Below are 111,978 nucleotides of genomic sequence, written 5' to 3'. Positions count from 1 at the left end.
CCAGGTTGACCGGCGAGACCGCGCCCAGCGTGGCCGGATCACCCAGCCACTCGCGCAGGTAGCTCATTCCGGAATCGCGGTCCTGGATATCGCCGCCAGTAAACATCAGCGGCAGGTCGTAGACGCCCACATAGCCGGCCGCGCACTGGTACAGCCCCGGTTCGCGCGCGGCGCCCATCATCGCCGAGTAGGCACCGTAGCTGGCACCGTAGATGCAGATGCGCCGGGCATCGGCGATGCCTTCGCTGATCGCCCAGCGCGTGGCGTCGGTCACGTCGTCCTGCATCGCGCGCCCCCACTGTTCCAGTGCTGCCCGGCTGTGGGCACGGCCGTAGTTGCCCGAGCCGCGGAAATTGATCTGCAGCACGGCGTAGCCGGCAGCGGCCAGCAACTGGTTCTCGTGATCGAAACTGCCGTTGTCGAATATCCCGATCGGCCCACCATGCGGCACCACCACCATCGGCAGGTCACGGCCAGTGCTGCCATGCGGGACTGTCAGGAATCCATGGAGCTCCAGCCCGTCACGCGCCTTCAGCAGGACCGGCCGCACCGACGCAGTGCTCTCCGGGTCAATCCATTCGCTGCGCGCCATCAGGAAGCGTGCCTGGTTGCGGTCGCGGTCGTAGAGGTAGAACTCGCCCGGATTGGAACCGGACCCGGTTTCCACCAGCAGCCGGCGACCGTCGCGGGTACTGGAGGTGATGAATACTGCACGCCCGGGGAAGGCCGCCTCCAGGCTGCGGTACAACCGTGCCTCGTCCGAGCTTTCGTCGAAGAACCGGGTATGCGGCGTGTTTCCCAGGAACAGCGCACCGACCGGCACGGTGCTGCCCGGGCTGCGGATCAGTCGTGCCGGATCGACAACCTCATCGCGCAGCACGACCTTGCGCTCCTGCGTGGCCGGGTTCCAGCTGACGATGGCATCGGGGCCGCTGGGCTGCTCGCTGAGCAGGTAGGCCAGCTGGCCGTCGGCGGAAAAGCCCAGCGCCGCCTCGCTGCGACCACTCCGTTTCTCATCGTTGACCAGCGCCCAGTCGCCACCGTTGCGGTGGTAGAGCCGATGGACGTTGTCAGTACCGGCGCCCTGTACGAAACGTACGTCGCCGCGGGCATCCACCACATAGGAGGCACCCGGCATCGGCGCGCGGGCCAGCAGCCGCTGCTTGCCGCTTGCCAGTTCCAGCTGGGCCGCATAACCGTTGGCATCCAGCCGCGATCCGCCTACTGCGATGACCACGTGCGCATCGTCGCCAGGCAGGGCGTCACTGAGGAACGCCGCGGCCGACGTCCGGTACTTGGGCCGCACGCGCAGGCCAAGGTCGCGGTAGCCCACCAGTAGTTCCGGTCGTCCGGTGCGTGCATCCAGTGTCAGCAGCTCGCCGGTGGCCCACGGCGCATCGCGGGTACCGAACTTCTGCGCCAGACCGAACATCACCTGATCGTTGTTGACCCAGTGCAGGCCGAAGACATGCGAATTGAGTGGTGGGCGCAGGTTGCCCACCGGCGTGTTGTCGTCCGTACGAAGGATGATCACAGCGGTGAAGCCGTCCGCAGGCACGGTCGCGGCCAGATAATCGCCCCCGGGAGACAGGATGACATCGCCGAACTTGTCCGCTCGCACATAGGCGCCCAGATCGATCGCAGCAGCGGTTCCACACCACAATCCCGCCACGACGATGGCGGCCAGCCAGCGCTTGTGCATCCTTCTCTCCCCCTGCCTGGACCCCTTGTCCCGGCTGGCCGATTCTAGGCAGGCCAGTGCCCGGCCCGCCAGTGGCGTACAAAAAACGACGGCACCGTTGCCGGTGCCGTCGTTACCACTACCTTGGAGAGAGAGTCAGGACGTGGGTTCGGGGGGCGTGCGCCGGGTCAGTGGACCCCGCGCACCGCCAACGTGAGGGCCAGGATGCTGAGGATCACCGCGATGGTGCCGTCGAGCACGCGCCAGGTGCTGGGCTTGGTGAACAGCGGCGCCAGCAGGCGCGCGCCCAGGCCCTGCGCGGTCAGCCACAGGCAACTGGCGGTGACCACACCGGCAGCGAAGGCCATGCGGGCGTTGCCGAAGTTCTCGGCGATCGAACCGATCACCATCATGTCCAGCCAGAAGTGCGGGTTGATCAGCGAGAAACCGACCGCCGCCATCAGCACTGCGCGGCGGCTGCCGTCGTCGCTGTCAGCCTCGCCCATGCCGCCGCCACCGGCGATCGCGCGGCGCGCCGACTTCATCGCGTACCAGGCCAGGAACGCCACGCCCGTCCACAGCACGGCGGTGGTCAGCCACGGCAGCGCCGAAGTGAGCGTGCGCAGGCCGGCCACGCTGGCAAAGATGAAGATCGCATCGATGGCCGCACAGGTGGCGACCACCGGCACAATGTGCTTGCGCAGGATGCCCTGGCGCAGGATGAAGGCGCTCTGGGCGCCGACCACGGCGAACAGGCCGATGCCGGTAGCTGCACCAGAGAACCAGGCACCGAGGCCGGTGCTGGCGGAGATGACCGAGAACATGGGATTCACTGCCTTTACTTGCTTGGGGGGACGGTGCCTCGCGAAGGCGGACAGCACCGGAACGGGCGCCATTGTCGCGCCGCAACATGAAAAAGACGAGCTAAACTTCCTAAACCAACATTAGCGAAACTTAATTCGATGCGTATCGACCATGCCCAGCTGCGTGCCCTGGCCGCAGTGATCCGCGAAGGCAGCTTCGACCGCGCCGCGCAGTCGCTGAATGTCACCCCGTCCGCCATCTCGCAGCGGGTCAAGGCGCTGGAGGACCGGATCGGCCGGCTGCTGGTCAAGCGCGGCACCCCGGCCACCGCCACCGCCGAGGGGCAGTTGCTGGTGCAGCTGGCCGAGCAGACCGCCCTGCTCGAGCACGATGCGCTGCACCGGATGGGCCTGGCCGATGAGGACCTGCCGCAAGCCAGTATTCCGGTGGCGGTGAACCACGACAGCCTGGAAACCTGGTTCCCGCAGGCGGCCTACCAGTTCGCGCAGACCACCGGCACTACGCTGGACCTGCGCGTGGAGGACCAGGACCACACCGTGGAGCTGCTGCGCCAGGGCACGGTGCTGGGTGCGGTGACCACCCTGGACGAGCCGGTGCAGGGCTGCCAGATCCATGCGCTGGGCAGCATCCGCTACGCCGCCACCTGTACCCCCGAGTTCCGCGAGCGTCATTTCGCCAAGGGCGTGACCGCGCAGGCGCTGGCGCAGGCCCCGGTGCTGGTGTTCAACCGCAAGGACGACATGCAGTCGCGCTTCGCCCGGCGCATGGCCGGCGACGACCTGCCCAGCACCGCGCCGACCTGGTGGATTCCGTCCACGCGCGCCTTCGTGCAGGCCAACCTCGGCGGCATGGGCTGGACGATGAATCCGTTGCCGCTGGTCAAGCGGCACCTGGACGCGGGCCGCCTGGTCTACGTGCGCCAGCGCGCGTGGGAAGACGTGCCGCTGTACTGGCAGCATTGGAAGGGCGACGTGCAGACCATGGCCTTGCTGACCCGCGCGGTGCTGGATGCCTCCTCGGCACTGATCCGGCGCAAGCGCTGAAAAGGGGACGGAGGGGATTAAGTCGTATAAGGCCCAAGCGACACATCGGGCAAAGACGACTTAATCCCCTCCGTCCCCTTTTTGCTCCATCCAATCTCCATCAACCCTCCACACCGGGTCCATGCGTGATGCGGATACTGGCGGGCCAATCACTACAAGGGTGTCCGGTATGCCGATAGCCGTGCGCGATGCGCGCCCCGAAGATGCCGCCGCCTGCATCGACCTGCGCGGGCGCACCCGCGAAAACGCCTTCAGCGCCGCGCAGTTGGCAGAGCTGGGCATCACCGAGGACAGCTGGGCGGCCGGCATCGCCCAGGGCGATTCGATCGGCCGCGTCGCCTGGGAGGGCAAGCGCATGGCCGGCTACTGCTTCGCCGACCGCGACAGCGGCGAGGTGCTGGTGCTGGCCCTGCTGCCCGAGTATGAAGGCCGCGGCATCGGTCGCCAGCTGCTACAGGACGTGGTCAGCCTGACCCGCGATGCCGGCCACCAACGCCTGTTCCTGGCCTGTTCGGCCGACCCACGCTCGCGCTCGCATGGCTTCTACCGGCGCCTGGGCTGGCGCCCGACCGGCGAGATTGATGAGGCCGGCGACGAGATTCTTGAGCTGGTCTGAGTGAAGCTGTCGCCAGGGATGGCCTGACGCTGGCAAGGCTTCGTTCGCCGGGCATCACCCGGCGCTAGCGGGTGAGGACGGCGCGAAACGCCGGATGCTGCGTTGCATCAAAAACAGACCGGATCCGGTTAGAATCGCATATGGATGCTGCAAGGCGTTGTTTCTTCACGCCCTTTCCCTGTCCCACGCGCATCCTGACCCCTTCCCCTCCGCCAACGATCCCGCCCCCATGAAGAAATTTGGCAAGGCTCTTCTCGCCCTGCTCGTGCTGCTGTTGCTGGCCGCCGCGCTGTTCCTGTACTGGCCGCTGACCCAGCGCTCGGTGCCCGCCGCCAGCAACGACAAGCCCGTCGACGTTGTGCTGGTCGGCGCCGGCATCATGAGCATCACCCTGGCCACCTACCTGCAGGAACTGCAGCCGGACTGGAACATCCAGGTCTACGAACGCCTCGACGGCGTCGCCGGTGAAAGCTCCGACGGCTGGAACAACGCCGGCACCGGCCACTCGGCCTTCGCCGAACTGAACTACACCCCGGAACTGCCCGACGGCAGCATCGAGACCAAGCGCGCGGTCGGCATCGCCGAATCGTTCGAGGTCTCGCGCCAGTTCTGGTCGCACCAGGTGAAGGAAGGCCGGCTCAGCCAGCCCAGCGACTTCATCAACCCGACCCCGCACATGAGCTTCGTCTGGGGCGATGACAACATCGCCTACCTGCACAAGCGCCAGCAGGCCCTGGTGAAGAATCCGCTGTTCTACGGCATGCAGTACTCCGAGGATCCGGCCCAGATCAAGCAGTGGGCCCCGCTGCTGATGGAAGGCCGTGACCCGAAGCAGAAGGTTGCCGCAACCTGGATGCCGCTGGGCACCGACGTCAACTTCGGCGTGATCACCCGTCAGCTGACCGCCGGCCTGCAGCGCAGCCCGAACTTCAGCCTGCATCTCAACCACGAAGTCAGCGCGCTGCGGCAGAACGCCGACAAGAGCTGGAACGTGACGGTGAAGGACCTCAAGGCTGGCACCGAGACCACCACCCACGCCCGCTTCGTGTTCATCGGTGCCGGTGGCGCTGCACTGAAGCTGCTGCAGATGTCCGGCATTCCGGAATCGAAGGACTACGCCGGCTTCCCGGTCGGTGGCCAGTTCCTCGCCTTCCAGGGCCAGGACGTGACCTCGCGCCACGGCGTGAAGGCCTACGGCATGGCCGAGACCGGTTCGCCGCCGATGTCGGTGCCGCACCTGGATGCGCGCAAGCTGGACGGCAAGCCGGTGGTCCTGTTCGGGCCGTTCGCGCTGTACAGCACCAAGTTCCTCAAGCACGGCTCGTGGTGGGACCTGTACTCGTCGGTGAACCACAACAACGTCGGCCCGATGCTGGAAGTGGGCAAGGACAACCTGGACCTGGTGCAGTACCTGATGGGCCAGGCGCGCCTGAACGATGCCGACCGCCAGGCCGAGCTGGTCAAGTACTTCCCCACTGCCAAGCCGGGTGACTGGAAGCTGGTCACCGCCGGCCAGCGCGTGCAGATCATCAAGCGTGATCCGCTGAAGGGCCCGGTGCTGCAGTTCGGTACCGAGATCGTGACCGACAAGGACCACACCCTCGCCGCCCTGCTCGGCGCTTCGCCGGGTGCGTCGACCTCACCGCCGATCATGCTGGACCTGATGGCCAAGGCCTTCCCGGACCAGATGAAGGCCGGCTGGGAAACCCGCCTGCGCGAGATCGTCCCGTCGTACGGGCGCAAGCTCAACGACAGTGCAGCGCTGGTCAACGAGATCCGCTCGCTGACCAGCCAGACCCTGCGCCTGCCGTATCTGGAGGTGCCGGTGGATGCGAACGCGGCATCGCCCGCTGCGGCTGCAGTGCCGGCAGCGGCCAAGGAAAAGCGCAACGCCAACGAGGAACTGCAGGCGCTGTAAGCCCGCAGTTTGCTTTCGATGCAGACGGACGGCCACCTTCGGGTGGCCGTTTGTTTTTGTGCGAGGTGGGTCGGATCCCTCCCGCACGGGAGGGCTCTGACCTGCGCCTGGGCGCCGATGATGGGGTCAGAGCCCATTGCCTGCGGCGACGGGATCCGACCCAGCACGCCACTGCTCTGCGCCGGAAAGCCCCTGCGAATGACGCGAATTGTAATGTTGTTAAGAATTATTTACATTTGCGTCCTGTGCAGTGATCGCACCTCCCCAGATGGACCTGACCGTGCCCGAAGCCGCCGCCCCGGGTGCTGGACGACTGTTGCCGCCCTTCCCCGCTTCCGAGCCTCGAGCCCACCATGTCCCTGATCCTCCGTAACCGCCTGCCCCGCCGCGCGTTGCTGCCGGCTGCCCTGCTTTCGTCGCTGACCCTGCTGGCCGCGCCCAGCGCGTTCGCCGCCGCCGATGGCACTGCCGATGCCAAGACCCTGGACCGGGTCAGCGTCCGCGCCGAACAGTCCGCACCACCGTCGAGCACCACGCGCCTGCCGATCACCCTGCAGGAGACCCCGCAGTCCGCCACCGCCATCAGCCTGCAGCGCCTGCAGGACGAATCACTGTTCAGCATCAACGATGTGATGCGCAATGTAACCGGCGTGAGCGTGTCCTTCTATGACACGCAGCGCCCGCTGTACTACGCGCGCGGCTTCGCCATCACCGACTTCCAGGTCGATGGCATTCCCACCTACAGCGGCTCCACCAACCAGGAGTACGACACCGCCTTCTACGACCGTATCGAAGTGATCCGCGGCGCCAACGGCCTGCTCAGCGGCGCCGGCGTGCCGTCGGCCACGGTCAACCTGCTGCGCAAGCGCCCGGGCAAGGAATTCGATGCGTCGTTCGCGGTCAGCGCCGGCAGCTGGGACTACCGTCGCATGGAAGCCGACGTGACCGCGCCGCTGACCGCCGACGGCCGCTTCCGCAGCCGCGTGGTCGCCGCCTACACCGATCGTGGCCTGTATTACGACCGCTACGACGAGAACAAGATGGCCGGCATGGCGGTGCTGGAAGGCGACGTCACCGACAGCACCACGATCACTCTCGGTTACCAGAGCCAGGACAACAACCCCACCGGCTCGACCTGGGGCACCGTGCCGTTCTTCGACAACCAGGGCCATTTCGCGCACTTGCCGCGCTCGACCAACCTGTCGCCGAAATGGAGCTACTGGAAGCGCGAGAGCAACACCGCCTTCGCCAACCTGGAACAGCGTTTCGGCGACAACTGGCTGTTGAAGATCAATACCGCCTACACCCGCGGCAACGTGCAGAACGTGCGCCTGTACGGCACCGGGCAGCCGGACCCGGTGACCGGCTCGGGCATCTACCTGCGCGCGGCCGCCGGTGATTCGAAGGACACCCGCCGCAACGTCGATGCCTACCTGACCGGCAGTTTCGATCTGTTCGGCCGCGACCACGACGTGACCCTCGGCGCACAGTGGTCGGACCTGGAAGGCACGACGAATACCCTGGCACTGAACTTCCCGAACGACTGGGCGCGCTGCGGCAGCGAGCGCTGCTACTACATTCCCAATGTGTACAACTGGAACGGCGACATCTCCGAGGTGACCTACCGCCGCACCGGCGCGCGCCGCGTGGCCAAGACCACGCAGAGTGGCGTCTACCTGGCCACCCGCCTGCGCCTGGCCGATCCGCTGTCGCTGATTGCCGGCGCACGCTTGAGCCGCTGGGAAACCCTCACCCGCTCCTACAACGCCGCTGGCGCCTACACCGGCACCAGCGGCGCGTACAAGGTGAGCGATGAAGTCACTCCCTACGTGGGCCTGGTCTACGACATCACCCCGAACCTGTCGGCCTATGCCAGCTACACCGAGATCTTCAACCCGCAGAACTTCAAGGACCGCAACGAGAACCTGCTGGCACCGGTGCAGGGTTCGAACCTGGAAGCGGGCATCAAGACCCAGTGGCTGGACGGCCGCCTGACCGCCAACGCCGCCGTGTTCGAGGCCAAGCAGGACAACTACGCCGTGCGCGACATGGGCGTGCCGGAAGGTTCGCTGAGCGATGGCACCTCCGCCTACATCGGCGTCAACGGCACCAAGGCACGCGGCTGGGAAGTGGACGTCAACGGCGAGATCCTGCCGGGCTGGACGGTCAATGCCGGCTACACCCACGTCAAGGTCACCCGCGCGGCCACCGACCTGCTGTACGCCAACCCGCCGAAGGATCTGTTGCAGCTCAACACGCAGCTGCAGCTGCGCGGTGCGCTGGAACGCCTGAGCGTTGGCGGTGGCGTGCAGTGGCAGAGCAAGGTGCAGGGCTACAACATCGCCTATCCGCTGGGCGGCACGGTGACGGTGAACCAGCCGGCCTACATGCTGGTGCAGTTCAATGCCAACTACCGCATCAGCGACAGCTGGACCGCAACGCTGAGCGTGCGCAACGCACTGGACAAGACCTACTGGGCGAATCTGGACTACAACAACTACGGCGAACCGCGCTTCGTGTCGGCCAGCCTGCGCTGGAAGTTCTGAGCAAGCCGCGAACCGGTGGGTGCCTGCGGGGTGCCGACCGTTGGTCGGCACGCCCTCCGCTACGACCGACGGTCGTGGCCTACCTGAATGGGCCCGCCTCCGCGCGGGCCCTTCCTTTTGCTGCACTGCAGGTTGCGGCGCCCTTCGTAATTATGTCGTAATTACATCGACACCAATCGGAAGCCGGTCGATGAACCCGAGCTGGGATACGTTGGAACGCAGCCGCCAGGCCCGCCTGGAACGTGCCGCGCCGTGGGCCCGGGGACGCGAGGTCGCCGCCGGCGACGTAGGCGAGCTGCTGCATGCACTGCTGGAGCCAGGCGACAAGGTCTGCCTGGAGGGCAACAACCAGAAGCAGGCCGATTTCCTCGCCCAGGCCCTGGCCGATCTTGATCCGGCCCGCGTGCACGACCTGCACATGGTGCAGTCGGTGCTGTCGCTGCCGTCGCACCTGGATGTATTCGAGCGTGGCATCGCGTCGAAGCTGGACTTCTCGTTCTCCGGCCCGCAGTCAGTGCGGTTGGCCAACCTGGTGGCTGAAGGGCGCATCCAGATCGGTGCCATCCACACCTACCTGGAACTGTTCGGCCGCTACTTCATCGACCTGACCCCGCGCGTGGCCCTGGTCGCCGCGCAGGCCGCAGATCGGCACGGCAACCTGTACACCGGGCCGAACACCGAAGACACGCCGGTGATCGTCGAAGCCACCGCCTTCGGTGGCGGCATCGTCATCGCCCAGGTCAACGAGATCGTCGACACCCTCCCCCGCGTCGACATTCCCGCTGACTGGGTCAACTTCGTGGTGCAGGCGCCGAGGCCGAACCATATCGAACCGCTGTTCACCCGCGACCCGGCGCAGATCTCCGAGATCCAGGTGTTGATGGCGATGATGGCGATCAAGGGCATCTACGCCGAGTACGGCGTGAACCGCCTCAACCATGGCATCGGCTTCGACACGGCGGCCATCGAACTGCTGCTCCCCACCTACGCCGAATCGCTCGGCCTGAAGGGAAAGATCTGCCAGCACTGGGCGTTGAACCCCCACCCGGCACTGATTCCGGCAATCGAATCGGACTTCGTCAGATCGGTGCATTCGTTCGGTTCGGAACTGGGCATGGAGAAGTACATCGCCGCGCGGGGCGATGTGTTCTTCACCGGCGCCGATGGCTCGATGCGTTCCAACCGCGCCTTCTCGCAGACCGCCGGCCTGTATGCCTGCGACATGTTCATCGGTTCCACACTGCAGATCGACCTGCAGGGCAACAGCTCCACCGCCACCCGCGACCGCATCGCCGGCTTCGGTGGCGCACCGAACATGGGTTCCGATGCACGTGGCCGGCGCCATGCCAGCGAGGCCTGGATCAAGGCCGGCCAGCAGGCCGCACGCCCGGGTGAGATGCCGCGCGGGCGCAAGCTGGTGGTGCAGATGGTGGAAACCTTCCGCGAACACATGGCGCCGGCCTTCGTCGACCGCCTCGATGCCTGGGAACTGGCCGAGCGCGCACAGATGCCGCTGCCGCCGGTGATGATCTACGGCGACGACGTCAGCCATGTGCTGACCGAGGAAGGCATTGCCAACCTGCTGCTGTGCCGCACCCCTGAGGAGCGCGAACAGGCGATCCGTGGCGTGGCCGGCTATACCGCCGTGGGCATGGGGCGCGACCGCGCGATGGTGGAGAACCTGCGCGACCGCGGCGTGATCCGCCGTCCCGATGACCTCGGCATCTCCGTGCGCGATGCCAGCCGTGACCTGCTGGCGGCGCGTTCGGTGAAGGACCTGGTGCGCTGGTCCGGCGGTCTGTACGACCCGCCCAAGCGCTTCCGAAACTGGTAAGGGGCTGAGCATGGAAACCCTCGACTATCGATTCGAAGGGCACACTGCGGTGCAGTTTCCGCGCGGAGCGGTGCTGGTCGGCGTGCTGGCCTCGGGCAACCTGGAAATCCTGCTGGAGCCGGCCGCACTGGACGGCGCGATGACGGTGCGCATCATCACCGCCGCGAAGGGCTTCGGCAGCGTGTGGCAAGCGGTGATCAGCGACTTCGCACAGCGTCATCCGCTGCGCGATGTACGCATCTCGATCAACGATGCCGGTGCGACCCCGGCGGTAGTCAGCCTGCGCCTGGACCAGGCCGTGGAAACCCTGCTTGCTGGAGAACCACGATGAACCGGACGCAGCGCTACAGCTACTACGAAGCCGATGCGCGCGAGCGTATCGCCAGCCTGGTCGATGCCGGTTCCTTCAGGGAATTCCTCGGCCCGGCGCGGCGGATGATGAGCCCGCACCTGGCACAGCTCGACCAGCCCGCGGCGTTCGACGACGGCATCGTTGTCGGCGAAGCCACGCTGCGTGGCCGACGCGTGCTCCTGGCCGCGCAGCAGGGTGAATTCATGGGCGGCGGGGTGGGCGAAGTGCACGGTGCAAAACTGACCGGGCTGCTGCGCCGCGCAGCCGAAACACATCCCCAAGGCGTGCTTCTGCTGCTGGACACCGGTGGTGTGCGCCTGCACGAAGCCAATGCAGGGCTCATCGCCATTTCCGAGATCATGCGCGCCACCCTGGACGCGCGTGCAGCGGGTGTGCCGGTGATCGCGCTGATCGGCAGCGGCAACGGCGCCTTCGGCGGCATGGGCATCGTCGCCCGCTGCTGCACTACGGTCATCATGTCCGAAGAGGGTCGCCTGTCGCTGTCCGGCCCGGAAGTGATCGAGACCGTGCGCGGCGTAGAAGAGTTCGATTCCCGCGATCGCGCGCTGGTCTGGCGCGTAACGGGAGGCAAGCACCGCTACCTGATCGACCAGGCACAGGTGCTGGTGCCCGATGCCATCGAGGCCTTCGCGCAGGCGGCCAGCAACGCGCTGCAGCCTGATACCAGCAGCACCGATCCGGATACTGCACTGGCTGCGCTGCAGGAACGCCATGCGGTATTGAAGGCGCGCGTGCAGGCCTGGGGCGATTGCCGCGATGGCCTGGAGATCTGGGCCCGCCAGGGCATCGCAGCCCCCGAGCGACTACCGCTGCTCGACACCGATGAGTTCCTCATCGCCACCGCCGACCGGAGCCTGCCATGAGCATGCCGTTGCAGAACCTGCTCGATGCCCTGTTTCCGCATGGGCATGCCATTGCGGTGAACGATTCGGTGCTGACCGGCAGCGCCACCACCGAGGATGGCGAGGTGACCGTGATCGGTACCGCCGACAAGCTTGAAGTCGGCGTGGACCACGCACTGGCACTGGCCGAAACCGTGCTTGCCAGCACCGGCGCACATCCACAGCGACCGATCGTGATGCTGGTGGATACCGCCGGACAGCGCCTGGCGCGGCGCGACGAACTGTTGGGCATCAATGGTTACTTTGCGCATCTCGCGCAGACGCTCGATCTGGCACGCCGCCGTGGCGCGCGCCTGATCACCCTGGTCTACGGCGAATCCGTCAGTGGCGGCTTCCTCTCATTCGGCCTGATGGCCGACCAGATCCACGCCCTGCCCGATGCACAGGTGCGGGTGATGGACCTGCGCGCAATGGCGCGGGTGACCAAGCAACCGCTGGAGAAGCTGCAGGCGCTCAGCCAGAGCTCGCCGGTATTCGCGCCGGGCGTCGCCAACTACGTGGCGATGGGTGCGGTGGACTCGTTGTGGGAGGGCGATCTTTCCCAGCACCTGCTGCAGGCCCTGCGCACGCCCGCCGAAGGCGACCTGCGTGCCGTGCAGGGTGCCGAACGTGGCGGTCGCATGCTGGCCGCACGCGTGGCTGAAGCGGTGAGTCAGGGCGATGCCTGAGCGGCTGCCCCGCCATACGCTGGTCTGGCTGTCAGCGCACGCCGGCTGGCAGGCGGACATCGCCGCGCATGAGTCGCGCCTGGCCGACTGGTTTGCGCAGGGCCGGCCGGCCATCGTCGCGCGGCGTGCCGCCGACGATGCCGATCCACGCCTGCGTCTCGGCGTGCCGCTGCCACCCGCCGAGGGCAAACTGCGCTTGGCCCTGCGCATGCCGGCACACGATGTGCTGCGCACCGCAGCGCCACCGACACTTCAGGCGGTGCTGGAAGGCGACCTTGTGCAGGACTGGCAGCGCCCGCTGCAGGCATTGCAGGACATCGCCGCAGCGCGTGTATTCGGTGCCTTCGCATGGCAGCACCTCACGGGCCTGCACTATGTGCACGCGCGCTCGGACATCGATCTGCTGTGGCGGATCGACACCGCCGCACAGGCCGATGCCCTGGTCGCACGGCTGCAGGCATGGGAGACCGAACACGGCCGGCGGGTCGATGGCGAACTGTGCCTGGTGGATGGTGGCGCGGTGAACTGGCGCGAATACGCCGGGCGCAGCCGCGAGGTACTGGTCAAGCGCCTCGATGGTGCCGCACTGGAACTACGTGATGCGTTGTTCGCCTCCACCGGGGTGAGCGCGTGAATGCCCTCGTGCAACCGGCGGTCAGGCCAGCTGCCGTGGACAGCGCGCGTCTGGGGCGCCTCGCCATCGCCAGCCTGCACGCCGAACTGGCCCTTGCACCCAAGCCAGGGTTGGTCACGCCATTCGACAGCGGCAGCCACCACGACATGGACGCAGGCACGTTCCTGCGCAGCCTGTTTACGCTGCGCCACTACTTCATCGCCGTGGCCGACGCCGGTGCCAGCGCGGCACCGTTCCAGACGTTGCGCCGGCACGGCATCGCTGCGGAGATATCGATGCTGCACGCCACTGCGGGCATCAACACCCATCGCGGTGCGATCTTCAGCCTTGGCCTGCTGGTGGCGGCTTCCGCTGCCTGTCGGGGCCGCGCGGGCGGCGCCGTCGCAGCCGAGCAGGTCTGCCAGGAAGTGCGCCGCTGGGCTGCCGAGCTCGCCGGCGCACCACTTGATGCGAACAGCCCTGGCCAGCGCGCGCGCGCACGGCACGGCGTGCAGGGTGTGCGCGAACAAGCGGCCGCCGGCTACCCGCTGCTGCGCGAGGTGGCACTGCCTACCCTGCGCCACGCGCTGGCCAGCGACCTGCCACGCGAGGCCGCGATGTGCCAGACCCTGGTGCAGCTGATCGCGTGCGTGGATGACCTCAACCTGCTGCACCGTGGCGGCGCCAACGGCCTGCGCTGGGCCCAGCAACAGGCGCGAGGCTTCCTCGATGCCGGTGGCGCCTTCGTACCCGGCTGGCAGGCACGCCTGCACAGCATCGGTGATGGATTCGTCGCACGCCGGCTGAGCCCCGGCGGCAGTGCCGACCTGCTGGCCTGTGCCTGGTTCCTGCTGCAGCAGGAGGTCGCATGAGTCTTGCCCTGCTCTGCCCCGGCCAAGGTGCGCAGCATGCCGCGATGTTCGACCGCGTGCGCGATCTGCCTGCCGTGCGCGACGTACTGGAGACCGCCAGCGCAGTGCTTGGACGCGACGTATTTGCGGCAGCTGCTGACGAATCGCGCTTCGACAATGTTCTGGCGCAGCCCTTGCTGTGTGCAGCCAGCCTTGCGCACTGGCAGGGACTTCGCGAAGCGGTGCCTGCACCGGTGCTGGTGGCCGGCTACAGCATCGGCGAGCTCGCCGCGCATGCCATCGCCGGCAGCTTTGATGCGGCCACCTGCCTGGCGCTGGCTGCGCAACGTGCGCAGTTGATGGACAGCGCCAGCCCCGCCGATGCAGGCCTGCAGGCGGTGCTCGGGCTGGAACGCCATGTACTGCAGCCGCTGTGCGATCTGCACGGCGCGCACGTGGCCATCGCCAACGGGCAGGACCATTTCATCGTGGGCGGCACGCACGCCTCGTTGCAGCGGCTGGACGATGCAGCGCGGGCGCAGGGCGCGGACATCCGTCTGCTGCCGGTGCGCGTGCCCGCACACACACCATTGCTGGCGACGGCGGTCGCACCGTTCGCTGCCGCACTCGATGCATCGCCACTGCAGGCCCCACGCCTGCCGCTGCTGGCCGGCATCGATGCGCGACCGGTGCGGGACCGCGCAACGGCAGTCCACACGCTGTCGTTGCAACTGGCGCAGACCATCGAATGGGCGCAGGTGATGCGCCAGGCCTTCGAGCGCGGCGCGCGCGTGTTCCTGCAGCTGGGCCCGGGCAACGCGCTGGCGCGCATGGTCGCGCCGGCCTATCCGTGCTGCGAGGTGCGCGCGGTGGAAGAGTTCCAGAGCCTTGAAGGCGCGGCGGCCTGGGTCCGCAGCGCGCTGGAGCGGCTGCAGTAACGGGTTCGAGCAGTACGTATCACGCAACACGCCGTACGTCGCCTTACCCCGGGATGGCGGGTCTCCATCCGTGCTGTACGTGAGTCACGTGTCTGGGAGGGCGCATGAGTCCACAAATCGCAACGATCATCGGTCTGGTGATCATGTTCATTGTTGCCACGGCGATGCCGATCAACATGGGCGCCGTCGCCTTCGCGCTGGCCTTCATCATCGGCGGGCTGTGGGTCGACATGGGCGGCAAGGAGGTCCTGGCCGGCTTTCCCGGCGATCTGTTCCTGACCCTGGTCGGCATCACCTACCTGTTCGCCATCGCGCAGAAGAACGGCACCATCGACCTGCTGGTGCACTGGGCAGTAAAAGCCGTGCGCGGCCATATCGTGGCCATTCCGTGGGTGATGTTCGTGATCACCGCGGTCCTCACCGCGTTCGGTGCGCTGGGCCCGGCGGCGGTCGCGATCATCGGTCCGGTCGCGCTGCGCTTTGCCAAGCAGTACAACATCAATCCACTGATGATGGGCCTGCTGGTCATCCATGGCGCGCAGGCCGGTGGCTTCTCGCCGATCAGCGTGTACGGCAGCATCACCAACGGCGTGGTGCAGAAAGCCGGGCTGGAAGTGACCGAGATGGCGGTATTCCTGACCAGCCTGGGCTTCAACTTCATGATGGCGACGATCTGCTTCTTCGCGTTCGGCGGCATCGCCCTGCTGCGGCGTGGCTCGATCACCGCGGCCGGAACGCTCGGCAATGCCGAGCTGGCGATGGCCGGTGGCCCACAGGCCTCGTCGCGCCAATTCGCCATCGAAGGCCATGGCGCGCTGGTCGCAGCCGGCGGCGGCACGCTCAGCAATGATCCGGCAGCACTGGATGCGGTGAGCCTGACCCGCGAGCGGCTGTTCACCCTGATCGGCCTGCTCGGCCTGGGCGTGGCCGCGCTGATCTACAACCTCAACGTCGGCCTGGTCTCGATCACCGTGGCTGTCGCGCTGGCACTGCTGTCGCCACAAAGCCAGAAGGGCGCGGTGGATGGCATCAGCTGGTCCACCGTGCTGCTGATCTGCGGTGTGGTGACCTACATCGGCGTGCTGGAACATGCCGGCGCGGTGGACTTCATCGGCAATGGCGTGTCCGACATCGGCATTCCGCTGCTCGGCGCGCTGCTGGTCTGCTACGTCGGCGGCATTGTCTCCGCATTCGCCTCGTCGGCTGCGGTGCTGGGCGCCACGATTCCGCTGGCGGTGCCGTTCCTGATGCAGGGTCACCTCAGCGCCGCCGGCGTGATCTGCGCGCTGGCGGTGTCGTCCACCATCGTCGATGTCAGCCCGTTCTCCACCAATGGCGCACTGGTGGTGGCTTCGGCAGCCAAGGAGGAACGCGAGACCCTGTTCCGCCGCTTCCTGGTCTACAGCGGACTGGTGGTGGCCCTGGGGCCGCTGCTGGCCTGGCTGGTATTCGTGGTACCGGGCTGGATGTAACCACCCAACGGTAGTGCCGGCCGCTGCCCGGCAATCCCATGAAGCCATCCAGCGATCATGGGTTGCCGGCCAGCGGCCGGCACTACCTGGCGGTACACTTCCTCCATGGCCATTGCCCCTGCCCCGCGGTCACCGAAGAAGCGCGCACCTCTGTACGAAGAGGTGGCCGAACACGTGCGCGAACGCATCTACGATTACCGCCTGCCGCCGGGTGAGTGGATCGACGAGCCCGCACTGTGCGAAGAACTGGGGATCAGCCGTACGCCGCTGCGCGAGGCGCTGAAGCTGCTGGCTGCCGAAGGCCTGGTGCAGATCGATGCCGGTCGTGGCTGCCGGGTCACCCGGTTGACGCTGGAAGACCTCAACCAGCTGTTCCCGGTGATGGCGATGCTGGAAGGTCGCTGCGCGCACGAGGCGGTCAGGCACATCGACGATGCCGGCGTGCAGCAGCTGGAAGACCTGCATGCGGCGATGGAAACCGCGGCGGCCGAGGGCAACATCGCCGAGTACTACCGCAACAACTACCTGATCCACGAAACCGTGCAGCACTACGCCGGCAACCCGTGGCTGATCCGCATCACCCACGATCTGCATCGCATCCTGAAGATGCATCGCGGCCGCCAGCTGCTGACACCGGGGCGCACCGCGCAGTCGCTGGCCGAACATCGCGAGCTGATGGAGTGCTTCCGACGCCGCGACGCGCAGGCTGCCGAACGCACCATGGAGCGCCATCTGCTCAGCCAGGGCCAGGCTCTGGCCGCCTATGTGGCAGCAGGCGGGCTGTTGAACGTGCCGGCGCCCTTGCCGACCGAAGGCGGCGGTTGAGCGGATGAGGTTGCCGGCCAGCGGCCGGCACTACCAGGACGTGACCTTGGCCGGCACCCTGGAACGTCTCATCAATCGCCGCCACCGCAGCTGCCGCCGTCACCACCCCCACCGCTGTCGCCGCTTCCGCAGTCGGAGCTGCTGTAGCTGTGATGGCTGTGGTTGTCACTGGAATAGCCAACGGAGGTGTCATGGCTTCCGCCGCCATCCCCTCGGCTGCCCGAGCCATCGGCCGTGGCCACCGCCATGCACAGGATGGCGCCGACCAGCGGCAGCAGCCAGACCAGCAGCAACTGCACCGTCCGGCCGCCTGCCGAGAGGCCATCGCGCCTGACGATCACCACGGTAGCCACCACGTTCAGGCCCAGCACCAGCAGGACCAGCAGAAGGGCAACGATCAGCATTCGGCGGTTCCGTGCCTGGACTGGGGGCATTATGGCCTGCCTCCCCGGCAATGGCCCTGCCTGTCATGAAGATGGGACAATGTAGGGCGCGCCGGCCTGCTTCCGGGCCGCCGGCGCCCCCCGCACCACACGGAAGAAGAAGAACAACAACATGCTGAAAGTCATTTTCGATACCGACCCGGGCGTCGACGACGCCCTGGCCCTGCTGTACCTGCACAAGCACGCCCAGATCGACCTGATCGGTGTCACCACCACCTTCGGCAATGCCTCGGTGGAGTCGACCACGCACAATGCGCTGTACCTGAAGCAGGCCTGGGGCTTTGCCGCCCCGGTCGCACGCGGTGCCGGCGGCCCGCTGCAGCCGGAAGCCACCCCGGAAGCCTGGCCGGTGCACATCCATGGCCACAACGGCCTGGGCAACCACCCGGTGCCGGCCAGCCTGGACGTGGCGGCCGATGCGCGCCCGGCCCACCAGCTGATCATCGACCTGGTCCGCGCCCATCCGGGCGAGGTGACCCTGGTCGCGGTCGGCCGCATGACCAACCTGGCCCTGGCCCTGCAGCAGGCGCCGGACATCGCCGGCCTGGTGCGCGGCGTGGTGATCATGGGCGGCGCCTTCCACGTCAACGGCAACATCACCCCGGCCGCCGAGGCCAACATCTGGGGCGACGCCGAAGCAGCCGACGTGGTGTTCACCGCCAGCTGGCCGGTCACCGCCATCGGCCTGGACGTGACCACCCGCGTGGAAATGGACCGTGACGGCCTGGACAAGCTGGCTGCGATCGGTGGTGCCGATGCCGAACTGGTGCGTGCGCTGTCGCAGGATTACGTGGACTTCTACCTGCAGGCCGGCCACAAGGGCATGGTCGTGCACGACTGCTGCGCCTGCATCGCGCTGACCCGTCCGGAGCTGTTCCAGTTCGAGCGCGCCAGCGTGCGCGTGGCCACCGACGGCGTCGCCCGCGGCATGACCATTCCCAAGCCGGAAGGCCTGGCGTTCGGCCCCAGCGTGTGGGACGGCCACGTGGTGCAGTCGATTGCCATCGGCGTCGATGCGGCCGCCGTGCTGGCCGACATCGAGCAGACCCTGAAGGTCTGACCCGCTAGCGCTTGGCCCTGCCCGGGACCGTCTCGGGCAGGGTCCACAGCACCGGCAGCACCAGCACCGCCACCAGTGCGATCATCGCACCCGGCGCCGCCGCCCAACCGCTGCGTTCCACCCACCATTGCGCCAGCCAGGGCGTTGCACCGCCGAACACGGCCGTGGCCATGGTCACCCCCAGTGCCAGCCCGCTGACCCGCCCTTCGCCGGGGAACTGCTCGGCCGTGGCCGGGGCCGCCACCGCGCTCACGCCACCGGCCACGCAGGCCAGCAACACCGCGGCCAGCGCGATGCCCAGCGGCGTCGCCTGCGCCATCCACGCGAACAAGGACAGCGGCAGCAGCGCTGCCAGCACGGTCAGGCCCAACAGCACCGGCCGTCGTCCGACACGGTCGGACAATGCGCCGCACAGGGGCGTGATCGCGATCACCGCCACTGCCGCAATCGTCGACAGCCACAGCGCATCGCCCTCATCGTGGCCCCGCGCATGCAGGAATGCGGGCACATAGGTGATGCCGACGTAGTAAGTAATCGAGCCCAGCGCCGAGATCGCGAACGTGCGCGCCACCGCCAGCGGATGGTTGCGCAGCACATGCTTCAGCGGCGTCGCGGGAATGCTGCCCTCGCGGCGCTGCCGCTCGAACTCCGGCGACTCGTGCATGCCCGAGCGCGCGACCAGGATCACCAGTGCCAGCGCCGCGCCAACGAAGAACGGAATACGCCAGCCCCAGCTGTCCAGCTGCGCGGGCGCGAGCAGCGCCACGGTAACCGCGGAGATCGCCACCGCCAGCAACGCACCCACCTCGCTGGCTGCGGACGCCAGCGAGGTCACCAGGCCACGTCGCTGCGCCGGTGCGCTTTCCAGCAGGTACGCCACCACCCCGGTGTATTCACCGCCTACCGAAAACGCCATCACGCAGCGCAGTACCAGCAGCAGCACGCCCGCCGTCGTTCCGGCCATGGCCGCTGTCGGCAGCAGCGCGGTGGCCAGCATCGCCGCCGCCATCAAGGCCATCGATGCCAGCAGCATCCAGCGCCGGCCCAGGCGGTCGCCCAGGTGACCAAAGCACAGCGCGCCCAGCGGACGCATCAGATAGGACACCGCGAAGCCGGCCAGCGTGACCAGCAGCGCCTGTTCGCCGCCGCCGAAGAACACCCGCGACAGCACCGTGGCGAAATACAGGTACAGGGTGAAGTCGTACCACTCCACCACCGTGGACAGGCCCGCCACCCACATCGAGCGCTGCCGCGCCGCGGTCATTGCGTATTCGCCTTCAACAGCCTCGATCCCGGTTGCGCAGGTTCCGCGCAGCGTGGCATGGACGGGGTGAAATACCGGTCATCGGCTGCCCGCTGCCTGCATGTACTGGGTTTCATGGCCGGTGAAACGCTCGCCGTCAAAGCCGAAGCAGAAGCGCCCCTCCTCGAACACGCGGTAGACCAGCAACGCGCCATCGAGGCAGAACTGCGGCTGGTCCACGCCCGTTTCCAGTGTCCCGTAGCCGGTGGCCTCTCCGCCCTTCCCCGCCGGGCCGGTGAAGGCATCGATCGGCAATGGCGTGGCGCGTCCGGTGCGGGTGTCGACCAGCACCAGCGTGCGCTGGAAGTACTCGGGTCGATCATCGACCTGCACCAGCAGGTAGTGCTTGTTGAAATTGGGTTTCTGATGCTGGAGGGCATCTTCGATGGCTCCGCGGTGCCGCGCATCGCAGAAGTCGACCGGGCTGTAGCGGTAGCTGCAACCGTCGTGGTCGTAGGGCAGGTTCATGCCCGAGTAGCTGACGCCTGCCTGGCTGCCCAGATCGTCTCCCGGTTCCGGCGTGCTGCACAGCAGCCATGAGCGCTGCGCATCCTCGGGATCGGCCAGCAGCTTCGGCTCACGGCCTGCCTCGTACGCCGCGCCACCCGGGAATTCCTGCCCGAAGCGCTGGCGGACGATGGGACGTGCCTTCTCCAGCGGCAGGCCGATCTTCGCGCCACGGAACGAGACGAAGGTCATCGTCGGCAGGATCACCTCCTCCACCGGCAGCCCCTTCCATTGCCCCTGCACGCAGAACGTGGCGATCTCGTTCTCCCCGTCCTCCTTGCAGGGCTTCGGCGCGTTCGTCGCCAACCAGGGATGGGCCGGGCGCCTGGTCTGCTGATCGATGTACCAGCCGTCCAGCGCGCAGGTCGGCAGGGCATCGAGCAGCGGAGAGAGGTCTGTTGCGGTGGCCGGGGCGGCAAGTGGTGCGCCCGCTGCGGGTGCCCCGGTCGGCGCATCCGTTGTGCGCTGGCAGGCCGCCAGCGCGAGTAGACCGACCAGCAGCGCGACGTGGCGCGGGCGCCGGATTGAATGCTGCGTTCCCTGCATTGCGTGTTTCCTGGTTTCGACACTCCCTGCAGATGATCGCCGATCCCGAGGCCGTGCAGGAACGTCGCAGATCCCACATCGGGGTCAGCGCCCTTCGCTCCCGCAAAGGGATCCGACCCCGCCCGTTACCCCGGCAGCTGCAGTTCCGCCCGCAGGCCGCCGCCCTCGCGGTTGTGCAACCTCAGCGAGCCGCCCAGCGACTGTGCCAGCTGCACCGCGATGGCCAGGCCCAGGCCAGTGCCGCCTGTATCGCGGTTGCGCGAGCTTTCCAGCCGATGGAACGGCGCCAGCACTGCCTGCAGCTGGCCCTCGGGAATGCCAGGGCCACGGTCGGAAATGCTGATCCACACTCTGCCGGCGTCATCACGGCCCGCCTCGACCTCGGCGGCACCCGCGTAACGCAACGCGTTGTCGACCAGATTGCCGACCACCCGGCGCAGCGGCTGCGGCCAGGTCTGCACGACCAGTCCAGCGGGCGCGCCGCCACTGACCGGCTTGCCCATGTCCTCGTAATCGCCGACCACACTGGCCAGGAACGCGCCCAGGTCCATCGACACCGGCGCGCCACTGGCGACGTGGCTGCTGCGCGCATAGGCCACGCCCTCACGCACCAGTTGACCCAGGTGGTCGAGGTCGTCCAGCAACCGCTGCTGGATGCTGTCTTCAGGCAGGGTCTCCACCCGAAGCTTCATGCGCGTGATGGGGGTCTGCAGGTCATGCGAGATCGCGGCCAGGATCTGCAGGCGCTCACTGACATGGCCACGAATGCGTGCCTGCAGTGCGTTGAGCGCAGCCGCCGCGCCGCCCACTTCCGCCGGGCCATCTTCAGGCAGTTCGGGCCCGTCCTTGCCCGGCTGCAGATGCTCCACCGCATGCGACAGCTGCTGCAGCGGGCGCATGGCCAGGCGCACCGCCAGCCACGCGCACACCAGTAGCAGCGCCAGCTGCACCAGCAACACGGCGGGCAGCCAGCGCGCCAGCGGCAGGCCCGACGGGGTGACTTCGATGGTCAAGGGGGTGCCGTCGTGCAGGCGCAGTTCCACCTCGAACCGCTCCGGCAGGCGAGCCACCTGGCGTGCCTGCAACGGATAGCGGTGCTGCAGGCTGTCGTCGATGATCGCCGTGACCTGGCGTGCACGATCGGTCTGCAGCCCGGGTCCTGCGGCGACCGGGCGCAACAGGTAACGGTAGGTGCGCCGCTCCAGCCGCGGCACCCAGGCTGCGCGCTGGCCTGCGGGCAGGTGTTCCAGCAGCGCGACACTCACGGCCACGTCTTCGTCCAGGTTGCGCAGCATCATGCTGCGGGTGGACTGGTAGCGTTCGAAGAACAGCAGGCCGAAGGACAGTGCGTGGGCCAGGGTCAGTCCGCCCAGCAGCACCAGCAGCAGCCGCGCCGACAGCGTGCGCGGCCAGCGTGGGCGGTGTGCGGTGGTGTTCATTCGTCCGGCCCCAGCAACTGCACCGGCACGCTGAACACATAGCCTTCGCTGCGCACGGTCTTGATGTAGGTCGGCTCGCGTGCGTCGTCACCCAGGCGCTGCCGCACGCGGCTGACCAGCAGATCGATCGAGCGGTCGAACAGTTCGGCATCGCGGCCCTGGGTGAGGCTGAGCAGCTGGTCACGGCTAAGCACCCGATTGGCGTGATCGAGGAACACGCGCAACAGGCGGAACTCGGCGCCACTGAGCGGATGCGCGGTGTCCTGCGCATCCAGCAGATGGCGTGCGGTGGTGTCCAGGCGCCACTCGCCGAAGGCCAGCTGGCGACCTGCTTCGCTCACCTGCAGATTTGGCGGCAGCATCTGCGTGCGGCGGATCACCGCATTGATGCGTGCCAGCAGTTCGCGCGAAGAGAAGGGCTTGGTCACATAGTCATCAGCGCCCATTTCCAGGCCGATGATGCGGTCGGTCTCGTCGTCGCGGGCGGTCAGCAGCACCACCGGCACCGCACGATGCTTGCCGGCGCGCAGGTTGCGGCACAGGCTCAGGCCGTCCTCGCCCGGCATCATCACGTCCAGCACCACCAGATCCACGGCATGGGTATCCATCAGCGCGCGCATGGCCCGGCCACCGTCGGCCTGGCTCACGCGCAGGCCGTTGCGCTGCAGGTAATCGGCCAGCATCTGGCGGATCTCGCTGTCATCGTCGACGACCAGAATATGCGGTACGTGGTTCATTGCGTTCTCGATGAAGACGGAGGTCAGGGCCGCGCTGCGCGGCCATGGTAGCGCGGCTCAGGGGTTGGCCAGCAGGCGCTGGATCTCGCTTTCGGTACGTGCGTAGTCGCCCTCGCCGTAATGGCGGTAGACCACCCGCCCCTGACGGTCGAGCAGGTACAGCGCGGGCCAGAAGCGGTTGCGCCAGGCGTTCCAGATCCGGTACTGGTTGTCCTGCACCACCGGCCAGGTGATGTCCAACCGTGCGATGGCCTTGCGCACGTTGCCGGGCAACCCTTCATAGGCGAACTCCGGCGTATGCACGCCGATCACCCTCAGGCCCTGCGACGCGTAGCGTGCATGCCACTGGTGGACATGCGGCGCCACGTTGAGGCAGTTGCGGCAGGTGTAGGTCCAGAACTCGACCAGCACCACCTGCCCCCGCAACTGCTTCAGTGTGAGCGGTGGGGTGTTGTGCCAGGGCCCGCCACCGTCGAACCCCGCCATCGGTTCTGCATCGAGCGGTTGCGCGCCGGCATCCGCGCCGGGCCATGCCAGCAACAACGCCGCTCCGCCCAGCAGGGCCAGCAACAGCGGCAATGCGTACCCTCGCAGTGCGGCCATCGCTCAGCCCCCCTGCTCGGCCAGCGGCAGTTCCGCCGGCTTCACCCCCGCCGCTTCCAGGATGCTGTCGGCCACCTGCGCCGGATGCGAAAGCAGCGACACATGGCTGCTGCCGATCGATTGCAGCTGCGCGCCAATGCGCTTTGCGGTGGCGGCCTGCAGCTGCGGCGACAGCATGCGATCGTCACGGCTGAGCACGTACCAGCTCGGCTTGCTGCGCCACGCCGCAATGTTCACTACTTCGCCCAGCGCGCTGGCCTTCAACGGGACCTGCGTGCTGTACAGCAGTGCGGCCGATTTTTTCATCACGTCCGGCGCGAAGTCCTGGGCGATGGCATCAGCCGGCAAGGTCAGGTAGCCGTCCCTTTCCTGCAGTCGGGCCAGACCCGGACCGACCGGGAAACCTTCGCCCTGTTGCGCCGAAGATTGCCCTGCATCCGGTGCGAACGCCGCCACGTACACCAGCGCCTGCACCTTCGGGTCATTGCCCGCTTCGGTGATGACCGTGCCACCCCAGCTGTGGCCGACCAGCACCACCTTGCCAGGCGCAGCGGCAATCGCACGACGGGTGGCGGCGACGTCGTCGGCCAACGAGGTGAGCGGATTCTGTACGGCCACCGCCGGCAGCTTCCAGTCATGCAGGGTACTGATGACCTTGCTCCAGCTGGAGCCATCGGCGAAGGCGCCGTGCACCAGGATGACGGTGGGCGGTGCAGCGGTATCGACCTGGCTGGCGAAGGCGGGGGCGGCTGCGCCGGCAAGGGCGAGAGCAGCGGCAAGCAACGAGGTACGGATCATGGGTGGCACTCCGGTGTTGGGAGTGGCCATTTCCGCCTGCCGGTGTATCACCGCTGTTTCTCCGCTGCGCGGAGTTGTACCGGACTGTAGGGCGCAGGCGGGTTTCTACAGTGGGATACATTCGCGCGCCGGTCCTGGCTGGGCGCTTTCGGGTGAATATCGCTCCCCGCACGCGGGCGCGCAACGCCCCGATGTGCGTCAACGCATCGTCTTTGTATCTGACTGTACGAAACCCCGGCCGCGACCACAGTCGCTGACAAAACCCCGGGCAACGGCACACGTTGCCGATACCTGCGCCGCCTGGAATGGCCTCCATCGACCACTGGCCCGCAGGACACCACCATGATCAGCACCGCCTCTTCCGTGTATACCCCCCGCTTGGACGCCGTCGGCCGCTGGCTCTCGCCATTGGCGCTGCGCACCCTGCTGGCCTGGGAGTTCTTTGAATCCGGCCGCGAGAAGCTGGGCGGCCAGAACTGGTTCGCCGACCTGGAAGGCCGCTTCCCGTTCCCGTTCTCCGCCCTGCCCGCGTCGCTGAACTGGCAGCTGGCGACCTGGCTGGAACTGGTGGGCGCGGTGATGCTGCTGCTCGGCCTGGCCACGCGCTCGGTGGCCTACGTCTTCTGGGTCCTCACCATCGTTGCCATCGCCACCGTGCACTGGCCCGACCAATGGAACGGCCTGGGTGAGCTCTGGCAGGGCTATGCGATCACCGACCAGGGCTACGGCAACTTCAAGCTGCCGCTGCTGTTCCTGGCCATGCTGCTGCCGCTGATCCTCAACGGCGGTGGCGCGCTCAGCGTGGACCGGCTGTTGGCCGGCTCACAGCATGCCGCTGTCGGCAATGACGGCCTGGGCTGGGGCGTCAGCCTGATCGCCCTGCTGCTGCCGGTTGCCGCGCTGCTGCCCGGCATCGGCTTCGGCGGTGCCCTGCTCGGCGGCGTGCTGCTGCTGGGCTATCTGCTGCGCCGTCGCCACGCCGCCTGAGCTGAATCCCCTGTTCCCGCGCCTTTCGCTTTCCGTCGCCTCCTCGGCGGCGTCCATCCCGCACGCCCCGCGTGCTTTCCCAAGGAGTCATCACCATGTCCATCTCGACCAGGAACACCCCCTCCTCCCGCCTGCCGCGCATCGGTGCCATCGGCATTGCCCTGGCCGGTGGCCTGCTGCTGGCCGGCCAGGCCGCCGCGATCCAACCGCTGGCGATCAGCGCGGTGGCCATGAGCGCCACCGCCGAAGGCAAGTGCGGTGAAGGCAAGTGCGGGGCCAACAAGGCCACCACCGGCAAGCCCGCCGGCAAGGCCAAGGTGGCCGAGGGCCAGTGTGGCGAAGGCAAGTGCGGCGACGCCTCGTTTGCCCGCACTGACCGCGACCACGACGGCAAGGTCTCGCGTGCCGAGTTCAACGCTGTGGCCGCCAAGCGCGCCGCCGAGTTCGACCGCATCGACACCGACCACGACGGTTACATCAGCGAGCAGGAAGCGCACGACTACCTGCGCAGCGTCTACACCGCCAACGGCAAGCCGATGCCGAAGGGCCTGTTCTCCCGCGTTGCCGATTGATCGACGTTCACCCGGCGCCGCCTTCAAGGCGGCGCCCTCTCCCTGGAGCATCCACCATGTCCCTGCCCCTGCCCGCCCATGCCGCCGGTCTTGGCCTGCGCCGTGGGCTGATCGACGAACTGCTGGCCATGCCGGCCGGTGCCATCGACTTCCTCGAAGTCTCCCCTGACAACTGGATCGGCGTCGGCGGTGCACACGGCGCCGCGCTGCGCCAGCTCAGCGGGCGCCATCCCCTGACCTGCCACGGCCTGTCGCTGTCGCTGGGAGGTCCTGATCCGCTGGACCGCACCCTGCTGGCACAGACCCGTGCCTTCCTCGACCTGCACCAGGTGCAGCTGTACAGCGAACACCTGAGCTACTGCGCCGCCGGCGGCCATGTCTACGACCTGCTGCCGCTGCCGTTCACCGCCGAGGCCGTTCACCATGTCGCCGGTCGCATCGCCCAGGTGCAGGACATGCTGGGCCGACGCATCGCCGTGGAGAACATCTCCTACTACGCCGTTGCCGGCGCGGACATGAGCGAGATCGACTTCATCAACGCCGTGCTCGCCGAAGCCGACTGCGACCTGCTTCTGGACGTCAACAACGTTTTCGTCAACGCCTGCAACAACGGCTACGACGCCTTCGAATTCCTGGCCCGCGTGCCGGCCCACCGCGTCGCCTCGCTGCACGTAGCGGGCCACTTCGATGAAGACGATGGCTTCAAGATCGATACCCATGGTGCGCCGGTGAAAGGCGTGGTCTGGGCACTGTTGCGCGAGGCCTATGCGCGGGTGGGCGTGCGCCCCACGCTGCTCGAACGCGACTTCAACTTCCCCCCGCTTGCCGAATTGCTGGCCGAGGTCGGTCAGATCCGCCAGGCGCAGGCCGAGGCACGTTGGCCCGAGGTGGCCCATGGCTGAGTCGCTGGCTACCCTGCAACGGCGCTGGGCCGATCATGTGCGCGCCCCTGCAAAGACCGCACCCGATGGCATCGAGGCGCGGCGGATGGCGGTCTACCGCCGCCTGTGCATCGACAGCTTGGACACCCTGCTGGCCGGCAGCCTGCCGCGGTTGAAGTCGCAGCTGGGCGATGCCTGCTGGCGCAACACCGTCGAGCACTACTACGCGAGGCACGCCTGCCGCACGCCGTTGTTCCCGCAGATCGCGGGCGAGTTCGCGGCCTGGCTGGCGGTGCAGGACACGCTGGCGCTGCCGGGCTGGGCAGCGGAACTGGCGCACTACGAGAGCACGCAGCAGTCGCTGCACATTGAAGCGCGTGACGGTGGGCGGCCGCTGCAGCGGGCTCCCGTAGGCAATGATGTGCTGGCGGTTTCGCCGTTGGTGCGGGTGCTTGGCTACCAGTGGCCAGTACATGAGGACGGGGCGCTGGAGCCGGTGTTGAGCACGGCTCCCACGCTGCTGGTGATCCAGCGCCTCGCCGATTTCAGCCTGCTGACCGAGGAACTGTCACCGCTGGCCTACGCGCTGCTGTCGGTGTTCGGTGACGACAGCGCGTCGGTGGATGAAGCACTGCAGCTGCTGTCCGAAACACATGGCGTGGCAGCGGACGCATTGCGCATGGCCTGCGTGCCTGTTCTGGGCGAGCTGTGCGCGGCGGGCGTGCTGGTTGCATTGCCCGCTTTCTGAGGTTGCCGGCCAGCGGCCGGCACTACCCGTTCCTTGGCCGGCCAGCGGCCGGCACTACCCCTCCCTTGACCGGCCAGCGGCCGGCACTACCCCTTCCTTGACCGGCCAGCGGCCGGCACTACCGTCCCCCTACTTCGAGGTCTCATCATGGCTCCTTCCAACACGTCCTTCCTGCATGGCTGGCGCCTGTTCGTGGCCGTAGCGGTGGTCCTGATCGCCTTCGCGCTGGCGGCCTTCGCCCCGTATCCCGATGCAGCCGAAGGCAGCCGAGCCGCGATCCGGGTCACTGCCCGCACATCGTTCCTGCTGTTCCTGGCAGCGTTCACGGCATCGTCGTTCGCCAGCCTTCTGCCCGGCCCGTTCACCCGCTTCCTGCTGCGCGAACGGCGCATCATCGGCCTGTCCTTCGCGTTCTCGCACCTGTTGCATGCAGTCGCGATCACCAGTTTCGGCGTCCTCAACCCGGCGTTCTGGCCAGCACGATCCGCGCTGGCCAACCTCCCGGGCACGGTGGGCTACATTGCCATCCTGGCGCTGGCCATCACCTCGCACCGGGGGCTCGCCCGGCGCATGGGACCGACCGCCTGGCGTCGCCTGCACGTCACCGGCATGTGGATCATCGCGGCGGTGTTTACCTACTCGTACTTCAAGCGCGTTCCGGGCAACTTCTGGTATGCGGTGCCGTCGGCGCTGCTGTTCACCGCCTTCGTGGTGCGCTGGATTGCCAAGCGGGCGCAGGCGCTGCGCCGAAGTGCGCATGTGCGGCCGCCGCTGCGGGCGGCCTGACGGGCCGGGGTCAGATGCCTTTGCCGCAGGGAAAGGGATCTGACCCCCTAAGGTCAAGGCGCGCGGCGCAGCGTGATCAGGGTGATCTCCGACGGCACACCGATGCGCGCCGGGAAACCTGCCCAGAGGCCCGCACCGTTGCTCACGTACAGTGTCATCCCGTCCACGTCGTAGCGGCCGGAGACATAGCCGCCGTTGGCTCGTTTCACCAGCTGGTCCATACCAAAGATCTGCCCGCCGTGGGTATGCCCGGACAATTGCAGCTTCACACCGCGCGCGGCAGCTTCACGCGCATTGCGCGGGCGGTGATCGAGCAGGATCACCGGTGCAGAGGGATCGGCGCCGGCCAGCGCGGTTTCCAGATCCGGCAGCGGCAGGCCATAGCGTGCCGCCACCGGATCGGTGACGCCGGCGATGATCAGCGCAGCATCGCCGCGCCGCACCTGCAGGTGGCTGTTCTCCAGCACCTGCATGTGCAGCGCGCGGAACGCCTGCATCCACGCCTGGTACTGCGCGTAGTACTCGTGGTTGCCGGTAATGGCGACGACGCCGTCCGGCGCCCGCAGGTCCGCGAGCGGGCGCGCGTCGTCACGGCGGGCCTCGACACTGCCGTCGATCAGATCGCCAGTGATCACGATCAGGTCCGGTGTCAGTGCGTTGCTCTCGTCCACAACCCTGCGCACCCAGTCGCCGGTCAGCAGGCGGCTGGCATGGATGTCGGTCAGCTGCAGCACGCGATAGCCGTCGAACGCAGCAGGCAGATCCTTGATCGCCACGTCGATCTGCCGAGGCTGGGGCACGGCCATGCCCTGGCTGATGCCATAGCCACTCACAAGCAGCGCCAGCAGGCCGGCCAACGGCCGCAGCTTCAAGGCGCGCAGGACCGATACGATGCGCGGCCAACGCAGCAGGCGCGAAAGCAGCAGGCCGGCATCCAGTACCAGCATCATCAAGGCCAGCAGCAGTACCGCCGTGGAGCCGGTGGCCAGAACGGCGATGGCCAGCTTCGGGATCTCCGGCGAGGCCATCGTGCCCCAGAACATGGCGACGATGCGCAGCTGCACGGCAACGCCCACCAGCAGCAACGACAGCACGACCTTCATCCAGATGGGCATGCGCAGTGGCCAGAACAGGCGCCAGGCCACATACAGGCCCATCAACAAACCGATCGTACTCAGCACTGCAACCATCCATGACAGAAAGCGGGCCCGCCATGGTGACGGCTGCGGGTCGTGTTGTGTAGAGCCGGGCCCATGCTCGGCTGCTCAGGAAGCCGTCGAGCATGGCTCGACGCTACAGAACCCCGATCGCGTATGGCTCGACGCTACGGACGCGCCAGGCGCTCCACCCGCAGGCGGGCGATGCGACGCTTCTCCATCGCCAGTACGGTGATGCGAACATCCGCAATCTCCACCGCGTCACCGATGTCCGGCAGGCGCCCCAGACGCTCCAGCACCAGGCCGGAGATGGTCATGTAGTCGCCACTGCGCGGCAGCGATACGCCGGCCAGCCGCTGCAGGTCGTCCAGAGTCAGCGCACCGTCGGCCTCCCATTGGTCCTCGCCCTGCGCGACCACGCCATAGCGCTCGTCCTGGGTATCGACCAGGTCACCGGCAATGGCCGCCAGCAGGTCGTTGGCGGTCACCAGGCCTTCCACGCTGCCGTACTCGTCCACCGCCACCGCCAACGGCACCGGGTGCTGGCGGATCAGTTCCAGCGCCTGCAGCGCGCTGGCACTGGACAGCACGTACTGCGGCTCGCGCAGGTTGCCCTCCAGCTGCAGCGGCCTGCCCTGCAGCAGGTCGGCCAGCAGGTCGCGGCTCTGCACCACGCCACGCAGGCTGTCCAGGTCGCCATCACCCACCAGCAGGCGGGTGTGTGGCGACGCCACCAGGCGTGCCACCACATCCTCCTGCCCACGGGCCAGGTCGATCCACTGCACGTCGGCACGCACCGTCATCACGCTCGACACCGGGCGATCGGCCAGCCCCAGCACGCTGCGGATCATCTCGTGCTCCGCCGGCTGCAGGCGCTCTTCGGCATCGACGTGTTCGTCCGCGTTTTCGTCGTCGTGGCCATTGGCCGGGCGCGCGCCCAGCATGCGCAGCACGGCATCGGCGGTGCGCTGGCGGAACGGCTGGCGGCGCTCGTTGCGCTCACGGTTGAAACGCACCCACTGGTTGAACGCCTCGACCAGGATCGAGAAGGCAATCGCCGCGTACAGGTACCCCTTCGGAATCTTGTAGCCCAGGCCCTCGGCCACCAGGCTGAAACCGATCATCAGCAGGAAGCCCAGGCACAGCACCACCACCGTGGGATGCTTGTTGACGAAGCGCGTCAGGGGCTTGCTGGCCAACAGCATCAGCGCCATCGCGATGGTCACGGCGGCATACATCACGCCCAGGTTGTCGACCATGCCCACCGCGGTGATCACCGAGTCCAGCGAGAACACCGCGTCGAGCACCACGATCTGTGCCACCACCATTGCGAAGCTGGCGTAGACCTTCTTGCCATCCTCGTGGTGTTCGCGGCCTTCCAGCCGTTCGTGCAGCTCCATGGTGCCCTTGAACAGCAGGAACAGGCCACCGCCCAACAGGATCAGGTCACGCCCGGAGAAGCTGTGGTCGAACAGCGTCAGCAGCGGCTCGGTCAGTTTCATGATCCACGCCAACGCCGCCAGCAGCACCAGCCGCATCAGCAAGGCCAGCGCCAGGCCGATTACCCGCGCGCGGTCACGCTGGTGCGGCGGTAGCTTGTCGGCAAGGATCGCGATGAACACCAGGTTGTCGATGCCGAGAACGATCTCCAGCACGACCAGGGTTGCAAGGCCCATCCAGATCGAGGGGTCAGCCAACCATTCCATTTCAGGTCCGTTTCGTCAGTAGGTAAGGGAAAAGAGCGACCGCTCAGTCAGCGTCCTGTGCCTGCGCCGGGTCGTGCCCGAGCAGGTCGCCGGGCGTGCACTGCAGCTCGCGGCAGATCGCATCAAGGGTGGAAAAGCGGATGGCGCGCGCCTTGCCGGTCTTCAGGATCGACAGATTGGCCAGGGTGATGTCGATGCGCCCGGCCAGCTCGGACAGGGTCATGCCGCGTTCCTGCAGCATGCGGTCCAGGGTGATGACGATCGCCATCAGATGACACCGTCGAGGTCGTCGCGCATCGCTGCGCCCACGGCGAAGACGCGCGCCAACACGAACAGCATCAGCACGGCCACCAGGCCAGTGATCGACATGCCACCGCCGACCTCCATCCAGGTGAAATCCGGGCCCATCCAGGCCGAATAGGCACCGATCAGGATCGACAGCAGTTCCATTGCCAGCATCAGCCAGGCCATGCGCTGCAGGCGCCGTGCATTGGCGTGGGTGAACGGCCGCTCGCGCGCCGCCGACTTCAGCAGCCTCAGCAGATGGCGCAGGAACAGCAGGCACAGCACCAGCAGCGCGATGATCGCGCCCAGGCCCAGGCAGAAGTGCAGGAACAGATCATTGCCGTGCGCGGCAGCGGCCTCGGCGTCATGCACGCTGTCGAGCAGCCAGCGGCGGTCGTGGGCGACCAGCGGCACCGCCAGCAGTGCGGCCAGGATGCCCAGCCAGCACATCGCCCGGACGGCCTGTACGGCGGCCCGGGCCAGGGCAAACAGGCCTCGCGCGGGTCTGGCGCGGGCGGGACGAGCGGTCAAGCGGCCTCCGGTGTTGGGGTGGACGCGCCGCCCCGGGATGGATTTATCGATAAACGATATATCACACGCTGCGTGAAAGGCTGAACCGCAGGCGTGGCTCCTGTCAGGGCCCGGGCGCGCCCCGCTCCAGCATCGCCTCACCCGGCGTCGCAGAGGCCATCGCCTGCACACCGGCATCGGCGGCCTGTCGCGTGACCAGGCGGAAGCGCACCTGCAGCTTGCCCTGCCCCGGGGTGGCCCAGCCGTACTGGATGGCCACCTGATCGGCCGAGAGCGGCCCACGTCCCGGCAGCGAGCGCACCTGCAACGGCATCGGCGCGGCCTGCACCAACCGGGCGAATCCCTTCTGCACGACCGCCGCGTCGGCCTTCTCGGCGTAGACCGTGCACGTGCCATCGTCAGCCCAGCTCACCGCATAACGGCCACTGGCCAGGGGCACCATCCAGGCCACGCCCGATTGCCCCTGCAACAGCGTGGCGGCTTCGGCGGGCTGCAGCGGCGACAGCCCATTGGATTCCATCAGCGACTGCAACCGCGCCGGGGCCCCGATGTGCTGCATGCAGGCGGTATCGAACAACTCGCTGAAGGGATCCTGCGCCGGAGCCTTGGCCTTGGGCGTGCGCGCGGGTTGCGCCGCCGCCAGGGTGGGCAGCAGGGCCAAAGCCAGCCAGAACGCAGGACGCATCGGGATTCCACGCTACGAAGAACAGCAGGGAGGATGGCAAAGCCCGGGCGCGCCGCGCAATGGGTCATGGCTTGACAGCCGCCACCGGCGGGAGGAGTATCAGTTAACGAATTAGTTAATTAGCTCGCCATGGACCGCATCTTCGAAGCCCTTGCCTCCACCGCCCGCCGGCAGATCCTGGCCTATCTCAGCGCCGGCGAACTCAGCGCGGGCGAGCTGGCCGAGCGCTTCGACTTCAGCAAGCCGGCGTTGTCCAGCCACCTGCGCATCCTCGAGGAAGCCGGACTGATCGAACGCGAGAAACGCGGCCAGTTCGTGTACTTCAGGCAGGTACCCGACCGTTTGGCCAACACGTTGTTCTCGTGGGCGGCCGAAGTCTGCCCTGTCGGCGGCCCGCTCAAGCGTGAAGCCCGCGCCCGCCGCAAGTCCCCCGCCCGCTGATCCGCCCCGCCAAGGAGCATGACGATGCCTGGTTCGACCCGCGATCGCCGTTCGTTTCCAGCAGTGCAGCTTCCGGCACAGGACGGCGGCAGTCCGACCGAAGTCACCCTGATCGCGCAGCTCGGCATCGGTGCCGGTGACGCGCTGGTGAGTGACGCCGGCCAGCGTCAGCGCCACCACCCGGCGTTCATCGATGCGTTGGATGAACCTTCGGCGCGACTGGGTGGCATGCACCTGCAGCACGGGGATGCCTCCTCGCTGTACAGCTTCACCGTCGGTGCCGGTGGCCACCCGTTTCATCGCCATGCAGGCCCGCGCATGTTCACCGCCATCGCCGGCAGCGCGGGAGCCGAGCTGCGTTTCGCCACCGCCTCCGACACGCAGCTGGCAGCAGATCCCGGTGCCTTCGCGCGCACGCTTCGGCGCATCCGCATCCCACCGGACTGCCTGTTTACCGTGCGCTTCGGCGGCGGCACCTGGCACCAGTTCGCGTCGAACCATCCTGCACATCCCGCGCTGTTCGCGTTGTCCTGCCACAGCAATGAACTGGCCGGCGCGATGAGCGAGCAGGCGCGTGCACAGGTGCAACGCAATGCCGCCGATATCCCCAGCCTGACCGAGGTGCTTCCGAAATCGCACTGGCCTTCGGGCACTTCGCTTGCGGCGGCACCGCTGTTGCAACTGTCGCTGCAGGCGGCGCCTCCCAGCCTGTGCGCACACCTCTGCGCGCGTACCCGTGCCCTGCTCGGCCCGCTGCGCCGCATCCCCATGCGGCCGCTGCACGGGTTCGTCGAACGTGCCACACCGGCCTATCCCATCCGTTCGCGGCCCGCCGCCACCGATGGCCTGCTGCCCACAGCGCTGCCGCACAGCCACTACCAGGACCTGACCACCCTGTGCCTGGAACCCTCGCAGGTGGTCCACCGCTCCGCGTCGGCACTGCTGGCCGATGTACTGGACGGCTTCCTGCGCAATCCGCCCAGCGGCGTAGGCCATCTGATGGCGCTGCGAAACCGACTGGTGGCGCCGTTGCGGTTGCGCACGTCGCCGCTGGGATGCCCGGTGTCGTCACTGCTGTCCACCGATCGCAGCCGGTTGTTCGCTGGTCGATTTCCGGTGCTGGATTCGCACATCGATACGCAGGACAACGACGCCGAAGTCCTGCTCGGCGCCGACGATCGGCACCTGCGTTTCCGCAGCAGCGTGCGCGTGCAGCGGCGTAGCGATGGACATGTCGAGATCAGCCTGGGCTCTCGCGTGCAGACCCTCAATGCGTTTGGCAGCATGTACATGGCACTGATCGACGCCGGGCACCGGCACTATGTCGCGCCGGCACTGCTGCGGCGTGCGGTGGAACACGCCTTGGCACCGGAGCTGGCCAATGTTGGGGATCCGGCAGCGCACCCTGCGAACTGCTGACCCTGGAACACGATGCGCCGGGCCCTGCACGGTTCCGCTCAGATCACGATTTCGCCCTCGTCCTCGCCATCCCAGTAGTGGATGCGGCTGGCGCGCACGTGAATCAGCACCAGTCCCGGTGTATCCACGCCCTGTTCGAACCATCGCTCCAGGTCCTTCACCCAGTGCTGGCTCATCGTGGCCCGGTCGCGCACCAGCGCTGCCCTTCCCTGCACGTGCACGAACAACGGTGGCTTGCCCAGCAGCGACTTGCTGCCGGAAAAACCCAACGCGACGGCGGGGTCAGCTTCAATCTCGCGCACCATGTCGGTGTCTTCGGTGGTGAAAAACCAGCTGTCACCGTCATAGTCCACGTCGCCGTTGTTGCTCATCGGACGACCGGCAATCTCTCCGCCGGCGTGGGTCTGCAGCATCGTGAAATCGATGCCGGCCATTTTCCTGGACAGTTCAGGCAGGGTGAGCTGAGTCATGTCGTTGTCCCTCGTCGGATGGAATCCCAGCGTCTGCGCAGAGCGGTGACCGAAGCGTGGATGGGCAGTTGCGACCTCTTCACAGAAAACGCGATAGGGCGCATGGCACGTGTGTGACGCATTCCTCACCACCACACCCGCGTTAAAGGCGGATGGAGGAACGGTCCTCCACGCCGCGACACGCCTCTAACAGGGCATTGCCCGAGAATCGCGCAACCTCGCGATGCATCCGGCATGGCCGCCGGCATCACCGGGGCTCCCCTCCGCAACCGCATGGCCCCCACATGGACCTGTTCGCCTGGCTCGCGTTCGGCTGCTACCTGTTGGCGTTCTTCATTGTCTCGCTGTTTGCTGCGGCCTACCTGAAACGCTCCGACTTCATGCCCTACCACGGCCAGGCCGTGGGCCTGCCATGGAAGGAGGTCGAACCGCGCATGCAGTTGCTGCTGATGGCACTCATCCGCGTGGTCGGCGCCGGTTGGATCGCACTGGCCGGCGCCGGCGTGATGCTGGCCTGGCTGATCTTCTTCGGCGGGCACTTCGCGCTGCCGCAACTGCTGGCCTTCCAGCTGTTCTGCCTGGTCGCCACCGTGCCGCCGGTACTGGTCGCTTCCGGCGTGCGGCGACGCACCGGCGCGAGTACACCGGTGCCCGCCGGCGCCGCGGTGGTGCTGCTGTCGGTCATCGGATTCGTGCTGGCCCTGTTGGCACTGTCCTGATGCGTGCTCCCTCCTCTCCCTCCATCGAGGCTCCCATGAATCCCGAATCGATCTTCTACAGCGTGGTCAACGGTGATCTGCCGCCCTCCCAGGCGGGCACCCTGCTCGGCTGGCGATTCGTCGAATACGATGACGCACTGCGCCGCATCCATGTCGAGTTCGACGCCGGGCCGATGCTGACCAACCCGATGGGCAACGTGCAGGGAGGCTTCCTGTCGGCGATGCTGGATGACTGCATGGGGCCGGCGATCTACGCCACACTGCCCGCCAACCGCATCGCGGTCACGGTGGAATCCAAGACCAGTTTCGTCAGTCCGGCACGACCAGGGCGCATCATCGGTTGGGGCGAAGTCGAGCACAGCAAGGGGAGCATCGCCTTCACGCGTGGCTGGCTGACTGACCCGGCAGGCAACGTACTGGCCACCGCCACCGCCACCTTCCGGGTGGGTGCGCTGCGCTGGCGTGGATTATCGGTACCACGTCCGATCGCGCGCCGGATGATCGCGCGGACGCTGCGGCGGGTGCATGCACGCATCGGCTGACGCATGCCCTCAACGCGTGATGCGACCGCCACCCGCCACCCGTACCCGATCACGCCCCTGCGCCTTGGCCCGATACATGGCCGCATCGGCGGCTCGTAGCAGGGTGCGCCAGCCCAGCGCGTCGGTGCCGCCCTCGGCCACGCCGAAACTGGCGGTCACCCGCAGCACGGTGCCGCCGGCCAGCGCGATGTCCATCTGCTGCAGGGCCAATCGCAATGACTCGGCCAGCTGGCGGCCACCGGCCAGATCACCGTCGGCCAGCAGCACCAGGAATTCCTCGCCGCCATAACGGGCGATGCTGTCGCTGCGGCGCAGCTGATGCCGCAACAACTGCGCCACCCGCACCAGCACTTCGTCGCCGGCATCATGACCATGGCCATCGTTGATCGCCTTGAAGCGATCCACGTCCAGCAGGATCACCACGGCGCTTGCATCGCCCCCCGCGTGTCTCTGCTGCACCACCTCATCCAGCGCGCGCCGGTTCAACAATCCGGTCAGCTCGTCGGTGCCAGCGAGCTGGCGCAGCTCGCTGGTCAGTGCCGAGCGCTCGCGCGATTTCTCACGCAGTACTTCGATGGCGTCGAACAAGCGCTGCATCTCGGCCAGCGGGTGGGTGACATGCTGCTCCGGACCGGGTGCATCCGACGCAAGCTGGATCACCTGCGTCTGCGCCTGCAGCAACGGCTGCAGGATCTGCCGATGGGCAATGCGCAATGCCACGCCCAGCACCACCAGTGTGCCCAGCGCGGTCGCCACCAGCACGGCCAGGCGCATGGCCTCGCGATCGCGGGTGCGTTCAAAGCGGGCGATGGACACGCTCAGGTAGCCATCACGCAGCGCCTCAAGCGACTGCAGGGTCGGCACGTAGCGCGTGGTGAATTCGGCGGCGGTCCATGGCGGCGGCAGGCCTCGGCGGCCATCTTCGATCAACTGCTCGATCATCGGCAGCGATTCGCCGAAGAACTGCCGACGCGCCATGTCCCAGTGCCATGACAATTCCGGGTCACTGCGGAACACCGACTCGTGGCTGCCCGCCAACCGCCACAGCTCCAACAGGCGACCCTCGGTCTGCAGTGCAGCGCGTACCTGTTCCTCCCGCCATGCTCCTGGCACCGCCACCGGCGCCATCACATTCGAGGCCAGGCGGCCACCATGCTCGCGAAGATCGATCAGCACTTGGCCCTGCATCGCCGGAATCGCTGCTTCACGGTCGGCGCTGACCAGCACGTTGATCTGTGCCGAGGTCAGCAGGTGCAGGCGATCGACCACGGCGAACATGCCACTGATCGCACGCTCCACCTCCTCCACGCGGCGTGCTTCATGGGGTTGCGCCACGACCCGGTCGACCGCAGCCCGCGCCGATTGCAGGCGACGTTGCGCGTCGGCCAGCAGCCCATGCTCGTCGACAACTCCCGGATCAGCCTTGAACACGGTGTCCAGCTGCAGCAGGGCAGCATCGATCCGCTTGCGCGCGGCCGCCAGCTGCGCGGCCAGCCGTGCCTGCTCGGCCGCATCGGCCGGGTCGGCCCCCAGCAGGCTGTTGGCGGGGCCGCGTTCGGCCGACACCAGGTTGGCCAGGTCGAAGGTCTGCCGCAGCTGGCGCAGGCTGGCCAGGTTGTCCTCGGCGGCCGTGAAGCGCAGCGTGCCCTGCACCAGTGCGATGGCCATCAGCGGCAGCGTACAGACTACGAACAGCCCAGCCAGGATCCAGACCCAGGTCCGCAATCCGATGGGCGACGCCTTGCGGGCCATGCACATTTCCCCTGTAGTGCCGAACACTGTAACGGCCGGCTACACAGGCGCCAAGCCACTCGCGGGCCAACCGTGGCGGTGGGTATACCCTGCCGACCGCGAACGCACCGACAAGGCCGCGCGAACATTCGAACCGGGACAAATACGTCATGCCCAGCCGCGTCAGATCCAGCGCTGGTCGACCAGTTCGCGCTTCACGTAGGCATAGAACACCGGCGCGGCGACCAGGCCCGGCAGGCCGAAGGCCGCCTCCATCACCAGCATGGCCAGCAGCAGCTCCCAGGCACGCGCCTGGATCTCGCCACCGACGATGCGCGCATTGAGGAAGTACTCCAGCTTGTGGATCACGATCAGGTACAACAGCGCGGCCACAGCCACATAGAACGAGACCGACAACGCGACGATGCTGATGATGGTGTTGGAGATGATGTTGCCCACCACCGGCAGCAGGCCGGCGATGAAGGTGATCAGCACCAGCGTCTTGGAAAGGGGCAGGTGCACGCCGAACAACGGCAGCACGCCCAGCAGGAAGATGGCGGTGAAAATAGTGTTGAGCAGGGAGATCTTCACCTGCGCGAACACCACCTGGCGGAACGCGGTGGCCAGGCGGCTGGTGCGCCCGATCAGCTCCTGCGCCAGCGGCCCCATCGTCGGCAGCGGCAGTTCGTCGTACAGCGCAATCATCGCGCCCAGCACCATGCCGATCAGTACGCGTACACCCACCTGCACCACCGAGGTACCGGCCACGCCCAGCTGGCGCTGGTGCTCGGCGGCCCAGTCATTCAGCGCCGCACGCAGCGCCGGCATGTCCTCGGGGATATACGGCTGCAGCAGCGCCGGTACCTGGTGGCGCGACGAATTGAGGATATCCATCAGCCGTGCCAGCAGCGCGTCCGGCCCACCGGTCTCGTTGCGGAAGAACGACGCCACACCGATCCCGGCCAGCACCAGCGCGCTGATGATGATCGCCGACAGCACGATCACCGCGATCGCCCGCGCCCGTCCCGGCGGCAGCTTGCCTTCCACGGTGGACGCCAGCACATGGGTCAGCTGGAACACCAGCAGGCCCGACAGCAGCGTTACCACCAGGCCGAGCTTCAGCGCCAGCCACATGCCCAACAGCATCATCAGCCAGGCCGCGATCCTCGCAACGGGGGGCTTGGGCTGGGCAACGAGGGCGTCTTGCATGGGCGGCGCGTCCGGGCGGGGTGGCCCATGGTAGAGGATTGGCGTGCCGATTCCGCGTGCAGGATGAACGGGCGTTTCGGCCTCGTTCGGCGGCAGCCGTGCCGCACTCACTCGCCGTAGCTGGCTGTGTTCTTGCCCTGCCGCTTGGCGTGGTAGAGCGCGCGGTCGGCCAGTGCCAACCAGTCCTCGACACTACCGCCACGCGGCGTCGCGGCAATGCCGATACTCACGCTGAACTCCACGCCCGGCGTGGCCTGCCGTGCGGCCTCCAGCAGGTGCAGGCGCACCCGCTCGGCCACGTGCATCGCATCGACGGGCGCGCAGTCGCGCAGCAGCACCACGAACTCATCGCCCCCCAGCCGCGCGGGCGTATCACCAGGCCGGGCAAAGGTGCGCAATGTCGCCGCGATATGCCGCAGCACCTCGTCACCGGCGCGATGGCCATGCGAGTCATTGATGCGCTTGAAATCATCCACATCGAGCATCAGCAGGCAGGCAAAGCCGCCCTGGCCCTGGGCCCGGTCCAGCGCCTGCTGCGCACGCAGGATCAGGAAGCCACGGTTGGCCAGCTCGACCAGCGGGTCCATCCGGCTGAGCCGCTGCAGCTGACGGTTCTGCGATTTGACCCGGCGCGCCAGCTGCCAGCTGAGAATGCTGAGGCCGATGCCATACACGAACAGGAACGGGACACTCAGCACGATCGTGCGCTGCGAGGTGACCGGCTGGTAAGGGAAGCCGAGCAGCCACCAGGTGAGTGCGAAGCCCAGCAGCAGGGCCAGCGTGGCGCGCATCGCCAGGCGCACGCCACCGGCAGCGATCTTGTCGGCCACCAGCAGCGCGGCGAACAGTGCGCTGGGCACCGCGCTCAACGCCATGAAGGCGATCCAGCCACCGCCGAAGAAGGAGTCGGCCACCATGCAACGGAACTGGACGACCGCCGGCTGGCGGGAGCGCTGGGTCAGCAGCAATGCCAGTGCCGGCCACGCCAGCGCGTTGAGCAGCAGCAAGACCCACGCCAGCCCGCCATCCTGGCGTTCAAGCATGATCGAGGCGATGGGGATCGCTCCCAGTCCATTGCCGACGAAACGCATCCAGCCGATGCGACGTGCCGCGCCAATGCCTTCGACCGCGCCTTCCGCCGAATCGGTGAAGAATGGCATTGCCGCCCCCCTTGCGCGATCGCACCTGCTGCTAAGGCCCTTGCCGGGCTGCCTGCGATGAGTCTGACAGCTTTGCGTCAATTCGGGATCAAGGTTGCACGATATCGCGCGGGCCGGCTGCCACGCTCCGCGGCCCCACCCCGTGGTCACCTGCGTCGGGGCGCAGCCGTCGATCCCCGCACCATCAGGCTGAAATCCAGCGTCTGTTGAAGCGGAACATCCACCTGTTCGATGATGGCGAGCAGCAGGTTGACCGCGCGCGCGCCGATTTCCCGCATCGGCTGCCGGATGGTCGTCAGCGGCGGCGTGAGGTAGCGGGAAGACGCCAGATCATCAAAGCCGACGATGGACAGGTCTTCCGGCACGCGGATGCCCAGCTCCCGGCAGGCCGCCAGGGTGCCCAGCGCCATCTGGTCGCTGAAGCAGAAGATCGCCGTTGGTGCGGACGTGCCGTCCAGCAGCGCCATGGCAGCTGCATGGCCGGATTCCACTGAAAAATCCCCGGGCACGATGCTCAGCTGGCGCAGGCGGCCGCGCGCCTTGCCGGCCGCCCGCACCCCTTCCAGGCGCTGCTGGTGCAGGGGATTGTCCGGCGGCCCACCGACCACGGCGATCCGTTCATGGCCCAGTGCGTACAAGTGCTCCATGACGGCGCGTGCGGCGGCGGCATTGTCGATGTGAACACTGGGCAGGCCGAGCGCGGGATCGAACTCGCAGCCGTTGACCACCGGCGCGGCAGCCCCCCTCTGCTGGACAATCTCGCGCGCCGTCGGTGGCAGGCGATGGCCAAGCACGATCATGCCGTCGGCCTCGTTGCGCCGGAGCATCTGCGCGTAGCGCTCCTCGCGGTCGGGTTGGTCCTGCGTATCGCCCAGCAGCACCGCATAGCCGACAGCCTGCGCGGCGTCTTCCGCCCCTTGCAGGATCTGCGCGAAGAACGGGTTGGCGATATCCGGCACCGTGACCAGGATCTTGCCGCTGCGCTGGGTCTTGAGCGTGCGGGCAACCGTGTTGGGCACGTAGCCCAACGCCGCGGCGGCCTGCTCGATGCGCGTGCGCGTGGCCGGCAGTACTTTGTCCGGCCGCGATAGTGCACGCGACACGGTGCCGGCGGAGACGCCGACGTGCTTTGCGATGTCGTAGATGGTGGCCATGGCGTTAGTTCTCCCGCCCGCTGTGCACTGCACAACAGGTCTTGCGTAAGCCCCTGCTAGGATAATGCAATCGATTGCATCGAGGGCGAATCACGTTGAAGACGCTCAAGGGTCCAGCGCTGTTCCTGGCGCAGTTCATCGGCGACACGGCTCCTTTTGATCGGCTGGACACGCTGGCCGGATGGGCCGCGGGTCTGGGCTATTCTGGCGTACAAGTCCCCACCACGGCGCCCCACCTGTTCGATCTGGCCGAGGCCGCGCGCAGCCAGGCGTACTGCGACGGCCTCGCCGGCATGCTGGCCGGTCATGGCGTGCAGATCACCGAGCTGTCCACCCATCTGCAGGGGCAGCTGGTCGCGGTCCATCCGGCCTACGACAGCTTGTTCGACGGATTCGCACCCGCGGACAAGCGTGGCGATCCCGCCGCCCGCCAGGCCTGGGCGGTGGAGCAGCTTCTGTTGGCCGCCAAAGCCAGCCAGCGGCTGGGGCTGACCGCGCATGCCACGTTCTCCGGCGCATTGGCCTGGCCCTATTTCTATCCCTGGCCGCAGCGCCCACCGGGACTGGTGGAAGAAGCCTTCGCTGAACTCGGCCGCCGCTGGCGCCCGATCCTCGATGCCTTCGATGCCTGCGGCGTGGATCTCTGCTTCGAGATCCACCCAGGTGAGGACCTGCACGATGGCGCGACCTTCGAACGCTTCCTCGATGTGGTGGATCATCACCCCCGCGCCAAGATCCTGTACGACCCCAGCCACCTGCTGCTGCAGCAGATGGACTACCTGGGTTTCATCGACCGCTACCACGCGCGCATCGGCATCTTCCACGTCAAGGACGCGGAGTATCGCCCCAGCGCAAGCAGCGGCGTGTATGGCGGCTACCAGGACTGGATCGAGCGTCCGGGCCGCTTCCGTTCGCTCGGTGATGGCCAGATCGACTTCAAGGCGATCTTCTCGAAGTTCGCCCAGTACGACTTCCCCGGCTGGGCGGTACTGGAATGGGAATGCTGCCTGAAACACCCCGAGGACGGCGCACGCGAGGGTGCCGCCTTCATCCGCGCCCACATCATCCGCGTGACCGAACACGCCTTCGACGACTTTGCCGACAGTGGCACGGACGCCGCATCACTGCACCGCATGCTGGGAATCTGAGCCAAGACCGCCCCGGGAGGGCAAGCCATGACGCACGCCATGTCGCGCCTGGGCGCGATGATGTTTCTGCAGTTCTTCATCTGGGGGGCGTGGTTCGTCACCCTCGGAACCTACCTGGTGCAGGGCCCGCTGCAGGCCAGCGCCAGCCAGGTGGCCACCGCCTTCCTCAGCCAGTCCATCGGCGCGATCGTTGCGCCGTTCCTGGTCGGCCTGATCGCCGACCGCTACTTCGCGGCGCAGCGCATCCTCGCGGTGCTGCACCTGGCCGGCGCGGTGCTGATGTGGCTGGCGTCCACCGCCACCAGCTTCAGCGTGTTCTCGGCCTGCGTGATGGGCTACATGCTGCTGTTCATGCCGACATTGGCACTGGCCAACAGCGTGGCGATGCGGCACATGCAGTCGCCCGAGAAACAGTTCCCGCTGGTACGCGTGGCCGGCAGCATCGGCTGGATCGTCGCAGGCGTGCTGATCGGCTGGCTGGGCTGGGAGCAGGCCCATCGGCTTGAACTCACCTTCCGCATGGCCGCGCTGGCATCATTGGTGCTGGGCCTGTATGCATTCACCCTGCCGCACACGCCACCGCTGGCGCAGCAGCGCGATGCCGGACTGGGGCAGATCCTGGGGCTGGATTCGTTGCGACTGCTGAAGTCGCGCGCCTACCTGGTGTTTTTCCTGGCGTCCATCGCCATCTGCATCCCGCTGTCGTTCTACTACAACTTCACCAATCCGTATCTCAACGACCTGGGCGTGCGCGGCGCAGCAGGCCTGCAGTCGCTGGGTCAGGTCTCCGAAGTGCTGCTCATGCTGGCCATGCCGTTCCTGTTCGTGCGGCTGGGGGTGAAGACCATGCTGGCGGTCGGCATGGCCGCCTGGGTGGTGCGCTACGCCATGTTCGCCTTCGGCGATGCGGGCAGCGGCTTCTCGCTGCTGGTGATCGGCATCGTGCTGCACGGCATCTGCTACGACTTCTTCTTCGTCACCGGCCAGATCTACACCGATGCGCATGCCGGCCCCGCCGCGCGCAGCAGCGCGCAAGGCTTCATCACCCTGGCTACCTACGGCGTGGGCATGTTGATCGGCACCTTCCTGTCCGGCGCGGTGGTGGAGCACTTCACCACCGAGGCCGGCCCCGACTGGCAGCAGATCTGGCTGTTCCCGGCCGGCGTTGCACTGGTGGTGTTGATCGCCTTCCTGCTGCTGTTCCGCGACCGGCCGGCGGCCACGGCCGCGCCCTCCACACCCTGAGGATCCCCGTCGATGCCCAAGCTTGGAATCGCCATCGTCGGCGCTGGCATGATCGGTGCAGTGCATCGTCGTGCGGCACTACTGGCCGGTGCCGAGGTGCGCGGCGTAGCCGCCTCGTCACCGCAGCGCGCGCATGAGGCCGCGCAGTCCTGGAATGTCCCGCGCGCCTACCGGGATATCGAGGAGGTGATCGCCGATCCGCAGGTACAGGTGGTGCACGTGTGCACGCCCAACCATCGGCACCGCGCCATGGCACAGGCTGCGCTGGAAGCCGGCAAGCACGTGATCTGCGAGAAACCGCTGGCGACGACGCTGGACGATGCACAGGCGCTGGCGGCGCTGGCCGCATCGACCGGATTGGTTGCCACGGTGCCCTTCGTCTACCGCTACCACCCAGTGGTCCGAGAGGCACGCGCACGCATCGGCCAGGGCGATCTGGGGCCGCTGCACCTGATCCACGGCAGCTACCTGCAGGACTGGCTGCTGGACCCGGCCAGCAACAACTGGCGCGTGGACCCCGCGCTGGGAGGCACGTCGCGCGTGTTCGCCGACATCGGTTCGCACTGGTGCGACCTGGTCGAATGGGTCAGTGGCGAGGGCTTCGCCGAAGTGAACGCGGCGTTCTCCACGGTGATCGCCGAGCGTGGCGCCGTCAGCGGGCAGAGCTTCAGCACGCCAACGGCCGCCAGCGCGATGCAGGCTGTCACCAGCGAAGACGTAGCCGCAGCGATGTTCAGGACCGGCGCCGGCACGCTGGCGTCATTGACGGTCAGCCAGGTCTCCGCCGGGCGCCACAACCGCCTCTGGTTCGAGATCGATGGCGCCAAGGCCAGCGTGGCCTTCAATCAGGAGGATGCCGAACGACTCTGGATCGGCCTGCCCGACCAGCGTGAGGAAATTTTCGTGCGCGGTCCGGGCGCCGGCAGTGCCGATCAACGCCGCCTTTCCGTGCTGCCGGCCGGGCATGCACAGGGCTACGCCCAGTGTTTCGAGGCGTTTGTCGCCGACACCTATCGCGCCATTGAAGGCGAGCGGCCGCAGGGCCTGCCGACCTTCGAAGACGGTCTGCGCTCGGCACGGATCGTCGATCGCGTCATTGCATCAGCCAGGTCACGTACCTGGACCACCATCGGTTGAATTCCGGGAGGATCTGTTGATGAAAGCTCTTTTCCGTAGAAGTGCAAGTCTCGTCCTGCTGCTCGCTGCCCTGCCCGCCTTCGCGAGCGAAGCCGCCACCACGCAGAAGCCGATCGCGGTGCAGATGTACACCCTGCGCAATGCAGGCTCGCTCGATCAGCAGTTGAAGATCGTCCACGACGCGGGCGTCCGTGCGGTGGAAACGGTCGGTACGCAGAACACCAGCGCCACCGAACTCAAGCAGCTGCTGGACCGGTATTCGATCAAGGCGGTTTCGTCGCACGTGCCACTGGCCGAGCTGCGGGGCAACCTGGATGGTGTGGTGACGTTCAACCGGTCGATCGGCAACAGCACGCTGGTGGTGCCTTACCTGGACCAGAAGGACCGCCCAACCGATGCCGCGGGTTGGACCGCATTGGGCAAGGAGCTGGGCCGCATCGCCAAGCAGGTGCGCGGCAAGGGCATGCGCCTGGCCTATCACAACCACGACTTCGAGCTGGCCGACTTCGACGGCCAGACCGGGCTGGAGCTGCTGTTCGCAGCGGCCGGCCCCGACCTGCAGACCGAGCTGGACCTGGCCTGGGTCGCACGTGCGGGCCTGGACCCGGCGGTGATGCTGGGAAAATTCCGCGGTCGCGTGTTCGCGGTGCACGCCAAGGACAATGCGCCCAAGGGCCAGGCCCAGGACGAAGACGGATTCGCCGCCGTGGGCCAGGGCGTGCTGGACTGGAACGCGATCCTGCCCGCCGCTGCGGCGGCCAAGGTGCAGTGGTACATCGTCGAACACGACCAGCCACGCGACCCGGCCAAGGTCATCCAGACCGGCGCGGACTACCTGCGTGAACACCTGCCCGCCAACGTGCCCACCCGTGCACGGCGCTGACGCATCAGGGAGCCCCACATGAAGATGATCCTGGCAGTGGCCCTGGCCCTGGGCGGCATGAGCACTTCAACTGCAGCCGGGGCCAAGGACGATCCTGCCGCCGGCGCGAAACTCTATGCCCAGCACTGCACTGCCTGCCACGGTGCTGAACGCGCCGGCGTACCGCCGACCTTCCCGGCGCTCACCGACGTCGGCAAGCGGCTTCAGCCCGCCCAGGTCAAGGACAAGATCAGGAAGGGCGGAGGATTGATGCCGCCCTTTGCCCAGCTGTCGCAGCAGGAGATCGACGACCTCGCCAGCTATCTGGCGAAGTAGGCGGCCGGCGACAACGCCGGCCGCGTGCCGCTACAGTTCGCGCACCCAGATGTTGCGGTAGCTGACCCTGGAGTCATGCTCCTGCAGATAGAGCGGCGCGCACGCATGGGGTGCGTACGAAGGCGCACCGATGTACTCGGTCCTGCCTGCCAGCACGGTGTCGTCCTGCACGAGTACGCCGTTGTGCAGCACGGTGATGCGCGCGGGGGACGTCAGGCCGCCGCCCTGCGAGAAGCGCGGCGCCTTCCAGATGATGTCGTAGACCTGCCACTGGCCCGGTGCGCGCGAGGCGTTCACCCGTGGCATGGCCTGCTTGTAGATCGAACCCGCCTGGCCGTTGGCATACGTCGGGTTGTTGTAACTGTCGAGCACCTGCAGCTCGTACAGTTCCTGCAGGAAGATGCCGCTGTTGCCCCGGTTCTGGCCGTCGAAGCCCTTCGTCTCGGTGGGGGTACGCCATTCGACATGCAGCTGGACATCGCAGAAGCGTTGCCGGGTGCGGATGCCCTTGCTGCCCGGAACGACGGTCATGGCGCCATCGGCAACCGTCCAGGGCACGCGCCCGCCCTGCTCTGCCTCCCACGCCGAGACATCCTTGCCATCGAACAGCACGATGGCATCGGAGGGGGCCTTGCCTGGCGGCGTGGCCACGACTGCGGGCACGGGCGTCCACACTTCGGTCTTCTTCGGGTCACGCGCAGCGTCGGCGCCGTCCTGAGCGAATGCGGATGCAGCGGCCAGCAGGCCGGCCGTGATCAACGCAGGGCGGAGCATCAGGGTGGCGTCCATCAGCTGGTCCCCCACGCGGGCGTACCGGGGACATAGGCCAGGTCACCGTCGTAGCGGCCCGGCACGGCGACGTACTGCAGCACACCGGTCGCCCCGACCTTTGAAGTGAAGAAGCCGAAGATGGCCAGCTGCTTGATCATCGTGAAGTAATGCGGCATGGCCTCGCCTTCCTCGGGAGTGCCGGTCTCGGTCACGTCGGCATTGCGTGCCTTGGCTTCGGCGTCCAGCATTCGCAGCAACCCGGTGCGGGCTTCCGGCGTGAGCGATACGAAACGGCCACCGGCGCGCGTGTCGATGTCGGCCAGGCCGGCGCGGAACGTCGCCTGCTGCCGGACGGTGTAGCAGTCGCTGACGAACGTCGCCATGAACGCACCGGCACCCGCGTCCTTGGCCCCGGGCGTCCTTGTCCGCGGCAGGATGGTTTCGGCGATCTCGTCCAGCATGCCGATGTCGGCATCGGAGAACGCGGGCATCGCCCCGGCAGCCGGCACCTTGCCATGCACCAGCGCAGGCAGGCCAACCATGGCCGCACCGGTAGCGGCAACGATCATCTTCAACAGTTCGCGGCGATCCATCAGAGGTTCCCCGCTTTCAGTTCGCGTACCGCATGGTCGGCCGCGCGCGCGGTCAGCGCCATATAGGTCAGCGAGGGATTCACGCAGGCGCTGGAGGTCATGCAGGCACCGTCGGTCACATAGACATTGGGGGCATCCCAGACCTGGTTGTGCGCATTCAATACCGAGCTTTTCCGATCACGTCCCATGCGTGCGGTCCCCATTTCGTGGATGCCCTTGCCCGGGGCGTAGTCGTTGTCGTGCATCGTCACGTCCTTGACCCCGGCCGCCTCCAGCATCTCGGCGGCATCGGCGGCCATGTCCTTGCGCATCGCCAGTTCATTGGCGCGCATGGACACGTCCATCGCCAGCACCGGCAGTCCCCATTTGTCCTTGCGGTCGTGGTCCAGGCGGATCGTGTTGTCGTGGTGCGGCAGCATTTCACCGAACCCGGTCATGCCGATGCGCCAGTCACCCGGCACGGTCAGTGCCTCCTTCAGATCGGCACCGATGTTGAGCTCGGCGATCTCGCGCGACCATCCGGTGCGGCTGGCACCGCCCTGGTAGCCGAACCCGCGCAGGTAGCCGCGCTTGTCGGCCGCGACGTTGCGGAACCGCGGAATGTAGAAGCCGCAGGGACGGCGGCCGAAGTAGTACTTGTCTTCGTAACCCTCGACCCGGCCCGAGGCGCCCGCACCGAAATGATGGTCCATCACGTTGTGCCCCAACTCGCCGGACGAAGAGCCCAGCCCGCCGTCCCAGACGTCGGTGGCCGAATTCATCAGCAGCCACGTCGAGTTGAACGACGATGCATTGAGGAAAATGACCTTGGCCGTGTACTGGTAGGTCTGGCCGGTTTCGGCGTCGATCACCTCCACGCCACGCGCACGCTTGCGATCCTTGTCGTAGAGCACTTCCTTGACGATCGAGAACGGCCGCAAGGTCAGGTTCCCGGTTTTCATCGCCGCCGGCAGCGTCGCCGCCTGGGTCGAGAAGTAGGCACCGAAGGGACAACCCAGGATGCACTTGTTGCGGTACTGGCAGTTGACGCGTCCCTGCTCGGGCATCGGCTGGGTGATGTTGGCAGTGCGCGAGTGGATCATATGGCGCGTTCCGCCGAAGGCCTTCTTGATGCGCGCGGCCACATCCTTCTCGACGATGTTCAAGGGAATCGGCGGCAGGAACTCGCCGTCCGGCAGCACGTCCAGTCCTTCACGCGTGCCGGCGATGCCGGCGAACTTCTCTACATGGTCGTACCATGGCGCGATATCGGCGTAGCGGATCGGCCAGTCGGTGGCGATGCCGTCCTTGAGGTTGGCCTCGAAATCCAGATCGGAGAAGCGATAGCTCTGCCGCCCCCACATCAAGGAACGACCACCGACGTGGTAGCCACGGAACCAGTCGAAGCGCTTGGTCTCGATGTAGGGAGATTCCTGTTCATTGGCCCACATCCCTTCCAGGTTCTCGGCCAGGCCGTAGTCGCGCATCAGCACCGGGAACTCGGCCTTCATTGCCTGCGTTGGCCGGTTGCGGTGCGGGAAATCCCACGCCTCCTTCATCGCGTTGACGTAGTCCTTGACGTGCTCGATGTTGCGCCCGCGTTCCAGCATCAGGACCTTCAGGCCCTTCTCGGTCAGCTCCTTCGCCGCCCAACCGCCACTGATTCCCGAGCCAACAACAATGGCGTCGTAGTGATTATCTGCCATGGGTTTCTCACCTGGGTGGATATCGTTTCAGACGTCGCAGAGGCGGATCGCCTCGCGCAATGAGGCAACGGGATCGGGCGCTGCAGGCGTGAATTCCTGCGCCAGATACCCCTTGAAACCGGTGTCGCGGATCGCGCGACAGATGGCTGGATAGTGGAGCTCCTGCTGGTCTCCGATCTCGTTCCGGCCGGGCACGCCTGCGGTGTGGTAGTGCTTGAAGCAGGCGTGATGCTTGCCGATGGTGGCGATGATGTCGCCCTCCATGATCTGCATGTGGTAGATGTCGTAGAGCAGGCCGAAATTGTCCGAGCCGAGCCGCTGGCACAGCTCCACACCCCACGCGGAGTGGTCGCACAGGTAGTCGCGATGATCGACCTTGGAGTTGAGCAGCTCCATCACCAGCACCACGCCGCGATTCTCGGCATGTCCGAGGATGCGCTTGAGCCCGGCCTCGGCATTGGCCATGCCGTCCTGCGGGTCCATACCGTTGCGGTTGCCGGAAAAGCAGATGAGGTTTCGATAGCCGGCATCGGCGACAAGATCGATGTGCCGCGTGTAGCGTTCCACCAGCTGGTCGTGGAACTCGCGGCCGGCAAAGCCCTTGGTCAGGCCCAGTTCTGCGCCGTTGCACATCGAGCTGTACACGCCATTCGCCTTCAGCGTGGGCCAGTCTTCCGGGCCGACCAGGTCGATCGCGGCAAAGCCGATGTCCTTCACTGTCGTGCAGAGCTGGGCAACGGACAGCTGCGGGAAGGTCCAGCGTGCGACGGAATGCTTCAGGTTGCCCTTGAGTGGCGCCGTGGCGGCGAATGCGGGCAATGCGCCCGCGGTTGTCGCGGCCCCCAGGCCAATGCTGCCGGCAACTGCGATGCGCAGCGCATCGCGCCGCGTGAGCCCCCTCGAAGGAGCCGGTCTGATCGAATGGATGGTCATCCACCTTCCGGCCTCCCAACCGGTATCAAACGCAACGATTCACAGCAATGCAATCGATTGCACCATAGGGGAGGAAATTGTCTGTTTGCAAGTCGCGGTGCACGAAAAACTGATGGTGCGAGGCACAACGCAGATGGCATCGCGCAAAAAGAAAAGCCCCGCATGAGCGGGGCTTTCCTTTCTGCTGCGAACGAGCGTTCGATCAGAACGGAATATCGTCGTCAGCGAAGTCGTCCATCGGCGGCGCCTGCTGCGGCTGCGGACGCTGGTTGCCACCCTGGTTGCCGTAACCGCCGCCCTGGTTGCCGCCCTGGTTGCCATAGCCACCGCCCTGGCCACCACGCTGGCCGCCACCGCCGCCATACTCCTGGCGCGGAGCCTGCTGGCGCTGCGGACGATCGCCGCCGTAGTTGCCACCACCGCCGCCGCCACCGCCTTCACCGCGGCCGCCCAGCATCTGCATTTCATCGGCAATGATGTCGGTGGAGTACTTCTCCACGCCGTCCTGGCCGGTGTACTTGTCGTAGCGCAGGCTGCCTTCGACGTAGACCGAGCTACCCTTGCGCAGGTACTCGCCGGCGATCTCGCCGAGCTTGCCGAAGAACACCACGCGGTGCCACTCGGTGCGCTCCTGCTGGTTGCCATCCTTGTCCTTGCGGACGCTGGTGGTGGCCAGGCTGATGCGGGTGATCGCCATGCCGCCCTGGGTGTACTTCACGTCCGGGTCGTTGCCGAGATTGCCGACCAGGATGACTTTGTTGATGCCGCGCGCCATAGGTACCTTCGTCCGTTGTCCAGGGGCAGACCGCCAGTGATAGCACAGCCCCGGGCGGGGGTGCAGTAGGCGAGGCCGCCCCTGTTGAAATTTGGGGGAATGCGAGAACGATGCATCTTAGCATTGCCGCCGCCATCCGCCCGGTCAGAAGACCCCGGCCGCGCAGGAGGATTGAACTGATTTCCTTGTCCGGCAATGACTTACCCTCGCTTCGGTGGACATCCGGAGGGGCATTGGCGTCTGCCCATGGCATCATGCCCAAGCTCCTCCCCCTGCCCCCTCCCGCGTTCCCATGACGATCAAAGGCAAAGCCACCTCCCTGGACATCGCCCACCTGGCCGGGGTCTCCCAGCCGACCGTGTCGCGGGCCCTGCGTGGCAGCCCGATGGTCAACGCCGAGACCCGCGAGCGCATCCTGCGCATCGCCCGCGAGCTGAACTACAAGGTCGACAAGAACGCCTCCAGCCTGCGCCTGCGCAATGCCGGCACCCTGGCCCTGCTGTTCTTCGAGGACCCGACCAACGACGACTCGCTGATCAACCCGTTCTTCCATTCGATGCTCGGCTCGATCACCCGCGCCTGCGCCCTGCACGGGCAGGACCTGCTGGTCTCGTTCCAGCAGCTGTCCACCGACTGGCAGGCCGATTACGAGGACAGCAACAAAGCCGACGGCATCATCCTTCTCGGCTACGGCGACTACCACGAATCGCGCGATCGCCTGCAGCGGCTGGTTGAACAGGGCACGCACTTCGTGCGCTGGGGCGCCGCCCTGCCCGGCCAGCCCGGCGTGTCGATCGGCAGCGACAACTTCCAGGGCGGGCATGACATCACCACCCACCTGCTGCAGCAGGGCTGCCGCCGCATCGCCTTCCTCGGCCATGCCTCCAGCCATTACCCCGAATTCCAGGAGCGCTACCGCGGCCACGTCGCGGCCCTGCAGGACCACGGCCTGGCCGCCGAACCGGCACTGCAGCACGATGCGATCACCACCGAGGCGTCGGGCCAGGAAGCCTGCCAGGCGCTGCTGGCACGCGGTGAACCGATCGATGCGATCTGCGCCGCCAGCGACCTGATCGCCATCGGCGCGATGCGGGCCCTGCGCGAGGCCGGGCTGCGGGTGCCACAGGACGTGGCGGTGACCGGCTTTGACGACATCCCGCTGGCGGCTTCGGTGTCCCCGGCGCTGACCACCGTGCAGCAGGACACCAAGCAGGCCGGGCAGCTGCTGGTGGAACGCCTGTTGGCCCTGATCGGGCGGCAGCCGGTGGAGAGCCAGAGCATCCCGGTGAAGCTGGTGGTGCGGGAATCGTCGCTGCGCCGGTAAGCGCGGCCAGGCCTCCCGCCCCGCCCCGCCCCAACGTGTAACGGCGGAATTCTCCCCCCATGACCAACGGCGGATGCGCACGGAGGCTGATGCGCGGATAACGCGCAGACATCGCCCATGGAAAGGTGTACGTCGCATGCTGAAGATCGATTCGCTGTCCAAGACGTACGCCAACGGCGTGCATGCGCTCAACAACGTCAACCTGGATATCCCGCGCGGCATGTTCGGCCTGCTCGGCCCCAACGGCGCCGGCAAGTCGTCGCTGATGCGCACGCTGTCCACCCTGCAGGAGGCCGACAGCGGGACGGCGACGCTCAGCATTCCAGGCGAGGCGCCGATCGACGTGCTGCGCGACAAGGACGCGGTGCGCCGCCGGCTGGGCTACCTGCCGCAGGATTTCGGCGTGTATCCGAAAGTCAGCGCGCTGGACCTGCTGGAGCATTTCGCGGTGCTCAAGGGCCTGACCCAGCGCGCGCAGCGCCGCGAGGTGGTCGATGGGCTGCTGCAGCAGGTGAACCTGTGGGACGCGCGCAAGCGCAAGCTGGGCACCTACTCCGGCGGCATGCGCCAGCGCTTCGGCATTGCCCAGGCGCTGCTGGGTGACCCGCGGCTGGTGATCGTCGATGAACCCACCGCCGGCCTCGACCCGGAAGAACGCAACCGCTTCCTCAACCTGTTGGCGGCGATCGGCGAGAACGTGGCGGTAATCCTCTCCACCCACATCGTCGAGGACGTGACCGATCTGTGCCCGACGATGGCGATCATGAACAAAGGCCAGGTGCTGCTGACCGGGCGCCCGGCCGATGCCATCGACGCCCTGCAGCAGCAGGTCTGGCGCAAGCAGGTTGATCCTTCGGAACTGGCCGACCACGAGGCACGCTACGTGGTGCTGTCCACCCGCCTGGTCGGTGGCCGCCCAGTGATCCACGTGCACAGCGCCAACGACCCTGGCGACGGCTTCGCGGCCGTGGCTCCCGACCTCGAGGATGTGTACTTCCAGCGCCTGCGCCTGCAGGCCCGTGCCCGCGCGGCAGCCTGAGCGGAGCACGCCATGATCCTCAACTTCTTCCGCTTCGAGCTGCGCGAGCAGCTGCGATCCCCGCTGCTGTGGCTGCTGGCCGGGCTGTTCGCCCTGCTTGCCTTTGCCGCCGCGTCCAGCGACGCCGTGCAGATCGGTGGCGGCACCGGCAACGTGCACAGCAACGCGCCCACCGTGATCGCGCAGATGCTGGGCATCTTCACCCTGCTCGGCATGCTGGTCACCGCGCTGTTCGTCAGCAACGCGCTGTTGCGTGACTTCGAACTCGGCACTGCCGAACTGATCTTCGCCAGCCCGGTGAAGCGCAGCGATTACCTGGCCGGGCGCATCGCTGCCGCCCTGGCGGCCGGGCTGCTGGTCTACATCCTGATCGCGTTCGGCCTGTGGCTGGCGCCGTTCATGCCCTGGGTCGATCCCGAACGCATGGGCCCGATCAGCTGGCAGGGCTATGCCTGGACGTTCGCGGTCATCGTCATTCCGAACCTGTTGTTCACCACCGCGCTGTTGTCGCTGCTGGCAGCGCTGACCCGCTCGATCCTCTGGGTCTACATCGGCCTGGTGGCCTACCTGGTCCTGTACGGCGCCAGCGCGGCCCTGCTGCGCGACATCGACAATACGTGGATCGCGGTGCTGAGCGAACCGCTGGGCATGCGCGCACTCGGCCGTACCATCCGCTACTGGTCCACTGCCGAACGCAACAACGGGATTCCCGAGCTGGCCGGTTACCTGCTGGCCAACCGCGCCCTGTGGTTGGGCGTGGCTGCCGCGCTGTTCGCCGCCACCTTCGCGCTGTTCCGCACCGAACGCAGCGGCAGTGGCCGTCCGCGCTGGGGCCGCAGGCAGGCGCAACCGGCTGCCGATGCCAGCGTGGTCCGCCCCACCCGCGCGACACTGCCGCGCGTGATACCGGCGTTCACTGCCAGCACGGCGTGGCAGCAGTTCCTGCGCCAGGTCCGCTTCGATACACGCGGCGTCCTGCGCAGCGTGCCGTTCATCGTGCTGCTGGTGCTGGGCCTGGCCAACTTCCTGCCCAGCGCGCTGTTCCGGCAGACCCTGTACGGCACCTCGATCTGGCCGGTCACCTCGCAGATGATCATGGGCCTGCAGGGGGCCTTCAGCTGGCTGCTGGTGATCATCGTGCTGTTCTTCGCCGGTGAGCTGGTCTGGAAGGAACGCAGTGCGCGCATCAATGAAGTGACCGATGCCATGCCGGTGCCGAACTGGGTGCCGCTGCTGGCCAAGTTCACCGCACTGCTGGCCGTGATCATCTGCTTCCAGGCCGCCGGCGCGCTGGCGGCGATGGGCGTGCAGCTGGCCAAGGGCTACACGCATCTGGAGCCGTTGCTGTACCTGCGCAGCCTGGCGCTGGATTCGGTGGTCTACATCCTGATGGGGGGCCTGGCGCTGGTGCTGCAGGTGCTCACCAACAACAAGTTCGTCGGTTACGCATTGCTGATCGTGGTGATGATCGGCCAGGGCGTGCTCGGCCTGCTCGACTACACGCAGAACCTGTACAACTTCGGCAGCTGGCCCAACGCGCCCTATTCGGACATGAACGGCTACGGCCACTTCCTGACCGGGCAGCTGGCGTTCCAGGGCTATTGGGCCCTGTTCCTGCTGACCTTGATGTGCCTGGCGTCAGCCTTCTGGGTACGAGGTGTCAGCCAGGGCCTGCGTCAGCGCCTGGCCCTGGCCGGCCGCCGCCTGCGCGGCCCGACCGGTGCCTTCGCCGCAGTGGCCGCCCTGGCCTTTGTCGCCGTGGGTGGCTGGCTGTACTGGAGCACCAACATCCGCAACGAGTTCGTCTCGCCCGACCAGCAGCTGGACCTGCAGGCCCGCTACGAGCGCGAGCTGTCGAAGTACCGCAACCTGCCGCAGCCCCGCATCGTGGCGGTGGACAACCGCGTGGACCTGTCCCCCGAATCGCAGTCGATGGTGATCGATGCGAACTGGACGGTGCGCAATACCCACGCCACGCCGATCCAGGACGTGCACGTCTCGATGGGCGATGACAAGCAGCTGGTCGCGGTCGACCTGGGTGGGCAGACACTATCGATGCATGACGCCGATCTCGGCTACCGCATCTACCGCCTGCAGAAACCGCTGCAACCGGGTGAAACCCGCAGCGTGCATTTCCGGGTGGTGCAGAAGCCCAACGGCATCACCGCGGGCCAAGCACCAAGCAACATCGTCGACAACGGCACCTTCTTCAACAGCCGCGTACTGCCGTCGTTCGGCTACAACGAAGGCGCCGAGATCAGCGACCGCAACGAGCGGCGCAAGCGCGACCTGGGTGAGCCGCGGCGCATGCCCAAGCTGGAAGACGAAGCCGCGCGTGCCAACACGTACATAGCCAACGATGCCGACTGGCTCGACTTCCGCACCACGATCTGCACGGCACCAGACCAGGTGGCGCTGGCCCCGGGCTATCTGCAGCATGAGAGCACGGTCAATGGCCGGCGCTGCTTCAGCTATGCCATGGATCGACCGATGCTGAACTTCTACGCCTATCTGTCGGCGCGCTGGGAGGTGCGCAAGGCAAAGTACAAGGACATACCGATCGAGGTCTACTTCGATCCGGCGCACGGCTACAACGTGGACCGGATGATCGAAGCGGTGCAGAAATCGCTGGCCTACTACGAGGCGAACTTCACCCCGTACCAGCATCGCCAGGTGCGCATCATCGAGTTCCCGGGTTATGCCCGCTTCGCGCAGTCGTTCGCCAACACCATCCCCTACTCCGAGGCCATCGGTTTCATCGCCGACCTGCGTGACCCGGACAAGGTGGACTACGTTTTCTACGTAACCGCGCACGAGATCGCGCACCAGTGGTGGGCGCACCAGGTGATCGGTGCCAACGTGCAGGGCGCGACGGTGCTGTCCGAATCGCTGTCGCAGTATTCGGCACTGATGGTGATGGAGCAGGAGTACGGCCGCCAGCACATGCGCCAGTTCCTCAAGCGCGAGCTGGACGGCTACCTGTCCGGCCGCGGCGGCGAGGCCATCGAGGAACAGCCGCTGGAACGTGTGGAGAACCAGCAGTACATCCACTACCAGAAGGGTTCGCTGGTGTTCTACCGGCTGCGCGAGGAGATCGGCGAGCAGGCGCTTAACCGCGCATTGAAGCGCTTCCTGCAGGACAAGGGGTACCAGCAACCGCCGTACACCACCTCACGCGAGCTGCTGGACTACATCCGCGCCGAGACCCCGGCCGACCGCCAGCAGCTGGTCACCGACCTGTTCGAGAAGATCAGCTTCTACGACAACCGCGTAATGGCCGCCAGCGCCCGCAAGCGCGATGACGGCCGCTACGACGTGACCCTGGACCTGCACGCCGCCAAGCAGTACGCCGACGGCAAGGGCAAGGAGAGCGACGGAAAGATGGATGACTGGGTCGAGGTCGGCGTGTTCGCCAATGGGCCGTCGGGCAAGGAGCGCGACCAGAAGGTGCTGTACCTGCAGCGCCACCACATCACCAGCGCCGATCCGAAGATCACGGTGACCGTGGATGAAAAGCCGGATGAAGCGGGCTTCGACCCCTACAACAAGCTGATCGACCGTGTGAGCGATGACAACCGGCGCAAGGTAACGATGTGAGGTATGCGGTGGTGCCAGTCAAATGGCTGGCATCACTGCTGCAGACAGAAACGACATGCCACGCCCAATTGCGTCATTTAAAGTCCTGATTGGCCAGAGATGCAGGGACACCACCAGATTCCATTTCAAGGCAAGCGATACTCTCCGTGAACCTTCGAGAGGCCGCGATGACATCCAGCCATATCTACTTCGCCGCACACGGAATCTCCGCATCACTGAACTGGGCAGCCGAGGTATTGGCCGACTGTGGTCTTGAGCTCGAATTGGAGCTGGGTGGGAACAGTGTTCTCATTACGGGCGATGAAGACGTTCGCCTGCGGCTCTCTCTCAACGACGCGCCCCATGTCCTCCAGGAAGCCATCGAGCTAGCGCATGGCACTGGACACGTACATGCCATGAGCCAGTGCACGGCCAGATTCGAGATCTCAATCACCGACCTGGAGGCGGTTTTGGATGAGATGAACACGCTGATCGAGGTCCAGCAGACACTGCTCACCGCCGTGGACGGTGTCCTGTGGAACGAGTGGAACGAAGCACTCAGCCGGTGATTTCCGGCTGAGGCCTGGCCTTCGGCCCCAGCAACGCCAGCAGCACGAAGACCACGATCGAGGCGACGGTACCGAGCGCCGCCGGCAACCCGAACGCCCATGCCGAACGGCGCTGCTGGCGCGCCCACTGGGCCAGATGCCAGGCCGCGCCCAGGTTGATCAGCCAGGCAATGACGAACACCGGCCATAGCACCATGCCCACCGCGCGCAGCAGGGGCATGGACACCAGCGCGGCAGCGATCGCCGCGATCAGGAAGATCAGGGCCGAGCGGGAATGGCGTGCCGTGGGTACGCTCATGCTGCCAACCTGCGCACCATCACCAGCACGCGATAGCTGCGGTTGTCGGCTTCCTGCAGCGGCTTCCAGCCCAGCCGCGCATACAGCCCACCGTCCAGGGCCTCGGTCTGCAGGTAGAGATCGGAAACCCCCATCCGCACCGCCTGCGCCGCTGCTTGCTCCACCAGCGCGCCAGCCAGCCCACGCCCGCGATGGCTGTCGGCCACGAACACGCTGCCCAGCCAATGTTCGTACTGTGGGAACGCCTGCATTTCCCGCCGCTTGAGCTGGACTGCGCCAACCACCTGACCGTCATCGAATGCGGCGATCAGGTGCGGGAAACCTTCGGCATCCTGTGGCGGATTGAGCCGCTGCAGTTCCTGTTCCAGTGTCAGGCCGGCGTCCTGGCCCCATTCCGCGTGGTACCACTGGGCCAATTGCTGCCGTTCCGGTGCGTCGGCGGGTAGTCCCCTGAATTCCATGGCAATGCCTCGATCCCGATGTCACCCAAGGGGATCATGGACGGCGCCCGAAGGGAAGCCTTCTGTAGCGTCGAGCCATGCTCGACACATCAGGCCATGCGCGAAAGGCAGTCGAGCATGGCTCGACGCTACAAATGGCGCGACGGCAACTCAGCCCTGGGCGAAGTCCTTCAGGATCTCGCCAACGCCGCTGGGCGAGATCTCGAAGCCCAGCGGGGTACCGGGGTTGATCACCACGCCGTAGCCACCCGGCACCCGGCGCAGCACGTCCAGCATCCGCCAGCGGATCTGGTGTTCGGCCTGCTGGCTGTAGATGCCCACCCGCGACGGATCGGTGAACACGGCCACGTGCAGGGTGCCCTGCTTGTCGAACAGCAGCGGGTCGAAGCCGCTGCCATCGGGGGTCACCAGGCTGCCGGTCAGCAGTACCACCTCGGAGGCGACGAAGGCCTCCATGAAGGCGCGGATCGGCACCGACCCGTCCATCGCCGCCTTCAGCAGGGTTTCGATCGGGGTCTGCGGGGCGAGGTCGGTCATGGCGATACGGCGGGGCGTGAGGGGTGCCTATTGTGCCGGATGCGGCCAAACCCGGTAGTGCCGGCCACTGGCCGGCACCTGCAGGTACCCGGAATCCGGGGCTGCCGGCCAGCGGCCGGCACTACCGCCCCAGACGCTGGTCCCGCGCCTTCTGGTCGGCCATCGCCTTGTCCAGCTCGGCCTGCAGCGCCGGCTGCTGCACGGCAGCGTCCAGCACATAGACCTTCACGCCGTGCGCGGGCACGTCGGCCTTCAGCAGACCGTTCACCTGCAACGAACCGCCGTCCAGCGCATCGCGCCAGCGGCCCGCCTGGACGTAACGCGACACAGTGAAGCTCTTTGCCCTGTCGCCCTTGTTCAGCAGCACCAGCGCGGTCTGCGCCACCTCGCCATGCTGCAGCACGCGCAAGAACACCGCCTCATCGCCCTGCAGGCGCTCGTTCACCTGCAGGCCGCGCTGCAGCGCCGGGGTGGCTTCGCGCAGCCTGGCGATACGCTGCAGCGGCGCGAAGATCGGGCTCTTCGGCGCCGCATCCACACGCGGCTGGCCGAAGTACGCACGATTGCCGGCATGCTCGGCACGGCCACGCATGAAGCCCGTCTCCGAACCGTAATAGACCACCGGAATGCCGCGCGCGGTGAACAGCCAGTTGTGCGCATCGATGAAGCCGTTGTCACTGGCCTGAAGGCGCGGCATGTCGTGGTTGTCGTAGAAGCTCATCAGCTCGTACGGATTGGCATACGGGCCACCGCTCAGGTGCAGTGGCTCAGCCAGGGTCTCGAAGCCCTTGTTGGCGGTGCCGAAGCTCTGCTCCAGTGCGCCGCGCAACGGGAAATCCAGCACGCTCACGTTCGCGTTGGCGGGCCAGGTGTGCTCGGCGATGCGCGCGGCATCGTAGTCGAACGCTTCGCCGAACATGAACATGCCCGGATGCTCGGCGCGGATGCGCTTGACGAATTCATGCCACCACGGGTGCGGCAGCCAGCCGATGGTGTCGATGCGCAACGCGTCCACGCCCTGCGCGGTCCACTGCAGGTAGGCGCCGACCAGGTAGTCCATCACCGCCGGATTGTCCTGGTTGAAGTCCGACAGCTCGGCCAGGTTGCCGTCGAAGATCGAGCCGTCCTTGCTGTCGACCGGACCGATGTTGTTGTAGAACGCGTGCAACGGGTTGTGCTTCGGATCCAGTTTCTGCGGCGGCAGGTTCTGGTGGTCGGCAATCAGTTTTCCGTCCTTGTCGAAGATCTGCCCGAACTGCGGCTGCCGTGTCGGCATGGTCCAGGCCGGCGAACCGTGGTTGCCTACGATATCCAGCACCACCTTCAAGCCAGCACCGTGCAGGCCCTTGGTCAGCCCGGCGAAGTCCAGGTCTCTGCTCGGCAGGTGCTCGTCGAGCTTGTAGAAATTGATGCCCCAGTAGCCGTGGTAACCGGTCTTGCCGCGGTCGGTCAGCGTGCTGGTGCAGCTGATCGGCTTGCTGCCGGTAAAGGCCTCGTCCGGGTTGTCGACGATGGGCGTGATCCACACCGCACCGAAGCCCAGGTTGCGGATGTACTGCGCATTGTCGAGCACGCCACGGAAGTCGCCGCCGAGATAGCCGATGTTGCCGTCCACCTTGTCCGGGCACGGCACCGGGATATCGAAGGTGCGGTGCGCGCCACCCTGGTCACGATGGTCGTTGGACGGATCACCGTTGACAAAGCGGTCGGTGACCACGAAATACACCGCATCGCTGGCGAACGGCTCGGTGGTGCCGACGTAGTCCGGGCGCGGCGCGGCCGCGGCCTGGCCGGCGAACAGGGCAAGGGAAACAGCAACAGCCAGGACACCACGCATCACACCACCTCCGGACGGGACGGAACCCGCAGCACGCACAGGCCGGCCAGGAACAGGCTGCAGCCGCCCAGCACCAGCACATGCATCGGCTGGCCACCCAGCCATGCGCGCAGGGCAAAGCCAAGCGCACTGGCCGCCACCAGCTGCGGAATCACGATGAAGAAATTGAAGATGCCCATGTACACACCCATCTTCGACGCCGGCACGCTGTCGGACAGCAGTGCATACGGCAACGACAGGATCGAGGCCCAGGCAAAGCCCACACCCACCATCGACAGCAGCAGCCAGTGCGGGTCGCGGATGAACATCAGCGAGACCAGGCCAGCGCCGCCCAGCCACAGGTTGACCAGGTGGCTCCAGCGCAGGCCGATCGCACGCACCATCGGCGGAATCAGCACCGCCGCCAGCGCAGCGAAGCCGTTGTAGGCGCCAAACAGCACGCCCACCCAGTTGGCACCTTCGTTGTAGGCGGCCGACTGTGGATCGGTCGAACCGAAGTGGGTACCGGCCACCGCAGCGGTGGTGTAGATCCACATGGCGAACAGCGCGAACCACGAGAAGAACTGCACCCACGCCAGGCGGCGCATGGTGACCGGCATCGCGCGCAGGTCGCCGACGATGGCGGCCAGCATATGCGTGGCCGGCAGCGCGCGCGCCGCCGCCAGCAGCAGGCCGTAGCCGGCGCACAGGCCGGCCAGCACGTACAGCATCCTGTCGCCTTGCCGCCAGGTGATCAGCAGCGCCAGCAACACACCCAACCCAAGCCACAGGGTCACCCGCGTCCATGAAGCCGGGCCGTTGATCGCGGCCGCCGCGTGATGTTCCGGTGGCTCGGCATCATCGAACCCGGCCAGCTCCGCTGGTGAATATTCGCGGGTGCTGACCACCGTCCAAGTGATCGCCGCGAGCAGCACCACCGCGCCGAAGTAGAACGCATAGCGCACAGTGTCGGGCACTTCCCCGGCGGCCGCGGTGTTGGCAACGCCGAAGTGGGCCAGGATGAATGGCAGGAAGCTGGCGACGATGGCGCCCACGCCGATGAAGAAGCTCTGCATCGCGTAGCCGGCCGGACGCTGGCGTGGCGCCAGCTGGTCGCCGACAAAGGCACGGAACGGCTCCATCGATACGTTGATCGAGGCATCCAGCACCCACAGCGTGCCGGCCGCGATCCACAGCGTCGGCGAGTTCGGCATCACCAGCAGCGCCAGCGTGGTCAACACCGCACCGATCATGAAGTACGGACGACGACGACCCCAGCGGGTCCAGGTGCGGTCGGACAGGTAACCGATCACCGGTTGCACCAGCAGGCCGGTCAGCGGCGCGGCAATCCACAGCCCGGGTACCGCGTCGATGTCCGCACCCAGCGTCTCGAAGATGCGGCTGGCGTTGGCGTTCTGCAGGGCGAACCCGAACTGGATGCCGAGGAAGCCGAAACACATGTTCCAGATCTGCCAGAACGACAGCTGCGGTTTGGCGGGACGATTCATCGTGCACCCTCTTCCATCGCCACCGGCGCCACCGTCAGCGCCTGCACCTGGGCCTGGTTGAGCACGCCCTCGCGGCCGCCCTTGCCACCGGTGTAGTGCGCGAAATGTTCAAGCGCGCTCATGTTGAAGCCCTCTTCAAGCGCAACCGTGCATTGCCCCTTTGGCACCGTGAATGTTGCCGAGGTCGAGTCCTGCACGGCCACGCTGTGCGGCAGCGTGACCGTATGCCGCTGCAACGGCTGGCCCGGGCACTGCAGCACCAGCTGCTTGACCGCAGCCGTGACGCCGGTGTTGATCGGCCCGTTCGGGTTTCGATATTGCAGGCGCAGGCGAACCTGCCCGGCCTTGGCCGAGGTGAACTGCCAGCGCTGCGCACCCTTCAGCACCTGCTGTGGACCGACGCAGACCATTGGGCTGTGCAGCGATTCCAACGCGCCTTCGCGTCGGGTCAGGCTGAGGCAATGCTGCAGCCCATCGTCGCTGATCTGCACCTGGCCATTGCTGGCGACGACGGCCCTGCCGTCCTTCCACAGAACCTGCCCGGCTTGCACCGGAACGTTCCAACCCGTGCCCCTGCGCAGGGCCTGCGGTGCCGCGGGTGTTGCGGGCGCACGCGCGTTGGCATCCGCAGTCGTGGCAGCGAAGCCTGTTGCTGCCGGGGCAGTCACCAGCTGCACCGTGGTGGTCGTGCCGCGCGTGGTGGTCCTGCCCGCCACCAGCAAGCCATCGCCCACGCTCTGCGGACGCTCCAGCACATAGCGCTTGCCAGTGACTTCCAGGCTGATGCTGCGCTGCGTGCCGAACAGTTCCGGCACCAGCGCGGCCGGCAGCTTGGGCTGCACGCGGCCATCGTCCTGCACGCCGAACACGCCTTCGACCACCATCGACAGATACCCGGCCACCGACCACAGCTGGCGTTCGGAGTTGACCACCGGGCCGCTCAGCGCGCCTTCCTCGACATGCACGGCCTGGCTGACCAGCTCGTAGTTCTCCATGTTGGAACCGGCCAGCGCGGCGCCCCGCATCAGCGAACGGATCTCGGCGGCGATGCGCGGCGCATCGTCCAGCTGCCGCGCCGCACGCAGCGAGTAGGCGCTGACAAACGGCCAGATCGCGCGGTTGTGGTAGATCGGCTGCTGCGCTTCCTGCGGCCAGACCACGGGGCTGCCGGCTGGCCCCATCGGGTAAGCAGCCAGTGCACGGCGTGCGCGCTCGGGCGGCAGCACCCCGGCGAGGATGCCCAGCGACAGGCCCAGCAGATCGACCTTGGCGTACGGCACCGGGTGCGCGGCTTCGCCGATGTAGCTCATGTACTGGCCGATATCCTCGCGCCAGAAGCGCGCATCGATCTGCTGCGCCAACGCATCGGCCCACGCCTTGTAGTCGGCCGCGCGGGCGTCGCCGTGCTGGCCGGCCAGGCGTTCGGCCAGGCGCAGTGCCTGGTAGTGCAGCACGTTGGTGGACAATGCGTAGGAATCACCGATGAAGCGCACGTCCTCGCGGGTCCAGTCCGGATAGGTCTGCTCGCGCCAGTCCAGGAAGGAGGTCTCGCCACGGTACAGGCCCACCTGCGCGTCGAACACCATTGCGCGGTCCTGCGCCAGCGTGCCCTGCAGCGCCTGCCAGATCTGGTCGGCAAACGCGCGATCCTCCAGCAGATGACGTGCCGCCAGGAACCACACCACGCGATCGCTGCTGATCGGCCAGCTGCCACCGGAACCGGTGTCCTGCGCCACGAACAGGCCGGGCGTGTGCCCGTCGCGCGCCGCCGACAGCTTGAACTGCAGCGACTGCCGGGTGCGTCGCGGGTCCAGCCGCGCCAGCGCCAGATCGGCGGCGAAGCTGACATCGCGGGTCCACACATAGGGCCAGCGCGCGCCGGTCTGGAAACACTCGCACGGCACCGGTCGGCCTTCGTCGAACGCGGGATCGCGGATCGCGTCCACGCGGTCCTGGTCCATCTCCTGCTGGGCCAGCGCGAACAACGCGTCGAACATCACGCTGCCGGTCTGGCTGCGCATCGGTGCGGCTGCGATCTGCACTGCGCCCTTCGGCGCATGCAGAACAAAGCCGCCGTTGGCAGCGGCTTCGGCGCGCGCATGGCGGCCGTCGAATTGCAGGTCGGCCGCCTGCGCGGTCGATCCCAGCGCTGCCCCCAGGGCAGCGGTCAGGCAAATGATCTTCAGCATCGAAGCGGCGGACCGGCTTGCGCCCGTCGGCCTCCCTCCCTCTCTGCACGCGTTGTAGGTCCGCACCGTCGTTGCCGGCGGGCGGGCGCGGCCCCTCCCTCAAGGTGCCTTGGCCCCATGGTAGACGCGGGGCTGTCGGCTGCGTCCAGCTGCATACGTATTCATGGCGCCACGCGGTAGCGCGCCTGCTGCGCTGGCTTATGGTCCGGGTCTGCCAACGGCGCCTTGGGAGGGGAAATGCCGATGCCACACACGGTTGTACGCGCGCTGTTCGCGCACATGTTCGGCCTGGCCCTGTTGGGCGTGGCCACGCTGGCGCAGGCCGCGCCACAGGTCGCCAGCGTCGAATCACCCGGCAAGGTGCTCAAGGTCAGCCTCGTGCTGGACGGCGGCACCGCCCGCTACCGCGTCGAGCGTTTCGGCGAACCCGTGGTGGAGGATTCGAAGCTCGGCTTCGCCCTGCGCGACGGCCGCCTGGACCGCGATTTCGCCCTGCTTGGCCAGCAGCGGCGCAGCGTCGACGACAGCTGGGAGCAGCCGTGGGGCGAGCGCCGGCTCACCCGCAACCACTTCAACGAGCTGACCGTGCAGCTGGCCGAAACCACCGGGAGCAAGCGTCGGCTGGATGTGGTGTTCCGCGCCTACGACGATGGCCTGGGCTTCCGCTATGTATTCCCCGAACAGCCGAACCTGCACGAGGCGATCATCGATGACGAACTGACCGAGTTCGCCATCGCACCTGAATCCACCGCTTGGTGGATCCCCGCCGGCGAGCCGATCCACTACGAATATCTGTACCAGCGCACGCCGCTGCGCGAGGTGCCGCTGGTGCATACGCCGATGACCGTGCGCAGCCGCGATGGCCTGCATGTGGCCATTCACGAGGCCGCTCTGGTGGACTACGCCGGCATGTGGCTGCGGCGCACCGAGGGGCAACGCCTGCGCGCGCAGCTGTCACCCTCGGCCGAGGGCTGGAAGGTGCGTCGTGCCCTGCCCTTCGCCACGCCGTGGCGCACGCTGCAGATCGCCGACCGCGCCGGTGGCCTGGTCGAATCGGACCTGATCCTCAACCTCAACGAGCCCAATGCGCTGGGCGATGTGAGCTGGGTGAAGCCTGCCAAGTACGTGGGCGTGTGGTGGTCGATGCACCTGGACAACGAGAGCTGGGCCACGGGGCCGAAGCATGCAGCCACCACCGCCAAGACGAAGAAGGTGATCGACTTCGCCGCCGCGCATGGCTTCCGCGGCGTGCTGGTGGAGGGCTGGAACCCGGGCTGGGACGGCATGTGGGTGGGCAACGGCTACGACTTCGATTTCACCCGGGCCACGCCCGATTTCGACATTGAAGCGCTGTCGGCATATGGCCTGAAAAAGGGTGTGCACCTGATCGGCCACCATGAAACCGGCTGCGCCATCGAGCACTACGAGGACCAGCTGGGTGCCGCGCTGGACCTGTACGCACGGCTGGGCGTGGACCAGTTCAAGACCGGCTACGTCTGCGACGATGGCCAGGTCGACCGCCGCAATCCCACGGGGGGCCCGCTGTGGCGCGAGTGGCACGACGGGCAGTTCATGGCCCGCCATCACCTGAAGGTGGTGCAGGAGGCTGCGCGCCGGCACCTGTCGGTGAACCCGCATGAGCCGATCAAGGACACCGGCCTGCGCCGCACCTACCCCAACTGGATCTCGCGCGAAGGCGCGCGCGGCATGGAGTACAACGCCTGGGGCCAGCCGCCGAACCCGCCGGAGCACGAGGTCAACCTGGTGTTCACCCGCATGCTGGCCGGGCCGATGGATTACACCCCCGGCATCCTCAGCCTGAAGGGCCGCCACGGCCAGGCCATCCCCAGCACGTTGGCCCGCCAGCTGGCGCTGTACGTGGTGCTGTACAGCCCGATCCAGATGGCCGCCGACCTGCCCGAGCACTACCTGCAGCGCCGCGAGGCATTCCGCTTCATCGAGGACGTGGCGGTGGACTGGGAGCAGAGCCGCGTGCTCGATGGCGAAGTGGGCGACTACGTGACGATCGTGCGCCGTGACCGCAACAGCCGCGACTGGTTCCTCGGCAGCATCACCGACGAACACGGCCGCGTGCTGCCGGTATCGCTGGGCTTCCTGGAGCCAGGCGTGCGCTATCGCGCCGAGATCTACCGCGATGGCGAAGGCGCCGATTTCCGCAGCAATCCGTTCGCGTTCGCGCGCGAAACCCGCGAGGTGACCAGCGCCGATGCACTGACGCTGGTGCTGGCACCGGGCGGTGGGCAGGCCGTTCGCTTCACGCCGCTGTGAATGCCCCGGTAGTGCCGGCCGCTGGCCGGCAAGCCGGTGAACGTGATTGCCGGCCGCTGGCCGGCACCACCGCAAGCAGGATCTGAAAGCGATTACACCCCTGCAAACGCCATTGAATACGTATGCAGGGTGATTCCCGCGAAGAACGCGCTGCCTACCATAGCGGCGACGACAGCGGCCACCGCGTCGCACGTCCACGGTCACTCCGGGACGTTCACGAATCGATCTGCAACATTGCCTGGGAGGGGAAAATGTTGAACCACAAGCGCAGCGCGCTGAGCATCGCGCTGGCCGTTGTCCTGGCGCCGACGCTGGCGTCGGCACAGTCCACGCAGAGCACCACCACGCCGGCCACCACCGCCGCCACCAACCTGGATACGGTGCAGGTCACCGGCATCCGTCGCGGCATCGAGAACGCGATCGCGATCAAGCAGGACGCCACCTCGGTGGTCGAGGCGATTTCCGCCGAAGACATCGGCAAGCTGCCCGACGTCAGCATCGCCGAATCGATCTCGCGCCTGCCCGGCCTGGCCGCACAGCGCGTGGCCGGCCGTGCGCAGGTGATCAGCGTGCGCGGCCTGTCGCCGGACTTCGCCACCACCCTGCTCAACGGCCGCGAAGTGGTCAGCACCGGTGACAACCGCGGCGTCGAGTTCGACCAGTACCCATCCGAACTGGTCAACGGCGTGACCGTCTACAAGACCCCGGACGCGGCGCTGGTCGGCCAGGGCCTGTCGGGCACCATCGACATGCAGACTGCACGCCCGCTCAGCTTTGGCGAGCGCGTGATCGCGGTCAGCGGCCGCTACCAGAAGAGTTCGCTGGGCCGCGCCGCCAACGTCGATCCATATGGCAACCGCTTCAGCGCCAGCTACATCGACCAGTTCCTGGACAAGACCCTGGGCATTGCCATCGGCTACGCGCACAGCGACATGCCGATCCAGGAGAACCAGGTCGGCCTGTACGAACCGTGGACCACCGAACACACCGACAAGGGCGAGCGCCCGGGCGTGGGCGCCGGCACCTACTTCTCCGATGGCATCAAGGCGCTGCGCCGCACCGGCAACAACAAGCGCGACGGCGTGATGGCCACGATCCAGTTCCGTCCGAACAACAGCTGGACCAGCACCTTCGATGCGTTCCACACCGAAGCCGAGCAGATCGACACCGCCAACCAGTTCGAGCTGAACCTCAGCAACTACAACGGCAACTACACCCCGGGCCTGCTGGTCAGCAACCCGCAGATCAACGCCAACGGCTCGTTCACCGGCGGCACCGCCAGCGGCGTGTATCCGCTGGTGCGCGGCATGTACAACAAGCGCAAGGACAAGATCGATGCGTTCGGCTGGAACAACGAGTTCAACTTCGGCGGCGTCAAGCTGGTCGCCGACCTGAACTACTCCAAGGCCACGCGCGCTGAGCTGAACCTGGAAAACAACCTGCAGCTGACCCCGATGCCTCAGCTGGACACGGTCGGCGTGTCGATCCGTCAGAACGGCTTCTCGCAGATCAGCCCGGGCCTGAACTACTCCAATCCCGACGCGCTGTTCCTGACCAACACCATCTACGGTTCCGGCTACGGCAAGGTGCCGCAGGTGGAAGACCGCCTGAAGGGCGGCAAGCTGGCCGCCACGATTGCGCTGCCCGAGGCCATTGCCTCGTGGGCGCCAGACCTCGACATCGGCGTGAACTATGCCGACCGCCGCAAGGTGAAGACCCAGTCCGAAGGCAACATCCTGCTCGGTGCACAGGGTGATGCCAACATCGCCTCGGACCTGCAGTACCGCCCGGTCGACCTGAGCTTCGCCGGCCTCGGCACCATCCCGGCCTGGAACGTGCCGGCCGCGGTCGGTCGCTACATGATCTTCAACCCGGTCGACAACCTGGACTACCTGATTCCCAAGTCGTGGACGGTGCAGGAAAAGATCACCACCGCGTGGGCGCGCCTGAACATCAACACCGACATCGGCGTGGTCGGCGTGCGCGGCAACATCGGCGTGCAGATGCAGCACACCGACCAGAGCTCGGATTCGCGCTACTGGGACAGCTCGCAGCCGGCTGGCAGCAACATCCAGCCCTACTCCGCAGGCCGCAAGTACAACGACTGGCTGCCAAGCTTGAACCTGGCCTTCATGTTCCCGCACCAGCAGACGCTGCGCTTTGCCGCCGCCAAGCAGGTTGCGCGGCCGCGCGTGGACCAGATGCGTGCCGGCCTGGAGTTCGGCGTGGACACCGGCACCGGCCGCCCCGGCGGCAGTGGCGGCAACCCTTTGCTGGACCCGTGGCGCGCCACCGCACTGGACCTGTCCTACGAGAAGTACTTCGGCGAGAAGGCTTACGTGGCCGCCGCGATCTTCTACAAGGACCTGAAGAGCTACGTCTACACCCAGTCGGTGGACAACTACGACTTCACCGCGCTGCTGGGCAGCTACGTACCGCCGCCGGGCATGACCGCACCGGTGCTGACCACCGGCACCTTCTCCGCGCCGCAGAACGGCAAGGGCGGCACGCTGAAGGGCCTGGAGCTGACCGCATCGTTCCCGCTGGACATGCTGACCGACAGCCTGCGTGGCTTCGGCGTGCAGGCCAGCGCGACCTTCAACAAGAGCGACATCACCATCCTGGATCCGGAAAGCGCGTCCAGCGTGGGCAGTGACCCGATCAGCCTGCCGGGTCTGTCCAAGCGCGTGTACAACTTCACCGCCTATTACGAGCGCAGCGGCTTTGAGGCACGCGTGAGCCAGCGCCGACGTTCGGACTTCATCGGTGAGATCGGCAATTTCAACGGCAATCGCAGCCTGCGCTACGTGGTGGGCGAAAACGTGACCGATGCGCAGGTCAGCTACACCTTCAGCGACAGCAGCGCCCTGCGGGGGCTGACCCTGCTGCTGCAGGGCAGCAACCTGACCAACGAGCCGTACCGCACCTACGCCGGCAGCAAGGACCGCCCGCTGGAGTACATCGAATGGGGCCGCACCTACATGCTGGGCGTGAACTACAAGTTCTGACCACGACCGGGTAGTGCCGGCCGCTGGCCGGCAACACAAGGGGAGCAGGACCGGAAACCCGCTGCGCAGGCAGCGGGTTTTCTTTTGCGTGGATGCCCTTCACCGCAATCCCACCCACAAAAAAGGGACGGGGCGCTTCGGCCCCGTCCCCGCAAGTACCGCCACCGGAGAAAACGGTCAGCTGCGTCGGGCGCAATACACCGCGCGCGGCGGCAGCTGGAGTTCATTGCCCTGCACCGTGCCCGCATCCGGGCCCGGCACCGCCACCTGCTGCCAGTTGCCCGGCGGCAGCGGATGGCTCACCGCTTCGGCCGACAGGTTGAAGGCCAGCAGGAGGGTTTCATCTGCAAGCATACGCTCGAACAGCAGCACTGGCTCGGCGCTTTCGATGAACCGGATGCTGCCATGCAGGAGCGCCGGCTGGCTACGCCGCCAGGCCAGGAAGGCGCGGAACGCCGCCAGGACCGAGTGCGGGTCGCGCTCCTGCACGGCCACCGCCGCCGCCCGGTGCTCGGCCGGGATCGGCAGCCAGGGCGTGCCGGAGGTAAAGCCAGCCAGCGGAGCGTCGGTCCACGGCAGCGGGGTGCGGCAACCGTCGCGGCCCTTGAAATTCGGCCAGAAGGTGATGCCATACGGGTCCTGCAGCGCCTCGAACGGCACCTCGGCCTCGGCCAGGCCCAGCTCCTCGCCCTGGTACAGGCACACCGAGCCGCGCAGCGAGCACAGCATCGCCACCAGCATCCGCGCCAGGCGCGGATCGGCCGGATAGCCGCCCCAGCGGCTGACCGCGCGTTCCACATCGTGATTCGAAACCGCCCAGCACGGCCAGCCTTCGGTCATCGCCGCTTCCAGCCGGGAGACCGTGTCGCGGATGTAGGCCGCGCTGTAGTCGTCCACCAGCAGCTCGAAGCTGTAGCCCATGTGCAGGCGGCCGTCCTGGGTGTACTCGGCGGTGGTGGCCAGCGAGTCTTCCGACGAGATCTCGCCCAGGCTCACCGCGCCCGGATACTCATCCAGCAGCGCGCGCAGCTGCTCCAGGAATGGCAGGTTCTCCGGTTGGGTGTTGTTGTAGAAGTGGTACTGGTAGGCGTACGGGTTGTCCGGACTGAAGCCGCGGCCCACCCGCTTGTCCGCCGGCTTGGGCGGGTTATCGCGCAGCTGCGCGTCGTGGAAGCAGAAGTTGATCGCATCCAGGCGGAAGCCGTCCACGCCGCGGTCCAGCCAGAACCGCACATTGTCCAGGGTGGCCTGCTGCACGTCCGGGTTGTGGAAGTTCAGGTCCGGCTGGTCGACCAGGAAGTTGTGCAGGTAGTACTGCTCACGGCGCGGTTCCCACTGCCACGCGCCGCCGCCGAACAGCGACAGCCAGTTGTTGGGCGGGGTGCCGTCCTCGCGCGGGTCGGCCCAGACGTACCAGTCGGCCTTCGGATTACTGCGGTCCTGGCGGCTCTCGCGGAACCAGGCGTGCTCGATCGAAGTATGGCTCAACACCTGGTCGATCATCACCTTCAGGCCCAGGTCGTGCGCCTTGGCCAGTAGACGGTCGAAGTCGTCCAGGCTGCCGAACAGCGGGTCGACGTCGCGATAGTCGGCGATGTCGTAGCCGAAGTCGGCCATCGGCGACTTGAAGAACGGCGAGATCCAGATCGCGTCCACGCCCAGCGCGGCAATATGGTCCAGGCGCTGGATGATGCCCGGCAGGTCGCCCACGCCATCGCCGTTGGCATCGAGGTAGCTGCGCGGGTAGATCTGGTAGATGACGGCTCCGCGCCACCATGGATAGTGCGACATCGACAGCCCCCCTCCGGGCATGCGGGACCCGCCGGCAGCGGGCCGAAATCCTGTCCGGCAAGCTTAGCGGCGGCCTCGCGGGCATGGCGCAACCTGCATACGTATTCACGCAGGCGGCAGCGTTTGCGGGGCCGGGAACGCCGGCCAGCCCCGTTTGCGCCCGAATTCACGGCCAGCGCCTATAATCGGTGGTGAGCCTGAAAGCCTGATCGCATGACCATCACCGAAGACACCCGTCCCGCCCTGGGCCTGCCCCAGATCCAGTCGCTTGCCGCGGCCGACATGGCCGCCGTCGACGCCCTGATCCGGCGCCGCCTGTCCTCGGACGTCGTGCTGATCAACCAGATCGCCGACCACATCATTTCCGCCGGCGGCAAGCGCCTGCGCCCGATGCTGGTGATGCTGGCCGGCCACGCGGTCGGCCAGGCCGGTCCGGAGCACCACCAGTTGGCGGCGATCATCGAGTTCATCCATACCTCGACCCTGCTGCACGATGACGTGGTGGACGAATCCAGCCTGCGCCGTGGCCGCAGCACCGCCAACGCGCTGTGGGGCAACGCGCCCAGCGTGCTGGTCGGCGACTTCCTGTACTCGCGCAGCTTCCAGCTGATGGTCGAGCTGGAGCGCATGTCGGTGATGCAGATCCTGGCCGATGCCACCAACCGCATCGCCGAGGGTGAAGTGCTGCAGCTGCTGCACGTGCACAACCCGGATACCGACGAAGCCGCCTACCTGCGCGTGATCGAGCGCAAGACCGCGGTGCTGTTCGCCGCCGGCACCCGCTTGGGTGCGCTGGCCAGCGGCGTGGACGAAGCCACCCAGCAGGCCTTGTTCGACTACGGCATGCACCTGGGCTACGCGTTCCAGATAGCCGACGACGTGCTGGACTACTCGGCCAATGCCGAGGAACTGGGCAAGAATCTGGGCGACGACCTCGCCGAGGGCAAGGCCACGCTGCCGCTGATCCACGCGATGGCCCACTCCGACGACGCCACCCGCGAGCGCCTGCGCACCATCGTGCAGGACGGCGACGCTTCGGCGATGCCGGAAGTGCTGGCCGCGATCCGTGCTACCGGCGGCCTGGAGTACAGCCGCGCGCGTGCCGAGGAATATGCCGAAGCCGCCGAGCGTGCGCTCGATGGTCTGGCTGACAACGACGCCGTGGCCGCCCTGCGTGGTCTGGCCCGTTACGCGGTGCAGCGCTCGCATTGACGGGTTGAGGTGTGCCGACCAACGGTCGGCACCCACCCACCGGCATTCCGGTGGGTGCCGACCGTTGGTCGGCACGGAAACGCTCGCATTGACCGCATCCGGTAGCGCCGGCCGCTGGCCGGCATTCCCGATGACATCCGCAGCATCATGAGGTTGCCGGCCAGCGGCCGGCACTACCGCTGCGCGGATCAACGTTTCTCGAAGCGCTCCTCGAAGAACTCATCCAGCGCCTTCCACGCGCGCTTGGCCGCCCGCTCGTTGTACTGGCACCCCGGCGGGCTGTTGGCATCGCGCTCGGCGAAGCAGTGCACCGCCCCGCTGTAGTTGGTGAACTCCCAGTCGACCTTGGCCGCGTTCATTTCCCTCTGGAAACCGGCGATATCCTCGGCGGTCACGCTCCTGTCGTCGGCACCGTTGAGCACCAGCACCGACGGGTGACTGCCACCGGCCTGCGCCGGCAGCGGTGAACCCAGCCCGCCGTGCAGGCTGACCACACCGGCCAACGGCGCACCTGCACGGGCCAGCTCCAGCACCGTGGTGCCGCCAAAGCAGAAGCCCACCGCACCGATCCGGCTGGCATCGAGCGGCACCTTGCCGGCCTGCGCCTTGAGCACGTTCACCGCTTCCAGCGCACGTGCCCGCAGCAACGGCCGGTCGTTGCGCAGCTTGGTCGCCACCGGCCCGGCCTCGGCATCGGTCTTCGGCCGCACGCCCTTGCCGTACACATCGGCCACCAGCACCACGTAATCATCGCCCGCCAGCTGCTTGGCCTTCTCGATGGCCGACTCGTTCACACCCTTCCAGTTCGGCACCATCACCAGGCCCGGACGCTTGTCGTTGTCGCCATCGTCATAGACCAGCACGCCACTGAAGGTCGTGCCCTGGTGTTTCCACTCCACCGGCTGCGTCTTCATTGCCGCCCACGCCGGCATCGCCGCCAGGCCGAGCACCATCGCCACACCACAACGCCATCGGTTCATGCGCCTGCTCCGCGAGAAAAAGGGGACGGAGGGGATTAAGCCGTATTCGCCCCTCCCGCGTCGCATTCTGCATTGGCGACGTGACGCAGGTGTGGTTGGATACGACTTAATCCCCTCCGTCCCCTTTTTCGCATGAACCTTGTTGACCGCTTTCTGTCTGGCCTGATCCCACGCCTGCCCGCCGACGATGCCCCGCAATGGGCTCACGTCCAGGGCGCCAGCGCAGAAGACCTGCAGCGCCTGCGCATGCAATGGCCGCAGGTGCCTGACAGCCTGGTGGAACTGTTGTCCCGCGTCGATGGCACCCACTTCCGCGAGTACCCCGGCGGCGGGGTCTGCGTGCTGATGCTCGGGTCGGACGTGGAAGACGGCGGCTATCCGTACTACCTGCGCTCGGTCGCGCAGATCTTCGAGGACCAGCAGCAATGGGACGACAGCATCCGTTCCATCTACGAAGAGTGGCTGGATGACGAGCCGGAGATTCTGGGTGAAGGCATCGACGCGGATCTGCCGATGAACCGCCGCCTGTGCTTCTCGCACTGCATGAACAACGGCGGCACGTCGATGCTTTACCTGGATTTCAACCCCGCACCGGGCGGCACCGTCGGCCAGGTGGTGCGCTACCTGCACGACCCGGACAGCTATGCGGTGATCGCGCCCAGCTTCGATGCGTATCTGCAGCAATTGATCGACGGCGGCTACGCGTTCATCGACGAGGAGCAGTAGATCCACGCCATGCGTGGATGAATTTCTCCGGAGGGTTGCCGGCCAGAATCCCGTTGGGGTCAGAGCCCTTTCCTGCGGAGAGGGATCCGACCCCTCAGGCGATGCCCAGCCCCGGAATCGCGCTGATGCTGTCCGGGTCGAATCCGGCCAGCTCGGCGAAATGACGGCCACGCGCCACGTAATCGCGGTACGCACCAAAGCTCGGTGCGCCCGGCGACAGCAGCACCACCCCACCCTGCCCCCCCAGCGCGGCGCGCGCCAAGGCCATCGCCTCGGGCAGATCACCTGCAGCGTGCAGACCGAAGCGACCGGCATCGGCCAGCGGCTGCAGCATGGCGTGGATGCGCGGGCCGTTGCTGCCCATGGTCACGATCTCCACCGGCGGCACGTCGTGCGCCATGTGCTGCATGAAATCGGTCCAGTCCAGGCCACGGTCATGCCCGCCCACCAGCAGCGCGATGCGCTGCCCGGCGAAGCACTCCAGCGCGGCCAGGCTGGCATGCGGCGTGGTGCTGATCGAATCGTTGACGTAGGTCAGGCCATCGGCCACGCCGATGCGCTGCAGACGGTTCGGCAGCGGACGGAAGTCCTGCACCGCCGGCGCAAGCGCCGCGGCATCCAGCCCCAGCGCTTCCAGCGCGGCCAGCACCGCGCACAGGTTGCCACGGTTGTGGCGGCCCGGCAGCGGCGTGTTGCGGGTATCAAACACGGCCTGCTCACCGCGATGCACGATGTCGCCGCGCATGTGCCAGCCCTGCGGCTGGTTGAACCAGACCACTTCGCTGTCGGGCAGCGACAGCGCGGCCAGGTGCGGATCGGCGGCATTGAGCACGGCGATGCGCGGTGCGGCCTCAGTCACCAGCCGCAGCTTGTCTTCGATGTAACGCTGTTCGCTGCCGTGCCAGTCCAGGTGTTCCGGGAACAGGTTCAGCACCACCGCCACCTGCGGGCGGGCGCCACTGCGTGCCACTTCGCCGGTCTGGTAGCTGGACAGTTCCACCGCCCAGTACTCAGGCGCGGGCTGCGGGTCCAGCACTTCCAGCAGCGGCAGGCCGATGTTGCCTACCAGGCCGGTACGGTGGCCGGCGGCACGCAGCAGGTGCGCGACCAGCGCGGTGGTGGTGCTCTTGCCCTTGGTACCGGTCACGCACACGGTGTCGTGCACGATGCCATCGTCGGCCGCGTGTTCGGCGAACCACAGCGCGGTGCCACCAATGAAGCGGGTGCCCTGCCCTTCCGCCGCCAGCGCGATTGGCTGGTAGGGGCTGATGCCGGGAGACTTGATCACCACGTCAAACGCGGCCAGCGCTTCAGCAGAAGGCTCGCCACGCACGTCCAGCACGCCCTGCGTTTCCGCACGCGCGGCCTCGACTTCAGCCGCCGGGCAGAACAGGCTCAGCGGCAGCGTGGGCAGGCGCTCACGCAGCACCGCAAACGCGGCGCGGCCCTCACGGCCCCAGCCCCACAGCGCAACGCGCTTTCCTTCAAGCTTCGAAATCTTCACGCACCCGTTCCCACAGCGCAGGCGGAACGCGATGCTCGCCCTGCAGCTGCAGCAGCGGCGCCAGTTCCAGTTCGGCGGCATCCAGCTGCGGCTGGATCTCGTTGCAGAAGCGCTTCACCAGCACGTCTTCCTTCCACTCCGGGCGTTGCGCCAGGGTCGCCATCGCCGCACGCGATTCGCGGCCTTCGCCCACGCACTCGAACGGCTTGTGGTCCTGGAATTCCAGCAGCGCATCGAAGCCACCGGCCTGCTCGGCATCGTCCAGCAGGTTGCGGCCGAAGATGCGCACCAGGCGCGTCTTGGGCATGAACGGGGCCAGCGCCAGGAACACGAAGTGGCACTTCGGGCAGACGCCGCACCAGCGGTTCACCGGGCGCTCGCCGAGGATGTGGAAGTTGCGGTTGCAGCTGGAGAAATGCGCGTCGTAGAAGTCACTCTTGGCGAACTGGCGGGCCACCGCCAGCTCGGACATCGGGCGCAGCAGCGAGTAGTACTGCAGGTCCGCCGCCACGTACTTCTGCACATGGCTGCCGAACGCCTGCTCGCAGGCCCAGCCCTTGGACCACTGATGATTCACTTCGCCGGTGCCTGGAATCTGGCTGCCGTAGCTGGCCGAGCGCTCGTTGGAGAACACCACCTGGTCCACGCCGTGCAGCAACGCGGCCAGCACCATGATCGCCGAGTTCACCACCGTCACCGGGATATGGCCGTTCCATGCGCCCTGGCGATTCAACTCGAACAGTTCAGGTGCCAGCGTGCGGCCCAGGTTCAATGTCGGCAGGCCGGTGCGCTCGGCGCACGCACGGATCAGCTGCGAGCCACCGATCCAGGTCACGGTCTCGTCCACGCCGGCACGGCGCAGCGCTTCGATGCTGACCAGCGAATCCTTGCCGCCGCCGATGGCCACCAGCGCGTGCGGCTGCAGGCCCAGCGACGGCGCCTGCATGGCCTCGCCCTGCACCGGCAACCGGAAGCGGCCGCGCAGGTTCAGGCCATTGCGGTAGGCGAATTCGCCCAGGCCGTTGAGGTAAATGGTCTCCACCAGTGCGGCGGTATCGGCATCGATGCTGTAGCTGTCGATGCTGACCGTCTCCGGCACGCCCGCCTTGTAGTAGCTGACACCGGCGATCAGGTGCAGCAGCTGCAGCGCACGCTGCACGGCGGCGGCACGCGCCTCGTCCAGCACGAACGGGGCGCCCGGCACGGTGATGGTCTCCACCATCTCCGGGCCGTCATCAAAGGCATAGACCAGCCTGGCCACGCCGGTCTCCGCGGCGAATTCGCAGCGGACGAAGCGGAAGCGGGAAACCTGGTGTTTGTCGAAAGCAGTCATGGTGTATCCGGTCAGGCACGGGCCCGCGCGATGGCGCGCGGCGTGTCGGTGGGCGGGTGCAGGGCGCGCGCGGCGATCATTCGATCACGTCTTCGCGCGGCAGCATCCGCTGGTTGTAGGTGTTGGCCATCGAATAGCCGTAGGCGCCGGCATCGGCGATCAGCATCACGTCGTCCGGCGCGGTCGACACCGGCAGCTTGCGGCGCTTGCCGAACACGTCGCTGGACTCGCAGATCGGGCCGACCACATCGAACGCCGCCTCGGCATACCCACCCTGGCGGCTGAGGTTCTCGATGTCGTGCCAGGCGTCGTACAGGGCCGGGCGCATCAATGCATTCATGCCGGCATCCAAGCCGACGCGGCGCACGCCGTCCTTTTCCACCACCTGGGTGGCGTGGGTCAGCAGCACGCCGGATTCGGCCACCAGGTAGCGGCCCGGCTCGATCGCCAGGCGGAACGCCGGATGCAGCGCCTTGACCTCAGCCAGGCCCTCGGCCCAGGCATCCAGATCGAACGGCTCGTCCTCGGCGGAATACGGAATCGGCAGGCCGCCGCCGATGTCGATGGTCTGCACGCTGCCGATGCGGCGGGCGAAACCGGCCAGCTCATCGCACATCAGGCGCCAGTGCTGCGCGGTCTCTACGCCGCTGCCCAGGTGCGCATGCAGGCCGACCACGCGGCTGCCCAGATCGGTGGCTGCGCGCACGAACTCGTCGACACGGGCGATCGGCAGGCCGAACTTGGACTCCTTGCCACCGGTACGGACCTTGGCGTGGTGGCCTTCGCCACGGCCCAGGTCGACGCGCAGCCACAGCTCGCGGTTGCGGAACAGGTCCGGCCAGCGCTGCAGTGCCTCGACGTTGTCGACCGTCACCGTCACGCCCAACGCGAATGCGGCTTCGTATTCGCTGCGCGGGCAGAAGCTGGGGGTGAACAGCACGCGCTTGGGCGACAGTTCCGGCAGGTGCTGGAACACGTGCTTCAGCTCGCCATGCGACACGCATTCCAGGCCGAAGCCCTCGGCTTCCAGCAGCTGCAGGATGGCCGGGTGGCTGTTGGCCTTGATCGCGTAGTAGCGCTGGTCGATCGGCTTGATCGCGGCCAGCGCGCGGGCGCGGGCGCGCACGGTCGGCAGGTGGTAGACGTAGCGCGGCGTACCGGCATCGGCCAGCTGCAGCAGGTGCGCACGCTGGCCCCGCCACCACGGCGTGCCACGCGGGCGCACGGTGCCGGCGATCTCGCGCCAGCGCGGGCCGAATACTTCGGTCTCTTCCACCGGCATCGCGCCGCTGTCGATCAGCTCGGCGTGCAGCACCGGCAGCAGGCCATCGGCATCGGCCTCGTCGATGACGAAGGTCAGGTTCAGGTCATTGGACGACTGCGAGATCATGTGCACGCGCTCGCGGCCGAAGGTCGCCCACACGTCCGACAGCTTGTGCAGCAGCGAACGCATGCCACGGCCAACCAGAGTGATCGCCGCACACGGCACGATCACCTTCACCTTGCAGATCTGCGACAGGTCGGCCGACAGCGCGGCCAGCACATCGGTATTGACCAGGTTCTCGGACGGATCCAGCGACACGGTGACGTTGGTTTCGGCCGAACCGATCAGGTCCACCGACAGGCCGTGCTTCTTGAACAGATTGAACACATCGGCCAGGAAGCCGACCTGCTGCCACATGCCGATGCCTTCCATCGACACCAGCACGATGCCGTTGCGGCGGCTGATCGCCTTCACCCCTGGTACCGGCGCGGCGCTGCCATCGATGCTGGTGCCGGGCAGTTCCGGGCGCTCGGTATCGAGGATGGCCATCGGTACGCCGGCATCGCGGCACGGCTTGATCGAGCGCGGGTGCAGCACCTTGGCGCCGGTGGTGGCGATTTCCTGCGCCTCGTAATAGTCCAGGCGGGTCAGCAGGCGCGCGTCCGGCACATCCTTCGGATTGGCGCTGAACATGCCCGGCACATCGGTCCAGATCTCCACGCGGCTGGCACCCAGCAACGCACCGAAGTACGCCGCCGAGGTATCCGAGCCGCCGCGGCCGAGGATGGCGGTACCGCCATCGGCATGCCGCGAGATGAAGCCCTGGGTGATCAGCAGGCGGGTCGGCTGCGCACGGAAGCGCTGCATCCATTCCGCGTCGGCGCGCCACTGGCAGTTCACCGACAGGCGCTGCGACCAGTCGCTCTGGTTCGGCTGCGGCGGCATCGCGTCCAGCCACTGGCGGGCATCCATCCAGCCCATGTCCAGGCCCGACGCGCGCAGGTAGGCCGCACCCAGGGTGGAGGACAGCAGCTCGCCCTGGCCCAGCACTTCGGCCTGCCAGTCGAGCGGACGGGTGGCCGCCCGCGCGTCGTCGAGCAGCCCCTGCAGCGCCGCCAGGCGATCGGCCAGCACCTCGCGGCCCAGGCCGAGTTCAACCAGGAAGGCCTCGTGGCGTTCGACCAGCGCCGCCACGCGATCCCGGCTGTCGGGCGCGCCATCGGCGATCGCGGTCAGTTCGTTGGTGACCCCGGACAGCGCCGACACCACCACCAGCACGCGCGAGCCGGTCTCTTCCGCGCGTTTTTTCGCCAGCTTCCCGATCGTGTCCCAGCGGTGACGACGCGACACCGAGGTGCCGCCGAACTTCAGTACGATCCAACGATCGACAAGGGGGGAAGCTGACATGGATTGGCTATGTAGAATGTGGGGAAGCCGCCCTCGGGGGCGGAACCTTTGATTCTAAGCGCAATATCCCCGTAGATGGCCGTCCTCCGTTACCTGCAGCTCGATGTCTTCGCCCCCCGCCCCGGCACCGGCAACCCGTTGGGCGTCATCCTGGACGCCGACGGGCTCTCCAGCAGCCAGATGCAGGCCCTGGCCGCCTGGCTGAACCTGTCCGAGACGGTGTTCTTCCTGCGCCCCAGCACGCCGGGCGCCGACTACCACATCCGCATCTTCACCCCGACCCGCGAGCTGGCCTTCGCCGGCCACCCCAGCGTCGGCGCCGCCTGGGCGGCGGTGACCTGCGGCCTGGCGCACCCGCACGACGGTGCCCTGCTGCAGCAATGCGCGGCGGGGTTGCTGCCGGTACGGGTGAGCGGCCCGGCCGAGGCACTGCAGATCCAGCTGGCCAGCCCACCGGCGCGGCGGCTGGACACAGCGGCCGACGGAGCGCCCGAAGCGCTGCTGGCGCTGGCCGACAGCGGGCACGTGCCCGAACTGTGGGACAACGGCGCACGCTGGTGGCTGTTGCCGCTGCGCGATGCCGCCGCCGTACGCAACCTTGTGCCGGACATGGCCACGCTGGCCGACTGGAGCCTCGCCACCGACGCGACCGGTGTGGCCGTGTTCGCCGACGAGGCCGGCGACGACCACACCCGGGTGGTGCGCGCCTTCTGCCCCGCTGATGCAGCCGCCGTGCCCGAGGATCCAGTGACCGGCAGCGCCAATGCGCTGATCGGTGCCTGGCTGCGCCAGCGCAATGCCCTGCCCGGCCGCGAGGGCCGCTACGTCGCCAGCCAGGGCCGCGAAGTCGGTCGCGATGGTCGCGTACAGGTCGAGGTTGATGCGCAGGGCACGGTGTGGATCGGCGGCCAGGTGCAGTGCGTGATCGACGGCAGCATCCGCTGGTAGCCCACGGAAAAAAGGGGACGGAGGGAATTAAGTCGCTTATGGCACATGGGGCAAAAGCGACTTAATTCCCTCCGTCCCCTTTTTGGTGCCCCGCGCTACGCTATGCGGCCTGTTTACTGGAGTGCCGCCTGATGACCACCCGCCGTTTCCTGCAGCTGGACGTGTTCTCCCCGCGCGCCGGCGCTGGCAATCCGCTGGCCGTGGTACTCGATGCCGAGGGCCTGGACGACGCCAGCATGCAGGCCATCGCGCGCTGGACGCGCCTGCCCGAAACCACCTTCGTGTTCCCGCCACAGGTGCCGGGCGCCAGCTATCGATTGCGCATGTTCAGCCCGCAGAAGGAAGTACCGTTCGCGGGCCACCCCAGCGTCGGCACCGCGCATGCGGTGCTGCAGGCGGGCCTGGCCGCAGCGGTCGACGGCGTGCTGGTGCAGGACGGCATTGCCGGCGCGCTGCCGCTGCGCGTCAGCGGTGAGGGTACGCAGCAGCGCATCGCCATCCGCACCCCGCGCGCGCAGCTGGCCGAGACTGCCGAGGCCACCGATCCTCGCCTGCAGGCCGCGCTGAAGGGCTGGCCGCTGGGCACACTGCCGCCGGCACGCATGCAGGGTGGCCGCAGCTGGTGGGTGGTGCAGGTGGCCGACGAGGCCGCATTGCGCGCGCTGCAGCCAGACTGGGATGCAGTGGCCGCACTGGCTGAATCCACCGACAGCATGGGCGTGTTCGCCTATGCCTTCAGCGATGGCAGCGAGGGTTTCGACCTGGCCGTACGTGCCTTCGTCGGCAATGGACGCCGCTTCGAGGACGCCGCCTCGGGTGCGGCCAATGCGGTGCTGGCCGCGTGGCTGGACCTGCGTGACGCGCTGCCGCGTGGACGGACGCCGTTTGAAGTCAGCCAGGGCCGCGAAGTCGGCCATGACGCGCGCCTGACCCTGCTGGTCGACCAGGACGGCGAGGTCTGGTCTGGCGGGCAGGTGCAGACGGTGATCAGCGGCACCATCGATTGGTAAACACCATCGAGGTGGAGCCGAAGGCAGCGGCAGGAGCCGCTGCCAACGTCGGACGCGACGGCCCGGAGGGTGGCGGCCAGGAAGGCCGCCATAACGCTGGCCGGCTGTTACCTGGACCTCGAGATCATGCGGTTGCCGGCCAGCGGCCGGCACTACCCTCAGCCCAGCTCGGCTTCCAGGCTGATCGGCACCGCGCTCAGCGCCTTGGACACCGGGCAGTTCTGCTTGGCGTCATCGGCAATCGCACGGAACTGCGTCGCGTCGATACCCGGCACCACTGCCTTCACCTTCAGCCGGATCTGCGACAGCTGCGGGCCGCCCTCCAATGACAGATCTACCTTGGCTTCGGTATCCAGCGAGGTCGGGGTAAAGCCGGCTTCGCCGAGCTTGGCCGACAGCGCCATGGTGAAGCAACCGGCGTGCGCAGCAGCGATGAGCTCTTCCGGATTGGTGCCCTTTTCGTCGCCGAAACGGCTGTTGAAGCCGTAGCGTGTCTTGTCCAGCAGCCCGCTCTGCGGCGTGCTCAGCTGCCCCTTGCCCGACTTCAGATCGCCTTCCCAGTGCGCTGTGGCGTGTCGCGAGATTCCCATGTGCTGCTCCTGCGTGACGGTGATGAACGGTCACCCTCGCACGGGAGGCGTTAGCCCTGCGTCGCTCCGCCGCACGCCGCAGGTCGCCTTCCGAACCCGGCGCGTGGACACTTTCTCACCAGCCGGAAACGCATTTTTCTCTTGTTTTCAGTGGTTTCTCGCATTCCGCCGATGGGCGGGCGTGGGCCGTCGCGCGCGCTGCCACACCCCCGTCCCCCACGGCGCGCCATGTACTGAATCGGCCTGGATATGAAAAAACATGCACTTTCCGCGCTTCGGGCTATTGGCGGCGCCCAAGAGTTGCCCTACATTGCGCTTGCCGACGGGGTTCGGCGCCGACCAAACAACCAACCGTTCACGGAACAGGAAACCATGGCAAAGACCGCTAAGAAGGCTGCCCCGAAGAAGGCAGTGAAGAAAGTCGCGACGAAGGCAGCCGCCAAGCCGGCCGCTCCGAAGCCGATCAAGGAAGTGCTGACCAAGTCCGGCCTGGTTGCACACATCGCTGAAGCCTCCGGCGTCGTCGCCAAGGACGTCCGCGCTGTGCTGGCCTCGCTGGAAAGCGCCGTTGCCTCCTCGGTGCACAAGAAGGGCGCTGGCTCCTTCACCCTGCCGGGCCTGCTGAAGATCACCACCGTCAATGTGCCGGCCAAGCCGAAGCGCAAGGGCATCAACCCGTTCACCAAGGAAGAGCAGTGGTTCGCTGCCAAGCCGGCCACCACCAAGCTGAAGGTGCGTCCGCTGAAGAAGCTGAAGGACGCCGCGCTGTAAGCGCGCGCCCCAACGCGGATTCCGACGGGACGGCTCTGGCCGTCCCGTTTTCTTTTGCACGTTCCCGGCAGCAGGTCCACGCCACGTGTGGATGCGCCGCCCCGGGGCATCCGCAACACAGCGTTGCCGCATACTGGAAAATCCCCGTTCAAGCCCGTCGCCATTAGCCAGGCGCGGCCTGGGCAGGCCCTGGAACGTACCGGGTGGAACACTGCGTGCAGCCCCGGCCATCGCCGCCGCGCACGGCCTTGCCTAAGGTGGGCACATCCTCCACAGCTACGGCGAGCATCCCCTCATGGCCAGCCCCTCCACCCGCTACCGGATCTCGGTGACCCCCATCGAAAAGGACGGGTTGCAGTGCACCGGGCGCTGCACCATCGAACTGGAACATCGCGCCAGCCGCGACCTGATGCGCCTGCTGGAAGCGGCGCCACGCACCGCTGGCATCAGCGGTGATGAACGCGCGACCCTGGTGATCGCCACCCAGCTGCTGCGCGACATCGTGCAGCGCCACGCGGAGACCGATGGACATGCGTTGGCCGCCATCGCCGGGCAGGTGCTGCCGGCACTGGATGCGCTGGAGCAGTTGCCCTCCTCCCGCTGATTCCCGCGCAGCCGATACACTGTCTCCCCCACATCGCCTCGGGGAGGAGGCATGCGCAGGACGCTTTTCCTGATCGCGCCCCTGGCGCTGCTCGGCTGCTCCAGGCCTGCGGCAGCGCCCGATGTTGCGCCAGCGCCGGCTGTCGCCGGCGCCGGAACGCAGGGCATCGCCGGCTCCGAAGCGGCGTCCCTGCAGACACCGGCGATCGATCCGCTGTTCGCTGCGGTCGCTGCCGACGCCCAACCACCATCGGTGATGCTCAACCGCTACGTGATCGCGCTGCTCAACCGCAACCGCAGCGCCAGCGACGCGGCATGGGCGATTCCACCGGCCGACCCGCACCGCGCAGATGACGCTGCCATACGCCAGCTGCAGGGCGTGCGTACGCTGCGGCTGGACAGCGAGCCCCCGGTGGCACGCGACGGCCAGCATCCTCCCCAGCTGCTGGAAGTGCCGGTGCGGATCCGCGCGGTCACCACCCAAGGGACCTTCCGCTTCGGCGGCTGGTACCGCGTGCAGCCCAGTGCTGATGGCCGCGGCTGGCAGATCCAGTCGGCGCAACTGCGGCCAACGCTGGACTGAACCATTGCAGCGGCATGCACGCGCGATTCAGCCGTCCCGGCTACTCTTTCCTCCATCCTTTCCCAGTCCAGCGGTCACCGCCATGCGCCTGCGTTCCCTGATGACCCGCCTCGCCGCCTCCACCGTGCTGATCGCCGCCGCGATTGGCGCGCAGGCCGCCCCATCCATTTCCGGCCGCGAACTGTCGGTCGGCGCCAGCGATGTGCAGCAGTATCTCGATGGCAGCTTCCCGCGCACCCAGGACGCGTTGGGCGGACTGATCGCCCTCACCATGAGCCACCCCCAGCTGAGCCTCCCGGCCGGCGAGCGCTTGAACCTTGGCATGGACGTGGCACTGGCCACTGCCGGTGGCAATCCGGCCAAACTGGGTACGGTGAAGCTCAGCAGCGGCCTGCGCTACGACGCGCAGACCCAGGGATTCCATCTGCAGCAGCCGAGCGTGGATGACTTCACCCCGGCCAACCAGGGCGGTCGTCTCGACTCCCGTACCCGTGGCCTGCTCAACGCCTGGCTGAGCGACTACGCCCAGCGGGAGCCGATCTACAAGCTGGACCCGGCCGTGGCCGGCGTGCTTGGCGCGCTGCAGGTGCAATCGGCACAGGTGAAGAACGGCAAGCTGGTGGTCACCTTCAACCAGAACCTGGGCAACCTGGTGCCGGCAGGCGTGCTGGGCAAGTAAGGTGGTGCCGGCCAGCGGCCGGCACTACCGGCAGCGCATCAGGCGGCGAGTGCCTTGACCACCGCCTCACTGAAGGCTGGGATGTCGTCCGGCTTGCGGCTGGTGATCACGTTGCCGTCGACCACGACCTCGGCATCGCGCCAGTTCGCCCCCGCATTGGTCAGATCCTGCTGCAGGGACGGCCAGGACGTCAGCTCGCGGCCATCGGCGAGGCCACTGTTGATCAGCAGCCACGGGCCATGGCAGATCGCCGCCACAGGCTTGCCGGCTTCGTCTACTGCGCGGACGAAGCCGAGTACAGCCTCGTCGGTACGCAGCGTGTCCGGATTGATGACCCCTCCCGGCAGCACCAGGGCATCGAAGCTGGCCGGATCGGCCTCATCCAGCGGAATATCCACTGCAACGGCGTCGCCCCAGTTCTTCTCTTTCCAGCCCTTGATCGTCGCCTCCTTTGCAGGCGACACGACGCTGACGCGCGCGCCTTCGGCTTCCAGCAGACGCTTGGGTTCGGTCAGTTCGGACTGTTCAAAGCCGTGGGTGGCAAGGATGGCAATCTGCTTGCCCTTCAATCTTTCTGCCATGGGTGCACTCCGGTTGGGGGTGCCGACAGAATGGAAGAACGGCCCTTGCACGGCGGTGACCCTGCCGTGCACGGCAGGTGGAGAGCCTCCGGGTGGTGCCGGCCGCTGGCCGGCACCTGGATTGCGCCTTGCCGGCCAGCGGCCGGCACTACCCGGTACCGGTCAGCGCTTGGGCTGCAGCATGGTGCCGGTGCACTTGGGCGAGCCGCAGCGGCACTCCCAGATCTTCTTCAGCTTGGCGGTGTGACGCTCGGCCAGGGTGATGCCGTAGTTGTAGGTCAGCTCTTCGCCGGCCTTGATGTCACGCAGCGCCTCGATGAACACCTTGTCGCCACGGCTGTCACCGTCCTCGTCTTCCTCGATCACCGCCTCGCAGTTCGGGTCGCAGCTGTGGTTGATCCAGCGCGCATCGTTGCCCTTGTAGTTGGCATCGATCACCCAGTCATCGTTGAGGGTGAACAGGAAGGTATGGCCGCTTTCAACGTCGCCGCTGTCATCGGCATCAACGTCGCCGTGGCTGCGCAGCAGGCCCTTGTACTGGATCACGCGCTCGCCCTGCTTGATCGGGGCCACGGCGAACACGCCGTTGCCATGGATGGCGGACTTGCGGGCTTGGATCTTCTTCGGCATCGGCACGGGCTGTTTGCAGCGGATGGAACCGGGATTCTCGCCCATTCCGGGTGATTGCGAAAATCACCCCGTTGGCGCAGCATGGCGCCCCGGCGGTGGCCCCGGTGCGTCGTCCCGGTCCGTCCCAGCGCCGGCTGAATGCCCGGGTTGGATGCCGGCGAATAAAAGCGTACAATTTCAGTCCGCTTTAAGAACCGCTCGCATTCCCATGTTGCGTGTCACCAAGCTCACCGATTACGCCACCGTGGTGCTGACCGTGCTTGCCGCCCGTCCGGGCGAGGTGCTCAGTGCCACTGAGCTGGCCGAATTCACCGGCCTGGAGCCGCCCACCGTCAGCAAGGTGCTCAAGCCGCTGGCGCAGGCCGGCCTGGTCGAAGGCCTGCGCGGTGTCCGTGGCGGCTACCGCCTGACCCGCCCGGCCATCGAGATCTCGCTGTTCGAAGTGGTCGAAGCGATGGAAGGGCCATTGGCCCTGACCGAATGCAGCCACGACCACCACCAGTGCGGCATGGCGCCCAAGTGCGGCGCGCGCAGCAGCTGGCGGCTGATCAACGACGTGGTCTCCGAGGCCCTGCGCGATGTCACCCTCGCCCAGATCCTGCCCCCTCTTCCCCTTGCCGATGACGAACAGCGCCGCACCATCGTTGTCGACGTCGTCTCCTGATCCACAGGCAGCCCCCCATGGCCACCGAAACCATCGAAAACGTCGCCCACGACGACACCCCCAACCGCGAGATCCACGAGCAGCTCGGCCGCAAGTATTCGGCCGGCTTCATCACCGAGATCGAATCGGACTCCCTGCCGCCGGGCCTGGACGAGGACACCATCCGTGCCCTGTCGGCCAAGAAGGACGAGCCGGAGTGGATGACGCAGTGGCGCCTGGACGCCTACCGCCACTTCCTGACCATGCCGATGCCGGACTGGGCCAAGCTGGAGATCGCGCCGATCGACCTGCAGGCGCTCAGCTACTACTCCGCGCCCAAGGGCCCGAAGTACGCCTCGCTGGATGACGTGCCAAAGGAACTGCTGGACACCTACGACAAGCTGGGCGTGCCGCTGCACGAGCGTGCCAAGCTGGCAGGCGTGGCGGTGGACGCGGTGTTCGACTCGGTGTCCGTCGGTACCACGTTCCGCAAGGAACTGGCCGAGAAGGGCATCATCTTCTGCTCGATGTCCGAGGCCATCAAGGAACATCCGGAACTGGTCCGCCAGTACCTGGGCACCGTGGTGCCGGTAGGCGACAACTACTTCGCCGCGCTCAATTCGGCGGTGTTCTCCGATGGCAGCTTCGTGTTCATTCCCAAGGGCGTGCGTTGCCCGATGGAACTGAGCACCTACTTCCGCATCAATGCCGGCCACACCGGCCAGTTCGAGCGCACCCTGATCGTGTGCGAGGACAAGGCCTACGTGTCCTACCTGGAAGGCTGCACCGCGCCGATGCGCGACGAGAACCAGCTGCACGCAGCGGTGGTCGAGCTGGTCGCGCTGGAAGACGCGGAGATCAAGTACTCCACCGTGCAGAACTGGTACCCGGGCGACGAGAACGGCGTCGGCGGCATCTACAACTTCGTCACCAAGCGTGCCGAATGCCGTGGCGCGCGCAGCAAGGTCACCTGGACCCAGGTCGAAACCGGTTCGGCGATCACCTGGAAGTACCCGTCCTGCGTGCTGCTCGGCGACGACTCGGTCGGTGAGTTCCACTCCGTGGCGCTGACCCATCACCGCCAGCAGGCCGACACCGGCACCAAGATGATCCACGTCGGCAAGCGCACCAAGAGCAAGATCGTCAGCAAGGGCATCAGTGCCGGCCGTGGCCAGAACACCTACCGCGGCCTGGTGCGGGTGGACCGCAACGCCGATGGCGCGCGCAACTACACCCAGTGCGATTCGCTGCTGATCGGCAAGCAGTGTGGCGCACACACCTTCCCCTACATCGAGGTGAAGAACCCGGGCGCCACCGTCGAACACGAGGCCACCACCTCGAAGATTTCCGACGACCAGCTGTTCTACTGCCGCGCCCGTGGCATCAGCCAGGAAGACGCGGTGTCGATGATCGTCGACGGCTTCTGCAAGCAGGTGTTCCGCGAACTGCCGATGGAGTTCGCGGTGGAGGCCAAGAAGCTGCTGGAAGTCTCGCTGGAAGGAAGCGTCGGATGATGCGTACGTCTTTGCCCGCACTGTTGCTGCTGGGCCTTTCGCCCTGGGCCCTGGCCAACGCGTCCTGCACCCCCGAAGACCTGGTGGGTGCCACCCCGGTCAGATTGCCCGCCAGCACGGTCATCTCCGCGCCGAAAGAATTTTCGATAGTGCTGACAACGGGGCAGGACGGCAGCTTCGGCGCGATCCGGGCTCGCCTGAGCTCGGGCAACCGTGAGCTGGATCGCGCCGCTGCCGAATCCATCCGACAGGCCTCCCTCGCAGTCTCCTGCCTGCAAGAACCCGGTGAAGAGATCATCGTGGTTTTCTCCGCCCTCCCCGCTCAACCTGGGCAGCCCGGCAACGGCACGGTGCAGATCGTCCGCATCGCCCCCGCAGCCCCGAAACCTACCAAGCCATGACCATGCTGAAGATCGAAAACCTCCACGCCCGCATCGGCGACAAGGAAATCCTCAAGGGCCTGTCGCTGGATGTTAAGCCCGGCCAGGTGCACGCCATCATGGGCCCCAACGGCGCCGGCAAGTCCACCCTGGGCAATGTCCTGGCCGGCCGCGACGGCTATGAAGTGACCGAAGGCAGCGTGCAGTTCGACGGCGTCGACCTGCTGGAGCAGGACCCGGAAGCGCGCGCCGCCGCCGGCCTGTTCCTGGCGTTCCAGTACCCGGTGGAGATCCCGGGCGTGAACAACACCTACTTCCTGCGCGCGGCGTTGAACGCCCAGCGCAAGGCACGCGGTGAGGAGGAACTCGATTCCATGCAGTTCCTCAAGCTGGTGCGCCAGAAGCTGGCCGTGCTGCACCTGAAGGACGAACTGCTGCACCGTGGCGTCAACGAAGGCTTTTCCGGTGGCGAGAAGAAGCGCAACGAGATCTTCCAGCTGGCCGTGCTCGAGCCGAAGCTGGCGATCCTGGACGAAACCGATTCGGGCCTGGACATCGACGCGCTGAAGAGCGTGGCCGACGGCGTCAACGCGCTGCGTGCCGCTGACCGTTCGTTCCTGGTCATCACCCACTACCAGCGCCTGCTGGACTACATCAAGCCGGACGTGGTGCACGTGCTGGCCGATGGCCGCATCGTCAAGACCGGTGGCCCGGAACTGGCGCTGGAACTGGAAGCGCACGGCTACGATTTCCTCAAGGATCGCGTGGTGCGCGAGGCGGCGGTCTGATGAGCGCCCTGCTCGACTCCATGGCCCAGGCCTTCTGCGGCAGCGACGCGCGCCGCGAAGTGCTGGACGCGGCCCTGCGTGACGGCCTGCCGGCCGCGCGCAACGAAGCCTGGAAGTACACCTCGCTGCGCCAGCTGGAACGCCGTGCGTTCGCGGCTGCACCGCTGCAGGGCCCGGCGCTGGACGCCGCGCTGCTGGAGGACATCCCGGCACCGCGCCTGGTGTTCGTCAACGGCCGCCTGGATGCCGCGCTGAGCGACGTGCAGGTCCTGCCGGACGGCGTGCAGCTGCAGCCGCTGTCGGCCGCACTGGCCTCCGGCGAAGACGCCGTGCGTTTCCTTGGCCGCCGCTACGAGCGCAGCGAAGAGATCTTCGCCCGCCTGAATGCCGCGCTGGCCGATGAAGGCGTGGTGCTGCGCGTGGACGAAGGCGTGCAGGTCGAAGCGCCTCTGCAGCTGGTGTTCGCCAGCGTCGCCGGCGAGACCGACCTGGCCTGGCACCACCGCCACCTGATCGAACTGCGTGCCGGCGCCAGCCTGGGCGTGGTCGAGCACCGCCTCAGCGTCGGCGATTCGGCGCACCTGGACAACACCGTGCTGCACGCCCATGTCGCCCGCGATGCCGTGCTCAAGCACGCCCGCGTGCAGGCCGGCAGCGCGCGCCAGACCAGCTTCCTGCGCACCGACGCCGTGCTGGCCCGCGACGCGCAGTACCACCGCGTCGACCTGGAACTGGGCGCCGCGCTCAGCCGCCATGAACTGAACGTGCGCCTGGAAGGCGACAATGCCCAGCTGACCGCCAACGGCGTGCTGCTCGGCAATGGCCGCCGCCACGTCGAAACCCGCCTGGGCATCGACCACATCGCACGCGATACGAGTTGCGAGCTGCTGTGGCGTGGCGTTGCCGCCAACCGCAGCCGCGTGGTGTTCCATGGTGGCATCCAGATCCGCGAGGGCGCCGACGGCACCGATGCGAACCTGTCCAACAAGAACCTGCTGCTGTCGGCCGACGCCGAGATCGATACCCAGCCGACGCTGGTCATCGACGCCGATGAAGTGAAGGCCGCGCATGGCGCCACCGTCGGCCAGCTCGATGCCAACGCGCTGTTCTACCTGCGCTCGCGCGGCCTGCCGCAGGCACAGGCGCAGGCACTGCTGAGCGCCGCGTTCTGCCACGAGCCGCTGAAGATCCTGCCGGAAGCCCTGCGCGAGCAGCTGGCACGCCGTTTGGACAAGGCCCTGGCCGAGGCGGGTGTGGCATGAACCTGTCCACCCCGCGCCCGATCGAAGAACGCACCGGCGCGCCCGATTGGGATCGCGTCCGCCTCGACTTCCCGCTGCTGATGCGTGAAGTGCACGGCAAGCCGCTGGTCTATTTCGACAATGCCAACACCGGCCAGAAGCCGGTGCAGGTGATCGGCGCGGTGGACGAGTTCTACCGCCGTTACAACGCCAACGTCAGCCGCGCGGTGCATGCACTGGGCAGCGAAGCCACCGACGCCTACGAAGGCGCGCGCAACACGCTGGCACGCTTCCTCAACGTGCGCCCCAGCGACCTGGTGCTGTGCAGCGGCACTACCTTCGCCATCAACCTGGTGGCGTATTCGTGGGCCCTGCCGCGATTGAAGGCCGGCGACGTGATCCTGATCACGCGCATGGAACACCACGCCAACATCGTGCCGTGGCAGCTGGTCGCACAGCGTACCGGCGCCACCATCCGCGTGGCCGAGATCACGCCTGACGGCGCACTCGATCTGGATACGCTGCGCGCGGCAATGACCCCGGAGGTCAAGCTGCTGGCGGTCACCCACGTGTCCAACGTGCTGGGCACGGTCAACCCGGTGCGCGAGATCTGCCGTGAAGCGCGCAAGCGCGGCATCATCACCGTCGTTGATGGCTCGCAGGCCGTGCCGCACCGCAAGGTCGACGTGGCCGCGATCGGCTGTGACTTCTACGCCATCACCGGCCACAAAATGTGTGGTCCGACCGGCACCGGTGCGCTGTGGGCGCGCCGCGAGCACCTGGATGCGATGCCGCCGTTCCTTGGCGGCGGCGAGATGATCAAGGAAGTCAGCTTCGACGGCACCGTGTTCAACGATGCCCCGCACAAGTTCGAAGCCGGCACCCCGAACATCGCCGGCTTCATCGGCCTGGGCGTGGCCGCCGACTACCTGCAGCAGCTTGGCCAGGAGAACGTGGAGGCACGCGAGGCTGAACTGCTGGCGCATTTCACCGAAGAGCTGCGCCGCGTCGACGGTCTGCGCATCATCGGCGAAGCACCGGAGAAGGCCGCCGTGGTCTCGTTCCTGATCGACGGCGCGCATGCCCACGACCTGGCAACCCTGCTCGACCTGGAAGGCGTGGCGGTGCGCTCCGGCCAGCACTGCGCACACCCGCTGCTGCAGTACTTTGGTGTGGCGGCCACCTGCCGTGCCTCGCTGGCGTTCTACAACACGCACGCCGAGATCGAGCGCTTCATGACCGCGCTGACCAAGGTACGGAAGCTGTTGGGCTGAGCCGGCACACCGGGTCAGATCCCTTTCGCGATGCGAAAGGGCTCTGACCCCATCAGCATTCCCGACAGCCGCCGTTGCGACTGCAATGCCCGCCGGATCGCGACCAGATGAACCCGGCATACCGCCCGTAGCACACCGGGGTCAGATCCCTTTCGCGATGCGAAAGGGCTCTGACCCCACCAGCATTCCCGACAGCCGCCGTTGCGACTGCAATGCCCGCCGGATCGCCAGCAGATCCCCCGCCGGAATGCCCGCCTCGATGAACTCCACATAGCGCCTGCGCCGTTCATCCGCATCAGAACCCATCAGCTCGAATGCCGAATGCGGCTCGAGCAGCGCATTGGGCCTGCCACGCGCATTGGCGCGATAGCTGGACCAACGATAGTCGCCGGGATGCGCCACCTTCCCCGCCCGAACCGGGTTGAGCTCTATGTAGCGCTGGCAGGCCAGCAGATAGCGATCCGAATCCACCACCGTGGAGTGGAAGCGCCCCTCCCATAACGTGCCGGTGCGGCCCTGCCGATCATTCACCCGACGTACGTAGGCCCGGCTCACGGCCTGCATCATCCGGGACAACCCGCCGGATGCATCAGGCGTTGCCAGAAGATGGACGTGGTTGCCCATCAACACATAGGCGTGAACCCGGCAATGCTGCTGGTGCGCGTGATGACACAGCAGGCGAAGGTAGGCGGCGCGGTCGCCATCGGTGAAGAACACGGGCTGGCGATTGTTGCCGCGCTGGACGACATGTTGCGGGTATCCGGGCGCATCGACCCGTCGTGGCCTCGGCATGGGCAGCTCCTGGTAACAGAGGGTCAGAGCCCTTCGCTGCGCAAAGGGATCTGACCCCGAGCATCTGCCGATTCCGCGCCCGTGCCAGTCGGTCCATGGCCTGCCGTTGGGTCAGTAGACGCCGGGGGCAGAGCTCTTCCGCGTTGCGAAAGGGATCTGCCCCCTCCCCCCATTTGCGCCCGCCCACGCCCCACCTAGAATGGGGCCATGAGCACCCTGACCTTCCGCGCCGCCACGCCGGCCGACATCCCCGCCCTGATCGCCCTCGTCACCTCGGCCTACCGCGGCGACGCCAGCCGCGTCGGCTGGACCACCGAAGCCGACCTGCTGGACGGTGCCCGCATCGACGCCGAAGGCATCCAGGCCGACCTCGACCGCCCGCGCTCGACCATCCTGCTGGCCGAGCGCGGGGACCAGCTGGTGGCCTGCGCCCACGTCGCCGATGTCGACGGCAAGGGCTACTTCGGCATGTTCTCGGTCGATCCGGCCCAGCAGGGCGGCGGCGTCGGCAAGCAGCTGATGGACGCCGCCGAAGCACACGCCGCGCGCGAATGGAACGTACCGGTGATGCAGATGACCGTCATTGACGTGCGCGACGAGCTGATCGCCTTCTACGAGCGCCGCGGCTACAGCCGTACCGGCATCAAGAAGCCGTTCCCGTATGGCGACGAACGCTTCGGCATCCCCAAGCGCGACGACCTGCGCTTCGAGATCCTGGAAAAGCCGCTGAACGGAGCCGCCGCGTGAGCGAGGCCTGGACCTTTGTCTGTGCCGGCAACGAGCTGCTGCCGGGTGAAATGAAGAGCGTGTTCGACGAAGTGACCGGCACGCCGATCGTGGTATTCAACCTCGACGGCGAGCTGTACGCACTGGAAGACCAGTGCACGCATGAAGAGTTCGAACTGTCCTCGGGCGAGTTCAACACGACCGAAGGCAGCGTGGAGTGCGTGCTGCACGGCGCGCGCTTCGACGTGCGCGATGGCCGCGCCCTGTGTGCCCCGGCCTATACCCCGGTGCCCAAGTTCCCGGTGAAGCGCGAGCACGACGCGGTCTGGACCCGCGACGACCGGGATTGAGGCGGCGCTCGGCCCGGAGAGCCCCCAGAGAGCGCCTCGCGGGAGAGCATCCACCCATGGGGCGGATCCACTGAAGTGCACTGAGGGGCCCTCCAAGGCCCTTCCAGGCCATCCAGATCGGCAACCCGATTGCGCATATGCGAATCATTATCGTTGATGTTATTCTACGTAACATCTTCGTAACGACATCGCCCCTGCGCCATGGCTTCGCCCGCGCCCACCGCCACGCTGTGCCAGCTCGCCCGCCAAGGGTGGCCACTGCTCGTGGCCGTGCTGCTGACGCTGCTGCTGGGCTGGTCGGCCTTGCACGAAGGGCGTGGCGGCGATCCGGCCGCGCACGGCTGGCAGGCACACGCTGAAGATCTGCTGCAGGCGATGCCGCTGCCGCAACCGCCAGCCGACGAATGCCCGCAGCACGCCGCACCAGCACCGGAGCCTCCGTTCGATGGCGAGGGCACCTCGCCCTGCACCGGTCTGGTCCCTGCACGCGCCGCTCTGGTCGCGCGTATCCCGCTGTGGCGCTCCGATACCCTGCGCTGGCAGTTGCATGATCCCGCGCTGCGGTTGAACCCCGGCCACGCACCGCCCGCACCGCACGCCAGCTGAGGCGCCCTGCGGCCGTTGCCGTGCGCCTGATTGCGTTTCCCGCCAGCCGAGCCTGGCTCGGCTCTACAGCACCCACTTCCCGCCTGTCGCCGCATGCCCATCTGCGCCGGCTCGCGCTCGCCCTTTCCCGATCCAAGCCACTACCCACAGTCATGACCCACATCACGTCCCGCAAGCACGCCCCGCGCGTTTCCCTGCTCGCCACCGCCACCCTGGCCGCGGGCTTTGCTCCGCTGGCTGCGCAGGCTGCCGACGGCGCCGACGCCGGTTCCCGCAACGCCACCGAGCTGGACAAGGTGCAGGTGCGCGGCAGCTGGTTCAACCCGTCCTCGCCGAAGTTCACCGCCGAGCTGCTGGACACCCCGAAGTCGGTGTCGATCGTGTCGGAGAAGCTGATCGCCGAAACCGGTGCGACCAACCTGCAGGATGCGCTGCGCATGGTGCCGGGCATCACCTTCGGTGCCGGCGAAGGCGGCAATCCGACCGGTGACCGCCCCTTCATCCGTGGCTTCGATTCGCAGAGCAACGTGTTCGTCGACGGACTGCGCGACGTCGGCTCGCAGACCCGCGAGATCTTCGACCTGGAGCAGGTGGAAGTGGTCAAGGGCCCGAGCTCGGCCTACGGCGGCCGTGACTCCGGTGGTGGCAGCCTGAACCTGGTGAGCAAGACGCCGAAGCTGAAGAACGAGACCAGCGCCAGCATGGGCATCGGTACCGACAGCTACGCGCGCGGCACCGTGGACGCCAACTACGTGCTGGGCGATGGCATCGCCGCCCGCCTGAACCTGATGAAGCACGAATCGGACATCGCCGGCCGCGACGCCGCCAACGTCAGCCGCTGGGGCATCGCGCCGTCGATCGCGTTCGGCCTGAACGGCCCGGCGCAGCTGATCGCCAGCCACTACCACATGCAGAGCGATGACCTGCCGGACGCGGGTGGCTTCCCCTACAGCAATCCGTTCTCCAGCGGCCCGAACGTGGCCAAGAACGGCGATGGCCGGCCGATGGTGCCGGACCGCAACAACTACTACGGCCTGGTCGACCGTGATTTCCAGCGCACCCGCGCCGACATCAGCACCCTGGATGCCAGCTACGACTTCGGCGGACACAAGCTGCGCAACATCGCGCGCCTGGGCAACACCAGCAACGACTATCTGTGGACCCAGCCGGACGACAGCAAGGGCAACCCCAACCTGTACGGCACCTTGTGGCGTCGCACCAACACCCGTGCGGTCGACGTCAAGAGCTTCGCCGACCAGCTGGGCCTGACCGGTGCGTTCCAGACCGGCGCGCTCAAGCACAGCTACAGCGCGGGCGTGGAGTACAGCGACGAGAAGATGACCCGTGGCAGCTACCTGATGTCGCCGGGCACCGCCAATCCCCTTGAAAACAGCGCCAACAGCACTCGCTGCCAGGTGTCCGGCGCGGCCACCGGCTACAACTGCACCGACTTCAACAATCCGAACCCGAACGATCCGTGGGCGGCCGGTCAGATCATCTATCGCAGCGACAAGGCGCTGGACATCGAGCAGCGCACCAAGACCACCTCGGCCTACGTGTTCGACACCATCGAGCTCAATGAGCAGTGGATGATCAACCTCGGCCTGCGCTACGACGACTTCCGTACCACCCTGACCACTCCGGTGGCCGGCAAGGCACCGACCCGCGTGCGCAACAGCAACGACTTCCTGAACTACCAGGCCGGCGTGGTGTTCAAGCCGGCCGCCAACGGCAGCATCTACCTGTCCTGGGGCACCTCCTCGACCCCGCCGGGCATGGACGGTGGCGACGGTTCGGACGGCCTGAGCGCCGCCGTGGCCGACCTCAAGCCGCAGGACACCAGGAACCTCGAGCTGGGCACCAAGTGGGACCTGTTCGACAAGCGCCTGAACCTGACTGCCGCGATCTTCCACACCGTGATGAACAACGCACGTGTGACCATCGACAACGGCACCAGCCAGAACGCCGGCAAGAAGGAAATCAACGGCTTCGAGCTGGGCTTCACCGGCCAGCTGACCGATGCCTGGAGCCTGTACGGCGGCTACACCTACCTGGACTCGGAACTGAAGGACAACGGTTTCGTCTGTGGCGCACCGGTGGGCCGCACCTGCCCGTCCAACGTCTACGTGCCGTCGCCGAACAACGGCAACGAGTTCCCGAACACCGCCAAGCACAGCGCCAACCTGTGGACCACCTACCGCTTCCCGATCGGCCTGACCATCGGCGCCGGTGCGTTCTACTCGGACAAGCAGTACGGTGACGTCGCCAATACCAAGTGGATTGCCAGCTACACCCGCTTTGACGCGATGGCCAGCTACGCGATCCAGGACAACATCAGCCTGCAGCTCAACGTGCAGAACCTGACCGACAAGACCTACTTCACCAAGGCCTATGCCTCGCACTACGCGAGCATCGCCCCGGGTCGCTCGGCCACCCTGGCACTGAACGTGAAGTTCTGATGTAACTGCGCTCCACCACGGCGGCAGGCTCTCCTGCCGCCGTTTTTGTTTCCGGCGATACTCACCCCATGGCAACCCGTACCCCCATCGACAGCGATGCTCTGGCCGAGCTGCTGCAGCACGATCCGCAGGCTGCCTTCGCACGCGTGCGCGACGCCGCGCAGGCCGGACAGGTCGAGGCACAACTGCTGCTCGCGCAGATGCACATGGAAGGCAAAGGCACCGCACAGGACGCCTCGGCGGCACGGCTCTGGTACGAAACCGCCGCCAACAACGGCGCGCCGATGGCGATGAACATGCTGGGCCGCTGCCACGAACTGGGCCAGGGCACCGCACCCGACCCGGTGCTGGCCGCGGTGTGGTACCGGCGCGCGGCCGACACCGGCTTGGACTGGGGCCTGTACAACCTGGCCAACCTGCTGGCCACCGGCCGCGGCGTGACCCAGGAACGCGCACAGGCGCTGGCCCTGTACACCCGTGCCGCACACCTGGGCCATGCCAAATCGATGAACCTGCTGGCCCGCCACCTCGAAGACGGGCTGGATACCGCACCCGATCCGCAGGCAGCGCTGGCCTGGTACCAGCGCGCGGCCGAAGCCGGTGATTTCCGCGGCCAGGCCAACTACGCCTCGATCCTGCTGCAGGCCGGCCAGGTCGAGCAGGCCGTGCACTGGCTGCGGCGCGCACTGGCCCACGGCAGCCCGGCGTTCATGGTGCACATCGTGCCGCAACTGGCCGCGTCGCCGCATCCACAGGTCCGCGCCCTGGTCGCGCCGCCGTCCCTCTGAGGAGTCCCGCATGCTGCTGCACATCCCCGACATTCTCAGCGCCGACCAGGTGGCCGACTTTCGCCGCCGACTGGATGCCGCCGACTGGACCGATGGCCGCGAAACCGTCGGCCATCTGGGCGCGCAGGCCAAGCACAACCAGCAGCTGCCCGAGGCCTCACCGCTGCGCCGCGAACTGGGCGAGATCATCCTCGTCGCGCTGGCCCGGCACCCGCTGTTCTTCAGCGCCGCGCTGCCGCTGAAATACCTGCCGCCGCGCTTCAACCGCTACAGCGGTGGCGGCACCTATGGCTTCCATGTTGATGGCGCGGTGATGAACCTGGCCAACGGCGAACAGCTGCGTTCGGACATTTCCTGCACACTGTTCCTGTCGGCGCCGGACGAGTACGAGGGCGGCGAACTGATCATCAGCGACACCTACGGCGAGCACGAAGTGAAGCTGCCGGCCGGCGACCTGATCGTGTACCCGTCCAGCAGCCTGCACCAGGTGCGCCCCGTCACCGCCGGCGCGCGCGTGGCCTCGTTCTTCTGGGTGCAGAGCATGGTCCGCGACGATGTGCAGCGCCGCCTGCTATGGGAAATGGACGGCTCGATCGAGCGCCTGCGGCAGACCGGCGGCGACGCCGAGGCGGTGCTGCAGCTGACCGGCGTGTACCACAACCTGCTGCGGCGCTGGAGCGAGGTCTGAGCCCCGTCCGGCTGGCCCGCGACATTTTGGCAATCATTCTCATTTGCAACGGCTAACAGCTCTCATTACAATCACGCCCCGTTGATGCCGGCCGCTGCCGGCAGACCCCTGGGGACCCCTGCTTGCTGCGCCCGCTTCGCCCCCGTCCACTCATCCATCGCAAGATGGGCACCGCCATGCGCGGCCAGCGTCCTGCGCTGGCCAGCCTGCTGGCGTGGGTGGCGATGCTGGCCTTGCTGCTGGGCACCCTGCCGCTGCTGCCACACGGCCAGGCCGGAATGGCCGTGCAGATGCCGCTGGAAGAGCGCGGCGGCGAAGGCGCCTTGCAGGAAGAGGCACCGGCCAAGCTGCGCCGCTGTGCTGCCGCTCCGGTGAAATCAGCCGAGAAGGCACGCCCGCCGTTGCTGCTGGCCAGCCAATGGCTGCGCACCGAGCTTGAACTCATACCCGCCACGCCGGCCATGCCCGGCGTGCGCCCGGACTGGCCGCTGGCCGCTCCGGACACGCCCTGGGCCGATGCGCCCGGGCGCCGCCAGCAACGCGGCCAGGCGCCGCCGCTCGCCTGATTCACGGCCCCGCGTGACCGCCTGCGCGGTCATGCCCGCGCGCCGCTGCCTGCTTCATCCCTGCCGCCCCTGACCGGGCCTCCCCGTGCATGCCGCGCCGTTCGCGCCTGGCATCGCACCACCCTGCATCCTTCGAGGTTACTGCCATGGCCCAGCGCCATCGTGTCCGTTCGTCCCTGTCCCGTACCCTGCTGACCAGCGCCGTGCTGGCGGCCATGACCGCCCCTGCCTTCGCCCACGGTGACGCTTCCGGCGCGCCACAGACGCTGGACAAGGTGGTGGTCACCGCCTCCGGCTTCGAGCAGAAGGTGATCGATGCACCGGCCAGCATCAGCGTGGTCAGCCGCGAAGAACTCAGCAAGCACCCCTACACCAACCTGGTCGATGCGCTGCGCGACGTCGAAGGCATCGATGTCGGCCTGGAGGCCACCGACAAGAACGGCCGCGCCACCATCTCCATGCGCGGCCTGCCGTCCGAGTACACCCTGGTGCTGATCGACGGCCGCCGCCAGAGCAATGTCGGCCAGCTGTACCCGAACAATTTCGGTGGCGGCCAGTTCGCCTACCTGCCGCCGCTGGATGCGATCGAGCGCATCGAAGTCGTGCGCGGCCCGATGTCCACGCTGTATGGCTCGGACGCGATGGGTGGCGTGATCAACATCATCACCCGACGCAACCAGGACCGCTGGCACGGCGCCGTGACCCAGGGCTTCACCGTGCAGCAGGATGACCAGTTCGGTGATGCGCGCACCACCGACCTGTACCTCAGCGGCCCGCTGCTGAAGGACCGCCTCAGCCTGGCGGTCCGCGGCAGCTACTACGACGCCAAGGCCTCCAATCCGGAGTGGGACGCACTGACCCTGCCCGACGGCAGCCTGTGGGAGCGCAGCATCGGCTTCGGCGGCGGTGGCAAGTCGGTGGCCAACACCAACTGGAATACCGGCGTGCGCCTGGACTTCCGGGTCAACGATGACCACGAACTGTGGCTGGACTACGACGTGTCGCGGCAGAAGTACGACAACAGCGAAGGCCAGACCGGCACGCTGGACAGCCTGGCCAGCCTGTGGCGCGTCGGCAATGCGGTCATCCCCAACCCGAACGGCAGCGGCACCGTCACCCGCCGCGTGGTGCAGCCGCGCGTGGGCTACACCGCCTACCAGCGCTATGAGCGTGACCAGGTATCGCTGACCCACCAGGGCCGCTACAGCTTCGGCACCTGGCAGACCTCGCTGACCCACAGCAAGAGCAGCAACCTGGGTCGGTCGCTGCCACTGACCCTGGACGAGCGCGCCAACCTGCAGACGCTGTGGAATGACGTCTGCCGCCGCACCGGCGCCGCCAACAACTGTGCGGCCGGCCGTGGCAATGCCCTGGCCGCGCTCAACCCGAGCGAGATGGCGCGCCTGCAGGCGTTCCTGCCGCGTCCGCTGCGCACCATGGAACTGGAAGGCTACGTGCTCGACACGATGCTCGACCTCGACTTCGGCGCGCACAAGCTGACCGTCGGCGGCCAGTACAACGACACCGACATGATCGACGGCGTGTTCGGCATGGATGGCGCCGGTTATCGCAGCAACACCAGGCAGAAGCACCGCATGTGGGCGCTGTTCGCCGAGGACAACTGGGCGCTGACCGATACCCTCACCGCTACCTTCGGCCTGCGCTACGACGACCACAACGTGTTCGGCAGCCACGTCAGTCCGCGTGGCTACCTGGTGTGGAACGCCAGCGATGCGTGGACCTTCAAGGGTGGCGTCAGCACCGGCTACAAGACCCCGCGACCGGACCAGTTGTTCCCGGGCATCACCGGCTTTGGTGGCCAGGGCGTGCTGCCGCTGGTCGGTTCCCCGAACCTCAAGCCTGAAACCAGCACCAACTACGAGCTGGCCGCCTACTACGAAGGCCAGCGCTGGGGCTTCAACGTCACCGGCTTCTTCAACACGTTCGAAGACAAGATCGCCAGCGGCGGAACGTTCCCGAACTGCGAAGTGGCGCGCGCCGGCAGCGGCTACTGCGTGGACATCGGCCCAGGCTGGGCAGCACTGGGCTACAGCACCTTCACCCAGAGCGTGAACATCGACAAGGCCGAGACCCGCGGCGCGGAACTGGCCGGTCATGTCGACCTGCTCGACACCCTGCAGCTGCGCGGCAACTACACCTGGACCAGGAGCGAGCAGACCAGCGGCCCCGACAAGGGACGCCCGATCTCAGGCACCACGCCGGCAAAGCACATGGCCAACGCCAGCCTCAACTGGCAGATCAACGAAGCGATCAGCCTGTCGCTGATCGGCGAAGGCCGCTACGACCGCTATCGCGACACCCTCATCGACAGTGCCGGCACCCGCCACGTGCGCTATTACGAGGACTACACGATCTTCCACCTGGGGGGCAGCTGGAAGGCTACGCCGTGGCTGACGGTCAATGCACGGGTCAACAACCTGTTCGACAAGGACTTCGTTTCGCAGTCGTGCCTGCTGCTCAATCCCAGCGAGTTCAGTTGCGTGGATGACTACGCGACCAAGGACCAGCGCCGCAGCTACTGGATTTCGTTGAACGCGAAGTTCTGATCGCCGTGCCCTTCCCCGGTGGGTGCCGACCTTGGTCGGCACCGCTTCATCCACGCATGGCCTGGATCTACCGATCGGTAGTGCCGGCCGCTGGCCGGCAACCCGCAATGCCTGCTCCCGGGATACAGAACGACACGCAATTGCGAGCTATTCTCATCAATGATGTAATGGGCAGTCCCCGTCCGCCTCGAACCGTGCCGTGAGCCGTCCTGCCTCTTCCACCGTGCAGCAGCAACAGAACCGTGGCTTCTGGCTGCGGACGCTGCACCAGTGGCACTGGATCAGCTCGGCGGTGTGCCTGATCGGCATGCTGCTGTTCGCGGTGACCGGCCTGACCCTCAACCATGCCGCGAAGATCGAGGCCAAGCCCGAGGTGCAGAACCAGCATCTGGAACTGCCGGCCGCGCTGCTTGGACAGCTCGGCACGCGCGAAGACGGCAACGCACCGATTCCGCGCCCTGCCCGGCAATGGCTGGACACGCAGCTGGGCATCGCCATCGGCGGGCGACCGGCCGAGTGGTCGCCCGAAGAGATCTACCTGTCGCTGCCGCGCCCCGGCGGCGACGCCTGGCTGAGCATCGATCGCGAGACCGGCGCGGTGGAATACGAATCGACCTCGCGCGGCGCGGTGTCCTACCTCAACGACCTGCACAAGGGCCGCAACGCGGGCCCGGCGTGGGGCTGGTTCCTGGACCTGTTCGCCGTGGCCTGCCTGGTGTTCTGCATCACCGGCCTGTTCCTGCTGCACCTGCATGCGCGGCAGCGGCGCATGACCTGGCCGCTGGTCGGCCTCGGCCTGATGATCCCGCTGCTGATCGCCCTGTTGCTGATCCACTGACTTTTCCCCGTTTCCGGAGCCGCCCCATGCGCGTCACCCTGACCATCGCCCTCAGCGGCCTGCTGGCCACCTCGCCGGCCTATGCCACCACCCTCGACATCAACGTCGAAGTGCCCAAGCTCAACGTGGCCGAATACCACCGGCCGTATGTGGCCGTGTGGCTGGAAGGCGCCGACCAGAAGGTCGCGGCCAACCTCTCGGTCTGGTACCAGCAGACCAGCAACAGCGAAGGCCACGGCACCAAGTGGCTGCCCGACCTGCGCCAGTGGTGGCGCAAGAGTGGCCGCACCCTGCAGGTGCCGGTGGACGGCGTGACCGGCCCGACCCGCCCGGCCGGCAAGCACGCGCTGTCGTTCAACGACAGGCAGCCGGCACTGAAGCAGCTGGCCCCGGGCAACTACACCCTGGTGGTGGAAGCGGTGCGCGAAGTCGGCGGCCGCGAGCTGTTGAAGATCCCCTTCACCTGGCCGGCCACCGCCGCGCAGAACGGCAAGGCGCAGGGCGCCACCGAACTGGGCCAGGTCACCCTCGCCGTCAAACCATAACTGCCTGAGCCGGGGTCGGATCCCTTCCGCAGGAAGGGCTCTGACCCCATCGCCGTATCCCCCGGGGTCAGAGCCCTTTCCGATGGAAAGGGATCCGACCCCTTCCAACTGGAGTCTTCCGCATGAAGCGCACGCTCGTCCTCGCCGCCGCCCTGGCCGCTGCCCTTCCCTTCTCCGCCCTGGCCCACAAGGCCTGGCTGCTGCCCTCGCAGACCGTGATCGCCGGCAACGCGCCGTGGATCACCGTCGACGGTGCGGTCTCCAACGATCTGTTCTACTTCAACCACGTGCCGCTGCGCCTGGAATCGCTGGTGATCACCGCACCGGACGGCAGCACCGTGCAGCCGCAGAACGCGTCGACCGGCAAGTACCGCAGCGTGTTCGACATCGAACTGAAGCAGCCGGGCACCTACCGCATCGCGTCGGTCAACGATGGCCTGTTCGCCACCTACGAGCAGAACGGCGAGCGCAAGCGCTGGCGCGGCAGCGTTGCCACCTTCGGCGAACTGCCGAAGGACGCGAAGAAGCTGGAAGTGAGCCAGTCGGTCGGCCGCGTGGAGACCTTCGTCACCAACGGCGCGCCGAACGATACTGCGCTGAAGCCGACCAACCGTGGCATCGAGCTGGTCGCCGTCGGCCACCCGAACGATCTGTTCGCCGGCGAGGAAGCCACCTTCCGCGTGCTGGTCGACGGCAAGCCGGCGGCCGGCCTGGAATTCGAGATCGTGCGTGGTGCCACCCGCTACCGCAACGCACAGGACGAGCTGAAGGTCACCAGCGATGCCAAGGGCGAGATCAAGGTGACCTGGCCGGAAGCCGGCATGTACTGGCTGGAAACCGGCACCGAGGACAACAAGACGTCGGTGAAGCAGGCCGCCAAGCGCCGCCTGAGCTACGTCGCCACGCTGGAAGTGCTGCCGCAGTAATGACGCGGACCGCGATGCCGGGCAGCCCGGCATCGCACCCGCAACGCATCACCATGACCGATTCCCTGCTCGACATCGCCCGCCTCGGCGGCACCACCATGGGCACCACCTGGAGCGTGTCGCTGGTCGCGCCGCGCCAGCGCGACCTGCACCCGCTGCACGCCGGCATCCAGGCGCGGCTGGACGAAGTGGTCGCGCAGATGAGTACCTGGGAGCCCGGTTCGGACCTGAGCCGCTACAACCGCGCCGACGCGGGCCAATGGTGCGTGCTGCCGGCCGAGACCCGCCACGTTCTGGCCTGCGCACAGGCGATCGCGTCCACCAGTGGCGGCGCCTTCGATCCCACCGTCGGTCCGCTGGTTGCCCTGTGGGGCTTCGGTGCACATGCCGGTGAACGCCGCCAGCCCGACGACGCTACCCTGCAGGCCACGCGCGATCGCTGCGGTTGGCAGCGCCTGCAGTGGCAGGACGATGCGCTGCTGCAACCGGGTGGGCTGGAACTGGATCTCTCCGCGATCGCCAAGGGCTTTGGCGTCGACCATGTCGCTGCGTGGCTGCGCACACAGGGCATCACTGCCGCGCTGGTCGAAGTCGGCGGCGAACTGGCCGGCTACGGCCGCAAACCGGACGGCCAGCCGTGGCGCGTGCTGGTGGAGTCCGCGCCGGAAGAAGATGCGCACACCAATACCCCGCTGCGGGTGCTGGCGCTGGAGGGCAAGGCGGTGGCCACCTCCGGCGATCGCTGGCACCAGTACCAGGTCGATGGCGAGGCCTACAGTCACAGCCTGGACCCGCGTTCGGGCAGACCGGTGCGCCAGGTTGCCGCGGCAGTCACCGTGGTGGCCGACGACGCCATGCACGCCGATGCCTGGGCCACCGCACTGACCGTGCTGGGCCGCGAACAGGGCATGGCGCTGGCCGAACGCGAAGGGCTGGCTGCGCGCTACCTGCAACGCGCAGCGGACGGCCCGCAGGAATTCCTCAGCAGCGCCTTCCAGCGCCTGCTCGACGAGCAGAGCCCATGAGTACCCGGCCGCCGCGCGCGTGGCTCGGCAACGCGCTGGTCCTGCTTCTGCTGGCGCTGATCGGCTGGGCGCTGCTGCGCCTGCACCTCGGTGAAGCCTGGTGGCATGGCGCGCCACCGGCGCGGCAGTCTCAGATCGCGGTACTCGCCACGGCGCTGTATGCGCTGGCCTGCGTTGCGCTGTGGTGGCGTGGGCGCCCGCGCGACGATGCCGCAAGCGGAGACTCCGCGCCCATCCTGCTGGCCTGGTCCAGCCAGACCGGCTTCGCCCGCGAACTGGCCGAACGCAGCGCCGAGGCCCTGCGCGGTGCCGGCGTGCCAGCGCGCGTGCGCGGACTGCATGAAGTCGACGCCGTGTTGCTGGCCGGCAGCCAGCGCGCGCTGTTCATCGCCAGCACCACCGGCGAAGGTGATCCGCCCGACCACGCCCTGCCGTTCCTGCGCGGGGTGATGGCCACGCCGCCCTCGCTGCAGCATCTGCACTACGGCGTGCTCGCACTGGGCGACCGCAGCTATGGCCACTTCTGCGGATTCGGTCACCAGCTCGACCAATGGCTGCGCCAGCACGGCGCGCATCCACTGTTCGATGCAATCGAAGTCGACAACGCCGATCCGGCGGCGCTGCGCCATTGGCAGCAGTTGCTGGGACAACTCGGCGGTAACGCCAGCGAACTGCCCGACTGGAGTCCGGCCGAGTACCAGCCGTGGACGCTGCTGCAGCGCGAGCATCTGAACCCGGGCAGCCCCGGCGGCCCCGTGTATTGGTTGCGCCTGCAGCCCCCAGCCGATGCAGATGCGCAATGGCAGGCCGGTGACATCGCCGAGATCGGCCCACAGCACGCATCGCACACCGTGCGTGCCTGGCTGGACACACAACGCTTTGACGCGGACATCGTGCTGGATGACGGACAGACGTTGCTGGCACGCGTCGCGCGCTCGCACCTGCCCTCATTGGTTCCCCCGGGTGATCTGCCTGCATTGCTGGCGACCCTGCAGCCGCTGCCGCATCGCGAGTACTCGATCGCCTCGGTGATGGCCGACGGTGCGGTGGAGCTGCTGCTGCGCCGCCAACTGCGCGCCGATGGAACACCGGGCATCGGCAGTGGCTGGCTGTGCGACCACGCGGCCATCGACGAACCGGTGCAGCTGCGTCTGCGCCGCAACGACAATTTCCATGGCGTGCCCGCCGATGTGCCGCTGCTGCTGATCGGCAACGGCACCGGCATCGCCGGCCTGCGCGCGCATCTGCACGAACGTGCCCGGAGTGGCGCGCGCCGCACCTGGCTGCTGTTCGGTGAGCGCACCGCCGCGCACGACTTCCATTTCGGTGAAGAACTGCAGGCGATGCTGGCCAGCGGAACGCTGGCGCGGCTGGATGCTGTGTTCAGCCGAGATGGCGGCGCGCATCGCTATGTGCAGGACCGGCTGCTGGCCGAAGCGGCAACGCTGCGGCAGTGGGTGGATGAAGGCACGACGATCCTGGTCTGCGGCAGCCTGCAGGGCATGGCCCCGGCGGTGGATGCGGTGATCGAGCAGGTGTTGGGTACTGCGGGCAAGGAAGCGCTGTTGCTGGCCGGTCGTTACCGGCGCGATGTGTATTGAACGAACCATCGGGGTCGGATCCCTTTCCGCAGGAAAGGGCTCTGACCCCAACCACAGCCGCACCATGACGGCGTGCCCAGGCATGGTGACAACCTCACAGCTGTAGATCCACGCCATGCGTGGATGGCGCCCACCGGCGCCCAGGAATCATCCCGCTGCTGCACTGACCCGTATCGCCAGCAACTCGCCACCGCCCTGCAACGCGTGCCGCTGACGTTCGCCGGCCGCCAACCATGCGGTATCGCCCGCCTGCAACGCCGGCAGCCCGCTGTCGGCACCAAACTCCGCCTGACCGGCCAGCAGATGCAGCGCCCAGGCCACGCCCGGTTCGCAGAAGAAGAACATCGCGCCCACCAGCGGCCGGTGCAGCAGTTCGGCCTGCAGCAGCTCGCGCTTCCACATGAGGTTGAAGTCGTGGGTGGTGCCATCGACCAGTTCCCCGTGCAGTGTCTCCTCACCAGCAAACCGCACTCGTCCGTGTGGCGGCAGCACTTCCGCCACGCGTCCATCGTCGAAGCGCAGGCGCACGCCATTGCCCTGCAGCAACACCAGTTCGCGCTCCACGCCGGGGAAGGCAGAGAACGCGGCATCCTGTTCGATTTCGGCCACCGACAGGCGCAGCGCCCAGTCATCGCCCTGCGCGGGCAGGCGCAGGATCTCGCGGGTCCAGCCCAGGCCGTTGCGCCAACGTTCGCGGCGGTAGTCCAGGCTGGAGATCACCTGGCTCGGAGTGTGCAGCAGGGAGTCGATGTTCATCGGCGCATTGCATCATGCCGCGCGCCGTCGTGCATCACCGCGTGGCGAGCGTGCCCTGGCCACCGCACCCGCCGGCCAGCAGCTGCGAGTGCTTCAGCCAATCCTGGTCGGGGTAGTAAGCGAACACCATCGTGCCGCCACGCAACGCATCGATCAGCGGCCTGGCCACCGACAGGCGCACCGCCGGGCAACCCAGGCTGCGGCCCAGCCGCCCCTGCAGCTGCGCGGCAGCCGGATTCACGTATGGCGCACCATGGATGACGATGGCTCGGTCACGCGCGCGGTCGTTGAAGCCCGGTTCCAGCCCGGCCAGGCGCAGCGAATATCCATTGCCCCCCATGTAGGTCTCCTGCGCGGTGAACGCGCCGAGGCTGGACATGAAACTGCCATCGCGGTTGGAGAAGTGCTCGGTGCGGTTCTCGCCACTGTTGCGGCCATGCGCCACCCACTCCTCGAACAGCAGGCGCTGGTGGGCCAGGTCGAACACCCACAGGCGCGGCTCGGTGGACGGGCGCGAATAGTCGATCACGCTGAGGCGATCACCATTGATGCCCAGTTCCGGCCGCTGCAGCGCACAGCGCATGGCGTGCGCCGCCAACTGCAACACGTGGCGGTCGGCCTTGGGCGCACTGCGCGACAGCAGGGCAGCCAGATCATCGGCGCTGGTGGCAAGGGCGGGCGTCTGTGCCAGCGCCGGGGCGCTGGCCGAGGTCGCCAGCAGGCCGAACGCGGCCAGCCGGCACAGGCGGGATGCAGTCATGGGCACAACGAGGGCACTCAGTTGCTCTTGAGGGTGGACCCTGGCGGCTCGGATTCCAAGACCGGCTGCATTCCGGATTCAGCCGGGCTTGGGCGGACCGCCGGCAGCGAGGTCACCAGCAGGGTCGTGCCCGGCACCAGCACCTGGTACAGCTGGCGGGCGAAATCGGCCGGCAGCGCCATCGGCAGCGAGGGCGTGGCCAGCAGGTCCGGCGTGGCCTGGGCACGGTCCTGGCCCAGCAACGGGTAGGCCGTCCACTGGTGCAGACGCTGGTTCACGTCCAGCGGGCTGGGGGTGTCGCTGTAACCCTGCCCCATCACGAACAGCGTGGTGCCCTGGAACGCCGGCAGGGCGTCAGCCTTCAGCGGCGACTCGCCGATCATCACGCCATCGCGCAGCACGTACAGGCGCTGGTCGTGCAGGCTGACCAGGATGCCGACCTGCCCGGCCGGCGCCGCGCTGTCGTCCCACCAAGCCTGTGCCGGGGCTCCGCCCTCGGCCTCCGGCAGCGCCTGGCCACGCGCGTTCACCGGCGCCAGCACCGACGGATAGGCCAGGGTCATCGGTGAGCTCTTGGCATCGGCCACGACCACGGTATCGCCGCGCTGGGTTTCGCTGAACAGCTTCTGCGCGAAGGCCTGCGGCAGGCGCACGCAGCCGTGCGAGGCGGGATGCCCGGGCAGGCTGCCGCCATGCAGGGCGATGCCGTCCCAGGTCAGCCGCTGCATGTACGGCATCGGCGCGCTGTTGTAGAGGTTGGACCTGTGGTCCTTGTCCTTCTGCAGGATGGTAAACACGCCGGTTGGCGTCTCGTGCCCGGCCTTGCCCGAGCTGATCGTGGTCAGGCCGATGGCAATGCCGTTGCGGTAGACGTAGGCGCGCTGCTCATCGAGGCTGACCACTAGCACGATCGGACCGGTCGGCGAGATTTCCGGATGCCAGAGGTATTCGCCCGGCTTGAGGTCGGTCGGCCCGCGCACTTCAGCGCTGCTGGCTGCGGCAGCCGTGGGCTTGCCAGCCGCTGTCGGCGCAGCGGCATGGGCCAGCAGCGGCAGGGCCAGTGCAAGGGCGAGCATCAGGGTGGTGGGGCGGAGCGGGAGCATCCAGCGGGGGTCCTTTCCATGCGGTGCGGCCACCGTACACCATCGGCCCGTGGTGGCCGCGGCAAAACCAGGCGCCGGAAATGAAACTGCCCGGCGACACAGCCATGTGTCGTACCGGGCAATCGTTACGTCCTTGTCGGCCTGCTGCCGCCCCCTCGCATCCTGCGCTGTGGGGGTAGCGTTGCATCCTGCACGCGGCCGCGTCTGTCCTGTTTGTATCTCAGCCCCTTCCACAGGTCTGTGATGCCACCATCCTGGTGATTGGTGCCGCGTCCTGCGGCGGTCGGTGGTCACGGCCGTCCTGTCCGTGACCGCTGAACCAGCTTCCTGCCGGTTCCGACGATTCCTGCTATCAGCGCCTCGGTACGGTTCGCACCGGTACCGATCCGGGTACCGGATCCGCCGGCAACAACCTGTTGCCTACGGTGATCCGCTGTCGATTCCGCTCGACGATTGCTTTCCCTATCCCCTTCACCTGCGTCAGGTCCTCGACGCGATGAAACGGGCCGTGTCTGCGCCGGTGCTCGACGATCGCCTCGGCCTTGGCGGCTCCGACCATCGTCAATCCCTGCTGCAGCGCCTGGGCATCGGCGCGGTTGATGTCGATCGGTTCGGCGGCATGCGCCCCAGCGATCCCCATGACCAGCACCAGTGCCCTCAACACGACAAACCAAGGCACAACGTGTATCTCCTTGTGATTCTGGCCGCCCCGACCGGCAATCCCGTCGGTAGGAACAGTGTCCGTCACCACATGCACACAGCCTATCGGTTTCCCGGATTTCCGTAAGCCAGCCAAATACCCGACGTGATGTAGGAAAAACCCTACCCGTGGCACAGGCGTAGAATGGCCGGATCAGCCCATGCAACCGGAGTTTCAGATGGACAGCGCCAAGCTCGGCCAATTCGTCAATGACAAGTGGGACAGCGAGATCGTCCCGCAGTTGGTCGACTACATCCGCATTCCCAACAAGTCGCCGATGTTCGACGCCAATTGGGTGCAGAACGGCTACATGGAACAGGCGGTCACGCTGATGGAGAACTGGGCCAGGGCCCAGCAGCTGCCCGGCCTGAAGGTTGAAGTGGTGCGCCTGGAAGGCCGTACCCCGCTGATCTTCCTGGAAATTCCGGCCACCGGCGCCGAGACCGGCGACGACACCATCCTGCTCTACGGCCACCTGGACAAGCAGCCGGAAATGACCGGCTGGGACGACGACCTCGGCCCGTGGACCCCGGTCCTGCGCGGCGACAAGCTGTATGGCCGCGGCGGCGCCGATGACGGCTACGCCATCTTCGGCTCGCTGGCCGCCGTGCTGGCGTTGCAGGCCCAAGGCCTGCCGCACGCCCGCTGCGTGGTGCTGATCGAAGCCTGTGAAGAGTCGGGCAGCTACGACCTGCCAGCCTATGTCGACCACCTCGCCGACCGCATCGGCAAGCCGTCGCTGGTGGTCTGCCTGGATTCGGGCTGCGCCAACTACGACCAGTTGTGGTGCACCACCTCGCTGCGCGGCCTGACCGGCGGCAATTTCACCGTGAAGGTGCTCAACGAAGGCGTGCATTCCGGCGATGCCTCCGGCGTGATCCCGTCCAGCTTCCGCCTGCTGCGCCAGATCCTTTCGCGCATCGAGGACCAGGAGACCGGCCGCATCCTGATCGACGGCATGAACGTCGAGATCCCGGCCGAACGCCTGGAACAGGCCAAGCGCGCCGCCGAAGTGGTGGATACCGAGATCTTCGAGAAGTTCCCGATGGTCGACGGCCTGCGCCCGATGAACGAGGACCTCACCGAGCTGGTGCTCAACCGCACCTGGCGCCCGGCGCTGTCGGTCACCGGCGTCGGTGGCATGCCGCCGCTGGAATCGGCCGGCAACGTGCTGCGCCCACAGACCTCGGTGAAGCTGTCGCTGCGCCTGCCGCCGACGGCCGATGGCAAGACCTGCGGCGAGCTGCTGAAGGAAGCGCTGCTGCGCGACCCGCCGAACGGCGCGCAGGTCACCCTGGACCTGGAAAAGGCCTCCACCGGCTGGAACGCCCCGGCCATGGCGCCGTGGCTGACCCAGGCCATCGACGACGCCAGCCAGGCCTTCTTCGGCAAGCCGGCGATGTACATGGGCGAAGGCGGCTCGATCCCGTTCATGGGCATGCTGGGCGAGAAGTTCCCGGGCGCGCAGTTCATGATCACCGGTGTGCTCGGCCCGCACTCCAATGCGCACGGCCCGAACGAGTTCCTGCACATCCCGATGGGCAAGAAGGTCACCGCCTGCGTGTCCAAGGTGATCAGCGAGCACTACGCGGCCAGCCTGCGCGGCGAGACCAGCGGTTCGCCGGTGGCTGCCGACAGCGGCACCCGCCACGGCGACCACGGCTGCTGCTGATCCGGCACCCGTGACGGACGCAGCCTGGCCTTGCTAGGCTGCGTCCACCCTTGGCGGAAATCGCGCGCATGAATGGTCTGTTCGGCAGCAGCAGCTGGCTCTACATCATCCTGGTCGGCTTCTTCGTCGGCCTGCTCGGGCGTTTCTTCATGCCCGGCAACAACCGCATGGGCTGCCTGCTGACCATCGTGCTGGGCATCCTTGGCGCCCTGGTGGCCGGCTGGTTCGGCCAGTA

At 67.1% G+C, this 111,978-nt stretch carries 106 protein-coding genes (2 of these 106 only partly in view); 63 read left to right on the top strand and 43 right to left on the bottom strand.

The window, feature by feature from the left end:
- On the bottom strand, positions 1 to 1,702 hold the 5' portion of the coding sequence (locus AC5P5S_RS01715; protein WP_062606714.1) for an alpha/beta hydrolase family protein. It extends 266 nt beyond the left edge of the window; the window shows 1,702 of its 1,968 coding nt (coding positions 1-1,702); its start codon is at positions 1,700 to 1,702; its stop codon lies beyond the left edge, outside the window.
- 167 nt (positions 1,703 to 1,869) lie between these two features.
- Complete coding sequence (locus AC5P5S_RS01710; protein ID WP_005408523.1) at positions 1,870 to 2,505, bottom strand: LysE/ArgO family amino acid transporter; 636 nt, start codon at positions 2,503 to 2,505, stop codon at positions 1,870 to 1,872.
- 138 nt (positions 2,506 to 2,643) lie between these two features.
- Between AC5P5S_RS01710 and AC5P5S_RS01705 the strand changes: the two genes are divergently transcribed.
- From AC5P5S_RS01705 to AC5P5S_RS01645, 13 genes are all read left to right on the top strand, one after another.
- Positions 2,644 to 3,549, top strand: a complete 906-nt coding sequence (locus AC5P5S_RS01705) for a LysR family transcriptional regulator ArgP (protein ID WP_005412604.1) — start codon at positions 2,644 to 2,646, stop codon at positions 3,547 to 3,549.
- A 169-nt stretch (positions 3,550 to 3,718) separates the two neighbouring features.
- On the top strand, positions 3,719 to 4,165 hold the full coding sequence (locus AC5P5S_RS01700) for a GNAT family N-acetyltransferase (protein WP_231336778.1): 447 nt from the start codon (positions 3,719 to 3,721) through the stop codon (positions 4,163 to 4,165).
- A gap of 229 nt (positions 4,166 to 4,394) precedes the next feature.
- Entirely contained in the window at positions 4,395 to 6,083 is a 1,689-nt protein-coding gene (gene mqo / locus AC5P5S_RS01695; RefSeq protein ID WP_062606710.1) for a malate dehydrogenase (quinone), read from the top strand.
- A 353-nt stretch (positions 6,084 to 6,436) separates the two neighbouring features.
- Positions 6,437 to 8,629 carry a TonB-dependent siderophore receptor gene (locus AC5P5S_RS01690; protein WP_062606709.1) on the top strand — a complete coding sequence of 731 codons (2,193 nt, stop codon included), beginning with the start codon at positions 6,437 to 6,439 and terminating at the stop codon, positions 8,627 to 8,629.
- A gap of 190 nt (positions 8,630 to 8,819) precedes the next feature.
- Complete coding sequence (gene mdcA / locus AC5P5S_RS01685; protein ID WP_062606707.1) at positions 8,820 to 10,463, top strand: malonate decarboxylase subunit alpha; 1,644 nt, start codon at positions 8,820 to 8,822, stop codon at positions 10,461 to 10,463.
- Positions 10,464 to 10,473: 10 nt separating this feature from the next.
- Positions 10,474 to 10,794 (top strand): malonate decarboxylase acyl carrier protein, encoded by a 321-nt coding sequence (gene mdcC, locus AC5P5S_RS01680; RefSeq protein WP_005408516.1) that lies wholly within the window; start codon positions 10,474 to 10,476, stop codon positions 10,792 to 10,794.
- Positions 10,791 to 11,699: a biotin-independent malonate decarboxylase subunit beta gene (locus AC5P5S_RS01675; protein ID WP_005408515.1), complete on the top strand. Its 909-nt coding sequence runs from the start codon at positions 10,791 to 10,793 to the stop codon at positions 11,697 to 11,699. Before mdcC ends, AC5P5S_RS01675 begins: the two co-directional genes overlap by 4 nt.
- 2 nt (positions 11,700 to 11,701) lie before the next feature.
- The gene (mdcE, locus tag AC5P5S_RS01670; RefSeq protein WP_043034213.1) at positions 11,702 to 12,406 is read left to right on the top strand and encodes a biotin-independent malonate decarboxylase subunit gamma; all 705 of its coding nucleotides are present in this window, start codon (positions 11,702 to 11,704) and stop codon (positions 12,404 to 12,406) included.
- A complete protein-coding gene (gene mdcG / locus AC5P5S_RS01665) occupies positions 12,399 to 13,040 on the top strand; it encodes a malonate decarboxylase holo-[acyl-carrier-protein] synthase (RefSeq protein WP_005408513.1) in 642 nt (213 codons plus the stop codon). The genes mdcE and mdcG overlap by 8 nt, the downstream gene beginning before the upstream one ends.
- 35 nt (positions 13,041 to 13,075) lie before the next feature.
- Positions 13,076 to 13,891 carry a triphosphoribosyl-dephospho-CoA synthase MdcB gene (gene mdcB / locus AC5P5S_RS01660; protein WP_080334772.1) on the top strand — a complete coding sequence of 272 codons (816 nt, stop codon included), beginning with the start codon at positions 13,076 to 13,078 and terminating at the stop codon, positions 13,889 to 13,891.
- Complete coding sequence (gene mdcH / locus AC5P5S_RS01655; RefSeq protein WP_043034144.1) at positions 13,888 to 14,808, top strand: malonate decarboxylase subunit epsilon; 921 nt, start codon at positions 13,888 to 13,890, stop codon at positions 14,806 to 14,808. The genes mdcB and mdcH overlap by 4 nt, the downstream gene beginning before the upstream one ends.
- Positions 14,809 to 14,912: 104 nt before the next feature.
- Positions 14,913 to 16,280 carry an SLC13 family permease gene (locus AC5P5S_RS01650; protein ID WP_005408510.1) on the top strand — a complete coding sequence of 456 codons (1,368 nt, stop codon included), beginning with the start codon at positions 14,913 to 14,915 and terminating at the stop codon, positions 16,278 to 16,280.
- Between the two features lie 105 nt (positions 16,281 to 16,385).
- Positions 16,386 to 17,105: a GntR family transcriptional regulator gene (locus tag AC5P5S_RS01645; RefSeq protein WP_024957000.1), complete on the top strand. Its 720-nt coding sequence runs from the start codon at positions 16,386 to 16,388 to the stop codon at positions 17,103 to 17,105.
- A 71-nt stretch (positions 17,106 to 17,176) separates the two neighbouring features.
- Here the strand turns inward: AC5P5S_RS01645 and AC5P5S_RS01640 are convergent, their stop codons facing one another.
- Positions 17,177 to 17,509 (bottom strand): hypothetical protein, encoded by a 333-nt coding sequence (locus AC5P5S_RS01640; protein WP_043034145.1) that lies wholly within the window; start codon positions 17,507 to 17,509, stop codon positions 17,177 to 17,179.
- A 151-nt stretch (positions 17,510 to 17,660) separates the two neighbouring features.
- Here AC5P5S_RS01640 and AC5P5S_RS01635 point away from each other — a divergent pair, with 151 nt between their 5' ends.
- The gene (locus AC5P5S_RS01635) at positions 17,661 to 18,608 is read left to right on the top strand and encodes a nucleoside hydrolase (protein ID WP_004147861.1); all 948 of its coding nucleotides are present in this window, start codon (positions 17,661 to 17,663) and stop codon (positions 18,606 to 18,608) included.
- Positions 18,609 to 18,612: 4 nt separating this feature from the next.
- On the opposite strand, the gene AC5P5S_RS01630 is transcribed toward AC5P5S_RS01635, so the two are convergent.
- The 6 genes from AC5P5S_RS01630 to AC5P5S_RS01605 form a co-directional block, all read right to left on the bottom strand.
- A complete protein-coding gene (locus tag AC5P5S_RS01630) occupies positions 18,613 to 19,872 on the bottom strand; it encodes an MFS transporter (protein ID WP_062606705.1) in 1,260 nt (419 codons plus the stop codon).
- Between the two features lie 78 nt (positions 19,873 to 19,950).
- The gene (locus tag AC5P5S_RS01625) at positions 19,951 to 20,964 is read right to left on the bottom strand and encodes a hypothetical protein (RefSeq protein WP_062606702.1); all 1,014 of its coding nucleotides are present in this window, start codon (positions 20,962 to 20,964) and stop codon (positions 19,951 to 19,953) included.
- A 125-nt stretch (positions 20,965 to 21,089) separates the two neighbouring features.
- Positions 21,090 to 22,403, bottom strand: a complete 1,314-nt coding sequence (locus tag AC5P5S_RS01620) for a sensor histidine kinase (RefSeq protein WP_062606700.1) — start codon at positions 22,401 to 22,403, stop codon at positions 21,090 to 21,092.
- Positions 22,400 to 23,140: a response regulator gene (locus AC5P5S_RS01615; protein WP_005408504.1), complete on the bottom strand. Its 741-nt coding sequence runs from the start codon at positions 23,138 to 23,140 to the stop codon at positions 22,400 to 22,402. The genes AC5P5S_RS01620 and AC5P5S_RS01615 overlap by 4 nt, the downstream gene beginning before the upstream one ends.
- Before the next feature lie 57 nt (positions 23,141 to 23,197).
- The gene (locus AC5P5S_RS01610) at positions 23,198 to 23,743 is read right to left on the bottom strand and encodes a redoxin domain-containing protein (protein ID WP_495276284.1); all 546 of its coding nucleotides are present in this window, start codon (positions 23,741 to 23,743) and stop codon (positions 23,198 to 23,200) included.
- A gap of 3 nt (positions 23,744 to 23,746) precedes the next feature.
- Positions 23,747 to 24,541 (bottom strand): alpha/beta fold hydrolase, encoded by a 795-nt coding sequence (locus AC5P5S_RS01605; RefSeq protein WP_062606698.1) that lies wholly within the window; start codon positions 24,539 to 24,541, stop codon positions 23,747 to 23,749.
- Positions 24,542 to 24,883: 342 nt separating this feature from the next.
- On the opposite strand from AC5P5S_RS01605, the gene AC5P5S_RS01600 reads away from it, so the two are divergent.
- The 5 genes from AC5P5S_RS01600 to AC5P5S_RS01580 all read left to right on the top strand — a co-directional run bounded on the left by AC5P5S_RS01600 (position 24,884) and on the right by AC5P5S_RS01580 (position 28,515).
- Entirely contained in the window at positions 24,884 to 25,528 is a 645-nt protein-coding gene (locus AC5P5S_RS01600) for an HvfX family Cu-binding RiPP maturation protein (protein ID WP_062606696.1), read from the top strand.
- Positions 25,529 to 25,623: 95 nt separating this feature from the next.
- On the top strand, positions 25,624 to 26,100 hold the full coding sequence (locus AC5P5S_RS01595) for an HvfA family oxazolone/thioamide-modified RiPP metallophore (protein ID WP_062606695.1): 477 nt from the start codon (positions 25,624 to 25,626) through the stop codon (positions 26,098 to 26,100).
- Positions 26,101 to 26,156: 56 nt separating this feature from the next.
- The gene (locus tag AC5P5S_RS01590) at positions 26,157 to 27,002 is read left to right on the top strand and encodes an HvfB family MNIO-type RiPP peptide maturase (protein ID WP_062606693.1); all 846 of its coding nucleotides are present in this window, start codon (positions 26,157 to 26,159) and stop codon (positions 27,000 to 27,002) included.
- The gene (locus tag AC5P5S_RS01585; protein ID WP_062606691.1) at positions 26,995 to 27,729 is read left to right on the top strand and encodes an HvfC family RiPP maturation protein; all 735 of its coding nucleotides are present in this window, start codon (positions 26,995 to 26,997) and stop codon (positions 27,727 to 27,729) included. The genes AC5P5S_RS01590 and AC5P5S_RS01585 overlap by 8 nt, the downstream gene beginning before the upstream one ends.
- Positions 27,730 to 27,876: 147 nt before the next feature.
- On the top strand, positions 27,877 to 28,515 hold the full coding sequence (locus tag AC5P5S_RS01580; protein ID WP_012479414.1) for a ferric reductase-like transmembrane domain-containing protein: 639 nt from the start codon (positions 27,877 to 27,879) through the stop codon (positions 28,513 to 28,515).
- A gap of 53 nt (positions 28,516 to 28,568) precedes the next feature.
- On the opposite strand, the gene AC5P5S_RS01575 is transcribed toward AC5P5S_RS01580, so the two are convergent.
- The 5 genes from AC5P5S_RS01575 to AC5P5S_RS01555 all read right to left on the bottom strand — a co-directional run bounded on the left by AC5P5S_RS01575 (position 28,569) and on the right by AC5P5S_RS01555 (position 32,879).
- Positions 28,569 to 29,705, bottom strand: a complete 1,137-nt coding sequence (locus AC5P5S_RS01575; RefSeq protein WP_062606689.1) for a metallophosphoesterase — start codon at positions 29,703 to 29,705, stop codon at positions 28,569 to 28,571.
- Positions 29,706 to 29,839: 134 nt separating this feature from the next.
- The gene (locus AC5P5S_RS01570; protein ID WP_012479412.1) at positions 29,840 to 31,378 is read right to left on the bottom strand and encodes a TerC family protein; all 1,539 of its coding nucleotides are present in this window, start codon (positions 31,376 to 31,378) and stop codon (positions 29,840 to 29,842) included.
- A gap of 43 nt (positions 31,379 to 31,421) precedes the next feature.
- A complete protein-coding gene (locus AC5P5S_RS01565) occupies positions 31,422 to 31,646 on the bottom strand; it encodes a helix-turn-helix domain-containing protein (RefSeq protein WP_005408494.1) in 225 nt (74 codons plus the stop codon).
- On the bottom strand, positions 31,646 to 32,113 hold the full coding sequence (locus AC5P5S_RS01560; RefSeq protein WP_005412578.1) for a DUF2975 domain-containing protein: 468 nt from the start codon (positions 32,111 to 32,113) through the stop codon (positions 31,646 to 31,648). Before AC5P5S_RS01560 ends, AC5P5S_RS01565 begins: the two co-directional genes overlap by 1 nt.
- Before the next feature lie 184 nt (positions 32,114 to 32,297).
- On the bottom strand, positions 32,298 to 32,879 hold the full coding sequence (locus tag AC5P5S_RS01555) for an NMCC_0638 family (lipo)protein (protein ID WP_005412577.1): 582 nt from the start codon (positions 32,877 to 32,879) through the stop codon (positions 32,298 to 32,300).
- A gap of 129 nt (positions 32,880 to 33,008) precedes the next feature.
- Between AC5P5S_RS01555 and AC5P5S_RS01550 the strand changes: the two genes are divergently transcribed.
- Both AC5P5S_RS01550 and AC5P5S_RS01545 read left to right on the top strand, forming a co-directional pair.
- Positions 33,009 to 33,320 (top strand): metalloregulator ArsR/SmtB family transcription factor, encoded by a 312-nt coding sequence (locus AC5P5S_RS01550; RefSeq protein ID WP_004147836.1) that lies wholly within the window; start codon positions 33,009 to 33,011, stop codon positions 33,318 to 33,320.
- A 24-nt stretch (positions 33,321 to 33,344) separates the two neighbouring features.
- On the top strand, positions 33,345 to 34,739 hold the full coding sequence (locus tag AC5P5S_RS01545; protein WP_062606687.1) for a DUF2867 domain-containing protein: 1,395 nt from the start codon (positions 33,345 to 33,347) through the stop codon (positions 34,737 to 34,739).
- Between the two features lie 38 nt (positions 34,740 to 34,777).
- On the opposite strand, the gene AC5P5S_RS01540 is transcribed toward AC5P5S_RS01545, so the two are convergent.
- On the bottom strand, positions 34,778 to 35,209 hold the full coding sequence (locus tag AC5P5S_RS01540) for a pyridoxamine 5'-phosphate oxidase family protein (protein WP_005412573.1): 432 nt from the start codon (positions 35,207 to 35,209) through the stop codon (positions 34,778 to 34,780).
- A gap of 284 nt (positions 35,210 to 35,493) precedes the next feature.
- Between AC5P5S_RS01540 and AC5P5S_RS01535 the strand changes: the two genes are divergently transcribed.
- Positions 35,494 to 35,928, top strand: coding sequence for a hypothetical protein (locus AC5P5S_RS01535; protein WP_005412572.1), 435 nt, complete (start codon positions 35,494 to 35,496; stop codon positions 35,926 to 35,928).
- Positions 35,929 to 35,963: 35 nt separating this feature from the next.
- Positions 35,964 to 36,470: a PaaI family thioesterase gene (locus tag AC5P5S_RS01530; protein ID WP_049459123.1), complete on the top strand. Its 507-nt coding sequence runs from the start codon at positions 35,964 to 35,966 to the stop codon at positions 36,468 to 36,470.
- Positions 36,471 to 36,479: 9 nt separating this feature from the next.
- Here AC5P5S_RS01530 and AC5P5S_RS01525 read toward each other — a convergent pair whose 3' ends face one another.
- The 4 genes from AC5P5S_RS01525 to AC5P5S_RS01510 form a co-directional block, all read right to left on the bottom strand.
- A complete protein-coding gene (locus tag AC5P5S_RS01525; protein WP_231336777.1) occupies positions 36,480 to 38,222 on the bottom strand; it encodes a GGDEF domain-containing protein in 1,743 nt (580 codons plus the stop codon).
- 162 nt (positions 38,223 to 38,384) lie between these two features.
- Entirely contained in the window at positions 38,385 to 39,410 is a 1,026-nt protein-coding gene (locus AC5P5S_RS01520) for an AI-2E family transporter (protein WP_049448666.1), read from the bottom strand.
- Between the two features lie 107 nt (positions 39,411 to 39,517).
- Positions 39,518 to 40,570 carry a sensor domain-containing diguanylate cyclase gene (locus AC5P5S_RS01515; protein ID WP_005408484.1) on the bottom strand — a complete coding sequence of 351 codons (1,053 nt, stop codon included), beginning with the start codon at positions 40,568 to 40,570 and terminating at the stop codon, positions 39,518 to 39,520.
- 146 nt (positions 40,571 to 40,716) lie between these two features.
- On the bottom strand, positions 40,717 to 41,724 hold the full coding sequence (locus AC5P5S_RS01510) for a LacI family DNA-binding transcriptional regulator (protein WP_043034159.1): 1,008 nt from the start codon (positions 41,722 to 41,724) through the stop codon (positions 40,717 to 40,719).
- Positions 41,725 to 41,819: 95 nt separating this feature from the next.
- Between AC5P5S_RS01510 and AC5P5S_RS01505 the strand changes: the two genes are divergently transcribed.
- Genes AC5P5S_RS01505 through AC5P5S_RS01485 form a run of 5 tightly spaced genes read left to right on the top strand, consistent with a single transcriptional unit; the run spans position 41,820 to position 46,452 of the window.
- The gene (locus AC5P5S_RS01505) at positions 41,820 to 42,872 is read left to right on the top strand and encodes a sugar phosphate isomerase/epimerase family protein (protein ID WP_049459127.1); all 1,053 of its coding nucleotides are present in this window, start codon (positions 41,820 to 41,822) and stop codon (positions 42,870 to 42,872) included.
- A 27-nt stretch (positions 42,873 to 42,899) separates the two neighbouring features.
- Positions 42,900 to 44,117 carry a nucleoside permease gene (locus tag AC5P5S_RS01500; protein WP_049459128.1) on the top strand — a complete coding sequence of 406 codons (1,218 nt, stop codon included), beginning with the start codon at positions 42,900 to 42,902 and terminating at the stop codon, positions 44,115 to 44,117.
- Positions 44,118 to 44,129: 12 nt separating this feature from the next.
- Entirely contained in the window at positions 44,130 to 45,254 is a 1,125-nt protein-coding gene (locus AC5P5S_RS01495) for a Gfo/Idh/MocA family protein (RefSeq protein WP_062606682.1), read from the top strand.
- Between the two features lie 19 nt (positions 45,255 to 45,273).
- Positions 45,274 to 46,137 carry a sugar phosphate isomerase/epimerase family protein gene (locus AC5P5S_RS01490; protein ID WP_049430406.1) on the top strand — a complete coding sequence of 288 codons (864 nt, stop codon included), beginning with the start codon at positions 45,274 to 45,276 and terminating at the stop codon, positions 46,135 to 46,137.
- 18 nt (positions 46,138 to 46,155) lie between these two features.
- Complete coding sequence (locus AC5P5S_RS01485) at positions 46,156 to 46,452, top strand: c-type cytochrome (RefSeq protein WP_005408478.1); 297 nt, start codon at positions 46,156 to 46,158, stop codon at positions 46,450 to 46,452.
- Positions 46,453 to 46,482: 30 nt separating this feature from the next.
- On the opposite strand, the gene AC5P5S_RS01480 is transcribed toward AC5P5S_RS01485, so the two are convergent.
- The 5 genes from AC5P5S_RS01480 to AC5P5S_RS01460 form a co-directional block, all read right to left on the bottom strand.
- Positions 46,483 to 47,241 (bottom strand): 3-keto-disaccharide hydrolase, encoded by a 759-nt coding sequence (locus AC5P5S_RS01480; RefSeq protein ID WP_005408477.1) that lies wholly within the window; start codon positions 47,239 to 47,241, stop codon positions 46,483 to 46,485.
- The gene (locus AC5P5S_RS01475; protein ID WP_062606679.1) at positions 47,241 to 47,816 is read right to left on the bottom strand and encodes a gluconate 2-dehydrogenase subunit 3 family protein; all 576 of its coding nucleotides are present in this window, start codon (positions 47,814 to 47,816) and stop codon (positions 47,241 to 47,243) included. The genes AC5P5S_RS01480 and AC5P5S_RS01475 overlap by 1 nt, the downstream gene beginning before the upstream one ends.
- Complete coding sequence (locus AC5P5S_RS01470) at positions 47,816 to 49,501, bottom strand: GMC oxidoreductase (protein WP_062606677.1); 1,686 nt, start codon at positions 49,499 to 49,501, stop codon at positions 47,816 to 47,818. The genes AC5P5S_RS01475 and AC5P5S_RS01470 overlap by 1 nt, the downstream gene beginning before the upstream one ends.
- Before the next feature lie 27 nt (positions 49,502 to 49,528).
- Entirely contained in the window at positions 49,529 to 50,434 is a 906-nt protein-coding gene (locus tag AC5P5S_RS01465) for a hydroxypyruvate isomerase family protein (RefSeq protein ID WP_062606676.1), read from the bottom strand.
- 202 nt (positions 50,435 to 50,636) lie between these two features.
- Positions 50,637 to 51,209 (bottom strand): single-stranded DNA-binding protein, encoded by a 573-nt coding sequence (locus AC5P5S_RS01460; RefSeq protein ID WP_005408464.1) that lies wholly within the window; start codon positions 51,207 to 51,209, stop codon positions 50,637 to 50,639.
- A gap of 292 nt (positions 51,210 to 51,501) precedes the next feature.
- On the opposite strand from AC5P5S_RS01460, the gene AC5P5S_RS01455 reads away from it, so the two are divergent.
- The 4 genes from AC5P5S_RS01455 to AC5P5S_RS01440 all read left to right on the top strand — a co-directional run bounded on the left by AC5P5S_RS01455 (position 51,502) and on the right by AC5P5S_RS01440 (position 57,717).
- Positions 51,502 to 52,533, top strand: coding sequence for a LacI family DNA-binding transcriptional regulator (locus tag AC5P5S_RS01455; RefSeq protein ID WP_024956968.1), 1,032 nt, complete (start codon positions 51,502 to 51,504; stop codon positions 52,531 to 52,533).
- 136 nt (positions 52,534 to 52,669) lie between these two features.
- A complete protein-coding gene (locus AC5P5S_RS01450; protein WP_049459132.1) occupies positions 52,670 to 53,572 on the top strand; it encodes an ABC transporter ATP-binding protein in 903 nt (300 codons plus the stop codon).
- Between the two features lie 12 nt (positions 53,573 to 53,584).
- Entirely contained in the window at positions 53,585 to 57,169 is a 3,585-nt protein-coding gene (locus tag AC5P5S_RS01445) for an ABC transporter permease/M1 family aminopeptidase (RefSeq protein WP_062606674.1), read from the top strand.
- Between the two features lie 167 nt (positions 57,170 to 57,336).
- A complete protein-coding gene (locus tag AC5P5S_RS01440; RefSeq protein ID WP_062606672.1) occupies positions 57,337 to 57,717 on the top strand; it encodes a hypothetical protein in 381 nt (126 codons plus the stop codon).
- Here the strand turns inward: AC5P5S_RS01440 and AC5P5S_RS01435 are convergent.
- The 6 genes from AC5P5S_RS01435 to AC5P5S_RS01410 all read right to left on the bottom strand — a co-directional run bounded on the left by AC5P5S_RS01435 (position 57,707) and on the right by AC5P5S_RS01410 (position 64,526).
- On the bottom strand, positions 57,707 to 58,015 hold the full coding sequence (locus AC5P5S_RS01435) for a hypothetical protein (protein WP_062606671.1): 309 nt from the start codon (positions 58,013 to 58,015) through the stop codon (positions 57,707 to 57,709). The genes AC5P5S_RS01440 and AC5P5S_RS01435 overlap by 11 nt on opposite strands.
- Positions 58,012 to 58,476, bottom strand: a complete 465-nt coding sequence (locus AC5P5S_RS01430) for a GNAT family N-acetyltransferase (protein ID WP_062606669.1) — start codon at positions 58,474 to 58,476, stop codon at positions 58,012 to 58,014. Before AC5P5S_RS01430 ends, AC5P5S_RS01435 begins: the two co-directional genes overlap by 4 nt.
- A gap of 150 nt (positions 58,477 to 58,626) precedes the next feature.
- Positions 58,627 to 59,013, bottom strand: a complete 387-nt coding sequence (locus AC5P5S_RS01425; RefSeq protein ID WP_062606668.1) for an SseB family protein — start codon at positions 59,011 to 59,013, stop codon at positions 58,627 to 58,629.
- Between the two features lie 121 nt (positions 59,014 to 59,134).
- Positions 59,135 to 60,850, bottom strand: a complete 1,716-nt coding sequence (locus AC5P5S_RS01420; RefSeq protein ID WP_062606666.1) for an alpha-amylase family glycosyl hydrolase — start codon at positions 60,848 to 60,850, stop codon at positions 59,135 to 59,137.
- A complete protein-coding gene (locus tag AC5P5S_RS01415) occupies positions 60,850 to 62,337 on the bottom strand; it encodes an MFS transporter (protein ID WP_012479383.1) in 1,488 nt (495 codons plus the stop codon). The genes AC5P5S_RS01420 and AC5P5S_RS01415 overlap by 1 nt, the downstream gene beginning before the upstream one ends.
- Positions 62,334 to 64,526 (bottom strand): MGH1-like glycoside hydrolase domain-containing protein, encoded by a 2,193-nt coding sequence (locus AC5P5S_RS01410; protein WP_060380876.1) that lies wholly within the window; start codon positions 64,524 to 64,526, stop codon positions 62,334 to 62,336. Before AC5P5S_RS01410 ends, AC5P5S_RS01415 begins: the two co-directional genes overlap by 4 nt.
- Before the next feature lie 237 nt (positions 64,527 to 64,763).
- Between AC5P5S_RS01410 and AC5P5S_RS01405 the strand changes: the two genes are divergently transcribed.
- Both AC5P5S_RS01405 and AC5P5S_RS01400 read left to right on the top strand, forming a co-directional pair.
- Positions 64,764 to 66,815: a glycoside hydrolase family 97 protein gene (locus tag AC5P5S_RS01405; RefSeq protein WP_062606664.1), complete on the top strand. Its 2,052-nt coding sequence runs from the start codon at positions 64,764 to 64,766 to the stop codon at positions 66,813 to 66,815.
- 251 nt (positions 66,816 to 67,066) lie between these two features.
- The gene (locus AC5P5S_RS01400; RefSeq protein WP_062606852.1) at positions 67,067 to 69,823 is read left to right on the top strand and encodes a TonB-dependent receptor; all 2,757 of its coding nucleotides are present in this window, start codon (positions 67,067 to 67,069) and stop codon (positions 69,821 to 69,823) included.
- Between the two features lie 177 nt (positions 69,824 to 70,000).
- Here AC5P5S_RS01400 and AC5P5S_RS01395 read toward each other — a convergent pair whose 3' ends face one another.
- Positions 70,001 to 71,614: an alpha-glucosidase gene (locus AC5P5S_RS01395; protein ID WP_005408452.1), complete on the bottom strand. Its 1,614-nt coding sequence runs from the start codon at positions 71,612 to 71,614 to the stop codon at positions 70,001 to 70,003.
- 213 nt (positions 71,615 to 71,827) lie between these two features.
- Between AC5P5S_RS01395 and AC5P5S_RS01390 the strand changes: the two genes are divergently transcribed.
- Positions 71,828 to 72,826, top strand: coding sequence for a polyprenyl synthetase family protein (locus AC5P5S_RS01390; RefSeq protein WP_049397514.1), 999 nt, complete (start codon positions 71,828 to 71,830; stop codon positions 72,824 to 72,826).
- A gap of 188 nt (positions 72,827 to 73,014) precedes the next feature.
- Here AC5P5S_RS01390 and AC5P5S_RS01385 read toward each other — a convergent pair whose 3' ends face one another.
- Entirely contained in the window at positions 73,015 to 73,806 is a 792-nt protein-coding gene (locus AC5P5S_RS01385; RefSeq protein ID WP_099474286.1) for a dienelactone hydrolase family protein, read from the bottom strand.
- A 132-nt stretch (positions 73,807 to 73,938) separates the two neighbouring features.
- Here AC5P5S_RS01385 and AC5P5S_RS01380 point away from each other — a divergent pair, with 132 nt between their 5' ends.
- On the top strand, positions 73,939 to 74,532 hold the full coding sequence (locus AC5P5S_RS01380; RefSeq protein ID WP_012479376.1) for an SMI1/KNR4 family protein: 594 nt from the start codon (positions 73,939 to 73,941) through the stop codon (positions 74,530 to 74,532).
- Between the two features lie 94 nt (positions 74,533 to 74,626).
- On the opposite strand, the gene murD is transcribed toward AC5P5S_RS01380, so the two are convergent.
- The 3 genes from murD to AC5P5S_RS01365 form a co-directional block, all read right to left on the bottom strand.
- Positions 74,627 to 76,036 carry a UDP-N-acetylmuramoyl-L-alanine--D-glutamate ligase gene (murD, locus tag AC5P5S_RS01375; protein WP_062606660.1) on the bottom strand — a complete coding sequence of 470 codons (1,410 nt, stop codon included), beginning with the start codon at positions 76,034 to 76,036 and terminating at the stop codon, positions 74,627 to 74,629.
- Entirely contained in the window at positions 76,017 to 77,369 is a 1,353-nt protein-coding gene (gene murL, locus AC5P5S_RS01370; RefSeq protein ID WP_062606658.1) for a UDP-N-acetyl-alpha-D-muramoyl-L-alanyl-L-glutamate epimerase, read from the bottom strand. Before murL ends, murD begins: the two co-directional genes overlap by 20 nt.
- A gap of 76 nt (positions 77,370 to 77,445) precedes the next feature.
- The gene (locus AC5P5S_RS01365; protein ID WP_062606656.1) at positions 77,446 to 80,040 is read right to left on the bottom strand and encodes a bifunctional aspartate kinase/diaminopimelate decarboxylase; all 2,595 of its coding nucleotides are present in this window, start codon (positions 80,038 to 80,040) and stop codon (positions 77,446 to 77,448) included.
- Positions 80,041 to 80,115: 75 nt separating this feature from the next.
- Between AC5P5S_RS01365 and AC5P5S_RS01360 the strand changes: the two genes are divergently transcribed.
- Positions 80,116 to 80,988 carry a PhzF family phenazine biosynthesis protein gene (locus tag AC5P5S_RS01360; protein WP_062606653.1) on the top strand — a complete coding sequence of 291 codons (873 nt, stop codon included), beginning with the start codon at positions 80,116 to 80,118 and terminating at the stop codon, positions 80,986 to 80,988.
- Between the two features lie 131 nt (positions 80,989 to 81,119).
- On the top strand, positions 81,120 to 81,998 hold the full coding sequence (locus AC5P5S_RS01355) for a PhzF family phenazine biosynthesis protein (RefSeq protein ID WP_059033448.1): 879 nt from the start codon (positions 81,120 to 81,122) through the stop codon (positions 81,996 to 81,998).
- A gap of 158 nt (positions 81,999 to 82,156) precedes the next feature.
- On the opposite strand, the gene AC5P5S_RS01350 is transcribed toward AC5P5S_RS01355, so the two are convergent.
- A complete protein-coding gene (locus AC5P5S_RS01350) occupies positions 82,157 to 82,588 on the bottom strand; it encodes an OsmC family protein (protein WP_005408443.1) in 432 nt (143 codons plus the stop codon).
- Positions 82,589 to 82,960: 372 nt separating this feature from the next.
- On the opposite strand from AC5P5S_RS01350, the gene AC5P5S_RS01345 reads away from it, so the two are divergent.
- The 4 genes from AC5P5S_RS01345 (at position 82,961) to AC5P5S_RS01330 (ending at position 85,224) form a co-directional block, all read left to right on the top strand.
- On the top strand, positions 82,961 to 83,359 hold the full coding sequence (locus AC5P5S_RS01345) for an HU family DNA-binding protein (RefSeq protein ID WP_005408442.1): 399 nt from the start codon (positions 82,961 to 82,963) through the stop codon (positions 83,357 to 83,359).
- Positions 83,360 to 83,654: 295 nt separating this feature from the next.
- Positions 83,655 to 83,963, top strand: coding sequence for a DUF3861 family protein (locus tag AC5P5S_RS01340; protein ID WP_005408441.1), 309 nt, complete (start codon positions 83,655 to 83,657; stop codon positions 83,961 to 83,963).
- Between the two features lie 51 nt (positions 83,964 to 84,014).
- Positions 84,015 to 84,545 carry a hypothetical protein gene (locus AC5P5S_RS01335; RefSeq protein ID WP_024956949.1) on the top strand — a complete coding sequence of 177 codons (531 nt, stop codon included), beginning with the start codon at positions 84,015 to 84,017 and terminating at the stop codon, positions 84,543 to 84,545.
- A gap of 82 nt (positions 84,546 to 84,627) precedes the next feature.
- On the top strand, positions 84,628 to 85,224 hold the full coding sequence (locus AC5P5S_RS01330) for a YceB family lipoprotein (RefSeq protein WP_005408439.1): 597 nt from the start codon (positions 84,628 to 84,630) through the stop codon (positions 85,222 to 85,224).
- Between the two features lie 38 nt (positions 85,225 to 85,262).
- On the opposite strand, the gene AC5P5S_RS01325 is transcribed toward AC5P5S_RS01330, so the two are convergent.
- Both AC5P5S_RS01325 and AC5P5S_RS01320 read right to left on the bottom strand, forming a co-directional pair.
- Positions 85,263 to 85,805 carry a type 1 glutamine amidotransferase domain-containing protein gene (locus AC5P5S_RS01325; protein ID WP_024956948.1) on the bottom strand — a complete coding sequence of 181 codons (543 nt, stop codon included), beginning with the start codon at positions 85,803 to 85,805 and terminating at the stop codon, positions 85,263 to 85,265.
- A gap of 162 nt (positions 85,806 to 85,967) precedes the next feature.
- Positions 85,968 to 86,435 carry an SET domain-containing protein gene (locus tag AC5P5S_RS01320; RefSeq protein WP_012479369.1) on the bottom strand — a complete coding sequence of 156 codons (468 nt, stop codon included), beginning with the start codon at positions 86,433 to 86,435 and terminating at the stop codon, positions 85,968 to 85,970.
- Between the two features lie 208 nt (positions 86,436 to 86,643).
- Between AC5P5S_RS01320 and AC5P5S_RS01315 the strand changes: the two genes are divergently transcribed.
- From AC5P5S_RS01315 to AC5P5S_RS01290, 6 genes are read left to right on the top strand one after another with little or no spacing between them, the layout of a single operon-like run.
- Positions 86,644 to 87,099 (top strand): SUF system Fe-S cluster assembly regulator, encoded by a 456-nt coding sequence (locus tag AC5P5S_RS01315; protein WP_062606652.1) that lies wholly within the window; start codon positions 86,644 to 86,646, stop codon positions 87,097 to 87,099.
- A 17-nt stretch (positions 87,100 to 87,116) separates the two neighbouring features.
- The gene (sufB, locus tag AC5P5S_RS01310) at positions 87,117 to 88,592 is read left to right on the top strand and encodes a Fe-S cluster assembly protein SufB (RefSeq protein ID WP_005408435.1); all 1,476 of its coding nucleotides are present in this window, start codon (positions 87,117 to 87,119) and stop codon (positions 88,590 to 88,592) included.
- On the top strand, positions 88,589 to 88,993 hold the full coding sequence (locus AC5P5S_RS01305; RefSeq protein ID WP_005408434.1) for a hypothetical protein: 405 nt from the start codon (positions 88,589 to 88,591) through the stop codon (positions 88,991 to 88,993). The genes sufB and AC5P5S_RS01305 overlap by 4 nt, the downstream gene beginning before the upstream one ends.
- Before the next feature lie 2 nt (positions 88,994 to 88,995).
- On the top strand, positions 88,996 to 89,760 hold the full coding sequence (gene sufC, locus AC5P5S_RS01300; protein WP_024958766.1) for a Fe-S cluster assembly ATPase SufC: 765 nt from the start codon (positions 88,996 to 88,998) through the stop codon (positions 89,758 to 89,760).
- Entirely contained in the window at positions 89,760 to 91,022 is a 1,263-nt protein-coding gene (gene sufD / locus AC5P5S_RS01295; protein WP_062606650.1) for a Fe-S cluster assembly protein SufD, read from the top strand. The genes sufC and sufD overlap by 1 nt, the downstream gene beginning before the upstream one ends.
- A complete protein-coding gene (locus tag AC5P5S_RS01290; RefSeq protein WP_062606648.1) occupies positions 91,019 to 92,275 on the top strand; it encodes a cysteine desulfurase in 1,257 nt (418 codons plus the stop codon). Before sufD ends, AC5P5S_RS01290 begins: the two co-directional genes overlap by 4 nt.
- 141 nt (positions 92,276 to 92,416) lie before the next feature.
- Here AC5P5S_RS01290 and AC5P5S_RS01285 read toward each other — a convergent pair whose 3' ends face one another.
- Positions 92,417 to 93,067, bottom strand: a complete 651-nt coding sequence (locus tag AC5P5S_RS01285) for a transposase (protein ID WP_060380430.1) — start codon at positions 93,065 to 93,067, stop codon at positions 92,417 to 92,419.
- 207 nt (positions 93,068 to 93,274) lie between these two features.
- Between AC5P5S_RS01285 and AC5P5S_RS01280 the strand changes: the two genes are divergently transcribed.
- The 13 genes from AC5P5S_RS01280 to AC5P5S_RS01220 all read left to right on the top strand — a co-directional run bounded on the left by AC5P5S_RS01280 (position 93,275) and on the right by AC5P5S_RS01220 (position 106,752).
- On the top strand, positions 93,275 to 93,814 hold the full coding sequence (locus AC5P5S_RS01280; RefSeq protein ID WP_005408429.1) for a GNAT family N-acetyltransferase: 540 nt from the start codon (positions 93,275 to 93,277) through the stop codon (positions 93,812 to 93,814).
- On the top strand, positions 93,811 to 94,143 hold the full coding sequence (locus AC5P5S_RS01275) for a non-heme iron oxygenase ferredoxin subunit (protein WP_012479365.1): 333 nt from the start codon (positions 93,811 to 93,813) through the stop codon (positions 94,141 to 94,143). The genes AC5P5S_RS01280 and AC5P5S_RS01275 overlap by 4 nt, the downstream gene beginning before the upstream one ends.
- Before the next feature lie 201 nt (positions 94,144 to 94,344).
- Positions 94,345 to 94,749 (top strand): hypothetical protein, encoded by a 405-nt coding sequence (locus tag AC5P5S_RS01270; protein WP_062606646.1) that lies wholly within the window; start codon positions 94,345 to 94,347, stop codon positions 94,747 to 94,749.
- A gap of 152 nt (positions 94,750 to 94,901) precedes the next feature.
- A complete protein-coding gene (locus tag AC5P5S_RS01265) occupies positions 94,902 to 97,208 on the top strand; it encodes a TonB-dependent receptor (RefSeq protein WP_062606644.1) in 2,307 nt (768 codons plus the stop codon).
- A gap of 68 nt (positions 97,209 to 97,276) precedes the next feature.
- A complete protein-coding gene (locus AC5P5S_RS01260) occupies positions 97,277 to 97,996 on the top strand; it encodes a tetratricopeptide repeat protein (RefSeq protein ID WP_495276283.1) in 720 nt (239 codons plus the stop codon).
- A 10-nt stretch (positions 97,997 to 98,006) separates the two neighbouring features.
- A complete protein-coding gene (locus tag AC5P5S_RS01255; protein WP_012510312.1) occupies positions 98,007 to 98,684 on the top strand; it encodes a Fe2+-dependent dioxygenase in 678 nt (225 codons plus the stop codon).
- A 164-nt stretch (positions 98,685 to 98,848) separates the two neighbouring features.
- Positions 98,849 to 99,250, top strand: coding sequence for a hypothetical protein (locus AC5P5S_RS01250; RefSeq protein WP_044569619.1), 402 nt, complete (start codon positions 98,849 to 98,851; stop codon positions 99,248 to 99,250).
- A gap of 146 nt (positions 99,251 to 99,396) precedes the next feature.
- Positions 99,397 to 101,817 carry a TonB-dependent receptor domain-containing protein gene (locus AC5P5S_RS01245; protein ID WP_115875583.1) on the top strand — a complete coding sequence of 807 codons (2,421 nt, stop codon included), beginning with the start codon at positions 99,397 to 99,399 and terminating at the stop codon, positions 101,815 to 101,817.
- 199 nt (positions 101,818 to 102,016) lie between these two features.
- Entirely contained in the window at positions 102,017 to 102,655 is a 639-nt protein-coding gene (locus AC5P5S_RS01240) for a PepSY-associated TM helix domain-containing protein (protein WP_005408421.1), read from the top strand.
- Between the two features lie 26 nt (positions 102,656 to 102,681).
- Positions 102,682 to 103,200 (top strand): DUF2271 domain-containing protein, encoded by a 519-nt coding sequence (locus AC5P5S_RS01235; RefSeq protein WP_005408420.1) that lies wholly within the window; start codon positions 102,682 to 102,684, stop codon positions 103,198 to 103,200.
- Positions 103,201 to 103,322: 122 nt separating this feature from the next.
- Positions 103,323 to 104,126 (top strand): DUF4198 domain-containing protein, encoded by an 804-nt coding sequence (locus AC5P5S_RS01230; protein WP_005408419.1) that lies wholly within the window; start codon positions 103,323 to 103,325, stop codon positions 104,124 to 104,126.
- 53 nt (positions 104,127 to 104,179) lie between these two features.
- Positions 104,180 to 105,151 (top strand): FAD:protein FMN transferase, encoded by a 972-nt coding sequence (locus tag AC5P5S_RS01225; RefSeq protein ID WP_005408418.1) that lies wholly within the window; start codon positions 104,180 to 104,182, stop codon positions 105,149 to 105,151.
- Positions 105,148 to 106,752 (top strand): sulfite reductase subunit alpha, encoded by a 1,605-nt coding sequence (locus AC5P5S_RS01220; RefSeq protein WP_062606640.1) that lies wholly within the window; start codon positions 105,148 to 105,150, stop codon positions 106,750 to 106,752. The genes AC5P5S_RS01225 and AC5P5S_RS01220 overlap by 4 nt, the downstream gene beginning before the upstream one ends.
- A gap of 147 nt (positions 106,753 to 106,899) precedes the next feature.
- Here the strand turns inward: AC5P5S_RS01220 and AC5P5S_RS01215 are convergent, their stop codons facing one another.
- The 4 genes from AC5P5S_RS01215 to AC5P5S_RS01200 form a co-directional block, all read right to left on the bottom strand.
- Entirely contained in the window at positions 106,900 to 107,508 is a 609-nt protein-coding gene (locus tag AC5P5S_RS01215; protein WP_005412516.1) for a HutD/Ves family protein, read from the bottom strand.
- A 34-nt stretch (positions 107,509 to 107,542) separates the two neighbouring features.
- Entirely contained in the window at positions 107,543 to 108,268 is a 726-nt protein-coding gene (locus tag AC5P5S_RS01210) for a murein L,D-transpeptidase catalytic domain family protein (RefSeq protein WP_005408415.1), read from the bottom strand.
- 17 nt (positions 108,269 to 108,285) lie between these two features.
- Positions 108,286 to 109,371, bottom strand: coding sequence for a L,D-transpeptidase (locus AC5P5S_RS01205; RefSeq protein ID WP_231336770.1), 1,086 nt, complete (start codon positions 109,369 to 109,371; stop codon positions 108,286 to 108,288).
- A 352-nt stretch (positions 109,372 to 109,723) separates the two neighbouring features.
- Complete coding sequence (locus AC5P5S_RS01200; RefSeq protein ID WP_024958219.1) at positions 109,724 to 110,050, bottom strand: ComEA family DNA-binding protein; 327 nt, start codon at positions 110,048 to 110,050, stop codon at positions 109,724 to 109,726.
- Positions 110,051 to 110,249: 199 nt separating this feature from the next.
- Here AC5P5S_RS01200 and AC5P5S_RS01195 point away from each other — a divergent pair, with 199 nt between their 5' ends.
- Positions 110,250 to 111,743, top strand: a complete 1,494-nt coding sequence (locus tag AC5P5S_RS01195; protein ID WP_005408412.1) for a M20 family metallopeptidase — start codon at positions 110,250 to 110,252, stop codon at positions 111,741 to 111,743.
- A gap of 68 nt (positions 111,744 to 111,811) precedes the next feature.
- Positions 111,812 to 111,978, top strand: the 5' portion of a protein-coding gene (locus AC5P5S_RS01190) for a GlsB/YeaQ/YmgE family stress response membrane protein (protein WP_005408411.1). 103 nt of this gene lie beyond the right edge of the window; the window shows 167 of its 270 coding nt (coding positions 1-167); it begins with the start codon at positions 111,812 to 111,814; its stop codon lies beyond the right edge, outside the window.

Source organism: Stenotrophomonas sp. YJH_SMC_54 (genome assembly GCF_059368435.1).
This window is presented reverse-complemented; position numbering and strand designations above follow the sequence as displayed.

Coding starts and splice junctions, on each gene's coding strand:
- AC5P5S_RS01270 (WP_062606646.1), top strand. CDS start 94,345: ATGGCTTCGCCCGCGCCCACCGCCACGCTGTGCCAGCTCGCCCGCCAA.
- sufB (WP_005408435.1), top strand. CDS start 87,117: ATGGCCACCGAAACCATCGAAAACGTCGCCCACGACGACACCCCCAAC.
- AC5P5S_RS01630 (WP_062606705.1), bottom strand. CDS start 19,872: ATGACCGCGGCGCGGCAGCGCTCGATGTGGGTGGCGGGCCTGTCCACG.
- AC5P5S_RS01215 (WP_005412516.1), bottom strand. CDS start 107,508: ATGAACATCGACTCCCTGCTGCACACTCCGAGCCAGGTGATCTCCAGC.
- AC5P5S_RS01445 (WP_062606674.1), top strand. CDS start 53,585: ATGATCCTCAACTTCTTCCGCTTCGAGCTGCGCGAGCAGCTGCGATCC.
- AC5P5S_RS01455 (WP_024956968.1), top strand. CDS start 51,502: ATGACGATCAAAGGCAAAGCCACCTCCCTGGACATCGCCCACCTGGCC.
- AC5P5S_RS01245 (WP_115875583.1), top strand. CDS start 99,397: ATGGCCCAGCGCCATCGTGTCCGTTCGTCCCTGTCCCGTACCCTGCTG.
- AC5P5S_RS01235 (WP_005408420.1), top strand. CDS start 102,682: ATGCGCGTCACCCTGACCATCGCCCTCAGCGGCCTGCTGGCCACCTCG.
- AC5P5S_RS01335 (WP_024956949.1), top strand. CDS start 84,015: ATGCGCAGGACGCTTTTCCTGATCGCGCCCCTGGCGCTGCTCGGCTGC.
- AC5P5S_RS01470 (WP_062606677.1), bottom strand. CDS start 49,501: ATGGCAGATAATCACTACGACGCCATTGTTGTTGGCTCGGGAATCAGT.
- sufD (WP_062606650.1), top strand. CDS start 89,760: ATGAGCGCCCTGCTCGACTCCATGGCCCAGGCCTTCTGCGGCAGCGAC.
- AC5P5S_RS01595 (WP_062606695.1), top strand. CDS start 25,624: ATGTCCATCTCGACCAGGAACACCCCCTCCTCCCGCCTGCCGCGCATC.
- AC5P5S_RS01315 (WP_062606652.1), top strand. CDS start 86,644: ATGTTGCGTGTCACCAAGCTCACCGATTACGCCACCGTGGTGCTGACC.
- AC5P5S_RS01480 (WP_005408477.1), bottom strand. CDS start 47,241: ATGGACGCCACCCTGATGCTCCGCCCTGCGTTGATCACGGCCGGCCTG.
- murL (WP_062606658.1), bottom strand. CDS start 77,369: ATGACTGCTTTCGACAAACACCAGGTTTCCCGCTTCCGCTTCGTCCGC.
- AC5P5S_RS01690 (WP_062606709.1), top strand. CDS start 6,437: ATGTCCCTGATCCTCCGTAACCGCCTGCCCCGCCGCGCGTTGCTGCCG.
- AC5P5S_RS01705 (WP_005412604.1), top strand. CDS start 2,644: ATGCGTATCGACCATGCCCAGCTGCGTGCCCTGGCCGCAGTGATCCGC.
- AC5P5S_RS01510 (WP_043034159.1), bottom strand. CDS start 41,724: ATGGCCACCATCTACGACATCGCAAAGCACGTCGGCGTCTCCGCCGGC.
- AC5P5S_RS01280 (WP_005408429.1), top strand. CDS start 93,275: ATGAGCACCCTGACCTTCCGCGCCGCCACGCCGGCCGACATCCCCGCC.
- AC5P5S_RS01195 (WP_005408412.1), top strand. CDS start 110,250: ATGGACAGCGCCAAGCTCGGCCAATTCGTCAATGACAAGTGGGACAGC.
- AC5P5S_RS01530 (WP_049459123.1), top strand. CDS start 35,964: ATGAATCCCGAATCGATCTTCTACAGCGTGGTCAACGGTGATCTGCCG.
- AC5P5S_RS01365 (WP_062606656.1), bottom strand. CDS start 80,040: ATGTCAGCTTCCCCCCTTGTCGATCGTTGGATCGTACTGAAGTTCGGC.
- AC5P5S_RS01475 (WP_062606679.1), bottom strand. CDS start 47,816: ATGGATCGCCGCGAACTGTTGAAGATGATCGTTGCCGCTACCGGTGCG.
- AC5P5S_RS01485 (WP_005408478.1), top strand. CDS start 46,156: ATGAAGATGATCCTGGCAGTGGCCCTGGCCCTGGGCGGCATGAGCACT.
- AC5P5S_RS01525 (WP_231336777.1), bottom strand. CDS start 38,222: ATGGCCCGCAAGGCGTCGCCCATCGGATTGCGGACCTGGGTCTGGATC.
- AC5P5S_RS01460 (WP_005408464.1), bottom strand. CDS start 51,209: ATGGCGCGCGGCATCAACAAAGTCATCCTGGTCGGCAATCTCGGCAAC.
- AC5P5S_RS01340 (WP_005408441.1), top strand. CDS start 83,655: ATGGCCAGCCCCTCCACCCGCTACCGGATCTCGGTGACCCCCATCGAA.
- AC5P5S_RS01380 (WP_012479376.1), top strand. CDS start 73,939: ATGAACCTTGTTGACCGCTTTCTGTCTGGCCTGATCCCACGCCTGCCC.
- AC5P5S_RS01205 (WP_231336770.1), bottom strand. CDS start 109,371: ATGCTCCCGCTCCGCCCCACCACCCTGATGCTCGCCCTTGCACTGGCC.
- AC5P5S_RS01535 (WP_005412572.1), top strand. CDS start 35,494: ATGGACCTGTTCGCCTGGCTCGCGTTCGGCTGCTACCTGTTGGCGTTC.
- AC5P5S_RS01545 (WP_062606687.1), top strand. CDS start 33,345: ATGCCTGGTTCGACCCGCGATCGCCGTTCGTTTCCAGCAGTGCAGCTT.
- AC5P5S_RS01330 (WP_005408439.1), top strand. CDS start 84,628: ATGCGCCTGCGTTCCCTGATGACCCGCCTCGCCGCCTCCACCGTGCTG.
- AC5P5S_RS01580 (WP_012479414.1), top strand. CDS start 27,877: ATGGCTCCTTCCAACACGTCCTTCCTGCATGGCTGGCGCCTGTTCGTG.
- AC5P5S_RS01210 (WP_005408415.1), bottom strand. CDS start 108,268: ATGACTGCATCCCGCCTGTGCCGGCTGGCCGCGTTCGGCCTGCTGGCG.
- AC5P5S_RS01515 (WP_005408484.1), bottom strand. CDS start 40,570: ATGCCATTCTTCACCGATTCGGCGGAAGGCGCGGTCGAAGGCATTGGC.
- mdcG (WP_005408513.1), top strand. CDS start 12,399: ATGCCTGAGCGGCTGCCCCGCCATACGCTGGTCTGGCTGTCAGCGCAC.
- AC5P5S_RS01415 (WP_012479383.1), bottom strand. CDS start 62,337: ATGAATCGTCCCGCCAAACCGCAGCTGTCGTTCTGGCAGATCTGGAAC.
- AC5P5S_RS01395 (WP_005408452.1), bottom strand. CDS start 71,614: ATGTCGCACTATCCATGGTGGCGCGGAGCCGTCATCTACCAGATCTAC.
- AC5P5S_RS01500 (WP_049459128.1), top strand. CDS start 42,900: ATGACGCACGCCATGTCGCGCCTGGGCGCGATGATGTTTCTGCAGTTC.
- mdcA (WP_062606707.1), top strand. CDS start 8,820: ATGAACCCGAGCTGGGATACGTTGGAACGCAGCCGCCAGGCCCGCCTG.
- AC5P5S_RS01410 (WP_060380876.1), bottom strand. CDS start 64,526: ATGCTGAAGATCATTTGCCTGACCGCTGCCCTGGGGGCAGCGCTGGGA.
- AC5P5S_RS01640 (WP_043034145.1), bottom strand. CDS start 17,509: ATGCTGATCGTTGCCCTTCTGCTGGTCCTGCTGGTGCTGGGCCTGAAC.
- AC5P5S_RS01350 (WP_005408443.1), bottom strand. CDS start 82,588: ATGGGAATCTCGCGACACGCCACAGCGCACTGGGAAGGCGATCTGAAG.
- AC5P5S_RS01635 (WP_004147861.1), top strand. CDS start 17,661: ATGCTGAAAGTCATTTTCGATACCGACCCGGGCGTCGACGACGCCCTG.
- AC5P5S_RS01325 (WP_024956948.1), bottom strand. CDS start 85,805: ATGGCAGAAAGATTGAAGGGCAAGCAGATTGCCATCCTTGCCACCCAC.
- AC5P5S_RS01435 (WP_062606671.1), bottom strand. CDS start 58,015: ATGAGCGTACCCACGGCACGCCATTCCCGCTCGGCCCTGATCTTCCTG.
- AC5P5S_RS01700 (WP_231336778.1), top strand. CDS start 3,719: ATGCCGATAGCCGTGCGCGATGCGCGCCCCGAAGATGCCGCCGCCTGC.
- AC5P5S_RS01220 (WP_062606640.1), top strand. CDS start 105,148: ATGAGTACCCGGCCGCCGCGCGCGTGGCTCGGCAACGCGCTGGTCCTG.
- AC5P5S_RS01260 (WP_495276283.1), top strand. CDS start 97,277: ATGGCAACCCGTACCCCCATCGACAGCGATGCTCTGGCCGAGCTGCTG.
- AC5P5S_RS01560 (WP_005412578.1), bottom strand. CDS start 32,113: ATGTGCTGGCTGGGCATCCTGGCCGCACTGCTGGCGGTGCCGCTGGTC.
- AC5P5S_RS01250 (WP_044569619.1), top strand. CDS start 98,849: ATGGGCACCGCCATGCGCGGCCAGCGTCCTGCGCTGGCCAGCCTGCTG.
- AC5P5S_RS01405 (WP_062606664.1), top strand. CDS start 64,764: ATGCCGATGCCACACACGGTTGTACGCGCGCTGTTCGCGCACATGTTC.
- AC5P5S_RS01450 (WP_049459132.1), top strand. CDS start 52,670: ATGCTGAAGATCGATTCGCTGTCCAAGACGTACGCCAACGGCGTGCAT.
- AC5P5S_RS01600 (WP_062606696.1), top strand. CDS start 24,884: ATGATCAGCACCGCCTCTTCCGTGTATACCCCCCGCTTGGACGCCGTC.
- AC5P5S_RS01495 (WP_062606682.1), top strand. CDS start 44,130: ATGCCCAAGCTTGGAATCGCCATCGTCGGCGCTGGCATGATCGGTGCA.
- AC5P5S_RS01615 (WP_005408504.1), bottom strand. CDS start 23,140: ATGAACCACGTACCGCATATTCTGGTCGTCGACGATGACAGCGAGATC.
- mdcH (WP_043034144.1), top strand. CDS start 13,888: ATGAGTCTTGCCCTGCTCTGCCCCGGCCAAGGTGCGCAGCATGCCGCG.
- AC5P5S_RS01320 (WP_012479369.1), bottom strand. CDS start 86,435: ATGCCGAAGAAGATCCAAGCCCGCAAGTCCGCCATCCATGGCAACGGC.
- AC5P5S_RS01620 (WP_062606700.1), bottom strand. CDS start 22,403: ATGAACACCACCGCACACCGCCCACGCTGGCCGCGCACGCTGTCGGCG.
- AC5P5S_RS01540 (WP_005412573.1), bottom strand. CDS start 35,209: ATGACTCAGCTCACCCTGCCTGAACTGTCCAGGAAAATGGCCGGCATC.
- AC5P5S_RS01255 (WP_012510312.1), top strand. CDS start 98,007: ATGCTGCTGCACATCCCCGACATTCTCAGCGCCGACCAGGTGGCCGAC.
- sufC (WP_024958766.1), top strand. CDS start 88,996: ATGCTGAAGATCGAAAACCTCCACGCCCGCATCGGCGACAAGGAAATC.
- AC5P5S_RS01345 (WP_005408442.1), top strand. CDS start 82,961: ATGGCAAAGACCGCTAAGAAGGCTGCCCCGAAGAAGGCAGTGAAGAAA.
- AC5P5S_RS01465 (WP_062606676.1), bottom strand. CDS start 50,434: ATGACCATCCATTCGATCAGACCGGCTCCTTCGAGGGGGCTCACGCGG.
- AC5P5S_RS01385 (WP_099474286.1), bottom strand. CDS start 73,806: ATGAACCGATGGCGTTGTGGTGTGGCGATGGTGCTCGGCCTGGCGGCG.
- mdcC (WP_005408516.1), top strand. CDS start 10,474: ATGGAAACCCTCGACTATCGATTCGAAGGGCACACTGCGGTGCAGTTT.
- AC5P5S_RS01585 (WP_062606691.1), top strand. CDS start 26,995: ATGGCTGAGTCGCTGGCTACCCTGCAACGGCGCTGGGCCGATCATGTG.
- AC5P5S_RS01305 (WP_005408434.1), top strand. CDS start 88,589: ATGATGCGTACGTCTTTGCCCGCACTGTTGCTGCTGGGCCTTTCGCCC.
- AC5P5S_RS01355 (WP_059033448.1), top strand. CDS start 81,120: ATGACCACCCGCCGTTTCCTGCAGCTGGACGTGTTCTCCCCGCGCGCC.
- mqo (WP_062606710.1), top strand. CDS start 4,395: ATGAAGAAATTTGGCAAGGCTCTTCTCGCCCTGCTCGTGCTGCTGTTG.
- AC5P5S_RS01490 (WP_049430406.1), top strand. CDS start 45,274: ATGAAAGCTCTTTTCCGTAGAAGTGCAAGTCTCGTCCTGCTGCTCGCT.
- AC5P5S_RS01390 (WP_049397514.1), top strand. CDS start 71,828: ATGACCATCACCGAAGACACCCGTCCCGCCCTGGGCCTGCCCCAGATC.
- AC5P5S_RS01425 (WP_062606668.1), bottom strand. CDS start 59,013: ATGACCGACCTCGCCCCGCAGACCCCGATCGAAACCCTGCTGAAGGCG.
- AC5P5S_RS01675 (WP_005408515.1), top strand. CDS start 10,791: ATGAACCGGACGCAGCGCTACAGCTACTACGAAGCCGATGCGCGCGAG.
- AC5P5S_RS01360 (WP_062606653.1), top strand. CDS start 80,116: ATGGCCGTCCTCCGTTACCTGCAGCTCGATGTCTTCGCCCCCCGCCCC.
- AC5P5S_RS01285 (WP_060380430.1), bottom strand. CDS start 93,067: ATGCCGAGGCCACGACGGGTCGATGCGCCCGGATACCCGCAACATGTC.
- AC5P5S_RS01230 (WP_005408419.1), top strand. CDS start 103,323: ATGAAGCGCACGCTCGTCCTCGCCGCCGCCCTGGCCGCTGCCCTTCCC.
- AC5P5S_RS01565 (WP_005408494.1), bottom strand. CDS start 31,646: ATGGCGATCGTCATCACCCTGGACCGCATGCTGCAGGAACGCGGCATG.
- AC5P5S_RS01650 (WP_005408510.1), top strand. CDS start 14,913: ATGAGTCCACAAATCGCAACGATCATCGGTCTGGTGATCATGTTCATT.
- AC5P5S_RS01420 (WP_062606666.1), bottom strand. CDS start 60,850: ATGCGTGGTGTCCTGGCTGTTGCTGTTTCCCTTGCCCTGTTCGCCGGC.
- AC5P5S_RS01645 (WP_024957000.1), top strand. CDS start 16,386: ATGGCCATTGCCCCTGCCCCGCGGTCACCGAAGAAGCGCGCACCTCTG.
- AC5P5S_RS01400 (WP_062606852.1), top strand. CDS start 67,067: ATGTTGAACCACAAGCGCAGCGCGCTGAGCATCGCGCTGGCCGTTGTC.
- AC5P5S_RS01265 (WP_062606644.1), top strand. CDS start 94,902: ATGACCCACATCACGTCCCGCAAGCACGCCCCGCGCGTTTCCCTGCTC.
- AC5P5S_RS01610 (WP_495276284.1), bottom strand. CDS start 23,743: ATGGCCGCACTGCGAGGGTACGCATTGCCGCTGTTGCTGGCCCTGCTG.
- AC5P5S_RS01290 (WP_062606648.1), top strand. CDS start 91,019: ATGAACCTGTCCACCCCGCGCCCGATCGAAGAACGCACCGGCGCGCCC.
- AC5P5S_RS01430 (WP_062606669.1), bottom strand. CDS start 58,476: ATGGAATTCAGGGGACTACCCGCCGACGCACCGGAACGGCAGCAATTG.
- AC5P5S_RS01550 (WP_004147836.1), top strand. CDS start 33,009: ATGGACCGCATCTTCGAAGCCCTTGCCTCCACCGCCCGCCGGCAGATC.
- AC5P5S_RS01575 (WP_062606689.1), bottom strand. CDS start 29,705: ATGGTTGCAGTGCTGAGTACGATCGGTTTGTTGATGGGCCTGTATGTG.
- AC5P5S_RS01590 (WP_062606693.1), top strand. CDS start 26,157: ATGTCCCTGCCCCTGCCCGCCCATGCCGCCGGTCTTGGCCTGCGCCGT.
- AC5P5S_RS01225 (WP_005408418.1), top strand. CDS start 104,180: ATGACCGATTCCCTGCTCGACATCGCCCGCCTCGGCGGCACCACCATG.
- AC5P5S_RS01520 (WP_049448666.1), bottom strand. CDS start 39,410: ATGCAAGACGCCCTCGTTGCCCAGCCCAAGCCCCCCGTTGCGAGGATC.
- AC5P5S_RS01605 (WP_062606698.1), bottom strand. CDS start 24,541: ATGATCCGTACCTCGTTGCTTGCCGCTGCTCTCGCCCTTGCCGGCGCA.
- AC5P5S_RS01710 (WP_005408523.1), bottom strand. CDS start 2,505: ATGTTCTCGGTCATCTCCGCCAGCACCGGCCTCGGTGCCTGGTTCTCT.
- AC5P5S_RS01625 (WP_062606702.1), bottom strand. CDS start 20,964: ATGCAGGGAACGCAGCATTCAATCCGGCGCCCGCGCCACGTCGCGCTG.
- mdcE (WP_043034213.1), top strand. CDS start 11,702: ATGCCGTTGCAGAACCTGCTCGATGCCCTGTTTCCGCATGGGCATGCC.
- AC5P5S_RS01570 (WP_012479412.1), bottom strand. CDS start 31,378: ATGGAATGGTTGGCTGACCCCTCGATCTGGATGGGCCTTGCAACCCTG.
- AC5P5S_RS01440 (WP_062606672.1), top strand. CDS start 57,337: ATGACATCCAGCCATATCTACTTCGCCGCACACGGAATCTCCGCATCA.
- AC5P5S_RS01555 (WP_005412577.1), bottom strand. CDS start 32,879: ATGCGTCCTGCGTTCTGGCTGGCTTTGGCCCTGCTGCCCACCCTGGCG.